This window comes from Phenylobacterium sp. (genome assembly GCF_030651185.1).
Lineage (GTDB): Bacteria > Pseudomonadota > Alphaproteobacteria > Caulobacterales > Caulobacteraceae > Phenylobacterium.
Genome location: NZ_JAUSCJ010000032.1, coordinates 1 through 111,372 on the forward strand (window position 1 = coordinate 1; position 111,372 = coordinate 111,372).

The 111,372-nt window shown below is 68.5% G+C and carries 99 protein-coding genes and 1 tRNA gene (1 of these 100 only partly in view); 56 read left to right on the forward strand and 44 right to left on the reverse strand.

Features of this window, described 5'->3' with window-relative positions:
* Positions 1-5: 5 nt before the first annotated feature.
* The 6 genes from Q7J39_RS15775 to Q7J39_RS15800 all read left to right on the forward strand — a co-directional run bounded on the left by Q7J39_RS15775 (position 6) and on the right by Q7J39_RS15800 (position 8,823).
* Positions 6-791, forward strand: coding sequence for an ImuA family protein (locus tag Q7J39_RS15775; protein WP_304827631.1), 786 nt, complete (start codon positions 6-8; stop codon positions 789-791).
* Positions 709-2,229, forward strand: coding sequence for a DUF6504 family protein (locus Q7J39_RS15780; protein ID WP_304827170.1), 1,521 nt, complete (start codon positions 709-711; stop codon positions 2,227-2,229). Before Q7J39_RS15775 ends, Q7J39_RS15780 begins: the two co-directional genes overlap by 83 nt.
* Positions 2,226-5,417, forward strand: a complete 3,192-nt coding sequence (locus tag Q7J39_RS15785; protein ID WP_304827173.1) for an error-prone DNA polymerase — start codon at positions 2,226-2,228, stop codon at positions 5,415-5,417. The genes Q7J39_RS15780 and Q7J39_RS15785 overlap by 4 nt, the downstream gene beginning before the upstream one ends.
* Before the next feature lie 99 nt (positions 5,418-5,516).
* Positions 5,517-7,013: a carboxylesterase/lipase family protein gene (locus Q7J39_RS15790; RefSeq protein ID WP_304827176.1), complete on the forward strand. Its 1,497-nt coding sequence runs from the start codon at positions 5,517-5,519 to the stop codon at positions 7,011-7,013.
* Entirely contained in the window at positions 7,010-8,290 is a 1,281-nt protein-coding gene (locus Q7J39_RS15795) for a sulfatase (protein ID WP_304827179.1), read from the forward strand. The genes Q7J39_RS15790 and Q7J39_RS15795 overlap by 4 nt, the downstream gene beginning before the upstream one ends.
* 5 nt (positions 8,291-8,295) lie before the next feature.
* The gene (locus tag Q7J39_RS15800; protein ID WP_304827183.1) at positions 8,296-8,823 is read left to right on the forward strand and encodes a hypothetical protein; all 528 of its coding nucleotides are present in this window, start codon (positions 8,296-8,298) and stop codon (positions 8,821-8,823) included.
* Here the strand turns inward: Q7J39_RS15800 and otsA are convergent.
* Both otsA and otsB read right to left on the reverse strand, forming a co-directional pair.
* Positions 8,820-10,217, reverse strand: a complete 1,398-nt coding sequence (gene otsA / locus Q7J39_RS15805) for an alpha,alpha-trehalose-phosphate synthase (UDP-forming) (protein ID WP_304827186.1) — start codon at positions 10,215-10,217, stop codon at positions 8,820-8,822. The genes Q7J39_RS15800 and otsA overlap by 4 nt on opposite strands.
* Complete coding sequence (otsB, locus tag Q7J39_RS15810; protein WP_304827189.1) at positions 10,214-10,966, reverse strand: trehalose-phosphatase; 753 nt, start codon at positions 10,964-10,966, stop codon at positions 10,214-10,216. Before otsB ends, otsA begins: the two co-directional genes overlap by 4 nt.
* 157 nt (positions 10,967-11,123) lie before the next feature.
* On the opposite strand from otsB, the gene zwf reads away from it, so the two are divergent.
* Positions 11,124-12,587, forward strand: a complete 1,464-nt coding sequence (zwf, locus tag Q7J39_RS15815) for a glucose-6-phosphate dehydrogenase (protein ID WP_304827191.1) — start codon at positions 11,124-11,126, stop codon at positions 12,585-12,587.
* A gap of 12 nt (positions 12,588-12,599) precedes the next feature.
* Here zwf and Q7J39_RS15820 read toward each other — a convergent pair whose 3' ends face one another.
* Positions 12,600-12,827 (reverse strand): DUF5961 family protein, encoded by a 228-nt coding sequence (locus tag Q7J39_RS15820; protein ID WP_304827193.1) that lies wholly within the window; start codon positions 12,825-12,827, stop codon positions 12,600-12,602.
* A 44-nt stretch (positions 12,828-12,871) separates the two neighbouring features.
* Complete coding sequence (locus Q7J39_RS15825; RefSeq protein ID WP_304827196.1) at positions 12,872-14,659, reverse strand: glycoside hydrolase family 15 protein; 1,788 nt, start codon at positions 14,657-14,659, stop codon at positions 12,872-12,874.
* 127 nt (positions 14,660-14,786) lie between these two features.
* On the opposite strand from Q7J39_RS15825, the gene pyk reads away from it, so the two are divergent.
* Complete coding sequence (gene pyk, locus Q7J39_RS15830) at positions 14,787-16,208, forward strand: pyruvate kinase (RefSeq protein ID WP_304827199.1); 1,422 nt, start codon at positions 14,787-14,789, stop codon at positions 16,206-16,208.
* 30 nt (positions 16,209-16,238) lie between these two features.
* Here the strand turns inward: pyk and Q7J39_RS15835 are convergent, their stop codons facing one another.
* Both Q7J39_RS15835 and Q7J39_RS15840 read right to left on the reverse strand, forming a co-directional pair.
* Positions 16,239-18,389: an amylo-alpha-1,6-glucosidase gene (locus Q7J39_RS15835; RefSeq protein ID WP_304827202.1), complete on the reverse strand. Its 2,151-nt coding sequence runs from the start codon at positions 18,387-18,389 to the stop codon at positions 16,239-16,241.
* 11 nt (positions 18,390-18,400) lie between these two features.
* A complete protein-coding gene (locus tag Q7J39_RS15840; RefSeq protein WP_304827205.1) occupies positions 18,401-19,465 on the reverse strand; it encodes a glycosyltransferase family 4 protein in 1,065 nt (354 codons plus the stop codon).
* Positions 19,466-19,611: 146 nt separating this feature from the next.
* Here Q7J39_RS15840 and pgl point away from each other — a divergent pair, with 146 nt between their 5' ends.
* Genes pgl through eda form a run of 4 tightly spaced genes read left to right on the forward strand, consistent with a single transcriptional unit; the run spans position 19,612 to position 23,708 of the window.
* On the forward strand, positions 19,612-20,286 hold the full coding sequence (gene pgl / locus Q7J39_RS15845) for a 6-phosphogluconolactonase (protein WP_304827208.1): 675 nt from the start codon (positions 19,612-19,614) through the stop codon (positions 20,284-20,286).
* Between the two features lie 19 nt (positions 20,287-20,305).
* Entirely contained in the window at positions 20,306-22,120 is a 1,815-nt protein-coding gene (gene edd / locus Q7J39_RS15850; RefSeq protein WP_304827211.1) for a phosphogluconate dehydratase, read from the forward strand.
* Entirely contained in the window at positions 22,117-23,091 is a 975-nt protein-coding gene (gene glk / locus Q7J39_RS15855; RefSeq protein ID WP_304827214.1) for a glucokinase, read from the forward strand. The genes edd and glk overlap by 4 nt, the downstream gene beginning before the upstream one ends.
* Positions 23,088-23,708, forward strand: a complete 621-nt coding sequence (gene eda / locus Q7J39_RS15860; RefSeq protein WP_304827218.1) for a bifunctional 4-hydroxy-2-oxoglutarate aldolase/2-dehydro-3-deoxy-phosphogluconate aldolase — start codon at positions 23,088-23,090, stop codon at positions 23,706-23,708. Before glk ends, eda begins: the two co-directional genes overlap by 4 nt.
* Positions 23,709-23,834: 126 nt before the next feature.
* Here eda and Q7J39_RS15865 read toward each other — a convergent pair whose 3' ends face one another.
* The 3 genes from Q7J39_RS15865 to Q7J39_RS15875 are packed head-to-tail and all read right to left on the reverse strand — an operon-like array spanning position 23,835 to position 26,459.
* Positions 23,835-24,515 (reverse strand): GNAT family N-acetyltransferase, encoded by a 681-nt coding sequence (locus Q7J39_RS15865; protein WP_304827221.1) that lies wholly within the window; start codon positions 24,513-24,515, stop codon positions 23,835-23,837.
* Between the two features lie 4 nt (positions 24,516-24,519).
* The gene (locus Q7J39_RS15870) at positions 24,520-25,296 is read right to left on the reverse strand and encodes an enoyl-CoA hydratase/isomerase family protein (protein ID WP_304827225.1); all 777 of its coding nucleotides are present in this window, start codon (positions 25,294-25,296) and stop codon (positions 24,520-24,522) included.
* Entirely contained in the window at positions 25,293-26,459 is a 1,167-nt protein-coding gene (locus Q7J39_RS15875) for an acyl-CoA dehydrogenase family protein (protein WP_304827228.1), read from the reverse strand. The genes Q7J39_RS15870 and Q7J39_RS15875 overlap by 4 nt, the downstream gene beginning before the upstream one ends.
* A gap of 173 nt (positions 26,460-26,632) precedes the next feature.
* Here Q7J39_RS15875 and Q7J39_RS15880 point away from each other — a divergent pair, with 173 nt between their 5' ends.
* Entirely contained in the window at positions 26,633-27,847 is a 1,215-nt protein-coding gene (locus Q7J39_RS15880; RefSeq protein WP_304827231.1) for a CaiB/BaiF CoA-transferase family protein, read from the forward strand.
* Entirely contained in the window at positions 27,847-28,395 is a 549-nt protein-coding gene (locus Q7J39_RS15885; RefSeq protein ID WP_304827234.1) for a hypothetical protein, read from the forward strand. The genes Q7J39_RS15880 and Q7J39_RS15885 overlap by 1 nt, the downstream gene beginning before the upstream one ends.
* Here Q7J39_RS15885 and Q7J39_RS15890 read toward each other — a convergent pair.
* From Q7J39_RS15890 to Q7J39_RS15900, 3 genes are all read right to left on the reverse strand, one after another.
* Entirely contained in the window at positions 28,392-28,805 is a 414-nt protein-coding gene (locus Q7J39_RS15890; protein WP_304827238.1) for a Zn-ribbon domain-containing OB-fold protein, read from the reverse strand. The two genes, Q7J39_RS15885 and Q7J39_RS15890, sit on opposite strands and share 4 nt — an antisense overlap.
* 1 nt (position 28,806) lies before the next feature.
* On the reverse strand, positions 28,807-29,991 hold the full coding sequence (locus Q7J39_RS15895) for a thiolase domain-containing protein (RefSeq protein WP_304827241.1): 1,185 nt from the start codon (positions 29,989-29,991) through the stop codon (positions 28,807-28,809).
* A 189-nt stretch (positions 29,992-30,180) separates the two neighbouring features.
* Entirely contained in the window at positions 30,181-31,662 is a 1,482-nt protein-coding gene (locus Q7J39_RS15900; RefSeq protein ID WP_304827244.1) for an AMP-binding protein, read from the reverse strand.
* 204 nt (positions 31,663-31,866) lie between these two features.
* On the opposite strand from Q7J39_RS15900, the gene Q7J39_RS15905 reads away from it, so the two are divergent.
* The 3 genes from Q7J39_RS15905 (at position 31,867) to Q7J39_RS15915 (ending at position 34,097) form a co-directional block, all read left to right on the forward strand.
* Complete coding sequence (locus tag Q7J39_RS15905; RefSeq protein ID WP_304827247.1) at positions 31,867-33,417, forward strand: class I adenylate-forming enzyme family protein; 1,551 nt, start codon at positions 31,867-31,869, stop codon at positions 33,415-33,417.
* Positions 33,414-33,911, forward strand: a complete 498-nt coding sequence (gene rraA / locus Q7J39_RS15910) for a ribonuclease E activity regulator RraA (RefSeq protein ID WP_304827250.1) — start codon at positions 33,414-33,416, stop codon at positions 33,909-33,911. The genes Q7J39_RS15905 and rraA overlap by 4 nt, the downstream gene beginning before the upstream one ends.
* Before the next feature lie 96 nt (positions 33,912-34,007).
* Positions 34,008-34,097: transfer RNA gene (locus tag Q7J39_RS15915), tRNA-Ser, on the forward strand.
* Between the two features lie 14 nt (positions 34,098-34,111).
* Here Q7J39_RS15915 and Q7J39_RS15920 read toward each other — a convergent pair.
* A complete protein-coding gene (locus tag Q7J39_RS15920; protein WP_304827253.1) occupies positions 34,112-34,561 on the reverse strand; it encodes a hypothetical protein in 450 nt (149 codons plus the stop codon).
* Complete coding sequence (locus tag Q7J39_RS15925) at positions 34,551-34,976, reverse strand: hypothetical protein (protein ID WP_304827257.1); 426 nt, start codon at positions 34,974-34,976, stop codon at positions 34,551-34,553. The genes Q7J39_RS15920 and Q7J39_RS15925 overlap by 11 nt, the downstream gene beginning before the upstream one ends.
* A gap of 176 nt (positions 34,977-35,152) precedes the next feature.
* On the opposite strand from Q7J39_RS15925, the gene Q7J39_RS15930 reads away from it, so the two are divergent.
* Positions 35,153-35,725, forward strand: coding sequence for a TetR/AcrR family transcriptional regulator (locus Q7J39_RS15930; protein WP_304827260.1), 573 nt, complete (start codon positions 35,153-35,155; stop codon positions 35,723-35,725).
* Between the two features lie 16 nt (positions 35,726-35,741).
* Complete coding sequence (locus Q7J39_RS15935; RefSeq protein WP_304827263.1) at positions 35,742-36,128, forward strand: VOC family protein; 387 nt, start codon at positions 35,742-35,744, stop codon at positions 36,126-36,128.
* 2 nt (positions 36,129-36,130) lie between these two features.
* On the opposite strand, the gene mnmH is transcribed toward Q7J39_RS15935, so the two are convergent.
* Positions 36,131-37,192, reverse strand: coding sequence for a tRNA 2-selenouridine(34) synthase MnmH (mnmH, locus tag Q7J39_RS15940; protein ID WP_304827266.1), 1,062 nt, complete (start codon positions 37,190-37,192; stop codon positions 36,131-36,133).
* A 101-nt stretch (positions 37,193-37,293) separates the two neighbouring features.
* On the opposite strand from mnmH, the gene selD reads away from it, so the two are divergent.
* From selD to Q7J39_RS15965, 5 genes are read left to right on the forward strand one after another with little or no spacing between them, the layout of a single operon-like run.
* Positions 37,294-38,349: a selenide, water dikinase SelD gene (gene selD, locus Q7J39_RS15945; RefSeq protein WP_304827269.1), complete on the forward strand. Its 1,056-nt coding sequence runs from the start codon at positions 37,294-37,296 to the stop codon at positions 38,347-38,349.
* Positions 38,350-38,360: 11 nt separating this feature from the next.
* Positions 38,361-39,494: a cysteine desulfurase family protein gene (locus Q7J39_RS15950; RefSeq protein ID WP_304827272.1), complete on the forward strand. Its 1,134-nt coding sequence runs from the start codon at positions 38,361-38,363 to the stop codon at positions 39,492-39,494.
* A 51-nt stretch (positions 39,495-39,545) separates the two neighbouring features.
* The gene (locus Q7J39_RS15955) at positions 39,546-40,820 is read left to right on the forward strand and encodes a serine hydrolase (RefSeq protein WP_304827275.1); all 1,275 of its coding nucleotides are present in this window, start codon (positions 39,546-39,548) and stop codon (positions 40,818-40,820) included.
* On the forward strand, positions 40,817-41,746 hold the full coding sequence (locus Q7J39_RS15960) for a DUF6454 family protein (RefSeq protein WP_304827278.1): 930 nt from the start codon (positions 40,817-40,819) through the stop codon (positions 41,744-41,746). Before Q7J39_RS15955 ends, Q7J39_RS15960 begins: the two co-directional genes overlap by 4 nt.
* A gap of 44 nt (positions 41,747-41,790) precedes the next feature.
* Positions 41,791-41,979 (forward strand): hypothetical protein, encoded by a 189-nt coding sequence (locus Q7J39_RS15965; RefSeq protein WP_304827282.1) that lies wholly within the window; start codon positions 41,791-41,793, stop codon positions 41,977-41,979.
* Between the two features lie 98 nt (positions 41,980-42,077).
* Here the strand turns inward: Q7J39_RS15965 and Q7J39_RS15970 are convergent, their stop codons facing one another.
* The 4 genes from Q7J39_RS15970 to Q7J39_RS15985 all read right to left on the reverse strand — a co-directional run bounded on the left by Q7J39_RS15970 (position 42,078) and on the right by Q7J39_RS15985 (position 43,975).
* Positions 42,078-42,251: a hypothetical protein gene (locus tag Q7J39_RS15970; RefSeq protein ID WP_370690086.1), complete on the reverse strand. Its 174-nt coding sequence runs from the start codon at positions 42,249-42,251 to the stop codon at positions 42,078-42,080.
* Positions 42,252-42,354: 103 nt separating this feature from the next.
* Positions 42,355-43,017, reverse strand: a complete 663-nt coding sequence (locus Q7J39_RS15975) for a ParA family protein (RefSeq protein WP_304827288.1) — start codon at positions 43,015-43,017, stop codon at positions 42,355-42,357.
* Between the two features lie 128 nt (positions 43,018-43,145).
* Positions 43,146-43,286 carry a hypothetical protein gene (locus Q7J39_RS15980; RefSeq protein ID WP_304827291.1) on the reverse strand — a complete coding sequence of 47 codons (141 nt, stop codon included), beginning with the start codon at positions 43,284-43,286 and terminating at the stop codon, positions 43,146-43,148.
* A gap of 326 nt (positions 43,287-43,612) precedes the next feature.
* Positions 43,613-43,975, reverse strand: a complete 363-nt coding sequence (locus tag Q7J39_RS15985) for a hypothetical protein (protein ID WP_304827294.1) — start codon at positions 43,973-43,975, stop codon at positions 43,613-43,615.
* A gap of 81 nt (positions 43,976-44,056) precedes the next feature.
* Here Q7J39_RS15985 and Q7J39_RS15990 point away from each other — a divergent pair, with 81 nt between their 5' ends.
* Entirely contained in the window at positions 44,057-44,560 is a 504-nt protein-coding gene (locus Q7J39_RS15990; RefSeq protein ID WP_304827297.1) for an RNase H family protein, read from the forward strand.
* Between the two features lie 76 nt (positions 44,561-44,636).
* Positions 44,637-47,426, forward strand: a complete 2,790-nt coding sequence (locus Q7J39_RS15995; RefSeq protein WP_304827300.1) for a PAS domain-containing sensor histidine kinase — start codon at positions 44,637-44,639, stop codon at positions 47,424-47,426.
* 15 nt (positions 47,427-47,441) lie between these two features.
* On the opposite strand, the gene Q7J39_RS16000 is transcribed toward Q7J39_RS15995, so the two are convergent.
* Together Q7J39_RS16000 and Q7J39_RS16005 are read right to left on the reverse strand one after the other, a co-directional pair.
* A complete protein-coding gene (locus tag Q7J39_RS16000; RefSeq protein ID WP_304827303.1) occupies positions 47,442-48,131 on the reverse strand; it encodes a hypothetical protein in 690 nt (229 codons plus the stop codon).
* Positions 48,132-48,191: 60 nt separating this feature from the next.
* Positions 48,192-48,827 (reverse strand): hypothetical protein, encoded by a 636-nt coding sequence (locus tag Q7J39_RS16005; RefSeq protein ID WP_304827306.1) that lies wholly within the window; start codon positions 48,825-48,827, stop codon positions 48,192-48,194.
* 56 nt (positions 48,828-48,883) lie between these two features.
* Here Q7J39_RS16005 and ybaK point away from each other — a divergent pair, with 56 nt between their 5' ends.
* From ybaK to Q7J39_RS16065, 12 genes are all read left to right on the forward strand, one after another.
* The gene (ybaK, locus tag Q7J39_RS16010; protein ID WP_304827309.1) at positions 48,884-49,354 is read left to right on the forward strand and encodes a Cys-tRNA(Pro) deacylase; all 471 of its coding nucleotides are present in this window, start codon (positions 48,884-48,886) and stop codon (positions 49,352-49,354) included.
* Between the two features lie 124 nt (positions 49,355-49,478).
* Entirely contained in the window at positions 49,479-51,179 is a 1,701-nt protein-coding gene (locus Q7J39_RS16015) for a LuxR C-terminal-related transcriptional regulator (RefSeq protein WP_304827312.1), read from the forward strand.
* A gap of 196 nt (positions 51,180-51,375) precedes the next feature.
* Positions 51,376-53,670, forward strand: a complete 2,295-nt coding sequence (locus Q7J39_RS16020; RefSeq protein WP_304827315.1) for a TonB-dependent receptor — start codon at positions 51,376-51,378, stop codon at positions 53,668-53,670.
* A gap of 234 nt (positions 53,671-53,904) precedes the next feature.
* Positions 53,905-55,302, forward strand: a complete 1,398-nt coding sequence (locus tag Q7J39_RS16025) for an autotransporter outer membrane beta-barrel domain-containing protein (RefSeq protein WP_304827318.1) — start codon at positions 53,905-53,907, stop codon at positions 55,300-55,302.
* 11 nt (positions 55,303-55,313) lie between these two features.
* The gene (locus Q7J39_RS16030; RefSeq protein ID WP_304827321.1) at positions 55,314-56,105 is read left to right on the forward strand and encodes an alpha/beta fold hydrolase; all 792 of its coding nucleotides are present in this window, start codon (positions 55,314-55,316) and stop codon (positions 56,103-56,105) included.
* Positions 56,106-56,131: 26 nt separating this feature from the next.
* Positions 56,132-56,818, forward strand: a complete 687-nt coding sequence (locus tag Q7J39_RS16035; RefSeq protein WP_304827324.1) for a GDSL-type esterase/lipase family protein — start codon at positions 56,132-56,134, stop codon at positions 56,816-56,818.
* Positions 56,819-56,899: 81 nt separating this feature from the next.
* Positions 56,900-58,171, forward strand: a complete 1,272-nt coding sequence (locus tag Q7J39_RS16040; protein WP_304827327.1) for an LLM class flavin-dependent oxidoreductase — start codon at positions 56,900-56,902, stop codon at positions 58,169-58,171.
* 11 nt (positions 58,172-58,182) lie between these two features.
* On the forward strand, positions 58,183-58,959 hold the full coding sequence (locus Q7J39_RS16045) for an alpha/beta fold hydrolase (RefSeq protein WP_304827330.1): 777 nt from the start codon (positions 58,183-58,185) through the stop codon (positions 58,957-58,959).
* A 65-nt stretch (positions 58,960-59,024) separates the two neighbouring features.
* Positions 59,025-60,497 carry a hypothetical protein gene (locus tag Q7J39_RS16050; RefSeq protein WP_304827333.1) on the forward strand — a complete coding sequence of 491 codons (1,473 nt, stop codon included), beginning with the start codon at positions 59,025-59,027 and terminating at the stop codon, positions 60,495-60,497.
* The gene (locus Q7J39_RS16055) at positions 60,494-61,264 is read left to right on the forward strand and encodes a hypothetical protein (protein WP_304827335.1); all 771 of its coding nucleotides are present in this window, start codon (positions 60,494-60,496) and stop codon (positions 61,262-61,264) included. The genes Q7J39_RS16050 and Q7J39_RS16055 overlap by 4 nt, the downstream gene beginning before the upstream one ends.
* A 221-nt stretch (positions 61,265-61,485) precedes the next feature.
* Positions 61,486-61,833: a cytochrome c5 family protein gene (locus tag Q7J39_RS16060; RefSeq protein WP_304827337.1), complete on the forward strand. Its 348-nt coding sequence runs from the start codon at positions 61,486-61,488 to the stop codon at positions 61,831-61,833.
* Positions 61,830-63,224, forward strand: a complete 1,395-nt coding sequence (locus Q7J39_RS16065) for a D-arabinono-1,4-lactone oxidase (RefSeq protein WP_304827340.1) — start codon at positions 61,830-61,832, stop codon at positions 63,222-63,224. The genes Q7J39_RS16060 and Q7J39_RS16065 overlap by 4 nt, the downstream gene beginning before the upstream one ends.
* A gap of 55 nt (positions 63,225-63,279) precedes the next feature.
* Here the strand turns inward: Q7J39_RS16065 and Q7J39_RS16070 are convergent, their stop codons facing one another.
* The 3 genes from Q7J39_RS16070 to Q7J39_RS16080 all read right to left on the reverse strand — a co-directional run bounded on the left by Q7J39_RS16070 (position 63,280) and on the right by Q7J39_RS16080 (position 68,224).
* The gene (locus Q7J39_RS16070) at positions 63,280-64,341 is read right to left on the reverse strand and encodes a GDSL-type esterase/lipase family protein (RefSeq protein ID WP_304827343.1); all 1,062 of its coding nucleotides are present in this window, start codon (positions 64,339-64,341) and stop codon (positions 63,280-63,282) included.
* Between the two features lie 358 nt (positions 64,342-64,699).
* The gene (locus Q7J39_RS16075) at positions 64,700-65,902 is read right to left on the reverse strand and encodes an acetyl-CoA C-acyltransferase (protein WP_304827346.1); all 1,203 of its coding nucleotides are present in this window, start codon (positions 65,900-65,902) and stop codon (positions 64,700-64,702) included.
* Between the two features lie 240 nt (positions 65,903-66,142).
* Complete coding sequence (locus Q7J39_RS16080; protein ID WP_304827349.1) at positions 66,143-68,224, reverse strand: 3-hydroxyacyl-CoA dehydrogenase NAD-binding domain-containing protein; 2,082 nt, start codon at positions 68,222-68,224, stop codon at positions 66,143-66,145.
* A gap of 174 nt (positions 68,225-68,398) precedes the next feature.
* Here Q7J39_RS16080 and Q7J39_RS16085 point away from each other — a divergent pair, with 174 nt between their 5' ends.
* The 5 genes from Q7J39_RS16085 to Q7J39_RS16105 all read left to right on the forward strand — a co-directional run bounded on the left by Q7J39_RS16085 (position 68,399) and on the right by Q7J39_RS16105 (position 74,265).
* Positions 68,399-69,175 (forward strand): SDR family oxidoreductase, encoded by a 777-nt coding sequence (locus Q7J39_RS16085; protein ID WP_304827353.1) that lies wholly within the window; start codon positions 68,399-68,401, stop codon positions 69,173-69,175.
* Positions 69,176-69,270: 95 nt separating this feature from the next.
* A complete protein-coding gene (locus Q7J39_RS16090; protein WP_304827355.1) occupies positions 69,271-72,333 on the forward strand; it encodes a YdbH domain-containing protein in 3,063 nt (1,020 codons plus the stop codon).
* A gap of 10 nt (positions 72,334-72,343) precedes the next feature.
* Positions 72,344-72,532: a YnbE family lipoprotein gene (locus tag Q7J39_RS16095; RefSeq protein ID WP_293495534.1), complete on the forward strand. Its 189-nt coding sequence runs from the start codon at positions 72,344-72,346 to the stop codon at positions 72,530-72,532.
* A gap of 12 nt (positions 72,533-72,544) precedes the next feature.
* A complete protein-coding gene (locus Q7J39_RS16100; RefSeq protein WP_304827360.1) occupies positions 72,545-72,898 on the forward strand; it encodes a YdbL family protein in 354 nt (117 codons plus the stop codon).
* A gap of 137 nt (positions 72,899-73,035) precedes the next feature.
* On the forward strand, positions 73,036-74,265 hold the full coding sequence (locus tag Q7J39_RS16105) for a TetR/AcrR family transcriptional regulator (RefSeq protein ID WP_304827363.1): 1,230 nt from the start codon (positions 73,036-73,038) through the stop codon (positions 74,263-74,265).
* A gap of 54 nt (positions 74,266-74,319) precedes the next feature.
* Here the strand turns inward: Q7J39_RS16105 and Q7J39_RS16110 are convergent, their stop codons facing one another.
* The 5 genes from Q7J39_RS16110 to Q7J39_RS16130 form a co-directional block, all read right to left on the reverse strand.
* Positions 74,320-75,807, reverse strand: coding sequence for an MFS transporter (locus tag Q7J39_RS16110; protein ID WP_304827366.1), 1,488 nt, complete (start codon positions 75,805-75,807; stop codon positions 74,320-74,322).
* Positions 75,808-75,872: 65 nt separating this feature from the next.
* Entirely contained in the window at positions 75,873-77,495 is a 1,623-nt protein-coding gene (locus Q7J39_RS16115) for an MFS transporter (RefSeq protein ID WP_304827369.1), read from the reverse strand.
* Positions 77,386-78,882 carry an MFS transporter gene (locus Q7J39_RS16120; protein ID WP_304827372.1) on the reverse strand — a complete coding sequence of 499 codons (1,497 nt, stop codon included), beginning with the start codon at positions 78,880-78,882 and terminating at the stop codon, positions 77,386-77,388. Before Q7J39_RS16120 ends, Q7J39_RS16115 begins: the two co-directional genes overlap by 110 nt.
* A 2-nt stretch (positions 78,883-78,884) precedes the next feature.
* On the reverse strand, positions 78,885-80,408 hold the full coding sequence (locus tag Q7J39_RS16125; RefSeq protein WP_304827375.1) for an MFS transporter: 1,524 nt from the start codon (positions 80,406-80,408) through the stop codon (positions 78,885-78,887).
* Positions 80,409-80,861: 453 nt separating this feature from the next.
* The gene (locus Q7J39_RS16130) at positions 80,862-83,474 is read right to left on the reverse strand and encodes a TonB-dependent receptor (protein WP_304827378.1); all 2,613 of its coding nucleotides are present in this window, start codon (positions 83,472-83,474) and stop codon (positions 80,862-80,864) included.
* A gap of 382 nt (positions 83,475-83,856) precedes the next feature.
* Here Q7J39_RS16130 and Q7J39_RS16135 point away from each other — a divergent pair, with 382 nt between their 5' ends.
* From Q7J39_RS16135 to Q7J39_RS16155, 5 genes are all read left to right on the forward strand, one after another.
* Entirely contained in the window at positions 83,857-84,735 is an 879-nt protein-coding gene (locus Q7J39_RS16135) for an SDR family NAD(P)-dependent oxidoreductase (protein WP_304827380.1), read from the forward strand.
* A gap of 423 nt (positions 84,736-85,158) precedes the next feature.
* The gene (locus tag Q7J39_RS16140) at positions 85,159-86,532 is read left to right on the forward strand and encodes an alginate export family protein (RefSeq protein ID WP_304827383.1); all 1,374 of its coding nucleotides are present in this window, start codon (positions 85,159-85,161) and stop codon (positions 86,530-86,532) included.
* A gap of 7 nt (positions 86,533-86,539) precedes the next feature.
* On the forward strand, positions 86,540-87,826 hold the full coding sequence (locus tag Q7J39_RS16145; protein ID WP_304827635.1) for a CmpA/NrtA family ABC transporter substrate-binding protein: 1,287 nt from the start codon (positions 86,540-86,542) through the stop codon (positions 87,824-87,826).
* A gap of 55 nt (positions 87,827-87,881) precedes the next feature.
* Positions 87,882-88,712, forward strand: a complete 831-nt coding sequence (ntrB, locus tag Q7J39_RS16150; protein WP_370690091.1) for a nitrate ABC transporter permease — start codon at positions 87,882-87,884, stop codon at positions 88,710-88,712.
* A gap of 11 nt (positions 88,713-88,723) precedes the next feature.
* Complete coding sequence (locus Q7J39_RS16155) at positions 88,724-89,509, forward strand: ABC transporter ATP-binding protein (protein WP_304827389.1); 786 nt, start codon at positions 88,724-88,726, stop codon at positions 89,507-89,509.
* On the opposite strand, the gene Q7J39_RS16160 is transcribed toward Q7J39_RS16155, so the two are convergent.
* Positions 89,506-90,483, reverse strand: coding sequence for an NAD(P)H-quinone oxidoreductase (locus tag Q7J39_RS16160; protein WP_304827392.1), 978 nt, complete (start codon positions 90,481-90,483; stop codon positions 89,506-89,508). The two genes, Q7J39_RS16155 and Q7J39_RS16160, sit on opposite strands and share 4 nt — an antisense overlap.
* An 82-nt stretch (positions 90,484-90,565) precedes the next feature.
* On the opposite strand from Q7J39_RS16160, the gene Q7J39_RS16165 reads away from it, so the two are divergent.
* Together Q7J39_RS16165 and Q7J39_RS16170 are read left to right on the forward strand one after the other, a co-directional pair.
* Positions 90,566-90,772, forward strand: a complete 207-nt coding sequence (locus Q7J39_RS16165) for a DUF1192 domain-containing protein (protein ID WP_215343051.1) — start codon at positions 90,566-90,568, stop codon at positions 90,770-90,772.
* Positions 90,773-90,908: 136 nt separating this feature from the next.
* Entirely contained in the window at positions 90,909-91,421 is a 513-nt protein-coding gene (locus Q7J39_RS16170) for a DUF1465 family protein (protein ID WP_304827395.1), read from the forward strand.
* Between the two features lie 103 nt (positions 91,422-91,524).
* Here Q7J39_RS16170 and rpmE read toward each other — a convergent pair whose 3' ends face one another.
* On the reverse strand, positions 91,525-91,749 hold the full coding sequence (gene rpmE / locus Q7J39_RS16175; protein ID WP_293495507.1) for a 50S ribosomal protein L31: 225 nt from the start codon (positions 91,747-91,749) through the stop codon (positions 91,525-91,527).
* A gap of 120 nt (positions 91,750-91,869) precedes the next feature.
* On the opposite strand from rpmE, the gene Q7J39_RS16180 reads away from it, so the two are divergent.
* On the forward strand, positions 91,870-93,720 hold the full coding sequence (locus Q7J39_RS16180; protein WP_304827398.1) for an ABC transporter transmembrane domain-containing protein: 1,851 nt from the start codon (positions 91,870-91,872) through the stop codon (positions 93,718-93,720).
* On the opposite strand, the gene Q7J39_RS16185 is transcribed toward Q7J39_RS16180, so the two are convergent.
* The 7 genes from Q7J39_RS16185 to Q7J39_RS16215 form a co-directional block, all read right to left on the reverse strand.
* Positions 93,717-94,733: a glycerophosphodiester phosphodiesterase gene (locus Q7J39_RS16185; protein ID WP_370690087.1), complete on the reverse strand. Its 1,017-nt coding sequence runs from the start codon at positions 94,731-94,733 to the stop codon at positions 93,717-93,719. The genes Q7J39_RS16180 and Q7J39_RS16185 overlap by 4 nt on opposite strands.
* Positions 94,734-94,767: 34 nt before the next feature.
* Positions 94,768-95,562 (reverse strand): inositol monophosphatase family protein, encoded by a 795-nt coding sequence (locus Q7J39_RS16190; RefSeq protein ID WP_304827401.1) that lies wholly within the window; start codon positions 95,560-95,562, stop codon positions 94,768-94,770.
* A complete protein-coding gene (gene efp / locus Q7J39_RS16195; RefSeq protein ID WP_304827403.1) occupies positions 95,562-96,131 on the reverse strand; it encodes an elongation factor P in 570 nt (189 codons plus the stop codon). The genes Q7J39_RS16190 and efp overlap by 1 nt, the downstream gene beginning before the upstream one ends.
* Positions 96,132-96,197: 66 nt before the next feature.
* The gene (thiE, locus tag Q7J39_RS16200) at positions 96,198-96,845 is read right to left on the reverse strand and encodes a thiamine phosphate synthase (protein ID WP_304827406.1); all 648 of its coding nucleotides are present in this window, start codon (positions 96,843-96,845) and stop codon (positions 96,198-96,200) included.
* 31 nt (positions 96,846-96,876) lie between these two features.
* On the reverse strand, positions 96,877-97,029 hold the full coding sequence (locus tag Q7J39_RS16205; RefSeq protein WP_304827409.1) for a DUF2474 domain-containing protein: 153 nt from the start codon (positions 97,027-97,029) through the stop codon (positions 96,877-96,879).
* Positions 97,013-98,035 (reverse strand): cytochrome d ubiquinol oxidase subunit II, encoded by a 1,023-nt coding sequence (cydB, locus tag Q7J39_RS16210; protein ID WP_304827412.1) that lies wholly within the window; start codon positions 98,033-98,035, stop codon positions 97,013-97,015. Before cydB ends, Q7J39_RS16205 begins: the two co-directional genes overlap by 17 nt.
* Entirely contained in the window at positions 98,032-99,417 is a 1,386-nt protein-coding gene (locus Q7J39_RS16215; protein WP_304827415.1) for a cytochrome ubiquinol oxidase subunit I, read from the reverse strand. Before Q7J39_RS16215 ends, cydB begins: the two co-directional genes overlap by 4 nt.
* Positions 99,418-99,623: 206 nt before the next feature.
* Here Q7J39_RS16215 and Q7J39_RS16220 point away from each other — a divergent pair, with 206 nt between their 5' ends.
* The 3 genes from Q7J39_RS16220 (at position 99,624) to Q7J39_RS16230 (ending at position 102,247) form a co-directional block, all read left to right on the forward strand.
* Positions 99,624-99,809 carry a bacterioferritin-associated ferredoxin gene (locus Q7J39_RS16220; RefSeq protein WP_215343062.1) on the forward strand — a complete coding sequence of 62 codons (186 nt, stop codon included), beginning with the start codon at positions 99,624-99,626 and terminating at the stop codon, positions 99,807-99,809.
* Between the two features lie 112 nt (positions 99,810-99,921).
* Positions 99,922-100,413: a bacterioferritin gene (gene bfr, locus Q7J39_RS16225; protein ID WP_304827419.1), complete on the forward strand. Its 492-nt coding sequence runs from the start codon at positions 99,922-99,924 to the stop codon at positions 100,411-100,413.
* Between the two features lie 193 nt (positions 100,414-100,606).
* Complete coding sequence (locus tag Q7J39_RS16230; RefSeq protein WP_304827422.1) at positions 100,607-102,247, forward strand: MFS transporter; 1,641 nt, start codon at positions 100,607-100,609, stop codon at positions 102,245-102,247.
* A 63-nt stretch (positions 102,248-102,310) separates the two neighbouring features.
* On the opposite strand, the gene fba is transcribed toward Q7J39_RS16230, so the two are convergent.
* From fba to tkt, 5 genes are all read right to left on the reverse strand, one after another.
* A complete protein-coding gene (fba, locus tag Q7J39_RS16235; protein WP_304827425.1) occupies positions 102,311-103,396 on the reverse strand; it encodes a class II fructose-bisphosphate aldolase in 1,086 nt (361 codons plus the stop codon).
* A 30-nt stretch (positions 103,397-103,426) separates the two neighbouring features.
* Entirely contained in the window at positions 103,427-104,617 is a 1,191-nt protein-coding gene (gene pgk / locus Q7J39_RS16240; protein WP_304827430.1) for a phosphoglycerate kinase, read from the reverse strand.
* Between the two features lie 10 nt (positions 104,618-104,627).
* Positions 104,628-105,635, reverse strand: coding sequence for a type I glyceraldehyde-3-phosphate dehydrogenase (gap, locus tag Q7J39_RS16245; protein ID WP_304827433.1), 1,008 nt, complete (start codon positions 105,633-105,635; stop codon positions 104,628-104,630).
* 194 nt (positions 105,636-105,829) lie between these two features.
* Positions 105,830-107,029, reverse strand: a complete 1,200-nt coding sequence (gene purT, locus Q7J39_RS16250) for a formate-dependent phosphoribosylglycinamide formyltransferase (protein WP_304827436.1) — start codon at positions 107,027-107,029, stop codon at positions 105,830-105,832.
* Between the two features lie 195 nt (positions 107,030-107,224).
* Positions 107,225-109,195, reverse strand: coding sequence for a transketolase (tkt, locus tag Q7J39_RS16255; RefSeq protein ID WP_304827440.1), 1,971 nt, complete (start codon positions 109,193-109,195; stop codon positions 107,225-107,227).
* A 134-nt stretch (positions 109,196-109,329) separates the two neighbouring features.
* Here tkt and Q7J39_RS16260 point away from each other — a divergent pair, with 134 nt between their 5' ends.
* Together Q7J39_RS16260 and Q7J39_RS16265 are read left to right on the forward strand one after the other, a co-directional pair.
* Positions 109,330-109,638 (forward strand): DUF4164 family protein, encoded by a 309-nt coding sequence (locus Q7J39_RS16260; protein ID WP_304827443.1) that lies wholly within the window; start codon positions 109,330-109,332, stop codon positions 109,636-109,638.
* A gap of 3 nt (positions 109,639-109,641) precedes the next feature.
* On the forward strand, positions 109,642-109,968 hold the full coding sequence (locus tag Q7J39_RS16265; protein ID WP_304827446.1) for a cell division protein ZapA: 327 nt from the start codon (positions 109,642-109,644) through the stop codon (positions 109,966-109,968).
* Between the two features lie 45 nt (positions 109,969-110,013).
* On the opposite strand, the gene mutL is transcribed toward Q7J39_RS16265, so the two are convergent.
* A protein-coding gene (gene mutL, locus Q7J39_RS16270) for a DNA mismatch repair endonuclease MutL (RefSeq protein ID WP_304827449.1) crosses the window boundary here: on the reverse strand, positions 110,014-111,372 show its 3' portion. It continues 486 nt past the right edge of the window; only the last 1,359 of its 1,845 coding nucleotides appear in the window; its start codon lies off the right edge, out of view; the stop codon is at positions 110,014-110,016.

Genomic DNA, 111,372 nt, shown 5'->3' on the forward strand with positions numbered 1-111,372 from the left:
AAGCCATGTCCGGTTTTCGCGATGAGCGGCTCGCCGCTCTCAAGGCGAAGATCGCCACCCTCGAGGCGGGCGGACGGGCGGACTCTGAATCCCTGCCCTTCGGCGATCCCCGCATCGATAGCTGCTTCCTGGGCGACGGCCTGCCGCTCGGCTGCTGGCACGAGTTCGGGGCGCAGGGGATGGAGGCCGAGACCGCCGCCTGTCCCGCCGCCTTCGCCGCCCTGGTGGCAGCGCCGCTCGCCAAGCGCGGCGAGGCGGTATGGATCCTACGCCGCGACGACCTCTTCGCGCCGGGCCTGGTGGGGCTGGGCTTTCCCGCCGAGCGGCTGATCCAGGTCTGCGCCCGCGACGAGGACGAGGCCCTGGCCGTAGCCGAGGACGCCCTGGCCACCCCCGGCGTCACCGCCGTCTTCGCCGAGGTGGAAGCCGTCAGTCTCACCGCCGGCCGACGCCTGCAGTTGGCCTGCGAGAAGCGTGGGGCCACCGGCTTCGTGATTCGCCGCCAGCCCTACGGCGGCAAGTCCAAGGCGGCCAGCGGCTCGGCCGCGGCCAGCCGCTGGCGGGTCACCCCCGCCGCCAGCGAGCCGGGACCGGGGGAGTTTGGCCTGGGTCCTCCGCGCTGGGCGGTGACCCTGGAACGCTGCCGCGGCGGCCGCACCGGCGCCTGGCTGTTCGAGGCGAGCGACGCCTACACCTATGAGGCTTCTGATGGCACGCATCCTCTGCGCCTGGTCGCCCCTCTGGGCGATCTCCAACTGGCGCCGGCGCAACCCCTCCGCCGAACCGCCTAGCCCCTTCGCGCTCATCGAGTCCGTCAAGGGCGCCCGACGCCTGTCCGCCGTGGACCGGGCGGGCCGCAAGCTGGGCCTCTATGTGGGCCAGAAGGCCACCGATGCGGCGGCCATCGCGCCGGAACTGATCACCGCCGAGGCCGAGCCGGAAGCCGACGCCCTGGCCCTGGAGGCCCTCGTCGACTGGTGCGTGCGGTTCTCGCCGGCCGTCGCCGCCGACGAACCCGACGGCCTGTTCCTCGACATCAGCGGTGTGGCCCACCTGTGGGGCGGGGAGGCGGCTTTGCTGGCGGATTTCCAGGTCCGGCTGACCGCCAATGGCCTGGCCTTCCGCATCGCCATCGCCGACACCCCGGGCGCGGCCTGGGCGCTGGCCCATTACGGCGAGGACGGCGCCATCGCCCCACCAGGCCGGCAGATCGCCCTGCTGGCGCCCCTGCCGCCGGCGGCCCTGCGGCTGGAGCCGGAGACCGCCGCCCAGATCGACCGCCTGGGGCTGAAGGTCCTGGCCCAGCTCTTCGACATCCCCCGCGCGCCCCTGGCCCGCCGGTTCGGGATGGAGACCCTAACCCGCATCGACCAGGCCCTGGGGCGATCCAAGGAGGCGCTCACCTATCGCCGACCCGCCAATCCCTGGTTCTCCCGACTGGCCTTCGCCGAGCCGATCAGCGCGCCGGAGGACATGGCCCGCGTCGCCTACGACGTCGGCCTCCAGCTCTGCGCGCGATTGGAAAAGGAGGGCCAGGGGGCGCGGCGCTTCGAACTCTGCTTCCACCGGGTCGATGGCCGGGTGGCTCCCCTCAATGTCGGCCTGGCCCTGGCGGCCCGTGACCCGGTCCGGATCGCCAAGCTGTTCGCCCCCAAGATCGAGACCATCGACCCCGGCTTCGGGGTGGAGGTGGTGACCCTGGAAGCCGCCGAGGTGGCGCCGCTCTCGGGCCGGCAGGCGCGGCTGGACAGCCTGCTGGAGGCGGGCGGCGCCGAGGGCCTCGCCCCGCTGATCGACCGCCTCACCAATCGCCTGGGCGAGGACCGGGTCTGGAAGGCCCAGCCCGTGGCGAGCCACGTCCCCGAACAGTCCGCCGCCCCCGGTCCGCCCCTGGCTCCACCGGTCGCCGGCTGGGATCCGGAGCGGCCCCGGCCCCTGCGCCTGTTCAGCCGACCCGAGCCCCTGGAGCTGGTGATGGCCCCGATCCCCGACGACCCGCCGGTGCAGTTCCGCTGGCGCGGCCAGATGCACCGGGTGCGCCGCGCCGAGGGTCCGGAGCGGATCGGCGAAGAATGGTGGCGCGGCGAGATCGACGAGGCGCGCACCTATCACATCCGCGACTACTACCGGGTGGAGGACGAGGCCGGCGGGCGCTTCTGGCTGTTCCGGGCCGGCATCTATGCGCCGGGCGTGGAGGCCAGGTGGTGGCTGCACGGGCTGTTCGCATGACCCGCTACGCCGAGCTCCAGGTCACCACCAACTTCTCCTTCCTGCGCGGCGCCTCGCATCCGCACGAGCTGGTGCAGACCGCCAAGGCCTTGGGCCTGACCGCTGTCGGCATCGTCGACCGCAACAGTCTGGCCGGCGTGGTCCGCGCCTGGTCGGCCGTGCAGGACATGGGCAGGGCGCCCGGCATCAAGGCCTTCACCGGCTGCCGCCTGGACTTCGCCGACGGGACGCCGTCCTTGCTCTGCTACCCCAGCGACCGCGAGGCCTATGGCCGCCTGACCCGCCTGCTCACCGCGGGTCAGCGCCGCTCGATCAAGGGCGAGTGCGAGCTGCACTGGGAGGACTACCTCCAGCACGCGGAGGGCCAGCTGACCCTCGTGGTCCCGCCGCCACACCCGGATGCGGCCTTCGAAGCCGACCTCAACCGGATCGCCGAGGCCCTGCGAGGTTCGGTCTGGCTGGCGGCCTCGCGGCCCTATGGCGCGCGGGACCTGCATCGCCTGTCGAAGCTGGCCGCCCTGGCGCAGGCCAGCAGCGCGCCCATGGTCGCCACCAATGACGTCCTCTACCACGGCCCCGAACGCCGGGCCCTGCAGGACGTCGTCACCTGCATTCGCGAGACCTGCGCCATCCACGAGGCCGGACTTCGTCTGGAGGCCAATGCCGAGCGCCACCTCAAAAGCCCCGAGGAGATGGCCCGCCTGTTCGCCCGGTTCCCGGGCGCGGTGGAGCGCAGCGTCGAGATCGCCGCGCGCATCCAGTTCGACCTCGGCCAGCTCAAGTACGAATACCCCGACGAGCCCGTGCCCCCCGGCAAGACCGCTATCCAGCACCTGCGCGATCTGGCCTGGGCGGGCGCCGAGTGGCGGTTCGCCGGTGGCATGGGAGAGAAGGAGCGGCGAACGATCCAGCACGAGCTCGATCTGATCGAGGAGTTGGACTACCCGAACTATTTCCTGACCGTCCATGACATCGTCGCCTGGGCCCGCAGCCAGGACATCCTCTGCCAGGGCCGTGGCTCGGCGGCCAATTCCTGCGTCTGCTTCTGCCTGGGGATCACCTCGGTGGATCCCACCAAGGCTGACCAGGACCTGCTGTTCTCCCGGTTCATCTCCAGGAACCGCAACGAGCCGCCCGACATCGACGTCGACTTCGAGCACGAGCGCCGCGAGGAGGTGATGCAGTACGTCTATCGCCGCTACACTCGAGAACGCGCGGCCATCGTCGCCACGGTCATCCACTACCGTCCCCGCATGGCCATCCGCCAGGTGGGCAAGGCCCTGGGCCTGACCGAAGACGTCACCGCCGCCCTGTCGGGCACCGTCTGGGGTAGCTGGGGCGAGATGGTCCCCGACGAGCACATCCGCCAGGCGGGCCTGGACCCCGACAATCCGGAAATCCGCCGGGCCACGGCGCTCGGCCAGGAACTGCTGACCTTCCCCCGCCACCTGTCGCAGCACGTCGGGGGCTATGTGCTCACCAAGCGCCGCCTGGACGAGACCGTGCCCATCGGCAACGCGGCCATGAAGGACCGCACCTTCATCGAGTGGGACAAGGACGACATCGACGCCCTGAAGCTGATGAAGGTCGATATCCTGGCGCTGGGCATGCTGACCGCCCTGCAGCGCAGCTTCAAGATGCTGCCACCCCGCGATGACGGGTCTCCCATCACCGACATCGCCGACATCCCCCAGGAGGTCCCCGAGGTCTACGACATGCTCTGCAAGGCCGACTCCGTCGGGGTCTTCCAGGTGGAGAGCCGGGCCCAGATGTCGATGCTGCCCCGGCTGAAGCCCCGCCGCTTCTATGACCTGGTGGTGGAGGTGGCGATCGTGCGGCCCGGTCCCATCCAGGGGGACATGGTCCACCCCTATCTGAAGCGCCGCTCAGGGATCGAGCCCATCACCTTCCCCTCGCCCTCGCCGCCCTACGATCCCGACGAGCTGCGCAGCATCCTCAGCAAGACCATGGGGGTGCCCCTCTTCCAGGAGCAGGCCATGCGCATCGCCATCGAGGGGGCGGAGTTCACGCCGGAACAGGCCGACGGCCTGCGTCGGGCCATGGCCACCTTCCGCAACTACGGCCACCTGGAGGACTATGAGGGCCTGTTCGTCGAGGGCATGACCCGCAAGGGCTATGAGCGGGCGTTCGCCGAGAACTGCTTCAAGCAGATCCGCGGCTTCGGCTCCTATGGCTTCCCGGAGAGCCATGCCATCAGCTTCGCCCTGCTGGTCTACGCCTCGGCCTGGGTGAAGTGGAAATGGCCCGACGCCTTCTGCGCGTCCCTGCTCAACAGCCAGCCCATGGGCTTCTACCAGCCGGCCCAGCTGGTGCGCGACGCCCGCGAGCATGGGGTGGAGGTGCGGCCCCCCGACGTCCTGGCCAGCGACTGGGACTGCACCCTGGAGCCGGTGGAGGGCCAGCGCCTGCGGGCCATGCGCCTGGGCCTGCGGCAGATCAAGGGGTTCAAGGAGGCCGACGGGGAAAGCCTGGTGAAGATGCGCGCGGCGGGCGTGCGCACGCTCGAGGCCTTCGCGCGCGGCCTGTCGCGCCGGGCCATGGAGCTGCTGGCCGAGGCCGACGCCTTCGCCGGGATGGGCCTCACCCGCCGCCAGGCCCTATGGGCGGTAAAGGGCTTGCTGGGGGAGACCAAGGTCGAGACCGACGCCCCGCTGCTGGCTGGCATGGGCCGTCCGGAGGCGCAGGTGGAACTGCCGCTGATGAGCCTGCCGATGAACGTCACCGAGGACTACCGCACCACGCGGCTGTCCCTGAAGGCCCACCCCTGCGAGTTCTTCCGCGGCGAGCTGGCCCAGGCCGGGGCCGTTCCCGCGGCGGCGCTGAAGCACATGCGCGACCGGCGCTGGACCTCGGTGGGGGGCATCGTCCTGGTCCGCCAGCGGCCGGGCACCGCCAAGGGGGTGGTGTTTATGACCCTGGAGGACGAGAGCGGCATCGCCAATATCGTGATCTGGAAGGACGCCTTCGACGCCAACCGCCGGCTGGTGATGACCGCGACCCTACTGCAGGTCCACGGCCAGCTGCAGATCGAGAGCGACGTGGTCCACCTGGTGGCCAAGAGCTTCACCGACCTCTCCCACCTCACCGCCCGTCTGCGCGACGAGGGCCCTGCGGCGGCGTCCGGCCGCAAGGCCGGGGGCCTGATCCACAGCCGCGACTTCCACTAGAGCGTGGCCTTGACCGCGCTCCCGGCCCGGCGAATGGTTCGCGCCGACAGATAGAGATGGCCGATTGCATTTCAGGCCGCAGGATTTCGGGGACGATCCATGAAGCTCGCCATGCTCTCCACGATCCTTGCGCTGCTGGCCGCGCCCGCCCTGGCTGACCCAGTCACGGCGGCGGTGGAAGGCGGCGTGGTCGCCGGGACCGAAACCCCGATCGCGGTGGTCTATCGCAACATCCCCTACGCCGCGCCCCCCGTAGGCCCCCTACGCTGGGCGCAGCCGGCCAAGGTCGTTACCTGGACCGGCGAGCGGGACGGCACCAAGGCCGGGGTCTCCTGCCCGCAGACCATGCGCGCCGACGGCGCTCCCAACCTCGGCAGCGCCAATGGCCCGATGAGCGAGGACTGCCTGCAGCTCAACGTCTTCGCGCCCAAGGGGGCCAAGAGAGCGCCGGTTATGGTCTGGCTGCACGGCGGCTCGCATCGCTATGGCGCCGGCTGGATCTATGATGGTTCGAACTTCGCCCGTGACGGGGTGGTGCTGGTGGCCATCAACTACCGACTGGGCCCGCTCGGCTATTTCGCCCACCCGGCCCTGACCAAGGCCGCCAAGCCCGACGAGGCGATCGGCAACTACGGTCTGATGGACCAGATCGCGGCGCTGGAATGGGTGAAGCGCAACATCAAGAGCTTCGGCGGCGACCCAGGTAACGTCACGGTCTTCGGCGAGAGCGCCGGCGGCGCCAGCACGCTGGCCCTGCTGGCCACACGCAAGTCCAAGGGTCTCTACCGCAAGGCGGTGGTGCAGTCAGGCGGCGGCTGGGGCGGTCCGACCATGATCTCCGACAAGGAGGCCGACGGCGTAAAGGCGGCTGCCGCGATCGGCCTCACCGATCCCACCGTTGACCAGCTTCGCGCCATCCCGGCTGCAGATCTCATCGCCAAGGCGGACGGCGATTTCGGCCCCTTCGTGGATGGCCGGCTGATGAAGCAGACGCCCGCCCAGGCCTTCGCGTCTGGCCGGGCCAACGACGTGCCGCTGATCATCGGCTCCAACTCCGGCGAAGACTCGCTGATGAGCGAGTTCGGCCAGAACGCGGCGTCCCTGGGCGCGTCCCTGCCGCCACTCGTCCGTGCCGTCTATGCCGAAGAGGCCGCCCAGAGCGACGACCTTCTGGGCCGCGCGGTCTTCACCGACCGGGCCTTCGGCGCGCCGGCCCGCTGGACAGCCGCAAAGGCGTCCGGGGGCAAACCCGCCTGGCTCTATTACTTTTCCTATGTCGGCTCGCGCTTCCGGCCGATGGTGACGCGGTCGTTCCACGCCGCGGAGATCCAGTACGTCTTCGAATACTGGGGCCGCCGCACGCCGCTCAGCATGATCAAGCCCGACGACAAGGCCATGGCCGACCTGATGCACGGCTGCTGGGTGGCCTTCGCCAAGACCGGCAAGCCCGCCTGCGCAGGTTGGCCGGTCTATGACCCGAAGTCCGACCAGCTGATGGAGTTCGGCGCCGCCAGTGGCGTCCGCACCCACTTCCGCAAATCCCGCCTGGACGCCCAGGAGGCCGCCGCCCTCCCGACCCTGGAGCTTTCCAAGTGAGTAAGCGTCAACCCAATTTCATCGTCATCGTCGCTGACGACCTCGGCTATGGCGACATCGGCTGCGACGGCGGGACCCTCATTCGCACGCCGAACCTGGACCAGATGGCCGCGCAGGGCGTGCGGTTCACCGACTTCTACGCCTCGGCCAATGTCTGCACGCCGTCGCGGGCCGGCTTGCTCACCGGGCGCTATGCGATCCGCTCCGGTCTGGCCCACGAAGTGATCCAGCCCGCCGACACCACCGGCCTGCCGCTTAGCGAGATCACCATCCCCAAGGCCCTGGGCGAAGCCTACGCCACCGCCCTGATCGGCAAGTGGCATCTGGGCCATGTGGCGCCCCACTGGCCGCCGACCGTCCATGGCTTCGACCGCTTCTATGGCCTGCCCTACAGCCACGACATGCGCCCGCTGTCGCTCTACGGCGGGGACGGGGCAGATGTTGCCGTCCTGGAGGCCAAGACCGACCTCGCCCGGCTGACCCAGAACTTCTTCGAACAGACCCTGGTCTTCGCCGAAGAGAACCGTGACCGGCCCTTCTTCGCCCTGGTCACCCTGACCGCGCCGCACATCCCGCTGAAGCCCAATCCCGACGACCTCACCGGCTCGCCGGGCGGGGCCTATGGCGAGGTGGTGGAGGAGATCGACCTCAATGTCGGCCGCCTGCTGGCCAGGCTGAAGGCGCTGGGCCTCGACGAGGACACGCTGGTGATCTTCACCTCCGACAACGGGCCCTGGTTCGAGGGCTCGTCCGGTCCGTTCCGCGACCGCAAGGGCGGCTCGGCCTGGGATGGCGGCTTCCGCGTGCCCTTCATCGCCCGCCAGCCGGGGACCCTGCCGGCCGGGGTCGTCACCGACGCGCTTTCCAGCAACCTCGACCTGTTGCCGACCCTGCTGGCCATGGCCGGCATCGCCCCGCCGGCCGACCGCGAACTGGACGGCGCCGATCTGAGCGCCGTGATGACCCAGGGCGCGGCCTCGCCGAACGAGCAGATCGTGCTGTTCGACAACACCCATGTGGCGGCCGTGCGTACGGCCCGCTGGAAATATGTGGTGCGCTCCTATTACCGGACCATGGACATCCCCCTGGACCGCTATCCCCTCCTCTTCGACATGACGCTCGACCCCGGGGAGAACTACAGCCTCGCGGCCCTGCACCCGGAGGCGCTTGCCGACATGACGGCTCGGGTCGAGGGGGCCCGGGCCAAGTATGGTCCCATCGGGGCGGCCTTCCCGCCCCACGTCGCGCCCGCCAGCGCCGCCGACCATCCCGACTGAGCCCCATGCTGAACCTCACCCTGATCCGCCGGTGTCTTCGGCAATACGGCCTGGTCTGGCTGGGGGCCTTCGCCCTGGTCCTGGCCGCGGCGCTGATCGCCTGGAAGCTGGCGAAGATCGACTACATCGCTGCCGCCGACCTACTGCTGACGGGGGTCTTCCCGGTGCTGGGGCTGATCCTGGCGGGTTTCGTGATCTACGCCCTGGCGCTGAAACAGACGCCGCTCACCAAGGCGGTGCTGATCGTCTTCGCCCTCGTCCTGGCCCTGCCGCTGCTGTGGGCGCCGGTGCTCGGCGTGATCGCCGGCGCTTGGATCGCCCACGTCTCCATCGAATATTCCAGCGTCTATGCCGCCTTCCGCATCACGGTGGGCAAGCTGCTCTACGTGGTCACCGAGCAGGTGTTCGGCAGCCCGCTGGTGGACGCCGCCTGGAAGGCCATGCAGGCCTTCGCGGGCCTTGTGGGGTTCATCTCCGCCGCCGTCCATTCGTGGCGGGTGGTGCAGCGGCTCTCGGACAGCCCGGTGGCTTAGCTGGCCAGGGCAGTGTGGGTTTCCCGCACGCCGGACAGGGCGCCGACATAGGCGTCGCGCCAGGCGCTGACATCCTCGCGGGTGACGGTCTCGAACATCTGTTCCCAGCGCGCGATCCGCTCAGGCAGCTCCATGGCCAGCGCCTGCTTCAGAGCCTCGGCGATCTCCTCGGGGCTGTTGGGATTGACCATCAGCGCCTGCTTCAGCTGGTCGGCGGCGCCGGCGAACCGCGACAGGATCAGCACCCCGGGATCGTCGGGGTCCTGGGCGGCCACAAACTCTTTGGCCACCAGGTTCATGCCGTCGCGCAGCGGCGTCACCAACCCGACCCGGGCGGCGCGATAGACGCCCGCCAACTCGTCGCGGCGGTAGTTCTTGTTCACATAGCGGACCGGGTTCCAGTCGATGTCGGCATACTCGCCGTTGATCCGGCCCGACAGGGCGTCCAACCGCGCGCGGATTTCCTGATAGGCCTCAACGCCCTCGCGGCTGACCGGGGCGATCTGCAGGAACAGCACCTCGCGGCGCACCTCTGGATTGGCCGCCAGGAAGTGCTCGAAGCCGGCGAACCGCTCCTCCAGCCCCTTTGAATAGTCCAGCCGGTCGACGCCGATGATCAGGCTGCGGAAGGCGGTGTGGGCCATCATGACGTTGTAGGTGCGCCAGGCCCGCTCGCTCTTGGCCATTTCGGCGAACTCGGCGGCGTCCACCCCGATGGGGAAGGCGCCCACCTTCACGGTGCGGCCGAAGGCGCGCAGGTCGGACCCCACCATCACCCCCTTGGCCTCGGTCAGCACGTACTCCTCGAAGGCCTGGCGGTAGTCCGGGGTCTGGAACCCCACCAGGTCGTAATCGAACAGCGACTGCACCAGCTTCTGGTGGCCGGGCAGGGTGACCATCAACTGGTGGGCGGGCCAGGGGATGTGCAGATAGAAGCCGATCCGGTTCTTCACGCCCAACTTGCGCAGTTCGCGGGCCAGCGGGATCAGGTGATAGTCGTGCACCCAGACCAGGTCGTCCGGCGCGATCAGTGGCGCCAGGGTCTCGGCGAACCGCTGGTTCACCCGCTCATAGCCCTCGCCATAGGACCGGTCGTAGGCGGTCAGGTCCTGGCGGTAGTGGAATAGCGGCCACAGCGTCTTGTTGGCGTAGCCGTTGTAGTACTCGTTGAGGTCGGACTCCTCGAGGTCGATGGTGGCGACGGTCACGCCATCGTGGCGTTCGACATTGAGTTCGCCGGTGAAGGTCTCGGTGGTCTTGCCGCTCCAGCCGAACCACAGGCCGGAATATTCGCGCAGCGCCGCCGACAGAGCCATGGCCAGACCGCCGACGGTCTCGTCGCCCTTCCCGGTGGGCGGATTGACCCGGTTGGAAACGACGATCAGCCGGCTCATCGCGCTGCCTCCAGCCAAGCCAGGGCGGCGTCCACGTCGTCCAGGCGCAGGCGGGCGGCGGTGTCACGCCTGGGGCCGACCAGCACGCCGTATCCCCCCAGCCGCTCGGCGGCCGCGAAACCGTCCTCGTCGGTGAAGTCGTCTCCCAGGAAGATCGGAACCGCGCCCGTGAAGGGGGCGTGGGCCAGAAACGCCTCGACACTGTCGCCCTTTGTGGGGCCCGGCGTCCGCAACTCCACCACCATGTCGCCAGGTTGCAGGGCCAGGCCTGTGCGGGCGGCGATACGTTCGGCCTCCTGGCGCGCGGCCCGCGCATGTTCTGGCGCGCCGCGATAGTGCAGGGTGGCTGAGAGGTTCTTGTCCTCCACCAGCATGCCGGGGTGTCCTGCGGCGAACAGGCGGAGCGCCGCCACGGCGTCTGGCTGGGCGGGGTGAGGCTGCGTCTCCGTCACCGCGCCATTGGCGTCGCGACGCACCAGGCCATGCACGGCGGCGACGGCGACCACGCGCCCCTCAAGAATCCGGTCGATGTCGCAAAGGGTGCGGCCACTGACCACGGCCAGCCGGCCCTGGAGCCCGGCCATCAGGGTTTCAAGAATTCCGGTGCGGCGTGGGTCGGGGACGACGTCCTGCGGCCGCGCGGCGATGGGGGCCAGGGTGCCGTCGAGATCCAGGAACAGGGCCGCTTTCGCCAGGGCCAGCGGGGCCGGCGGAGCGTCGGGTCGGAGGTCGAGTTCGGTTAAGCTCATAAAGATGTGTCGCCCGGACATGTGGCCCTAAACGCCCACGGTCCCGGTTCGATCCAATTCTCTTTGTTAGGTTGGAGAACGAATGAGCGGGCTTGACGTTGCGGGGGCGAACGCCGCTATGCGCGGTTTGCACCTCAGGCTCTCGAAAGGTCACGCGATGGCGCAATCTCCCACGGCTGACGTGATCATCCTGTTCGGCGGCACGGGCGACCTTGCCCAGAGGATGCTGTTCTCGTCCCTGTACTTCCTGGACGCTGACGGGTTCCTGGCCGACGACTTCCGCATCATCGCCACGGCGCGGGCGGAGATGACGCCGGCCGCCTTCGCTGACCAGGTGCACGAGTCCATCAAGGTGCGGGCCGGGGCCGTGGACGCCAAGGTCTGGAAGCGGTTCTCCGCCCGCATGGACTATGTGGGCGGGGACGCCACCAAGCCCGCCGGCGTGGCCGCCCTGAAGAAGGCCATGGGGGCCGCCAAGACCCCGATCTTCTTCCTGGCCTTGTCGCCCAGCCTCTTCGCCCCTGTCTGCGCGGCGCTCGGAGAGGCCGGCCTGGGGGGCCCCACCTCTCGAATCGTACTGGAAAAGCCCATCGGCCGGGATCTCGAGAGCTCCAAGGTCATCAACGACGCCGTGGGCGAGGTCTTCCCCGAACAGAGCATCTTCCGCATCGACCACTATCTGGGCAAGGAGACGGTGCAGAACCTGATCGCCCTGCGGTTCGCCAACACCCTGTTCGAGCCGCTGTGGAACAACCTCACCATCGATCACGTGCAGATCACGGTGGCGGAAACCGACGGAGTGGGCGACCGCTGGCCCTATTACGACGAGTACGGCGCCCTGCGCGACATGGTGCAGAATCACATGCTGCAGCTGCTGTGCCTGGTGGCCATGGAACCGCCCTCGGACATGGCCCCGGAGTCCCTGCGCAACGAGAAGGTCAAGGTGCTGCGCTCTCTGCGCCCCGTCACCCGCGCCGACGTCCAGGCGATCAGCGTGCGCGGCCAGTATACGCCGGGCGTGGTGGGCGGCGGTTCCGCGGCGGGCTACGAGAGCGAGCGCGGTCAGGCCAGCAACACCGAAACCTTCGTCGCCCTGCGCGCCGATATCGACAATTGGCGCTGGGCCGGGGTGCCCTTCTTCCTGCGCACCGGCAAGCGCCTGCCCGAACGGCGCACCCAGATCGCCATCCAGTTCAAGCCGGTGCCCCACTCCATCTTCGGAGATCACGCCAAGGCCGACCTTGTGGCCAACCGGCTGGTGATCGATCTGCAGCCGGACGAGGATATCGAACTGACCCTGATGAACCAGGCGCCTGGCCTGACCCAGGGCGGGATGCGGCTGCAGTCGCTACCGCTGTCGCTGTCTCTGCGGCGCGCCTATTCCGGTCCCAATGCGCGCCGCCGCATCGCCTATGAGCGGCTGCTGCTGGACGTCATGCACGGCAACGGCACGCTGTTCGTCCGCCGCGACGAGGTGGAGCAGGCCTGGACCTGGATCGACGGCATCGAAGCCGCCTGGGCCGACAGTGGCATGGTCCCCAAGCCCTATGCCGCCGGCAGCTGGGGCCCGGCTGGCGCCTTCGCCCTGATCGAGCGGTTCGAGCGAGCCTGGTACGACTAGGGCCTCGGACCCCTAGCCGCAGGCTTCGGCTTCGCCCGAACCGAGGTCGATGCGGAAGCAGTGGCGCTCACCGGTCTCGGTGTCGGTGACCACCACCTCGACGTCGCCGTCCTCGTCGGGCTGCGGATGCCAACGGTCGACGAACTCGAAGGCGGCGGTCTCGAAATCGGGGCCCATCACGTCATAGGCGCGCTGCTGGCCTTGGGTGACGGCGCGGGCGGAGAAGTGGCGGTCGTTCATGGGGCGCTCCTGTGAGGACCCAACGCGGGCCTCGCCAAAAGGATTCAGCGCACGCTGGTCCAGGGGCGGCTCAGCATGTTGGCGCAGTTGATCAGGCCCACCAGCGAATAGGTCTGCGGGTAGTTGCCCCAAAGTTCGGCGCCGTCGAGGGTGATATCCTCCGACAGCAGGCCCGCCGCCGTGCGCCGTCCCAGCATTTCCTCGAAGAGGTCACGGGCCTCCTGGCTGCGGCCGGACATGTGCAGCACTTCGATCAACCAGAAGGTGCAGATATTGAAGGCGGTCTTGGGCTCGCCGAAGTCGTCGGGGACGGCGTAGCGGAGCATGTAGGGGCCACGCCTCAGGCCGTCCTCCACCGCCTTGATGGTGGTGGCCATGCGCGGGTCCTCAGGGCTTACGAAGCGCACGTCGACGAGTTGCAGCAGGGAGGCGTCCAGTTCTTCACCCCCGAAGGTGGCGGCGAAGCGGCCGAGCTTCTCGTTGAAGGCCCCCTTCTCGATGGTCTCGCGCACCTGGGCGGCCCGGTCGTTCCAGTAATCGGCCCGCTCCATCAGGCCCAGCTGCTGGGCTGCGTTGCCCAGCCGGTCGCAGGCCGCCCAGCACATCACCGCCGAGTAGGTGTGGACGTTCTCCCGGCCCCGGAACTCCCAGAGCGAGGCGTCGGGCTTGTCGTGCAGTTCGAAGGCCCGTTCCCCCACCGGCTCCAGCGCGCGGAAGTCCTCCACGGTGCCGGGCCGGAACAGCCGCTGGTCGAAGAAGGCCTGGACGGTGGAAAGCACGATCTGGCCGTAGACGTCGTGCTGCAGGTGTTCGTGCGCCTGGTTGCCGACCCGTACCGGCCCCATGCCGCGATAGCCCGGCAGGTGCTCGGCGAACCGCTCCACCAAGGAGGGCTCAAGCCCCACGCCGTACAACGGTTGGACGTGGCCCCCCTTGGCCGAGTCGATGACGTTGCGCAGATAGACCAGGTAGTTTTCCAGCAGGTCCGCGGCGCCCAGCCGGTTCAGGGCCTGGACCACGTAATAGGCGTCCCGAAGCCAGCAATAGCGGTAGTCCCAGTTGCGCTGGCTGCCCTCATGCTCGGGGATCGAGGTGGTCAGGGCCGCGACGATGGCCCCGGTTTCCTCGTGGGCGCAGAGCTTCAGGGTGATGGCCGCGCGGATCACCGCCTCCTGCCACTCCAGGGGCACCGACAGCGTTCGCACCCAGCCGCGCCAGTACTGCGTCGTCTCCGACAGCATCCGCTCGGTGGTGGCTGCGACGTCGGCGTCAAACCCCTCGTCGGGGCCGAGGAACATCGAGAAGGGCTCCTCCAGCCGGAACAGCCGCTCGTCGCGGATGTGGGAGACCGGCGCCTCGGTGGTGAGCCGCAAGGTCATCTCGCCCCCGACATAGCGCAGGTGGTTGGAACCGGTGGTGATGGCGGCAGGCGCCTCGCCCCAGTTCACCATTGGCCGCATTCGGATGCGGATGCGGGGCGCGCCGCTCAACGGGCGCACCTTCCGTACGAAGGCCATGGGTCGGTAGACCCGTCCGAACTGCCGGTAGCGCGGCGCGAAGTCGGTGATCTCCACCACCCCGCCGGACTTGTCGGTGATCTCGGTCACCAGGATCGGGGTGTTGCGCACATAGTGCTGGCGGACGCTTGCCATGTCCTCGACATCGACCGACCAGAAGCCCTGGTCCTCCGCCTTGTCCCCCGACAACAGGGCGCAGAAGGCTGGGTCGCCGTCGACGCGGGGCGTGCAGGCCCAGACGAATCGCCCGGAACGGTCGATAAGGGCGCTGGCCGCGCAGTTGCCGATGGGAAACAGGTCGAGAGTCTGGGTCATATGGTCCGAATCCTCGAACTATGTGTTCGGTTCACGATGGTCCCGTATTCGTTGAGCCCTGACCGCAGGGTGGTCTTTTGATAAGCATCGATCTGTTCGACGCAACGCGATTTGGCAGGGTGACCAGATGATCCGCGCTCGACGCGCCCGCATTGTGGCGACCCTGGGTCCGGCCAGCCGGGAGGTGGCGCAGATCCGCGCCCTCGCCGAAGCCGGCGCCGACGTGTTCCGCGTCAATTTCAGCCACGGTGGCCACAAGGATCATGCCCGCACCATCGCCAATGTGCGCGCCGTCGAAGCTCTGGTGGGGCGGCCCCTGGCGGTGCTGGCCGACCTGCAGGGCCCCAAGCTGCGGCTGGGGGAATTCGCCGATGGCCGGGTGCGGCTGAAGGTGGGGCAGGACTTCCGTCTCGACCGCCAGCCCGTCGATGGCGACGCCAGTCGCGTCTGCGTCCCCCACGCGGAAATCTTCGCGGCCCTGAAGCCCGGCGCCGACATCCTGCTGGACGACGGCAAGGTGCGGCTGAAGGTGGGCAAGTGCGGCCCGGACTTCGCCGACACGGTGGTGGTGGCCGGCGAGGCGCTCTCCGACCACAAGGGCTTGAACCTTCCGGGCCTGGCCATCCCGATCCCGGCGCTTACCGCCAAGGACCTGGAGGACCTCAACTTCGCGCTGTCGGAAGGCGTCGACTGGGTGGCGCTCTCCTTCGTGCAGCGGGCTTCGGACATGGCCGAGCTGCGTCAGATCGTGCAGGGCCGCGCCGGGGTCCTGGCCAAGATCGAGAAGCCCGCCGCCCTGGAGGCGCTCGACGAGATCCTCGACCTCTGCGAGGCGGTCATGGTGGCTCGCGGCGACCTGGGGGTCGAGCTGAACCCCGAGGATGTGCCGGTGGTCCAGAAGGCCCTGGTGCGCGCCGCCCGCACCCGGGGCATTCCGGTGATCGTCGCCACCCAGATGCTGGAAAGCATGATCACCTCGCCCACACCCACCCGCGCCGAGGCGTCCGATGTGGCCGGCGCGGTCTATGAGGGGGCTGACGCGGTCATGCTGTCGGCGGAGACGGCGGCCGGACAGTATCCGGTTGAGGCGGTGACCATCATGGACCGCATCCTGACCCGGGTGGAGCGCGACCCGCGCTGGCCGGAATTGATGCGCGCGGAGTATCCCGTCGAAGACGCCGACGCCGACGCCCTGGTGGCCGCCGCCCGGCGCGCCGCCGAGGCCGCCTCCACCGCCTGTCTGGTGGCCTTCACCACCACCGGTCAGACGGCGCTGCGCCTGGCGCGGGAGCGTCCGCTGCAGCCGACCCTGGCGCTCACCACCCGCCTGACCACCGCCCGCCGTCTGGCCCTGGCCTGGGGGGTGGAGTCCCGCGTCGTCGACGAGATCTCCGATCCCGAAGACCTGGCCCGGGTCGCGGTTTCCGTGGCCACCGAGATGGGCCTGGCCCCGCCCGGCCACCGCGTTCTGATCCTGGCCGGCCTACCCATGGGCTCGCCCGGGGCCGCCAATATCCTGAGGCTGGCCCATACGCCCATGAAGCGGTGAGCAGATCGTTCAAAGTTAAACCATCGGTTTCTAACGGATCCTGACGGGGATCGAGCTGTGGCCGCGGGCCTGGACGACCACCTTGCCGCCTACCCGCTCGAACAGCAGGTCGACCTTTTCGTCGCCGACCCGCAGGCCGTCGACGGCCAGGACGTCGATGCCGATGGGCAGGCGCGGATCGACGATCTCGACGCCGCCGCCCGAGCCGTCCACGCAGATTCCCAGGCAGGCCTGCAGCATCATGAACACCGAGCCGGCCGCCCAGGCCTGGGGCAGGCAGGCGACGGGATAGTTCACCGGCGGCTCACCGGCGTTGCGGCCAAAGCCGCAGAACAGTTCGGGCAGCCGCATCTCGAAGCTGGCGGCGGTCTCGAACAGGCCCGAGGTCAGGTTCACCACCCCGTCCCGCTCGCCGTAGCGCGACAGGCCCATGGCGCAGACCGCGGTGTCGTGCGGCCAGACCGAGCCGTTGTGATAGCTCATCGGGTTGTAGCGGGCCTCGCCGACCGCCAGGGTCCGCACGCCCCAGCCGCTATCGAACCGCGCCGACAGCAGTTGCTCAGTGACCTTCCGCGCCCGTTCGGGCGAGGGGAGGCCGCAGAACAGCAGGTGGCCGGGATTGGAGGTCCGCGTGCGGCAGAGCGCGCCATCGCCGTCGATGGCGATGCCGTAGAACTGCTGGTCCTCCATCCAGAACCGGTTCTCCACCGTCTCGCGGATGTGTTCGGCCTTCTCGCCCCAGCGCTTCTGGCTGGCGGCGTCCTCCCGCTGGCCGGCGAAGTGGGCCATGGCCTTGTAGGCGGCGAAGGCATAGCCCTGCACCTCCACCAGGGCGATCGGCCCATCGGGGAACCGGCCGTCGGCGTGGAAGACGCTGTCCTGGCTGTCCTTCCAGCCCTGGTTGGCCAGGCCGCTCTCCTGGCCCCGGGCGTAGTCGATCAGGCCATCGCCATTGGTGTCGCCGAAATGCTCCATCCAGGCGGTTGCGGCCTTGAGCGCCGGCCACAGGTCCTCGATCAGGGTCATGTCGCCGGTGCGCTCGGCATAGGCGCCGGCCAGGGCCACGAACAGCGGAGTGGTGTCGACCCCGCCATAGTAGCGGCCGAAGGGCACCTCGCCCAAGGCCGGCATCTCGCCCTTGCGGGTTTCGTGCATGATCTTGCCGGGCGCTGAGTCGCGGAACGCCGAGACCTCCTCGGCCTGGTGGGCCGCCAGATAGGTCAGCACCCCCTTGGCCAGGGATGGCTCGAACCACAGGATCTGCCAGGCGGTGATGATGGCGTCGCGCCCGAAGGCCGTAGAGAACCAGGGAATGCCGGCATAGGGGTAGGGGCCGGTCTCCATGCGGGTGGTGAGCAGGGCGAGGTCGGCCTTGGACTTCTCCAGCCACTCGTTGAACAGCCGGCCTGAGGAGCGTAGCCGCGCGCCGTGTCGGCGCCTGGCGCGCATGTCCCAGCGGGCGCGCGCCGCGCCGTCTCGGAACCGCTCGCGGCTGGGGGCGTGGGCCTCAGTGGCCCCGATCTCGACGTAGAGCTCCAGGGCGCCCTCGGGCGCCAGGGAATACATGAACTCGGCCCGGCCCGCGCTGAGCCGGCCCGGCGGGTCGGAGAAGGCGATGACGCTGCTCCGCTCCACCTGATCGAGGCCGATATAGGTGAACCGCACCCGACGTCCGTCGATCACCGGCGGCAGCATGAGGCCCCGCCGCGCTCGCTTCATGCCGCGCACTTCGAACATGTCGTGGAAATCCGCGCCGAACTCGATCGCCAGAGGCAGCAGCACCACATCGCGGCTGTAGTTGGTGCAGGTGATCCGCTCGTAGAGGCGCTCTTCCCAGAGGAACCGCTTGCGCTCCAGGTGCAGGACGCCTGGCGGCCCTACGGGGCCGCCGGGATAGGGCAGTTCCTGGTTCGCGCCGTTGAAGGTGAAGAATACATTGTCCTGCGCGATAGCCGCCGAGAGCAGGGACGGCGGCCGGTCGCCCAGCAGAACGCGGAACTTCGACAGGATGCGGGTGTCGTTGTGGAACAGGCCGTCGCCGGCGCCCACGATGTCGCCATAGGAATCGGCCACCACGAAGGTGTCCTTGTCCTTCAGGGCATGCAGGCGGTGGGGCGTGCGCGGCTCGACCGACTCGCCCTGTTCGACCGGGGCCTCAGGCGCCGGCGCCAGATCGTCCATCTGTTCTTGCCTCAGGCGTTTGCGGCGAAGGCGAAGTCCTGCCTGAGCGGTGCGCCCAGCCGGACGTAGAGGTCAAGATAGCGCCGCGCCATGGCGGTGGCGGAGTACTTCAGTTCGAACTGCTGGCGCACCTTGCGGCGGTCCAGGGTGACGGCCCGGCGCGCGGCGTCGACCGCCTCGTCGTCGGTGCGCACGATGAAGCCGGTGACGCCGTCCTCGATCACCTCGGGCACCGAGCCGCAGGCATAGGCCACCACCGGCGCACCGCAGGCCATGGCCTCGATCATCACCAGGCCGAAGGGCTCGGGCCAGTCGATGGGGAACAGCAGGGCGTCGGCGCCGCCGAGAAACGCCGACTTCTGTTCGTCGCCGATCTCGCCGACGAACTCGATCATCGGGTCGCCGAGGATCAGGGGCTCGATCTTGTCCTGGAAATAGCGCTGATCGGCGGCGTCAACCTTGGCGGCGATCTTCAGCTTCTTGCCCAGACGCTTGGCGATGGCGATGGCCCGGTCGGGCCGCTTCTCCGGGGAGATGCGGCCCAGGAAGGCGAGGTAGCCCTCCGACTGGGCGTGGAACTCGTAGATGTCGGTGGTCATGCCGTGGTGCACGGTGCCCGCCCAGTTGGCGCTGGCCAGGGGTTTGCGCTGGTCGTCGCTGATGGAGACCAGGGGATATTGCGGCCAGCGGTCGTAGACCCCCTGCAGGTCTTTCAGGTCGAGGCGGCCGTGCAGGGTGGTGATGGTCTTGCCGGCCATGTCCTCGAAGAAGGGGAAGTGGATCATGTCGGTGTGGAAGTGGATCACGTCGAACTCATCGGCGCGGCGGCGCACTTCCGACAGCATCGACATGTGGGCGGCCAGGTCGCTCTTGAGCGGGGCAGGGTCGAGGCGGATGGCCTGATCGCGCACGGTGACGACCTTGGCCTTGGTGCGCGCATCGGCGCTGGCGAACAGGGTCACGTCGTGGCCCAACTCCACCAGGGCGTCGGTGAGGTGAGAGACCACGCGCTCGGTGCCGCCGTAAAGCCGCGGGGGAACAGCTTCATACAGAGGCGGAACCTGGGCGATCCTCATGGCGGCAATCCTTGACTGTGGGCGAGTCTCATCGCTCGGCGGTTGGGCGCGTTCGCAAAGGCATAGCTCCCCAGCTCGCGCGAAAGTTCCTCATCCGAACACAGTTTTTCCGATCCGACCGGGCCGCGCCGCGTTAAGGCCGGGACATGATCGAATCCTTCGCAGACGAGGGCGCCCTGGCCGCCGCCGCCGCCGCCGCAACGACCGACGCCCTGGCGCGCGGACTGGCCGCGCGCGGCCACGCCAGCCTGATCGGCACCGGCGGCCGGTCGCCCGCCCCCATCTATGACGCGCTGCAGGACGCCGACCTCGACTGGGGCCGGGTCACGGTCAGCCTGTCGGACGACCGGTTCCTGCCCGCGACCTCGCCGGACTCCAACGAACACCTGGTCCGCGAGCGCCTGCTGCGGGGCCGCGCGGCGGCGGCGACCTTCCTGCCGCTCTACGCCAATGCGCCCAGCACGGAGGCGGCGGCGGACATGGCTGAACCTCACATCCGGGCGCTGGCCCCCTTCGACATGCTGTTCCTTGGCATGGGGGAGGACGGCCATGTCGCCTCCCTGATCCCTGGCAGCCCGGTGATGGAGGCGGGGCTCGATGCGACCGGCGACCGGTTTGTGATCGGTGTTCCGGCCGGCGTCGGCTCGCCGCCCGTGGCCCGCATCAGCCTGACCCTGCCCGCGCTTTCGCAGGCCCGCGCCACCCTGGTGCTGATCCGTGGCGAGGTGAAACGCAAGATCGTCCAGCACGGCTCCGGACTGCCGGTGCACGCGCTGATCAAACAGGCTAAAGCGCCCCTGCGCGTCCTCTGGGCGCCGTGAGTTGAAGGAGCAATCCCCCATGCATCCGGTCACCGCCGCCGTCACCGCGCGCGTTGTCGAGCGTAGCCGCAAAGCCCGCGCCGACTATCTGGCGCGCATGGAAGCCGCGCGCCACGCCGGCCCCGGCCGCGCCAAGCTCAGCTGCGCCAACTGGGCCCACGCCTTCGCAGCCTCCCCCGACGGGGACAAGCAGCGGATGCGCAATCCCAATGCGCCGAACGTCGCCATCGTCTCGGCCTATAATGACATGCTCTCGGCCCACCAGCCGCTGGAGCGTTTCCCCGAGATCATCAAGGCGGCGGCCGAAACCGTCGGCGCCACGGCCCAGTTCGCCGGGGGGGTGCCGGCCATGTGCGATGGCGTGACCCAGGGCCGTCCGGGCATGGAGCTGTCACTGTTCAGCCGCGACGTCATCGCCATGTCCACCGCCGTGGCCCTGACCCACGACGCCTTCGACGCGGCCCTGATGCTGGGCATCTGCGACAAGATCGTGCCGGGCCTGACCATCGGGGCGCTGGCCTTCGGCCATCTGCCGGTGATCTTCGTCCCCGGCGGGCCCATGACCTCGGGGGCCTCCAACGCCGACAAGGCCCGGGTCCGCGGCCTCTACGCCGAGGGCAAGGCCACACGCGACGAACTGCTGGACATGGAGATGAAGTCCTACCACGGCCCCGGCACCTGCACCTTCTACGGCACCGCCAATTCCAACCAGATGATGATGGAGATGATGGGCCTGCACCTTCCGGGCGCGGCCTTCGTCACCCCCAACACGCCGCTGCGCGATGCGCTCACCGCCCAGGCGCCGCTGCGCGCCATCGAGATCGCCGACGGGACCAACGCCTATGCGCCGATGTCGGCGGTGGTGGACGAGAAGTCCATCGTCAACGCCATCGTCGGCCTGCTGGCCACCGGCGGCTCCACCAACCACACCCTGCACATCGTCGCCATGGCCCGCGCCGCCGGGGTCATCGTCGACTGGACCGACTTCGACGAGCTGTCGCGGATCACGCCCTTGATGGCGCGGGTCTATCCGAACGGCAGCGAGGACGTGAACGCCTTCCACGCCGCCGGCGGCATGGCCTACGTGGTCCGCGAGCTGCTGGATGCGGGCCTCGCCCACGAAGACGTGGTCACCATCGCCGGCCCAGGCCTGCGCCGCTACCAGCAGGAGCCTTTCCTGGAGGACGGCAAGCTGGTCTGGCGCGAAGGGCCCACGGTGTCCCTCAACCCCGACATCCTGCGCCCCGCCAACGATCCCTTCCTGCCCGAGGGCGGCATACGTCTGCTGTCGGGCGGGCTCGGGCGCGCGGTCATCAAGACCTCGGCGGTGAAGGACGCGCACCTGGTCATCGAGGCCCCGGCCATCGTCTTCGAGGACCAGGACGAGCTGCTGGAGGCCTACAAGAACGGCGAGTTGAACCGCGACTTCATCGCCGTGGTCCGCTTCCAGGGCCCTCAGGCCAACGGCATGCCCGAACTGCACAGCCTGACCCCGGTGTTGGGGGTCCTGCAGGACAAGGGCTTCAAGGTGGCCCTGGTCACCGACGGCCGCATGTCCGGCGCCTCGGGCAAAGTGCCGGCAGCGATCCACGTCTCGCCGGAAGCCGGGTTGGGCGGCCCCCTGGCCTATGTGCAGACCGGCGACAGGGTGCGCCTCGACGCCCATGCCGGCGTTCTGGAAATCCTGGTGGACGCCGCCGATCTCGCCGCCCGGCCCAGGGCGCCCAAGCCCGCCGCCGGCTTCGGCTATGGCCGTGAACTCTTCGGCGCCATGCGCCGCGCCGCCGGACCCGCCGAGGCCGGCGCCTGCACCCTGTTTGGGGACGCCGCATGAAGACAAGCTACACAGGCCTCGTCGGCGACGTCGGCGGCACCAATGCGCGTCTGGCCCTGGTGGACGAGGGCGGCCACATCCGCCATCCGAAAACCTATCCGGCCGCCGACTTCGGCGCGCTGGGCGAGGTGATCGGCCAGTATCTGGAGACCACCGTGGGCCGCCGCTGCCCGCCCCGCGCCGTGCTGGCCGTGGCCGGTCCGGTGGTGGACGGCGAGATCGAGTTCACCAACCTTGCCTGGCGGATTTCGGAGGGCGAACTTGTGGGCACCTTCGCCTTCGAAGCCGCCCGGCTGATCAATGACTTCGCCGCCCAGGCCATGGCCGCGCCGGTCCTGGGCATCGACGATCTCAAGCCGCTGGGGCCCATGATGAAGGGCGCCGAGGGCGCGCCGATCGTGGTGCTGGGCGCGGGCACCGGCTTTGGCGTGGCGGGGCTCGCCCGGTCCGAGCGGGGTGACGTGCCCATCGCCACCGAGGGCGGCCATGCCGCCTTCGCCCCCTATGACGAGGTCGAGGCCCAGGTGCTGGCCCGCCTGCGGAAGATCCATCTTCGGGTCTCCATCGAGCGGGTGCTGTCGGGGCGCGGGATGTTCGAACTCTACAAGGCGCTTGGCGACATTCGTGGCGTCGAGACCGGCCTGGTGGACGAAAAGGCGGTGTTCGCCGCGGGCCAGGCGGGCGATCCGCTGTGCTCCGAAACCCTCGACCGCTTCTGCGGCATCCTCGGCTCGGTGGCCGGCGACCTGGCCCTGACCTTCGGGGCCCGCGCCGGGGTCTATGTCTCCGGCGGCATCGCGCCGCGCATGGTGGACCGCCTGAACAGCGGCGAATTCCGCCGGCGCTTCGAAGACAAGGGCCGGCTTTCCGACTATACGCGCGACATCCCCACCTCGCTGATCGTCCATCCCTATGCGGCGCTGGTGGGCTCGGCCCGGGCGCTGAAACAGTTGGAAGGAAACAGGCTTTGACCCTCCAGGATATCCTCAAGCTCGCCCCGGTCGTGCCGGTCCTGATCATTGAGGAAGAAGCCCACGCCGTGCCGCTGGCCAAGGCCCTGGTGGCCGGCGGCCTCTACGCCCTGGAAGTCACCCTGCGCACCCCGGTCGCCCTGGAAGCCATCCGCCGCATCGCCGGTGAGGTCGAGGGCGCGGTGGTGGGCGCCGGCACCATCACCACCGCCGCGGCCCGCCAGTCGGTGGCCGACGCGGGCGCCCGGTTCGGGGTCAGCCCCGGCCTGATCGAGGGCGAGGGCTTCGACGGCCCTGTCCCCCTGCTGCCGGGCATCGCCACGGCCACCGAACTAATGTGGGGTCTGCGGGCCGGCTACAGCCACTTCAAGCTGTTCCCCGCCAACATCGTCGGCGGCGTCGGCGCGCTCAAGGCCTTCGCCAGCCCCTTCCCCCAGGCTGTGTTCTGCCCCACCGGCGGAGTCAGCCTGGAGAACGCGCCCGACTACCTGGCCCAGCCCAACGTCATCTGCGTCGGCGGCTCCTGGGTCGCACCGATGGACGCCGTGCGCTCGGGCGACTGGGGCCGGATCACGGAGCTCGCGCGGGCCGCGTCGCAGCTGGGCAAGGCCGCTTAACCCTCGGTGTCATCCCGGTTTCCGCGTAGCGGACGACCGCGACCCAGAAGCGCCGATTCATCCTGCAAACCCAGCGCGTCTGGGTCCCGGACAAGCGCTGCGCGCTTTCCGGGATGACACTCTTGGCTAGCCTGAGCGCCCCAGCACCGTCGCCGTCACCTCGCGGCGGATCACGAATCCCAGCGACTCGTAGAGGCTGATCGCGCCCAAGTTGCTGGCGTAGGAATGCAGGAACGGGGTCTCGCCGCGGGCCACGATCCGCGCCGCCACCACCTGCATCAGCCGCCGGGCATGGCCCCGCCCGCGATGATCGGGATGGGTGCAGACCCCGCTGACCTCGGTATAGCCCTCCGGCCGCATCCGCTGACCGGCCATCGCCACCAGCCGCCCGTCCTGCTTGATCCCCACGAAGGCGCCCAGGCGGTGGGTGGCCTCCAAGAACGGCCCCGGCTCCGTCAGCGTCGCAAGCGCCAACATCTGCGGCGCATCGGCTTCGGTAAGGTCGTCGAAGCCGAAGTCCGGGTGGCCCGGCTTGGGACGCTCGGCCACCATCTGGGCGCAGACGGCGGCTTTCAACACCGTGACGCCCGGCGGCGGGGTGAAGGGCTCCGCCTCCACCACCCAGAGGACGCCGTCCGCCGGGATCAGCTCGGCGAGGGCCGCGAGGCTGTCGGGCGACTCGTCGGCCGCCGCGCCGAACACATTGTAGCGCGGGTCGAACCGCAGGGCCCGCTCGTCGCCGAGGGCCAGGGCACGCTGGCGGGTGCTCAGCGTGCTCCAGACCGGCCGGTCCAGCGGGTGGGCCATCGCTTCAGTGGCCGGTGAAATTGCCGACCCGGCGCTCGGACACCGCCTTCACACCCTCGGCATAGTCGTCGGTGGCCCGCAGGATGGTCTGTTGATCGTGCTCGTGCATGGTCTGGGCGCGGACCGCGGCGGCGAGGTCGCCGCGCAGGGTCTTGCGGGTGGCGACCACGGCCAGGGGCGCGTTCTCGGCGATCTCCTGGGCTAGCCGGCCGGCGGCGGCGCGCAGGTCAGAGAGCGGTGCGATCTCATCCACCAGGCCCCAGGCGAGCGCGTCCTCGGCCTTCACCCGCCGGCCGGTCAGGAACATCAAGTTGGCGCGGTGCTGGCCGATCAGGCGGGGCAGGGTGTGGGTCAGGCCAAAGCCCGGATGGAAGCCCAGCTTGACGAAGTTGGCGGTGAACCGCGCCTCGGGCGCCGCCACGCGGAAGTCGCCGACCAGGGCCAGGCCCAGGCCAGCCCCCACCGCCGCGCCCTGCACGGCCACCACGATCGGGGTCTCGATGGCATAGAGCCGCACGGCCTGGTCATAGAGGCTGCCGATGCCGCCCATGCCTGATCCCGCTATCCCATCGCTGGCCACCAGGTCGGCGCCGGCGCAGAAGGCCTTGCCTGCCGAGCAAAGGACAACCGCGCGGGTCTTGCCGTCGCCGTCGAGGGTCTCGAGCGCATCGGCGAGGTCCTTCATCAGCTCCACGGAGACGTGGTTGAAGGGCGGTCGGTCGATTTCCACGGTCGCCACGTGGCCATCATGGGTGAGCTTCAGGTGGTCATAGCTGCTCATCGTCTGGTTCCCATCAGGTTGCGGGCGACCACCATGCGGTGGACTTCGGAGGGGCCGTCATAGATCCGCATGTTGCGTACCAGCGATGCCATCAGCTGCAAGGGCATTTCCTTGGTCATGCCCATTGCGCCAAAGCATTGCATGGCGTTGTCGATGACCTCCCAGGCCATCTCTGTGGCGAACACCTTGACCATGGAGATCTCACTTCGCACGTCGCGGCCCTGGTCGAGCTTGGCGGCGCAGTCATAGGTCATCAGCCGGGCGGCGTGAATCTTGATGGCCGCGTCGGCCGCCCACCACTGCACCGCCTGGCGGTCCGAGAGTGGCTGGCCGAAGGTCACCCGCTGCGGCGCGTACTCGCACATCATGTCCAGGGCCCGCTGCGCCAGGCCGATGCACCAGGCGGCCATCTCCATCCGCCGCGTTCCCAGCCGCACCTGCATGGGGGCGAACCCCTGGCCCTCGGTCCCCAGCAGCTTCCAGCCCGGCACCCGGCAATCCTCCAGGGCCACCTCATAGGTCATGGCCCCGCCGATCATCGGGATCTTGCGCAGCACCTTGAAGCCCGGATTGTCGCCATCGACGAGGAAGGCGCTCATCCCACCCCGCGCGCCCTTCTCCTTGTCGGTCACCGCCATGACGATGGTGAAGTCGGCCTCGGCGGCCCGGCTCGTCCAGATCTTTCTTCCGTCGATGATCCAGTCGTCGCCGTCACGGACGGCCTTGGTGATCATGCCGGCGGGATCGGCGCCGGCGCCCGGCTCGGAGATGCCGATGGCGCTGATGGTCTGGCCGCGCACATAGGGGGCGAGATAGGCCTCGCGCTGGCGCTCGGTCACCGTGGCCATCAGCATCCGCAGGTTCGGGCTGTCCGGCGGCAGCGTGTAGGGGGTGACCGTCGAGCCCAGGGCCTCGTTCACCGCCACCAGGGCCACCTGCGGCAGGTCCGAGCCACCGACGTCCTCGGGCGCGTCTAGGCCCCACAGACCCAGGCGCTTGGAGACCACGTCGATCTTCTCGCGTTCTTCGGTGGTCAGGCCGACCCCCTTGCCCTGCGCCTCGCGCTCCAGGACTGCGCTCTCCAGGGGCATCAGCTCGTCGCGGACGAACTTCTGCGCCAGGTCCTTGAGCATCCGGTGCTCTTCGGAAAGTTCGAAGTCCATGGTCCGCCCTCAATGCCTGTTGATCCGGCCTTGGCTCGAATTAGTCGGGTTGCCGCGCCGGACGGCAAGCGCCGCTTGAAAATTCCTTGGCCCGGCGCCCCCGCGTGACCCCTTGCGTCCGCCCCGGCTTCAATGATCTTCCAGGACCAAGAGACGACCGGGAGGGACGCGACGTGACCGAGACCATGAAGTTGGCGGACAAGGCCACCGGACCGCTGGCGGGCATCCGCATTCTCGACCTCACCAGCGTGGTGTTCGGCGCCTACGCGACTCAGATGCTGGGCGACCAGGGGGCGGAGGTCATCAAGCTGGAGGACCCCGGCTCCGGGCGCGGCGACGGCGGTGACATCATGCGCTGGGCCGGCCACGTGCCGGAGGGGGCGTCGCGCGATCTGGGACCCATCTTCCTGACCATCAACCGCAACAAACGCTCGGTCCTGATGGACATGCGCGACCCGGCCTCCCGGCCTTTGCTGGAAGCCCTGATCAAGAGCTGCGACGTCTTCGCCGTCTCGGTGCGCTATGAGGGGCTCAAGCGCCTGGGCCTGGCCTATGAGGATGTGAAGGCCCTGCGCCCCGACGTCGTCTATGTCCACGCCTCGGGCTACGGCTCGGATGGCCCCTATGCCGGGGAGCCGGCCTATGATGACCTGATCCAGTCGGCCTCGGGCCTGGCCGACCTGCTGCCCCGCACCGATGGGAATCCGACCCCGCGCATCCTGCCGACCCTGGTGGCCGACAAGGTCTCGGGCCTGTTCATGTGTCAGGCGATCACGGCCGGCCTGCTGCATAAGGAACGCACCGGCCAGGGCCAGTTCATCGAGGTGCCGATGCTGGAATGCGTCACCAGCTTCACCCTGGTGGAGCACCTCTATGACCACACCTTCGAGCCGCCCACCGGCCAATGGGCCTATCAGCGGGTGGCCAATCCGAACCGCAAGCCTTACCAGACCAAGGACGGCTACATCGGCCTGCTGCCCTATACGGACAAGCAGTGGGACCAGTTCTTCGCCGCCGCCGGCATGGCCGAGACCTTCGGCAAGGACGAACGCTTTTCCGACTATGCCACCCGCGCCAAGCACATCGGCGAGCTGTACGGCCTAGTGGGCGAGGTCACCCAGACCAAGACCACCCAGGAGTGGCTGGATCTGCTGAAACCCCTGTCGATCCCCATTGTGAAGACCGCGCGCCTGGACGACCTGCCCGACGATCCGCACCTCAAGGCCGTGGGCTTCTTCGAGCGCTATGACCACCCGCACGCCGGGCCCTACAACGCCATGAAGCCGCCCGTGAAGTTCACCGGCTCGCCGTCCAACATCCGCCGCCACGCCCCGCGCCTGGGCGAGGACACCGCCGAAGTCACCGCCGAGATGCTCAAGGACGCCTGATGCGGATCGCGGTGGTCGGTAGTTCCGGCTCGGGTAAGTCGACCCTGGCCAAGCGCCTGGGCGCCGTCCTGGGCCTGCCCGCCATCGAGCTGGACGCGATCAACTGGCGGCCCGGCTGGAAGGCGCTGAGCGCGGACGATCCGAAAGCCTTCAAGGAGGAGGTAGCCGCCGCGGTCGCCGCCGAGGCCTGGATCACCGACGGCAATTACAGCGCGGTTCTGCCGGTCATCCTGACGCGCGCCACCCATGTCGTCTGGCTGGACTACGAACGGCCGGTGATCATGTGGCGGGTCATCACCCGCTCGTTCCGGCGGGCCTGGACGCAGCAGGAACTGTGGCCTGGGACCAGCAATCGCGAGACCTTCGCCCAGTGGCGCGATCCCGACCATCCGGTGCTTTGGGCCTGGCGCACCTTCCACACCCGGCGGGCGCGCTACGAGGAGGCCTTCGCCAACCCGCGCCTGGCGCACTTACGTGTCGCGCGCCTGCGTCATCCCCGCGAAGCCGAGCCGCTGGTCCAGCGGCTCGGTCGCGAGGCGACAGGTTAGACCGGCGAGAACACCGGGACGGGCGGGCCACCCTCGGTGGCCTGGAACTTCACCTTCACCTTCTGACCGATGGCCAGCTTGGAGAGGTCGCAGTCCACGAAGTTGGTCAGCACCGCCGGGCCCTCGTTGAGGGTGACGTAGCCGATGGCGTAGGGGCCGGTCGGCGAGCGGTGCATGGTGGAGTAGGTGTAGATCACCCCTTCGCCCGGGCTCTCTTCCCAGACGGTGTCGTCGGAGAAACAGAAGGGGCAAAGCGCGCGCGGATACCAGTGCGGCTCGTTGCAGGCGTTGCAGCGCTTGATCAGGAACTTGCCCTGTTCGGCAGCGTCCCAGAAGGGCTTGCTCTCGATGGTCACGGCCGGGGCCGGGATCTTGCGGCCCTCGGCCGGCTTGTCTTGAACGTCGCTCATCTTAAGCCTCCCGTTCCATGATGACGGTGCCCGCGCCGTGGCGGGTGCCCAGCGATCCGCCCGTGCCGTGGGCCAGCGCCAGGTCGCAGTTGGGGACCTGGACCTTGGGGTGGGCCTCGCCGCGCAGCTGACGCACCGCCTCGATCACCTTGGTGATGCCGCCCCGGTTGGTGGGGTGGTTGTTGCAGAGGCCGCCGCCGTCGGTGTTGAAGGGCAGCTTGCCGACGCCGGAGATCAGGTTGCCGTCGGAGACGAACTTTCCGCCCTCGCCCTTCTTGCAGAAGCCGAGGTCCTCAAGCTGCATCAGCACCGTGATGGTGAAGCTGTCGTAGATCGAGGCGTACTTCATGTCCTGAGGGGTGACGCCCGCCTCCTCGAAGGCGATAGGCCCCGACCACAGGGCGCCGGAGTGGGTGAGGTCCAGGTCCTTGCCGCCGCGCGGACCCTTGGGGGCCTCGCCGGCGCCGATCACCTTCACCAGGGGCCGCTTCAGGCTGCGGGCGACTTCCGGGCTAGTGACGATCAGGGCGCCGCCGCCGTCGGTGACGACGCAGCAGTCCAGCAGGTGCAGCGGGTCGGAGATCATCCGGGAGTTCACCACCTGCTCGACGGTGACCACGTCCTTCAGGAAGGCGTGCTCGTTGTACTGGGCGTGGTGGCTGGCGGCGACCTTGATCCAGGCGAGCTGCTCGCTGGTGGTGCCGTACTCATACATGTGACGCATGGCGCACATGCCGTAGGTGTTGTGGGTCGAGCCGCCGTAGATGTTCTCGAAACCGGCCTCGGGCGGACCGTCGGTCAACTGGCCGGGACGCCCGCCGCCGCCGGGGAAGAACTTGTTCTGGCGCGGACGGCCGGCCAGCGTGATCAGCGCCACGGTGCACTTGCCCGCCGCGATTGCCTGGGCCGCGTGGCCGACATGCAGCAGGTAGGACGAGCCGCCGGTCTCGGTGGAGTCCATATGACGGACGTTCTTCAGGCCCATGTAATCGACCATGGACATGGCCCCGAAGCCGGGGGCGTCGCCGGCGCAGAAGTAGCCGTCGATGTCGTCCTTGGTGAGGCCCGCGTCGGCCAGGGCGCCCTTGGCGCACTCGGCGTGCAGCTGCGGCGTCGACTTGTCGGGAGCGTCCCGGGTGGGGTGCTCATAGGCCCCCATGATGTAGGCCTTGCCCTTAATACTCATCGATCCCCTTCCTCAAATTCGTCTCTTAATGAATGGCGGTTGGCTTAGCCCGGCCCACCCCGAGTGTCATCCCGCATGCAGCGCCTAAGGCGCGGAAGTGCGGGACCAATAGACACCGATCTCTCCGGCAAGACCGGTGCGTCTGGGTCCCGGACAAGCGCTGCGCGTTTTCCGGGATGACAGCTCGAGCTAGGCCGGCTGGCCTTCCTTCAGCTTGGCGATGCGGGCGTCGCGCAGGGCGGTGCGGCGCACCTTGCCGGCGTCGTCGCGCAGCGGCTCATCCACGAACTCGTAGGTGCGCGGCTGCTTGTAGGTCACCAGCTTGGTCTTCAGGTATTCGCGAAGCGCAGCCTCGTCGCCGACGCCTCGGGTCTGGACGATGGCGTGGATCTTGGCGCCCAGGTCGTCGTCGGGGATGCCGATGACGGCGACGGACTGGACGCTGTCATGCTCCTCCAGGGCCGCCTCGATCTCGGCGGGATAGACGTTGGAACCCCCCACCAGGATCATGTCGGTGCGGCGGTCGGCCAGGTAGAGATAGCCGTCCTCGTCGAACCAGCCGATGTCTCCCAGGCTCTCCCAGCCGCCCGGCAGCACCTTGGCCGTCGCCCCGCGATACTGGTAGCTGGGCGCCATGCCCTCGGGGCGGCGCATGTAGATCTCGCCGATCTCGCGAGGCGGCAGCTTCTCACCATTATCGTCGAAGGCGACCATCTCGCCCATGCGGACCTTACCCACCGAGCCCCGGTGCTCCAGCCATTCGGTCCCGGAGATCACGGTGGAGGCCTGGGCCTCGGTGCCGGCATAGAGCTCCTGGATCACCTCGCCGCCCAGCCAGTGAATGAAGGCCTCCTTCAGCCAGGGTGGGCAGGGCGCCGCCAGGTGCCAAAGGGTCTTCAGGGACGACAGGTCGTACTTGGTGCGGACCTCCTCGGGCAGGTGCCAGATGCGGTTCATCATGGTGGGGACCATGTAGATCCAGGTGGCTTTGCGCTTCTCGATCTCCGCCAGCGTGCCTTCGGGATCGAAGCGCGGCAGGACGATCAGGTGCGCGCCCAGGTTCAGCACGCTCATCATCATGCCAAAGCCGGCGTTGTGATAGAGCGGCGCGGGCAGGACGGCGATGGACGCAGACGTCAGTTGCCAGCCGCCGACCGCCGGCGTCTCCTTGGTCGTCACGCCAGGCTGGCCGGCCAGGATCAGCTTGGGCCGGCCGGTGGAGCCGCCGGAGGTGGGCGCCTTCGAGATCGGCGAGGTGGCGTCGGGCAGGTCGCTGCCGTCGTCGCTCTTGGCCAGCAGGTCGGCGACCTTCAGCAGCGGGCGGTCGATCTTGGCGTCGAACTCGGCGATCACCACCGGCGTTTGAGCCAGCTCCATGATGGCCTCCAACTCAGCCTGCGGCAGGCGGAAGGCCACCGGCTGCGGCGTCGCGCCGATCTTCCACATGGCCCAGCAGGCGACGGCGAAGTCCGTGGAGTTGGGCAGGCCCAGGGTCACCAGGTCGCCGTGCTTCACGCCATAGGCCAGCAGGCCGCGGGCGGCGCGGTTGGTCAGCCTGTGGAACTCGCCATAGGACAGCGTGGTGTCGCCGCAGGTCACCGCGGGCGCGTCGGGCTGGGATTGCGCGAAGGCCTTGAGCTTCGCGCCGAGGGAAATCATCTCGTCGGCCATAATTATGTGTCGTCCCAAATGAATTCGGCCCGATTGAATTTCGGGCGCCGCATGAAGAGGTATGGGCCCTGCCTATGCTGCGGGGTCGCGATCAGTTTCCCTCGCGGAAGATCGTTTCGGCAAGCGCCATATTCGGTTGGCGGAGCCCGAGCCGAGTGGCTATGACGACGCGATAAAATTTGAGCATTGGGTAGGGAGCCGTCGATGTCCGTCGAACAGATGCTGAGTCAGGATTTCGGGACGCTGGCCGAGGTGATCGGCGAGCAGGCCAAGGAGCGCCCGGACAAGCCCGCCCTGGTGGACGCCAAGTCCACCATGACCTACGGCCAGCTGGACGCTTTCATGGACCGCATGGCGGCTGCTCTGCAGCGCGAAGGCGTGGAGAACGCGGGCGTCGCCGCGGTCTGCGCCACCAGCTCGGTGGAATATGGCGCGACCTTCTTCGGCATCCTGCGGGCCGGCGCCGCCGTCGCGCCCCTGGCCCCGTCCTCCACCCCCGAAGGCTTGGTGGGGATGCTCAAGGACTGCGGGGCCAAGGTCTTCTTCCTCGACAAGGGCGTGTCCGACGCGCTCGCCGGCGTCGCCGACCAGATCACCGCCCAGCGGGTCGCCCTGGACGGCTCTGACGCCGGTATCCCCCTGACGCAATGGCTGGCGCCTGAGGGCGCCAAGCCCAAGCCGGTGACCGTCACCCCGCAGCAGGCCTTCAACATCATCTATTCGTCGGGCACCACCGGCACGCCCAAGGGCATCGTCCAGCCGCATCAGATGCGCTGGGGCCAGATCCGGCGCGGCGTCTACCGCGAGGACGCGGTGACCATGATCTCCACCCCGCTCTATTCGAACACCACCCTGGTCTCCTACCTGCCCACGATCTCCAATGGCGGCACGGCGGTGCTGATGCCCAAGTTCGACGCCGAGCAGTTCCTGAAGCTCAGCCAGCAGCACCGCGCCACCCACGCCATGCTGGTGCCGGTGCAGTACCGCCGGCTGATGGAGCGGCCGGACTTCGACAGCTATGATCTCTCCAGCTACGTGATGAAGTTCTCCACCAGCGCGCCCTTCGCCGCGGCCCTGAAGGCCGACGTGCTGAAGCGCTGGCCCGGCGGCCTGATCGAATATTACGGCATGACCGAGGGCGGCGGCTCCTGCGGCCTGGCGGCCCATGAGTTCCCCGACAAGCTGCACACCGTCGGCCGGCCCCTGCCGGGCCACGACATCCGGCTGATCGACGAGGACCTCAAGGAGGTGCCACAGGGCAAGATCGGCGAGGTGGTGGGCCGCTCGGGCGCTATGATGGTCGGCTACCACAACCAGCCGGGTAAGACCTCGGAGGCCGAGTGGTACAGCCCTGAAGGCCTTCGCTACATCCGCACCGGCGACGTCGGCGTGTTCGACGCCGACGGCTTCCTGACGCTCATGGACCGCAAGAAGGACATGATCATCTCCGGCGGCTTCAACATCTATCCCTCCGACCTGGAGGCCGAGATCATCCAGCACCCGGACGTGCTGGAGGCCGCCGTGGTGGGGGTCAATTCCGACAAGTGGGGCGAGACCCCGGTCGGCTTCATCGCTCTGAAGCCCGGCGCCAAGGTCACCGCCGAGGCGCTGAAGGCCTGGGTCAACGGCCGGCTGGGCAAGACCCAGCGCCTGGCCGACCTGCTGCTGGTGGACAGCCTGCCCCGCAGCCACATCGGCAAGGTGCTGAAACGCGAACTGCGCGACGAGTACAAAGGCGTGGCGCTGACCGCATGAACAATCCCGCCCAGAAGCCCGCCAAGAGCGTCGCCGACCTCTGCGACGACCATGAGGACGAGGTCGAGGTCTGCCTCGTCCAGTTCCGCGACTACGGCGGCCGCAAGGCCTTCTCCGGCCCCATCCGCACCGTCCGCTGCCGGGAGGACAATTCCCTGGTGAAGGCGACGCTCGCCGAACCCGGCGAGGGCTGCGTCCTGGTGGTGGATGGCGGCGGCTCGTTGGCCAAGGCCCTGGTGGGGGACGTGCTCGCGGCCGATGGGGTGAAGAACGGCTGGGCCGGCATCCTCGTCTACGGCGCCGTGCGTGACACCCCGATCCTGGCGACCCTGGATATCGGCATCAAGGCCCTGGGCTCGGTGCCGATCCGCAGCGTCAAGCGCGGCGACGGCGTGGTCGATACGCCGGTGGCCTTCGGCGGCGTGGTCTTCCTGCCCGGCGACGTGCTGCATGCCGACGAGGACGGCGTCGTGGTCCTCCCCGCAGAGGACTGAAAAGTCGCGCTTACGCGGGCTTGCGCCGCCGGGGCCGTATGAGTAGGTTCCGCCCTCGCTCGGCGGGCCCCCTCACGGGAGCCTCCAGACGGCTCCGGAGAGGTGGCTGAGTGGTCGAAAGCACCGCACTCGAAATGCGGCGTACCTTTACCGGTACCGTGGGTTCGAATCCCACCCTCTCCGCCACGCATTGCCGGCCTCTAGGCAGGCGTCGGGTCGCCTGATGAGAATGAGAAATCGACGAGCCTCATGCTTCGGCCGTCGCCATTGGCTCCCGTCAACCTGAGGCGCCGCCAGACCGTGCTCAGGCAAATCGTGGCGGTGAGCCACGCATCCTTGGGAATGTAGAGCGTGGCCTCCAGGCCAGCGCCGGGAAGCTCTCCCGCCCGATCATATATGTCGCCGATGTGGAGCGGCTCACTTCGACTGAAGTGCCAGCTCTCCAGTTGGTCTACCCAGATGCGCATCCGGCGGTCGGCCAAGCCTTCCGGCGCAAGCACACGTCCCTCGATCTCGATCATACGAGCGTAGATCAGGCCGCCTTGAAAACGGTGCGCCTTTGGGACCGATGGCGGGCAAGGCATGAGGCCGAGCCCGCCGTCAACGCCACGCAACTCGATCAGAAAATCTTGGCGGGCGTCAGTCAGCATTCGCCCAGGCTTCCAGGTTTGGGTGAATGCCAGCATCGAAGAAGTAGGCAGAAACCTTCGCGCCGTCCGTCTTGATCTGGATGTGCTTCCACCTCGACGCCAAAGACGTGGCCGTGGTTGCGATCGCCGCCGCGGGCAATATCAGCGTCGCCTCAAAATCGAAGTCGGAACCCTCTGGACGCGCCGTAAGTTCGCCCACGTGCTGCTGGCCCCCTCGCCCGAACCGGACGTTCGGGCCAAACGGCGACAGGGTCACCTTGATGTCCTTGCCGCGGTGCTCGCGGGGCGCGCGTACGCGGCCGTGGAGGTTGAAGTCGCGGCCATAGTCCAAGGCTAGGGATCGCGCCTTCGACCGAGTCACCGCCTGGTTCGTCGCAACGTGCAGGGTCCAATCCCAAGCCAGGATATCGATCATCAGTCGGCCGTCGAAGAAGCTCGGATCTGTGGCCGCGTTGGGAGGGCGTACATCTGACACAGCACAAAGATGTACATGTTTTGTTCTAGTCGATCAAGCCTGAGCTGGCGGGCCATTCCCGCTTGACAATGACCGTTGGTCAGTAATTAATGACCTATGGTCATTAGGTGGAGTTGATGGGCAAGCCGTTGCGTCGCCGTCTCAAGCCAGAGGCGCGGAAACTGGAAATCGTCGAGGCTGCCGAGCGCCTCCTGCAGGCGGGCGGCGCGCGGGTGCGGGTGGAGGACGTGGTCCGCGAGGCCGGCGTCGCGAAGGGCACCTTCTTCCTCTACTTCCCGACCCTGGACGATCTGCTGGCCACGATCCGTACACGGATCGTGTCGGAATTCGACACGGTCAATCCGCTGCCTACCGAGGTCGACGGGCCGGTGGACTGGCCAGAACTCGTCGAGTCTCAGGCCCTGGCCTTCATCGAGTTCACCCTGTCGCGCCGGGGGATCGGCGAGGCGGTGTTCCACTCCGATTTCGCCGAACGCCGGCCCTTGGCCGACCATGCCATTCATCGGCTGACGGCGGTGATCCGCGCGGGTCAGGAGGCCGAGGCCTTCGGGCCGGTCGATCCCGAGCCCACGGCCCGCCTGCTGTACGCCTCCATCCACGAGGCCGCCGACGCGGTCGCAGCGGGCGTGGAGCGGATGGCCATGCAGGCGGCGCTGCAGAGCCTGCTTCGACGCACCCTCTCCCCATAACCTCAGGAGGAAGACCATGACCGACACCACAGTGATTGTGCGCTATATCGTCAGTGACGTTCAGAAATCGACCGACTGGTACGTCAACCACTTCGGCTTCAGCCGTCTCCCCAACGCCTCGCCGGCCTTCGCGGCGGTGGAGCGTGGCCCCCTCCGACTGCTGCTGAGCGGCGCCGGCAGTTCCGCGGCGCGGCCGATGCCCGACGGGCGCCAGCCTGCGCCCGGTGGTTGGAACCGTATCCAGTTTCTGTTCGAGGATCTGGCGGCCGAGGTCGAACGCCTGCGCGGGCAGGGCGTGACGTTCCGCAATGAGATTCTCACCGGGCCTGGAGGCTCGCAAATCCTGGCGGAAGATCCTTCGGACAACCTCGTCGAGCTGTTCCAGCCTGCGGCGTGGGGCTGATCTCACAGACCCGAGACGAGGCCCGCCACCCGGTCGGCGATGGCGGACTGGTTGGCCTCGTCCAGGGCGTCCGCCGCGATCTGCGCGAGGGCCGGGCGTCCATCCTTGCGGCGCCCGCGCGCATAGGCGGGATCGTAGTGAAGCTCCATCAGGGCGGACGCCAGGGTTTCGAAATCGCCCGCGCCGATCAACCCACGCCAGGCCTCCAGCCGGGCCGGTGACGGCGGGATCGGCAGACGGGCGAAGGCCGCCTCCAGGCGCTCGGTGTCGGCGATGATGTCGGCATAGGCGCTGACCAGGTATCTGGCCCGCGCGGCGCGCGGCGCCACGATCTCGATCCGCGGGGCCGCCTGCATGGCGCGCCAGACCGCCGGCGGCGTCATGCGATCACCAATCTTGCTGGACTCCGCCTCCACGACGACGGGGCGTGACGGATCGAAGGCCTTCAGCGCGGTGAGCAGCCGGGATTCAAACATCTTCTGGCTGGGCTGCTGGCGGCCCGCCAACCCCCCGAACAGCGAGCCGCGATGGCCGGCCAGGTCCTCAAGGTCGAGCATCTGAAGACCGCGCTCGGCGAGCCGGGCGAGGATTTCGGTCTTGGCCGAGCCAGTGTCCCCGTCGAGCAGCACGAACCGCACGGGACAGGTCTGTTCATAGAGCTCGTCCTGCACTTGCCGCCGGTAGGTGCGATAGCCGCCGTGCAGCACGGCTGTGGGCCATCCCACCCTTTGCAGGATCGTCGCCATGGCGTTGGAGCGGTTGCCGCCTCGCCAGCAGTAGATCAGCGGGCGGGTGGTGGGAGACCAGTCCGCCATCGCCGTGCGCAGGTGGTGGGCGATGTTCTCGGCGACATAGGCCGCGCCGAGGCGGTTGGCGCGGAACCGCGATTCCTGGACATAGATCGTGCCCACCTCGGCGCGCTGTGCGTCGTCCAGAACCGGCAGGTTGCGGGCGCGCGGCATGTGATCCTCGGCGAACTCGCCGGGGCTGCGCACGTCGATGATCACGTCGAAGGCGGCGGTGGTGTCCGCGTCGGCCGTCTGAACCATCTGGATCGGCTGCATCTAGGCAAGTGCCTTCATCATCTGTCTGATCGTCATGGGGTTGGCTGCGGAGACGATGCTAAGTACCCGCTTGTTCCCTTGATGGCGCGTGCGGAGACCAGATGCCAGACCCCGTTCGATTGACCTCGCTCGCGCACGGCGGCGGCTGCGGCTGCAAGATCGCCCCCGCCGTGCTCCGCGAGATTCTCGCCCAGATGCCCGCCGCCCAGGCCTTTCCGAACCTGATGGTCGGGACCGAGACCTCGGACGACGCCGCCGTCTGGCGGCTGAACGACAGCCAGGCCCTGGTGGCCACCACCGACTTCTTCATGCCGGTGGTCGACGACCCCTTCGACTTCGGCCGCATCGCGGCGACCAATGCGCTCTCGGACGTCTACGCCATGGGCGCGACCCCGATCTTCGCGCTGGCGATCGTCGGCATGCCCATCGACAAGCTGTCGCCGGCCACCATCGGATCGATCCTGGCCGGTGGCGCCTCGGTCTGTGCGGCGGCCGGCGTGCCCGTGGCGGGCGGCCATTCCATCGACAGCGTCGAGCCGATCTACGGGCTGGTGGCCCTCGGCCTGGTGCATCCTGATCGGGTCCTCACCAACCGCACGGCGCGCGACGGCGATGTCCTGATCCTGACCAAGGCGCTGGGCGTGGGTGTGCTCAGCGCCGCCTTCAAGCAGGAGCGTCTGACGCCGCAGGGCTACGCCGCCCTCATCGCCACGACCACTCAGCTCAACACCGTGGGCGCCACCCTGGCCGACCAGCCCGGCGTCCACGCGGTGACCGACGTCACCGGCTTCGGGCTGCTCGGTCATGCCCTTGAACTGTGCCGGGGCGCCGATCTGACCGCCGAGATCTTCGCCGACGGGCCGGCCGTGCTGGAGGGCGTGGAAGCTCTGGCGATGGCCGACGTTCGCACGGGCGCGGCGGTGCGAAACTGGGCCAGCTACGGCGCTTCGGTCGCCCTGCCGGCGGGCCTGGCCGCCTGGCGCAAGGATCTCCTGTGCGATCCGCAGACCAGTGGCGGCCTGCTCATCGCGGTGGCGGCCGCCGAGGCCGACGGGCTGCTGGCCAAGCTGTCCGCCCAGGGTTTCCCGGCGTCGCGGGTGGTGGGCCGTCTCCTGCGGGGCCCCCCGGAGATCCGTGTCGTCAGCGGACCCGCATGAGGCCTCCCGGCATGGACCGCATCTATCTCGACTTCAACGCCAGCACCCCTGTCGATCCCCGGGTCTCGGCGGTCATGCGGCCGCTGCTGGACACCGCCTACGGCAACCCGTCCAGCGCCCATTGGGCCGGGCAGCCGGCGCGCGACGCCGTCGAACGGGCCCGCGCCCAGGTCTCCAATCTGCTGGGGGCCGAGCCCGACGAGATCGTCTTCACCAGCGGCGGGAGCGAGGCCAACAACCTGGCCCTCAAGGGCGTGTTCTTCGCCAACCGGGATCGGGGCGAGCACATCATCACCAGCGCCGCGGAGCACCCGGCCGTTCTTGAGGTCTGCGCCTTCCTGGAGCGGTTGGGCGGCCAGGTGACCTACCTTCCGGTGGATCGCCAGGGCCGGGTCGATCCAGATGATCTCGCCGGGGCGATCACGCCGCGCACCATCCTGGTCACCCTCATGCACGCCAACAATGAGACCGGGACCCTGCAGCCCATCGCGGCCTGCGCCAGGATCGCGCGGGACCGTGGGGTGCTCTTCCATACCGATGCCGCCCAGTCGGTCGGCAAGGTGGCGACGGACCAGCTCGGCGTCGACCTGCTGACCATCGCCGGCCACAAGCTCTACGCGCCCAAGGGGGTCGGGGCGCTCTATGTCCGGCGCGGTGTGGCGATGGAGCCCTTGATCCACGGCGCCGGCCATGAAGCCGGTCGCCGCGCCGGGACCGAGAGCGCGTTGCTGGCGGCGGCGCTCGGCGAAGCCTGCGCGCTAGCGGCCGACCTGGCGCCGATGCGCCGCGTCCAGGAGCTGCGGGACGCCTTGTGGTCGGGTTTGCAGACCCGGTTCGGGACCCGCGTGGCGCTGAACGGCCACCCGGAGCATCGGCTGCCCAACACGCTGAACGTCGGCTTCGTGGGCCGGGTCGGCGCTGAGATCCTCGCGCTCATTCCGGAGGTGGCCGCGTCCACCGGCTCGGCCTGCCACGCGGGCATGGTGGAGCTGTCCCCGACGCTCCGGGCCATGGGCGTGCCGCCCGAGGTCGGGATGGGGGCCATCCGCTTCAGTCTCGGCCGAAGCACGACGCCGGGCGAGATCGACGCCGTGCTCGACCGCCTGACGAACGCCCTGGGCCAGGCGTCCCAACTGGGCGCCTGACGCCGCGCGGCAAGTCGGGTAACTTCGGTCTGGGTTGGGGAGATTGAGCCGATGCGCCGTTGGATCCTGCTCGGGGCCGCCACGGTCCTGGTGCTGGCGGTCTGGACCGCGGTCTTCGTGGCCGGGACTCTGGAGGGTTGGTGGCGCCAGCCGCTGGCGGCGCGAGGCGACACGCGCGCCTTCGCCGCGGCCGCCGACCAGATGATCGCGCGGGAGTCCACCGGCAACCTGGCCCTGTCCCTGATCGAGGGGGGGCGGCCTGTGCATGAGCGCTTCGCCTCGGCCGGCGCGCAGGTGGATCGCGACACCCTGTTTCAGGTGGCCTCGCTCAGCAAGTGGATCACCGCCCTGGGAGTGATGACCCTGGTGGACGCCGGCCGCATTGATCTCGACGCGCCGGTGGACACCTATCTCAAGCGCTGGAAGCTGCCGGCCAGCGCGTTCGACAACCGTGAGGTCACGGTGCGGCGGGTGCTGAGCCATACGGCCGGCCTGACCGACGGCCTCGGCTATATGGGGTTCGAGCCCGGCAAGCCGGTCCAGCCCCTGGTCTCGTCTCTGAGCCGCGCCGTCGACGCCTCGCCCGGCGCTAAAGGTGAGGTGAAGGTGGGCCAGCAACCTGGCGCCGCATGGAAATATTCCGGCGGCGGCTACGCCCTGATGCAGTTGCTGATCGAGGACGTCACCGGCGAGCCCTTCGCGGCCTATATGCGCCACGCGGTCCTGGACCCGCTGGGCATGACCCGGTCCACCTATGTGCTGTCGCCGCCGTGGCCCGCCAATGTCGCGGAAATCTATGGGCCCGGCGGCAAGAAGGCGATCCACTATCGATTCACGGCGACGAGCGCGGCATCGCTCTATACCTCCGCCGCCGACCTCACCCGTCTCATCGCCGCCCAGCGGCAAGGCCCCGACGGCGCCCCGGCGGGCCGAGGCGTCCTCAAGCCCGGAACCTTGGCGGAGATGCGTCGCCCGCACGCCGCGCAGTACGGCGCCGACATCTGGGGCCTGGGCCTGGTGCTCTACGCGCCCAACGGCGTCGGCGACTTCATCGTCGGTCACGATGGCAACAACTTCCCGGCCATCAACACCGCGGCGCGGTTCGATCCGGCCAGCGGGGACGGTATCGTGGTGCTGGAGACCGGAGACGACCTGCTAGCGACCCGGCTCGCTGGCGAATGGGTGTTCTGGCGCACCGGCAAGGTGGACAACCTGATGGTGCTGATGGAGGTCAAACAGACCCTGTTGGTCCTGGCCGTCGGCTCGGGCGTGATCTTGCTGGGCGCCGGGATCATCGGCTGGCGGTTGCGCAGGCGCCGTCGGTGAGGCCCGGGTGTCTGCGGCGCCTCGCCCTGCTGCTCGCCGCCGCGGCCAGCTTGCTCGGCGGGCCAGTGCTTGCCGCGCCCAGCTTGGCTGACCGGCTGATCCAGATCGACCGGTCCACGGCCTGGACCCAGACGGCCTTGATCCCCGTGGCTTTTGCCACCTTCCACCCGCAGGGGATGGTCAAGATCGGCTCGGAATTCTTCGTCTCCTCCGTGGAGATCAAACAATACCCGGCGCGCCGCGCCGGGGGGCCGGGGGGCCGCAGTCCGGGCGCGGGGGTCGGGCATCTGTTCCGCATGTCGGCGGACGGCGCGCTGCTGGGGGATCTGGTGCTGGGGGAGGGGGACGCCTATCACCCCGGCGGTATCGACTTCGACGGGCAGAATATCTGGGTCAGCGTGGCGGAGTACCGGCCCGACAGCGCGACCATCGTCTACCGCGTCGACCCGGGCGCCCTGAAGGCTACAGAGGTGCTGCGGGTCGCCGACCATATCGGGGCGGTGGCCTATGATCCCAAGACCCGAACCTTGCACGGCGTCTCCTGGGGCGGGCGGCGGTTTTATGCCTGGAAGCTGAAGCCCGGCGGCAGGGCCTCGGCGCCCAAGGTGGTGCGCAACCCGTCCAGCTACATCGACTACCAGGGTTGCCGCTATCTGGGCGACCGCCGGATGCTGTGCGCGGGCCTGGCGGACTACCGCTCGCCCAAGGGCGGGAGCCTGTCCCTGGGCGGGCTGGAGATCCTCGACCTGCGCGACTATCGGCCAGTCTGGCAGGCGCCGGTCGCGCTCTGGTCGCCCTCCGGGCGGGCCATGACTCAGAACCCGGTCTTCGTGGAGACTGTCGCCACCGGTGTCAGGGCCTGGTTCATGCCCGACGATGACCGCTCGACCCTGTTCGCCTACGAGGCGGCGGCCCTGGCAAATTGATCCAGCGCATGGCGCGCCGGCGGGGGCGGGCGTAACGTCGAGCCATGAACCTCACCGGCCCCGACCGCGTCCTCCTCGACCGCTATCTCGAAAGCGTCCTGCTGCGCTTCAGCGACGGCAAGTACAGCCTGGCCGACGCCACACAGGAACTGGCCCAGGCCTTCACCCAGTCCGAGCGGGACGAACTCCTCGCCCACCTGCGCGGCGTGGTCGAGGCCGGGGACGACGCCTAGATCACGATGCGTTCAGACGGAATCGTCTGAGCGTTGAATCGTGATCTAATTTCAAGGTTATAGAGCCGGATTCAGGCTTCTAGAGAAGCCATCCGGCTCTAGCGCGCCATCCAGGGCTTGGATTTCGACGACGACTTGGCCGCCGCGGCGCGTTCGCGCTGGAATCGGCCGCCACGGGGGTCTTTCGGCTTGGCGTCGAGGGCCTCCTTCTTCAGGCGCAGGGCGCGCTGGATCGGGGTTTCGGCGGGCGGGTCTTGTTCGGCCATGGTCATCGTCCTCCGGAGATCGAACCCTAACCCGACACGATGCTCGCCGGGCGGAAATCGGCGGGAAGGTCTTCAAAAATACCCCGCGTGAGGGTGTGGTGGGCGCCGCTCAGTCGTTGGCGGCCCGGTCGCGGGCCGCGCCGGCGGTCTTGTCCTGGACATAGGCCAAGAGGCCGGCGATCTCCGCGTCGGCCTTGCCGTCTGGCTCATATTCGCCCACCCCCTGCCCTTGGGCGATGGACCGCTGGTAGGCCGCCCGCATCTGCAGGGCTAGCGGACAGACCTCCAGTCCGCCGCGCCGCAGGATGTCCATGGTCCCGCTGACCACGGCCGACTCAACGCCGTTGCGGCGGGGTGGGCATTGATTGAACAGCACCAGCCCCTGGCGCCCCAGCCGGCGCACCACGTCCACGGTCCGCAGGGTGGCGGCGACGTCGAGATAGGTGGGGCGGGAGACGGCGATACAGAGGTCGGCCACCTTCATGGCCTCGATCATGCCGCTGTCGGGGCCGCCCGGGGTGTCGATGATCAGCACGTCGCAACCGCCTTTGCCGCTGACATAGCCGAGGGCATCGAGCTTGGCCGCCGAGGTCTCCACCACCAGAGCCCCGTGGTCGGCGCGCTTTCGCAGGCTGTCGGAGGCCGAGCGAACCGGGTCGGCGTCGGCCAGGACCACGCGCGCGCCAAGTGACCGCCAGGCGATGGCCAGGTTTACCGCCACCGTGGTCTTTCCCGACCCACCCTTGTGGGACAGCACCGCGATCGTCCTCATGGTCCCGGCCCGCCCCCGCGCCTTACGGGATGCGGGATAACAGGATCTGGCGCTGGAGAATGTAAACCTTCTTTGTCGGGCCGCGCCTCAGTCCCCGGCGCCCGCGAGGCAGGCGCCGGGTGGCGGGATCAGCGGCGCTGGCCGTGCGGCAGCAGCATGGCGGTCTTGGTCTGCGGCTTGGTGGTCGGGGCGCGGCCGGTGGAACGAGGGTCATTCAGGCCCGCGGGCGCCCCCTGGGTCTGGGTGCGGGTGCTGGGATAGGATTTCATGGGGGCCGTCCTTTTGCGGACTATCCCACACCCTGGCCGCCAGCGTCGGACAATTCGGCGGCGCCGCCCCGGACGGGAAGGCGCCCGAGCCTCAGGCGGCCTGGGACAGGTCGCCGCCGATGATCTCGGCTAGCCGCGCCTTGGCGCCGTCGATGGCGGCGGGGCTGGGCCTGGCCTAGTCGCCTACCTTCATCGCCGGGCCCGCCCTTGAGCGCGGGACCATCGTGCCTGTTGGTGGAACGGTTCGGCGGCGAGCCCTACTGGGACGCCTGCTATGCGCATCGGAAGGCCGCGCGTTAGAGCCCAACCTTCGCGGTCGGCGGGCCTTAGTCGTCGTCCATGTCGCCGAGCATCTCGGCCTTGGTGGCTTCCCACATGGCGCGGCCCTCGTTCAGGGAGGCCTTGATGGTGGCCACGTCCACCGGTGAATAGGCCTCCTGGTGGACGCCCAACGCCACCAAATAGGCGGTGACGAAGTCGCGATAGTCGACCCAGGTCTTGGCCGCCAGCTCCATGGGCCAGGCCAGCAGGCTCTCGTCGGCCCCCTGCCAGCCTTCGGTCAGGCGGGTCGCGGCGACCTCGTATGGGAAGGGATCGCCCAGGGTCTCGAGGCCGAAATTGGTGACGATCCACTGGCGGCCCCGCCAGATGATCTCACTGGCGCGATCGCCGATTTCTTCTTTCAACATGCCAGGGAGATGAGCCCTTTGCGCCGGCGCCGCAAGGCTTAGGGCTTGCGGGGGGAGGCGGTCTGGACGATGAGGCGCCCCATGAAAGCTTTGCGCATCTGGACCGACGGAGTCTGCACCGACAGCCGGGGCTTCGGCGGTTGGGCCTATGTCCGGCTCTGGGACGGCGAAGCTCGAGGTGTGGCCGGCGGCGAGCGCCAAGCCACAACGCCGCGCATGGAGCTGACCGCCGTGCTCCGCGCCCTGACCGACCTTGCCGATATCGCAGCTCCGACGCCGATCACCCTGCACTCCGACAGCGCAGTCCTGATGGGCGGGGCCGGGCAGATCGGCGCCTGGCGAACCAGCGGCTGGATAGACGCCAAGGGCGACCCGGTGGCCGAACGCGATCTCTGGGAACAGATCGCCGCGGTCACCCTGGTCCGCCCCGTCACCTTCGTCCGCGTCAGCGCGACGCCCTCCGACCGGCATCCCGAGGGCTTTGTCGCCGCCTGGTCGGATTTCGCCCGCGAGAAGTGCAAGGCCGCCGGCGCCTTCACCTGGGCGATCCCCAAACCCAACATGGCGAAATTCCCCGCCGCCTGACGCAGCCATTGCCGAGCTTGCGCGTTCAGGGGCCTTGAGGGGGACTTCCAGTGGCGGTCAGTCGTGGGCGCGGCGCATGAGTTCGCGCGATCTTGCCGGAACGGAGTGGCCAAGGGACGGCGGGGAGACCGGCGCCCTGATCCGGGCGTTCGACTGGAACGCCACCAGCCTCGGCCCCATTTCCGGATGGCCGCAGAGCCTGAAGACCGCCACCGACATCCTGCTGCTGTCCCCCGTCCCCATCGTCATGCTGTGGGGCCCCGACGGGGTGATGATCTACAACGACGCCTATTCGGTCTTCGCCGGCGGGCGGCATCCGGCCCTGCTGGGGTCGCGGGTGCTGGAGGGCTGGCCCGAGGTGGCCGACTTCAACGCCAATGTCATGAAGGTCGGCCTGGCCGGCGGCACGCTCGCCTACCGCAAGACGAGCCTGGTGCTGCACCGCCACGGCGTCCCGGAGGAGGTGTTCCTCGATCTCGACTACAGTCCGGTTCTGGATGAGGGCGGCCAGCCGGCCGGGGTTCTGGCCATCGTCTTCGACATCACCGAGCGGGTGCGGGCCGACGAGCGGCTGCAGATCGCCCAGCGCGCGGGCCGGGTCGGGGCCTTCGAGTGGTACCCGGAAAGCGGTCGGCTGGATGTCTCCGAGGAGTATCGGCGCATCTGGGGTTTCGGCCCCGAGGTGGAGGTCACCCAGGATCTTCTGGTCAGCCTCGTGAACGCCAGCGATCACGGAGTTACCGGCCCCGCGCGCCTGGCGGGCGGTGGCAATCCCCTGGAATATGCCGAGTACCGCATCACCCGCCCTGACACCGGCGAGGTCCGCTGGCTGGGCCGGCGCGGAGAAGTGCTGCCGGCCGAGGCCGGCCGCCCGCCCCGCTATATCGGCGTCAGCTTCGACATCACCGACATGAAGCTCGCCGAGGCCGCCCTGCGCGAAAGCGAAGAACAGTTTCGCACCCTCACCGAGACCATGCCGGGGTTCGCCTGGAGCGCCCTCTCCAGCGGCGCCCTCGACTACGCGACCCAGCAGTGGCTGGCCTATTCGGGTCTCAGCCTGGACCAGACCGTGGCCGACGGCTGGCTGAACGCCATCCATCCCGATGATCTGCAGCGGGTTGCCGGCGTCTGGACCAACTGCGTCGCCACTGGCGATCCCTATAACATCGAGTTCCGCCTGCGCCGCCATGACGGGGCCTATCGCTGGTTCCTGGTGCGCGGCCTGCCGGTACGCGACGAGGCCGGCGCCATCAGCCGCTGGGTGGGCGCCGCCGCGGAGGTGGAGGAGATCGTCGAGGCCCGAGAGGTCCAGGCCAGCCACCAGCAGGCCCTGGAAGAAGAGGTCGAGACCCGCACCCGGGAGCGCGACCGCATCTGGAATGTCAGTCGCGACCTGCTGCTGGTCACCGACAATTCGGGCGTGGTGCTGAGCGCCAATCCGGCCTGGACCGCGATCCTGGGCTGGTCGGAGGCCGACCTCGCCGGGCGCACCACAGAGTGGCTGCAGCATTCCGATGACCGCGACCGCAGCCAGGCCGAGGTGGCTCAGATCGCCGACGGCCAGCCCACCCAGCGTTTCGAGAACCGTTTCCTGCACAGGGACGGCGACTATCGCTGGCTATCCTGGACCGCGGTCTCCGACGAAGGCCTGATCTACTGCGTGGCCCGCGACATCACCGCCGACAAGGAGGCCCAGGCCCGGTTGCGGGAGACCGAGGAGGCCCTGCGCCAGGCCCAGAAGATGGAGGCGGTCGGCCAGCTCACCGGCGGCATCGCCCACGACTTCAACAACCTGCTCACCGGCATAATCGGCTCGCTCGATCTGATTCAGCGGCGGATCGATGATGGTCGCCTGGCCGACCTTGGCCGGTTCATGGAGGCGGCCACCACCTCGGCCGCCAGGGCCGCGGCCCTGACCCACCGGCTGCTGGCCTTTGCGCGCCGCCAGTCCCTCGATCCCAAGGCCCTCGACGTCAACGGCCTGGTGGATTCCATGGGCGATCTGCTGCGGCGGACCCTGGGGGAGCAGGTGGAGCTGGCCATCGCCCTGGCCCCCGACGCCTGGCCTGCCTTCGGCGACGCCGGCCAGCTGGAGAACGCGGTCCTCAACCTGGCCATCAACGCCCGCGACGCCATGCCGGACGGCGGCAAGCTGACCATCGAGACCACCAACACCTACCTGGATCTCAGCTACACCTCCCGCCACGCGGACCTGAAGCCCGGCGACTACACGGTGCTGTCGGTCACCGACACCGGGGTCGGCATGACGCCGGAGGTGATCGCCAAGGCCTTCGACCCCTTCTTCACCACCAAGCCGATCGGCCAGGGCACGGGCCTGGGCCTCTCGATGATATACGGCTTCGCCCGGCAGTCGGGGGGCCATGCCCGCATCTACAGCGAGGTCGGTCAGGGCTCGACGGTGCGCCTCTATCTGCCGCGCTTCACCGGCGAGGCGCCGGGCGACGAGGCCGAGCAGACGCGCCTGGATCTGGCGCGCGGGGCAGGCGAGACCGTGCTGGTGGTGGAGGATGACGCCGCCGTGCGGCTGCTGGTGGTGGAGGTGCTGTCAGAACTTGGCTACGCCGCCATCGAGGCCCACGATGGGCCGGCTGCTCTGCCTATCCTGGAGTCCGACCAGAGGATCGACCTGATGGTCTCCGATGTCGGCCTGCCGGGTCTGAACGGCCGCCAGGTGGCCGAGATCGGGCGGCAGCACCGACCGGACCTGAAGGTGCTGTTCGTCACCGGCTACGCCGAGAACGCCGCCGTCCGCTCGGGATTTCTCGACGCCGAGATGGAGATGATCACCAAGCCCTTCGCCCTCGACCAGCTCGCCGCCAAGATCCGCGAGATGATCGAGCGCTGAGCGACATCGAGCGCCTCAGCGGGTCTGCTGACCGGGGTCGGTGAAGAAGAACAGCGCCAGGGCCATGGCCGCGGCGGCGTCGCGATCGGGGGAGCCCTGAACCGGCAGATAAACCGTCCCCTTGAAGGGCGTGCGGACCATGCCGCCCACCTCCTGGTCACCCTTCGAGATCACGTAGGACATGGCGCCGCCACCGCCCAGCGGCAGGGATCCCGGCATCTTCTTGGTCTTGGCCCGCAGGGTCACGCCGCCATAGCGGATCTCCGCGGCCCGTTGCGGCTGGTAGAGCTTGTCCATGAACTTGCCGTCGCTCAGCACCAGGGCGAAGGAGGCGTCCGGGGGGCCGCCCGCGAAGTTGCAGACATAGGCCAGGTCGTTGCGCTTGAAGTCGATCCAGCTGAACCCGAAGCGGTTCTGCCCGCCCTCGCAAGCCACGGTCATCGGCGCCTTGAGGCGCGGCGAGGACACCGTGAAGTTGGTCTTGGCATAGTCGCTGGAGAACATGCCCAGCGCCCGGGTCTGCTTGGCCATCGCCTTGACCTGACCGGAATATTCTCCGAGCTCATAGCCGTAGCCCAGCAGCAGGCCCTTCACCCGTTTGGGCTGCAGGCTCAGCTTTTCCGTATTGGCCATGTCCTGGGCCAGGGCCGGGGCCGCGCTTGTCAGCAGCGCCGCCGCCAGAACACTTGAGATCATTGTTTTCATGATCGCCAACTCCCCGTTGTGGAGCGCTACCCTAGGACAACAGGCTTGGCCTTGGAAGGCTTAGGGCGGGCTGACGAGGAGCGCGTCGGTATAGGACTCCACCACGAGGCTGAAGGGTACGCCGTCCGGTGTGGTCAGCACCGCTCTGTGGCGCAAGATTTCTTGCGGGAGGACTAGGAAGCCGGGTCTGGTCGGGGCGGCAGAGCTGCCCTGTCCAACCTTCGCCATCCAGCCAGGCAACAGCTCTGATGACAAGGTCCGTCGCCGGAAGTTGAGCGGTTTCACCACCACGCCAAACGGCGTTTGGGTCCCGGTCAGGGCGGCGTTCATTTCCGGGGTGAGGCGCCCGGACAGATACCAGTTGTCGGCCTCCGACAGCACCTTGTCGCCGCAGACTAGCTCGACCCGGCGATAGGCCACCATCGCCTTGCGCCGCACCTTCAGGTCGCGCCGCTCGGCCCTGCCGGCCGGCTTGTCGGCGCCACTGATCCGCCGCGCCATGATCCGGACGCCGCCGCCCGGTCCGTGGGCGTCACACCAATTCTGAAGGGTCGCCGTCGCGCTGTCGCGGCTGAGCAGCTCGCTGTTGAGCCCGTGAACCTGGGTCAAAACTCTCATGAAATCCCCGTACCTGTCGGGGATCTCCTTTGCGGTCGCAGGCGAAGCCGAAAGGGCGATCAGCAGGACGAGAAGCACGCGCATACCCTCGTCTCGCATTCTCAAGCCCGCGCCGTCCAGCTAGCTTGCGCGCCATGGCCAAGACCACTCCCGCGACCCTGGCGCTCAGCAAGGCTGGCGTCGCCTTCACCCTGCACACCTACGACTATGACCCGGACGCCGGCCGCGTGGGCCTGCAGGCCGCCGAAAGCCTGGGCGCCGATCCGGCCCGGGTGCTGAAGACCCTGATGGCCCAGGTGGATGGCCGGCCGGTCTGCGCGGTGCTGGCGTCGGACCAGGAAGTCTCGATGAAGAAGCTGGCGGCGGTGTTCTGCGGCAAGGCTGCGGCGATGATCAAGCCCGCCGACGCCGAGCGGCTCACCGGCTACCGGGTCGGCGGGGTCAGCCCCTTCGGCCAGAAGCGTCTGGTCCCCACCGTGGTCGACGAGGCCGCCCTCCTGCAGGACCTGGTCTTCATCAACGGCGGCCAGCGGGGATTGCAGGCGGAACTCGCCCCCGCCGACCTGATCGCGGCCCTGGGCGCCAAGGTCGCCGAGATAACGTGACTTTTCCTCCCCGGCTTCGCGGTCCCCCTCCCCCGTTCGCTTCGCGGCAGGGGAGGAAAGGGGCTCGACATCGCCCCGCGCCGTGTAAGCTGATCCCTCCCGGTCCCGTCCCCCAAAGGTCCGAATGTCCGCCGCCCAGTCCAAGGCCAATGTCTCCCTGGTGATCGAGACGATGTACGCGGTCGCCGCCGATCCCGAACGCTGGGAAGAAGTGATCGAGGCCCTGGACGTGCCGGCCCGGGACGGCGAGGCGCCGCAGGGTACGGAGGGCATGACCAGCCTGGCCCGCGCGGCGGCCGGCGCCGGCGACCGCGCCGATGTCGGCGTCATCGTGGTCTCCGGCTCAGGCGGGGCGGTGGCCTGCAATCCCGCCGGCGAGAGCCTGTTCAAATATCGTCTGGGGCGCATCGAGGCCCGCGGCCTCTCCTTCCTGAACCCCTCCAACCACGAGGCCCTGACCCAGGCGCGCAAACGTCTGCGGGAAACCCGTGGCCGGCAGGTGATCGTCAAGTTCCTCGACGAGGAGGATGAGGGCCCGCACTTCGCCTATGTGACGCCGGCCGCAGCCCTGCCGCCCGGCTTGGCCGCCACCCTGCCGCAGCCGTCGCCGCGCGGGGAGGGCGACATCGCCATCGTCTTTCCGGCCCTCGAGACCACCGACCGCCTGTGGGCCAGCGTGCGCGAGAGCTTTGGCCTGACACCGGCCGAGACCCGCCTGGCGGCGCGCCTGAAGGACGGACTCAGCCTCAAGGAGGCCGCCGACGACCTCGATGTCAGCCTGAACACCGTCCGCAACCAGCTACGCGCCGTCTTCGAAAAGATGGGCCTGAATCGGCAGAGCGAACTGGTCCGGGCCCTGACCCAGCTCGGCGCCCTAGCCCAGGCCTTCGAGGACCCGGCCGGCGGACACCGACGCGTCGGGGGCGTCATCGTCGCCACCGAGCGGGCGGCGGCCGAGACCGCGCCGCCGGTCCAGCTGTTCAAGCTCGTCGACGGCCGCCGCCTGGCTTGGCGCGACTATGGCGATCCCGCCGGCCGTCCGGTGCTGGTGATCACACAAGACCTCTCCTCCAGCCTGTTGCCGCGGGGGACCAACGCGCTGGCCCGCGACCTGGGCCTGCGGCTGATCGCGACCGAGCGGGCGGGGTCGGGGCGATCCGATCCGCACCCGGACTTCACCTTCGCCAATGTCGCCGCAGACTCCGTGGCCCTGATCCGGCATCTGGGGATCGACGGCCTGCAGATCACCACCAATACCGACGGGGCGGCCTACGCCATGGAGGCCGCTGTCCAACTGGGGGATTCGGTGACCCGCATCCTGCTGGCCTCCGGACGGCCGCCGGGCCTCCAGGCCGAGCGGGAGCGCGACAAGGGCCATACGCTGACCCTGTTCTGGCGGCGAATCTACCGCAACCCGTGGCTGTCGGACATGATCTTCGAGATGATGCGGCTAAGCCTCAGCCGGGCCCAGTTCGAGCGCTACGCCCGGGCCGCGGCCTCAGCCCCCGGCGACGCCGCCTATCTGAAGTCCCATCCCGAACTGCTGGACTTCATCATCGACTATACGCGCGAGTCCGTGGCGGTCAGCGCCCGCGGCGCGGCCGACGCCATCCGCTGCGCCGCCAGGTCCGGCGAGCCCGACCTCTCAGACCTCGCCTGCCCCATCACCCTCTGGCACGGCGACCAGGATCCGATGAACGGGGTCGAGGAGGTCCAAGCCTGGCTGGGGGACCACGTGGAGTCGACCCGTATCTTCCCCGGCATCGGTCGCTTCCTGGCCCACAAGCACTGGCCTGAGGCCATGGCCTGGCTGGCGCGGGTCTAGGCCTTGCTTGGCCCCGGGCCTCGCAGAACTGGTCCCGCCGCTCAAGACAGCTTCCGAATAATGGTTTGGCGCCAAACTGTTGTGTGTGAAACCTTACGATCTACCTAACCAATTGTATGTAAGGCGTTATATTTAGGTTGCCAAATTTCGCCGACCCATGTTTTGTAAGTGCAACAAACAATATGGGGAGGACATTATGTTGCATCAGACTGGGAAGACCCGCGCCCGCTGGATGGCCGCGGGGGCGGCGATTGGCGCCGTAGGTTCACTGGCGGGCTTCGCCCCTCCAGCCCTGGCTCAGGCCACCACCACCGCCGGCCAGGTGGAAGAGGTGGTGGTGACCGCCCGGCGCCGCGAGGAGCGACTGCAGGACGCCCCCGTCGCCGTCACAGCCTTCAGCGCCGAGGCTCTGGCCGACCGCGGGGTGGAGAGCGTGGCCGAGATTTCCAAGTTCGCCCCCAACATCCGCTTCGACGGGGCGGCCCAGCTCTCCGGTGGCAATTACAACGCCACGGTCTTCATCCGCGGGGTGGGCCAGAACGACTTCGCCATCTTCTCCGACCCTGGCGTGGGCATCTATGTCGACGGCGTCTACTTCGCCCGCTCCATCGGCGGCATGCTGGACGCCTTCGACGTGGGGCGCATCGAGGTGCTTCGGGGGCCGCAGGGCACGCTGTTTGGCAAGAACACCATCGGCGGGGCGGTGGTGATCACCTCCCAGGCGCCGGGCGCCGAACTGGCCGGCCGGCTGGAGGGCACGGTGGGCCGCTTCAAGCGTCGCGACCTGAAGGGCTACCTCGACCTGCCCATCACCGAAAACCTGCTCGCCCGCATTTCCGGCGGCAGCCTCAATCGCGACGGCTACGCTCATCGCCTGTCGGATGGCCAGCAGCTGGGCGACCGCAACGCCGACGCCGCCCGGGTGCAGCTGCGCTGGCTGGCCAGCCCCGACCTGACCGTCGATCTCTCCGCTGACTACACCCGGGCCCGGGAGCATTCCGCGCCCCAGACCCTGATTGCCGTGGGTAACCGTCCGGGCTTCACCGGCGCGCCTTTCATGACCAACTTCAACACCTTCGTGGCGCCCGGCCTGGGGATCACCGCCCCCAATGGCCAGAAGACTCTCAACCCCTCCTTCATCACCGGCGACCCCTACACGACCTGGGGCTCGGGCCCGAACGTCAACGACCTGGATCTCTGGGGGGTTTCCGGCACGGTGAACTGGGACCTGGGGGTGATCCAGGCCAAGTCGATCACCGCCTATCGCCATCTGAAGGCGCGGTTCGCCCGCGATGGGGACAACAGTCCCTTCACCTTCCGCGAGACCCAGAATTGGGACAAGCAGCGCCAGTTCTCCCAGGAGTTCCAGTTCAACGGCGAGGGCTTCGACGGTCGGCTGACCTGGGTGGCGGGGCTCTACTACTTCAATGAACACGGCTCGGACCGCGGCTACGCGCACCTGGCGCTGGGCCTTCGCCCGCCCGCCACGCCGCCGCCCATCTCGCCCTCGGCCAATATCTATACGGTGGTGGACGCCACCACCTACGCGGCCTTCGCCCAGGGGTCGTTCAACCTGACCGACCGCCTCAGCCTCACCCTGGGCGGCCGGGCCAACAAGGACGAGAAGACCTACTATCTCGACCATCGGCGCATCGCCGACGGCTTCATCGTGGCCAACACCACGGTTTCGGATTCCTGGTCGGCCTTCACGCCGAAGGTGGGGCTGGAGTTCAAGCCGACCCCCGATGTCCTGCTCTATGCCTCGGCCGGAAAGGGCTTCAAGAGCGGCGGCTTCAACGCCCGCCCCCTGGCCGACATCACCGAGGTCACCGTGTATCAGCCGGAGACCATCCGCACCTATGAGCTGGGCGCCAAGACCGCCTGGTTCGACCGTCGGCTGGTGCTGAACGGCGCGGCCTATTTCAGCCAGTACGACGACATCCAGGTCACGGTGAACCAGACCCCTCGCAACTTCGTGGCCAACGCCGCGGCTGGGGAAATCAAGGGCTTCGAGATCGAGGCCGTCGCGCGTCCCGCCCCCGGCTGGGACGTCAATCTGGCGGTGGGCCACACCAAGACCAAGTACACCGAGGTCGGCCAGGGCCTGGGCCCCACCCAGATCTTGCCCATCAAGCTGTCCACCAAGTTCGTCAAGTCGCCGGAATGGACGGTCAACGCCGGGCTGCAGCACCGCGTCGAGCTGGGCGAGCTCGGGTCCCTCACCCTGCGCGGCGACGTCAGCTACTTCGGCAAGTACTACAACGACATCGCCAATGACGAGGACCTCGCCCAGAAAGCCCATAGCCTGGTGGGCGCGCGGATCACCTGGGCCTCGACCGACGAGGCCTGGCGGATCGAGGCCTTCGGGACCAACCTCACCGATGAGCAGATCAAGGTCAGCGGCAATGCGTCGAGCGGCGCCTTCGGCCTGAAGGAAGCTAGCTATGGCCCGCCCATGGAGTGGGGGGTGTCCCTGGCGCATGAATTCTAGGGCGTGACCCTTTGAAAGGGGCGCCGGCCCAGGCGCCCCTTTCGCGCAAAACGTCAAGTAACGGGCGCGATGACCTGAGGTGGGTCGTGGTTCAGGCCCCACCTCCCATGATGCGCTGAGAGCACAATCTACGGTTTGCCTGCCCCGCATAGTCCGGATGGATCATGCGGGGGGCAGCCTCCCCGTGGTCGAGCAGGCGTGACGGTAAGTCACACCAGTTTGGGGATACTCCACATGCGCTTTCTCGCGGCCGCCTTTGCGGCCTTCCTGCTGAGCCTCGGCCTTGGGGCCGGCTCGGCCTACGCCCAGGGCGCCAACAGCACGGTCACCCTGCCCGACGGCACGACCATCGTGACCACCATCGCCGGCCTGAACAACATCACCATCAGCATCTCGGGCGGCCCCTATGCGGCCAATCCGGCGACCGTGAAATTCACCAGCATCGTGCCGAGCGCCACCAGCATCTCCTACACCGGCACCATCGCCACCGGCGGGACCACCGAGTCCTTCAACTGCGTGGTCAACACCGTGACCCAGGCGGTTACCGGCTCGGGCGCCTGCGCGGTGGCCTTCGGCCAGGCGTCGGCCACCACGCCGACGACGCCGACCACGCCTACCACGACAACGACCACCACCACGCCGGCCGGGACCACCACCACGGTCACCACCTCCACCGGCGCGGTGATCACTCTGAGCGTCCCCGAGCAGGCCCTCATCACCCAGGCCGAGGCTGACCAGCTCTTCCTGGCCCTGGTCGGCACGCGGGTGAACGCCACCAGCATGCAGAACTTCGTCGCCCAGCGTCTGCAGGGCCTGTCCCTGGCCGGCCTCACCTCGGGTCTTGGTCCCCAGACGCGCAACGGTCGCGTCTACAAGGGCCTGAACGCCGGCGCCTTCGAGCCGCAGACCGGCCTGTGGGTCAACGCCTCGGGCTCCTATGTCGACGACAGCCGCCCGGGTTCGGCCCAGGACGGTTGGGGCGGCTCGGCCGCCATCGGCGGCGACGTGATCTTCGACAGCACCGTGCTCGGCGCCTATGTCGGCTATGGCTCCATGCAGCTGGACGGCACGGCTGTGGACTATCAGACCAAGGGCTGGACAGTCGGCGGCTATGCCAGCTGGTCGGCGAGTCCCGCCTTCCAGATCACCGGGACGGTCGGCTACGCCAATGACGAGGTCGAGTACGGCCGCACCGCCGGGCTCCTGCGCTCCTTCGGGGAGACCGACCGCAACCAGCTGTTCGGTTCGGTCAGCATCGGCACCACCGTCGATCTCGGCGCCGACTGGGTCCTGACCCCTAGCCTGGGGGTCATCGCCTCGACCTCCGACACCGACGCCTATCTGGACAACGCCGGCCGCCCGATCGCCGGCAATTCCACCGACCTGACCATCGCCCAGGCCGGGACGGCGCTGATCTACACCGGGTCCAACTGGCTCCCCTATGTCAGCGCCAGCTTCAACAGCCAGACCGACGGTCCGGCCGGCATCGACAAGGAATACGGCTACATCGGCGCGGGCTTTGCGGCCCCGCTGTCGGACGACCTGGCCCTGGCCTTCAATATCCAGACCCTGGTCGGCAAGAAGAACGAGGGTGAGACCAGCTTCGGCTTCACACTTCGCCGGGCTTTCTGAGGAGAGAGCTGATGCGGTGGCGATTGGCGTCTGTTCCGGCCCTCGGCCTGGCGCTGGTCTCCCTGCTGACGGCCCCTGCCGGCGCCAGCCCCGCCGGTAGGGGTTGGACGTCCTTCGAGGTGGTTGCGGGCTCCCGCATCCTTGCGGCCGCCTCGAAGGATGATCCGTCCGCGGGTGAGTTGCTCACCGTGGTGATCGAGGGCGACGGAGACGCCCACGGCCGCAAGGGCCAGCCGTCCGCCGACCCCACCCCGCACGATCCACTCGGATTCCGCATCGCCCAGGCCTGGCCGCAGGGCCCGGTCGCTTGGCTGGGCCGTCCTTGCCAGTATGTCAGGGACACGGCCTGCACGCCGTCCGACTGGACGACGGGCCGCTATTCCGAGGCCGCGGTGGCCGCCTCCAGCCTCGCCGTCGATGAGCTCAAGCGCCGGTCGGGCGCGGCGCGCCTGCGGCTGGTGGGCTGGTCCGGCGGCGGGACCATGGCCGCCCTGCTGGCCGCGCGGCGCACCGACGTCGCCGTCCTGGTCACCCTGGCCTCGCCGCTCGATCTCGCCGCCTGGACGCAGTGGCATGGGGCCAGCCCGCTGGCAGGCTCCCTCGACCCCGCCGACGCGACCCTGCCGCCCGGCATTGTTCAGCTCCATGTCCTCGGCCGCTTCGACCAGGTCGTGCCGCCGGCCCTGGGCGAAGCTTCCGCGCGGCGTCTCGGCGGGACCGTATTGGTCTGGCGCGAGAAGCACACCTGCTGCTGGGCCAAACGCACCCACCGCCTCCTGGCGCTGGCCCAGCCCGCCCGCTAGGCTCCCCCGAAATTGGGGAGACGCTCATGTCCAGGTCAATCGCGACTTTGCTGTCGCTCGCGCTGCTGTCGCTCACCGCCGCCGCCGCGCCGCCGGAGACCCAGTTCTCCCCCGAGATCGCCCACTTCGCCGAACTGGACAGGGCGAGCACGCCCAAGCGCTGCGGCTTCCTGTTCACCGGCTCCTCCAGCGTGCGGTTCTGGAAGACCCTGGACCAGGACATGGCGCCGTATCGGGTGATCAACCGCGGCTTCGGCGGCTCGCAGATCGCCGACGTCACCCTCTATTTCGACCAGGTGGTGACGCCCTACCGGCCCCGCGCGATCTTCTTCTATGCCGGCGAGAATGACCTCTGGGCGGGCAAGAAAACCCCGGCGGAGGTCGCCGCCGACTTCCAGGCCTTCATGGACCTCAAGGACAAGCGCCTGGGCGCCACCAAGGTCTATTTCATCACCCTCAAACCCTCCAAGCAGCGCTTCACCCAGCTGGCCGAGCAGCGCCAGGTCAATGATGCGGTCCGCGCCATGGCCGCCCGGCGCGCCGACCTCGCGGTGGTCGACGTCGTCCCCGCCATGCTGGAGGGCGGTGAGCCGAAGGACATCTTCGTCGGCGACGGCCTGCACATGACGCCCGCCGGCTACGTCCTGTGGACCGAGGTTGTCCGCCCGGTGGTGGAGCACGAGGCCAAGACCGGGGCGGCCTGCAAGGGCTGAGCAAAAGTCTTGGCGCCGGGCGCCATGGGGTTATCGTCGTTCACATGACCGCCCGACAGAGGCGGCAGGGAGGAGACCCCGATGAAGTTCACCTGGTTCAACCTGATGCCATGGCCCTATCTGCCCGACGATTTCCGGGAGAAGAACCGGTCCGTCTGGGTCGACATCGACCAGAAGCTGTTCGATCCGGCCAAGAGCCATGAGGTCTACAACACCTATATGGACCTGCTGGAATACGCAGACACCCTTGGGTTCGACGGCGTCGGTGTGAACGAGCACCACCAGAACGGCTACGGCATCATGCCGTCCCCCAACATCATCGCCGCCGGCCTGGCGCGGCGCACCAAGGACGCGGCCATCGTCGTCCTGGGCAACTCAATCGCGCTGTACAATCCGCCGATCCGCGTGGCCGAGGAGTTCGCCATGCTCGACTGCATCTCGGGCGGGCGGTTGGTGGCGGGGTTCCCGGTGGGGACCTCGATGGACACCAACTACTGCTACGGCCAGATCCCGTCCCTGACGCGCGAGAAGTACCAGGAGGCCCATGACCTGATCATCAAGGCCTGGACCACGCGCGAGCCCTTCGCCTGGAACGGCCGCTACAACAAGCTGCGGCACGTCAACATCTGGCCGCGCCCGATCCAGGACGCGCCTCACCCGCCGGTCCATATCCCCGGCGGCGGGTCGGTGGAGACCTACGACTTCTGCATCGACAACACCTATTCGTATTCCTACCTCAGCTTCTCCGGCTACCTGCGGGCCCAGGCCCTGATGGACGGCTACTGGCGCCGGGTGGACGAGCGCGGGGTGGACAAGAGCCCCTATCGGGCGGGCTTTGCTCAGACCATCCTGGTGGCAGACACCGACGAGGAGGCCGAGCGGCTGTACTCGGAGCACGTCAGCTACTTCTACAATCGCTGCCTGCACGTCTATCCGGGCTTCGCCGACGCGCCGGGCTACCGGACCATCAAGACCATCCAGACCGGCGCCCTGTCGCAGTACGCCCCACCGCGCGGCGGCTACACGCAGCTGACCTGGAAGGAGCTGACCGAGCAGGGCCACGTGATCGCGGGCAGTCCCGAGACCGTCCGTCAGCGGATGGAGGACCTGATCAAGGGGCTGAACGTCGGCAACATCTTCTGCCTGATGCACGTGGGGAACATGCCCGCCGACAAGTGCATGTATTCGACCAAGCTGTTCGCCGAGAAGGTGATGCCCAAGCTGCGCAACATGTTCCCCGACTGGGACGACGACAACCGCTTCTGGACCAGCCCGCTGGCCAAGCGGGTCACCTCGGGCAGCCTGCGCAAGGAGGCGCCCACCAGCGCCGAGCTTGCCAAGACCTACGCGTAAGGGGGACGATCATGGAACTGAAAACCGTCGCCACCCAGCACGTCCCGGTCCGCTATCTCGAAGGCGGCTCCGGCCCCGACCTCGTCTTCCTGCACGGTGCGGGGGGCGTCACGGTCGACGACCCGTTCCTCAAGGCCCTGGCCGAAAAGCACCACGTCTACGCCCCGCTGATCCCCGGCTACGGCGACAGCGAGGAGTGCGGCGAGATCCGCGACATGCTGGATTTCACCCAGCACGGCTGGGACGTCGTGGAGGCGCTGGGCCTCAAGGACCCGATCCTTGTCGGCCACTCCATGGGCGGCATGATCGCCGCCGAGATGGCGGCCAGCCAACCCAACGACCTCAGCCGGCTGGCGCTGATCTGCCCGGCGGGGCTTTGGGACGACGACCATCCGGTGGCCGACATGTTCTCCCTGATGCCCTACGAGATGCCGCAGTACCTGTTCCATGACGCGGCGGCCGGGGCGGCGATCCTGACGGCAGGGCGCAATGTCGAGGACCCCAACTTCCTGCAGACCTACCTGGTGACCAACGCCCGCCAACTGGGCATGGCTGGCCGCATCCTGTTCCCCATCCCGGAGCGGGGCCTGGCCCAGCGCATGTACCGGATCAAGGCCAGGACCGTCGTGGTCTGGGGCGACTCAGACCGCATGGTCCCGCCTTTCTACGCCCACGGTTTCAAGAAGGGCATCGCCGGCGCCGAGTTGGTCTCCATCCCGGAGGCCGGCCACATGGTGACTGTGGAGAAGACCGCTCAGGTGGTCGACGCCATCGGTAGGTTAGGCTGATGATTTATGATTCACCCCTTTTCCCGACCGCCGGCTCATGGTCAGTTGGGGCCAGGGAGAGCGGCATGAAATGGCGAGGTCTGGTGGGTTGCTGGATGGCGCTGGCGCTCGCCTTGCCGCTCGCCGCCCAGACGCCGGAGCGCGTGGACGTCCCGGCCGACAGGTCCTGGTGGGAGGCCGGCGACGGCCGGCGCATGGCCGCCGCGGCGGCCTACGCCAATCCCTATGGCCGGCTGGAGGTGCGGAACGCGGGCGGCGGGCTTGAGACCAAGGGCCATCCGTTCTTCACGCCGCTGGGGACCAATGGCCGGGCCTGCGTCACCTGCCACCAGCCCGCCGATGGCATGAGCGTCTCGGTGGCTTCCCTGCGCCAGCGCTGGAAGGCCACAAAGGGCAAGGACCCCGTCTTCGCCGCCGTCGACGGCGCCAACTGTCCCAGCCTGGACGCCGCCAAGCGGTCCTCCCACAGCCTGCTGCTGGATCACGGCCTGTTCCGCATCTTCCTGCAGTGGCCGGTGAAGGACGCTGAGTTCTCCCTGGAGGTCGTGCGCGATCCCAGCGGCTGCAACGGCGACCCGGTCTTTGGTCTGACCAGCCCCAATCCGATGATCTCGGTCTTCCGCCGCCCGCGCCCGGCGGCCAATCTGAAGTACGTGACGACGCCCGACAGCATCGGCTTCAACGTCAAGACCGGCATGCCCCTGGCCCGCGATCCCGAGACCGGGGCGCCGGTCAGCATGCAACTGATGGCCGACGCCCGGCAGCCGACCTTGAAGACCCAGGCCATCGACGCCGCCGTCACCCACCTGCAGGCGCCCGCCGCGCCGACGCGGGACCAGTTGGAGCAGATCCTGGCCTTCGAGACCCAGGTCTATGCCGCCCAGGCCGTCCCCGCCGGGTCGCCCCCCGGCCTCGGCGCGGCGGCCCTGGCCAAGGCGCGGCCCGGCCTGCTGGGCAATGACCTGAAGACCCCGGTCTTCCAGTCCTTCGATCTCTGGCGCGCCAAGGCCGGGGAGACCCTGAAAGGGGAGGCGGCCTTCCGCGCCTCGGCAGCCCGGGGCGCGGATATCTTCCTGACCCGCCCCTTCTGGATCTCCGACACCAGCCACCTCAACACCGTGGGCCTCGGCAACCCGATCAAGCGCACCTGCTCCACCTGCCACAACGCCCAGATGACCGGCATGGACGTGGCGCCCGGCTGGATGGACATCGGGACCAACAACCAGCCCACCGCCGACCCGCTGAAGCACCTGCCGCTGTTCAAGGTCACCTGCCGGGCCGACGCTCCACCGCACCCGTTCCTGGGCCGGGCGATCTACACCCACGATCCGGGCCGGGCCCTGATCTCCGGCCTCTGCCGCGACGTGGGCTCCATCACCATGCAGCAGTTCCGGGGCCTGGCGGCCCGCGCCCCCTATTTCGCCAACGGCTCGGCCAAGGATCTGCCCGCCCTGGTCGACTATTATGACCGCCGCTACGCCATCAAATTCACGGCCCAGGAGAAGCGCGACCTGGTCAATTTCATGAGCGTGCTGTGAGACGCCTGGTCATCCTGGTCTGCCTGGCCCTGACCGCCGGCGCCCCGCCCCCGGCCCAACGAAGTTTCGTCGCCTGCCCGATGATCCGCGACACCGAGCCGGTCCCCTGCTGGCTCGCCGAGTCCGGCGGCGAGCTCTATTACCTGGGCGTTCAGGGCGACATCAGCGAGGCCTTCCACCCGCCCCAACTGCGCCACCGGGCGCTTGTCGAGGGCACGGTTCTCGACGGTTCGCGGGTCTGCGGCGGCGTCGTGCTGAAGCCTGTCGTGGTCTCGGCCCTGCCCGAGATCGACGAGACCTGCGCCAAGGTCCTGCCCGCCGAGGGCTTCAAGATCGCCGACTTCCCGAGAGGCCCCGGCCCCGCCAATCGCGGCCGCCAGCTGGCCACCGGCCCGGAGGTTCCGCGCCCCCTTCCGCCGGCGCCGCAGCCGCCCTACGGGGTGAGGACCTGGGACGTCCGCTTCGGCTTCGAGGGCCTCTACATCAACGTCCACCAGTTCCGCGGCGTGCTGGACGCGGTCGCCTACGCCAAGGCCTCCGGCGGCCAGGTCAGGGTCGAGGGCTGGCGCGCCGCGAGCCGGCTGTCCAATGGCGAGACCCTGGCCGAGCCTGTGGGTATCGCCCAGGCGCGGACCGACAAGGTGGTCCAGGCCCTGACGGAGCTTGGCGCCGCGCCGGTGGCGGCGGTCGCCCACCCCGACCTCGAAACGCCGGACGGTGTCACCGATCCCGAGCGGCGCCGGGTGCGGATCACGGTGAGGCCCTAACCCCCTCCGTCACGCGCATATCTGCGCGCGCCACCTCCCCCGAGACGGCCTGCGGCCTGGGGGAGGAATTGGGAGCGTCTAGTTCCTCCCCCAGCGCGGAGCGCGGTTCGGGGGAGGTGGCGCGCGCGTCAGCGCGTGACGGAGGGGGCTAGGAGGCTCGCCGCTTCCAACGCTACTGTCCTACCTCTACAAGAGGGCCGCCGCGCCCCGGGGGAGGACGCTTGAGACACCTGTTGATCCTGGCCGCGCTGCTGAGCCTGGCCGCCTGCGCCAAGCCCGCCGGGCCGCCCGCCGATTTCGCCAGCCTCAAGCCCGCCGACCCGCGGCTGGCGCAGCTCTATGAGGGGTCCTGCAAGACCTGCCACGTCAACCCGGCGGCCGGCGCGCCCCTGACCCATGACGCGCGGGCCTGGGCGCCACGCTGGCACCAGGGGGAGACCGTGCTGCTGGATCACGTGGTCCAGGGCTACCGCGCCATGCCGGCCGGGGGCCAGTGCGCCGCCTGCACGCCCGACGACTTCAAGGCCCTGATCGCCTTCATCGCCGGCCACGAGGGAGACCCGTCATGATCAGCCGCCGCAGGGCCCTGCTGGCCGGGGGCGCCGGTGTGGTCGCCGTGGCCGGGGGCGGGGTCTTCCTCGCCACCCGCGAGAAGCCCGAGCCCGCCGCGCCCGCCAGCGTCGATCCCCAAGGCAAGATGCTCTGGCGCAACTGGTCGGGGATCGAGAGCGCCTATCCCGCCGTCCGCAGCGCGCCAATGTCCGAGGCGGAGGTCGCCCAGGTCCTGAAGACCGCGACGGCGCCCATCCGACCGGTCGGCGCCGGCCACTCCTTCACCGCCCTCGTGCCGACCTCCGGCACGCTGATGACCCTCGACCAGGTGGCCGGCGTGGAACGCTGGGAGGGAACCCAGGCCGTCGTCTGGACCGGCACGCGCCTGGGCGCCCTGGGACCCGCGCTGGCCGCCAAGGGCCGGGCCATGCCCAACCTGCCCGACATCAACAAGCAGTCCCTGGGCGGCGCCATCGGCACCGGCACCCACGGCACGGGCACGGCCTTCAAGGCGATCCACGGCGACATCACCGCCCTGCGGCTAGCCACGGTCGGGGGGGACGTCCTCGATTGCGACGCGAGCCATAACGCCGATGTCTTCCACGCGGCGCGGGTTTCCCTGGGCGCGCTCGGCGTCATCACCCAGGTCCGGCTGCAGACCTCGGAGAACCGGCGCCTGCACCGCAAGGTCTGGATCGAACCGCTCGCGGACACCATCGCCCAGGCCGAGGCCCGCTGGGCCAGCCACAGGAACTACGAGTTCTACGCCGTCCCCTTCACCGACCTCGCCGCCAACATCACCCACGACGAGACCGAGGCGGCGGCCACCCCGCCCGCGTCCTCCAGCGACGACGTCTTCCTTGAGGCCCTCAAGCAGCTGCGCAACCTGCTCGGCTTCTCCACTCCGCTGCGCAAGGCGGCCGCCAAGGCCCTGCTGGGCGGGACCAAGCCGGAAGAGGCGGTGGGCGAGGGCTGGAAACTGCTCTCCACCGAGCGTCCCGTCCGCTTCAACGAGATGGAATTCCACCTGCCGCCGGAGAACCAGATGGCGGCGCTGAAAGAGGTGGTGGCGGCGATAGAGACGCACCGGCGTGACGTCTTCTTCCCCATCGAACTGCGCCGCATCGCCGCCGACGACGCCTGGCTCTCGCCGTTCAACGGGGCCCCGCGCGGCTCGGTGGCCGTCCATTGCTATTACAAGGACGACTACAGGTTCCTGTTCGAGCTGATCCAGCCGATCTTCCTGAAGCATGGCGGCCGCCCCCATTGGGGCAAGCTTCACAGCCTCAAGGCGCCGCAGCTAGCCAGGCTCTATCCGGACTGGGAGGCCTTCCAGGCCGTCCGCCGCCGGCTCGATCCGCAAGGCCGGATGCTGAACCCCTACCTGCGGGAGCTGTTCGGGGCGTAATTCGCCACGTCATCCCGGCCGCAGCCAGTCGGCCGTCCGGGATGACGGGGTAGGGCTAGGACTTCAGCAGCGCCCCGTCCCCGCTCAGCGCCAGCCGGTGGAACCGCTCGCCCATCAGCCGGTAGCCCTCGGTGTTGGGGTGCAGGTCGTCGGGCAGCAGGGCCGCGTCGGCGGGGCCGAACAGCTCCAGGCCGTCGAGATAGCGGATGGCGTCGTCGCCGGTCTTCACCCGCGCCGCCACCACCAGCTGCAGCAGCACCCGCATCCGCTGCAGGCTCGGCCCGTCGCCGGTGCTCTCGCGGGGCGGCGACCAGATCGGCGAGACGATCAGCATCGGCGTCGTCGGGTGCTTTTCGCGAATGATCGAGATCATGGAATGCGCCGCGTCGAGGAAGTTGCGCTCCTTCAACTGGCCGTCGGTGTGGACGTTGATCCCCAGTTTCAGGACGATGGCGTCGGCCCGCTGGTCGCGGATGATCCGCGCCGCCAGGCCGCTCAGCAGGCAGGACCCGGCCCAGCCCAGGTTCAGGTGATCCAGGTTGGCCAGCCGGCTGGCCACGGCGGGCCAGTTGGCGGTGGCGCCCTCGGCCTCCATGCCGTGGCTGATGGAGCTGCCGTGGAACAGCACACGCGGGCGGCCGTCGGGGATCGCGGTCAGGCTCGCGCCATCGTCCAGTTCCAGGCCGGTGATCGCCACGGTGGCCGCCTGGGGCAGCCAAAGCTCCAACCGCTTTTCGCCGGCCGGCAGGCCCTCGAAGGCGACCGTGAGGGCCGCGTCCCCGGTCAGGCCGCCCTGCGGGTTCATCTCGGCGCCGCCCTCGCCCCAGCCGCGCGCGAAGAAGGCGCCGTCGACATAGAGGTCGTAGGCGCCCCGCCGCTCCCCATCATTGGGCAGGGCCAGCAGGTGCTGGGTGGCGGTCAGCTTCACCGCTTGGCTGTCGGTGGAGAACCGCAGCCGGCACCCGGTGGCGCAGGAGGCCACCCACTGGGTGAAGGCGTCATAGAAGGGCAGCTCCGCCACCGGCAGCCGCATGGGCTGGATCGAGCCGTCCCGCCGCCGGATATCGATCTGGCCGTCCAGCAGGGTTTCGAGGGTGGGCAGCGGGATGGCTTGCATGGAGCGCTCCGGATTGTTGGCGCCACTCTAGGCCATTCGTCTTCGGTGGGGAGGGCGGGACGCTCCCAAAATTGAACCACGAACCTCACGAACGGCACGAACAGGCGGCGGCGCGTCCCTGGGTGTCATCCCGGTGTCCGCGCCAGCGGAAGACCGGGACCCAGAAGCACCGATTTATATGGCACGCCCCGCGCGTCTGGGTCCCGGACAAGCCCTGCGGGCTTTCCGGGATGACACTGATTGTTCGTGTCGTTCGTGGTCGATCTTCTAAGCCTCGCCTTCGCACAGCGAAGAGCGCGCGCAACGAAAAAGGGCCGCCCTCGCGGACGGCCCTTCCTCAATCGAACGGTGTCGAGACCTAGAAGATCTCGAACAGCCCTGCGGCGCCCATGCCGCCGCCGACGCACATGGTGACGACGCCGTACTTGTAACCGCGGCGCTTGCCCTCGTGCAGGATGTGGCCGGTCGCGCGCGCGCCGGTCATGCCGTAGGGGTGGCCGATGGAGATGGCGCCGCCGGAGATGTTGTACTTGGCCGGATCGATGCCGAGCTTGTCGCGGCAATAGACCACTTGGCTGCCGAACGCCTCGTTCAGCTCCCACATGTCGATGTCGTCGATGGTCAGGCCGTTACGTTCCAGCAGCTTGGGGATCGCGAAGACCGGGCCGATGCCCATTTCTTCCGGGCCGCAGCCGGCCACGGCCATGCCGCGATAGGCGCCCAGCGGCGTCAGGCCGAGACGCTCGGCTTCCTTCCGCTCCATCAGCACCACGGCGGCGGCGCCGTCGGAGAGCTGGCTGGCGTTGCCGGCGGTGACGAACTTGCCCTCCTTCACGATCTGGCCGCCCTTGAACACGGGCGCCAGCTTCTGCAGGTCGGCCAGGGTGGTCTGCGGGCGGTTGCCCTCGTCCTGGGTCAGGCGGACTTCCTTTTCGGAGAACTCGCCGGTCTCCTTGTTCTGCACCATCATGATCGAGGTCAGCGGCGCGATCTCGGCGTCGAACCGGCCGTCGGCCTGGGCCTGGGCGGTGCGCTGCTGGGACTGGTAGGCGTACTCGTCCTGCACTTCGCGCGACACACCGTAGCGCTCTGCCACGATCTCGGCGGTCTCGATCATCGAGACGTGGATTTCCGGAACGTGCTCGTTCAGCCAGGCGTCGCTGGTGCGGTAGCGGTTCATCTTGTCGTTCTGGACCAGGCTGATGCTTTCCAGCCCGCCGCCGACCGCGACATTGGCGCCGTCGTTGATGATGTACTTGGCGGCCGTGGCGATGCCCATCAGGCCCGAGGAGCACTGGCGGTCCAGGGTCATGCCCGAGACGGTGTTGGGCAGGCCCGCGCGGAGCGCAGCTTGCCGGGCGATGTTGTTGCCGGTGGAGCCCTGCTGCAGGGCCGCGCCCATCACCACGTCATCGACGGTGGCCGGATCGATGCCGGCGCGCTTGACGGCTTCGGCGATCGCGTGGCCGCCCAGCTCGGCGCCGGAGGTGTTGTTGAACGCGCCGCGATAGGCCTTGCCGATCGGCGTGCGGGCGGTGGAGACGATGACAGCTTCACGCATGAAGAGAGGTCCTTGGTTTGGGAGAAGGGTTTGAAAGGGCTGGCTCAAGGTCTCCTTCTCCCCTTGCGGGAGAAGGTGTCGGGCGAGCAGCCCGACGGATGAGGGGTCGGGCGGCGGTCTCAGGTCTGGTCGCCGCGACCGAGGCGGATGAGGCGGTGCGACCCCTCATCCGACCCTGCTCCGCAGGGCCACCTTCTCCCGCAAGGGGAGAAGGCACGCCGCTGGCCAGACCGCCCGCATTTACAGGTCGGAGAACTTCTTGCCGTCGGCCACCAGCTTTTCCAGCAGCGGCGAAGGCTTGAAGGCGTCGCCCATGGTGGCCTGGAATTCCTGCATCTTGGCCAGCACCTTGGCCGGGCCGACCTGGTCGCCGTACCACATCGGGCCGCCACGATAGACCGGCCAACCGTAGCCGTTCTGCCAGACCACATCGATGTCGGAAGACCGGATGGCCTTCTTCTCCTCGAGGATCTTCACGCCCTCGTTGATCATCGGGAAGATGCAGCGTTCCAGGATTTCCTCGTCGCTGATCTTGCGCGGGTTGGCGCCCGACTTGACGATGAAGTCGTTGATCACCTTCTCGGTGAAGGGGCTCGGCTTGGCGACGCGGTTCTCGTCGTAGTCGTAATAGCCGGCGCCGGTCTTCTGGCCGCGGCGGTCGGCTTCGCAGAGCACGTCGCGGATGCTCTCGCCGTTGGACTTCTCCTTCACCCAGCCGATATCCAGGCCGGCCAGGTCGCTCATGGCGAAGGGGCCCATGGGGAAGCCGAAGTCGTAGAGGACGCGGTCGATGTCCCAGGGCATGGCCCCTTCCATCACCAGCTTCTGAGCTTCGCGCTGGCGCTGGCCCAGGATGCGGTTTCCGACGAAGCCCGGGCAGACGCCGACGAGCACGGCGGTCTTGCCGATCTGCTTGGCCAGCTTCATCGAGGTGGCGATGACGCTGTCGCTGGTGTGGTCGGCGCGGACGATCTCCAGCAGCTTCATGACATTGGCCGGCGAGAAGAAGTGCAGGCCGATGACGCTTTCGGGACGCTTGGTCACCGAGGCGATCTCGTCGATGTTCAGGCCCGAGGTGTTGGTGGCCAGGATCGCGCCAGGTTTGCAGATGGCGTCCAGCTTGGCGAAGATGTCCTTCTTGATGTCCATCCGCTCGAAGACGGCCTCGATCACCAGGTCGACGTCGGCGAACGAGTCTTCCATCGACAGCGAGCCGGTGATCAGGGCGCAGCGCTCCTCGACCTGGGCCGCCGTGATGCCGCCGCGCGAGGCGGTGCGCTCATAGTTCTTGCGGATGATGCCGAGACCCTTGTCCAGGGGTTCCTGCTTCTGCTCGACGATCACCACGGCGATGCCGGCGTTGGCGAAGTTCATGGCGATGCCGCCGCCCATGGTGCCGGCGCCGATCACGCCGACCTTCTTGATGGGGATCAGCGGGGTGTCGTCGGCGATGCCGGGGATCTTCTGGGCCTGGCGCTCGGCGAAGAAGGTGTAGCGCTGGGCGGCCGACTGGCTGCCGCTCATCAGTTCGTTGAACAGCTTGCGCTCGACCTTCATGCCCTCGTCGAAGGGCAGGTTCACCGCCGCCTCGATGGTCTGGATATTGTATTCCGGGGCCAGGAAGCCGCGGAACTTGCGCGCATTGGCCTTGCGGAAGTCGGCGAAGATCTCGGGCTTGCCGCGGGCGGCCTCGACCTTGGCGTTCTGGTCGCGGATCTTGGTGAGGGGACGGCCCTCGGCGGCGACCTTGCGGGCGAAGGCGATGGCGCCGTCGCGGAGCTTGCCTTCCTCCACCAGTTCGTCGGCCAGGCCGCCGGAGAGGGCTTCCTTGGCTGGCACGTGGCGGCCGCTCGTCATCATTTCCAGGGCGCGTTCGGGACCCACCACGCGGGGCAGGCGCTGGGTGCCGCCGGCGCCCGGCAGCAGGCCGAGGTTCACTTCCGGCAGGCCGAACTTCGCGGACGGCACGGCGACGCGGTAGTGGGCGCACAGCGCGACCTCGAGACCGCCGCCCAGGACGGTGCCGTGGATCGCGGCCACCACCGGCTTGGTGGAGCTCTCCATCATGTCCTGCACGTCGGCCAGTTGCGGATCGGCCATGGCGGCGCCGAACTCGGTGATGTCGGCGCCGGCGATGAAGGTGCGGCCCTCGCAGATCAGCACGATCGCCTTGGCGGCCGGATCGGCGATGGCGGCCTTGAAGCCCTCGAACAGGCCCTGGCGCACGGCGGCCGACAGCGCGTTCACCGGCGGGGAGTTCAGGGTGAGGACGGCGACGTCGCCCTCCAGGGTGAGGTCGGTCACGGCGTTGATGGCGGTCATGGGCGCATCCTCGTTTCAGCGTTTCAGGACCGCCTCTAGGCTGGGCGGCTGGAGAGATTCAAACGGTTGTTACAGGCCCGTCGCGCGGGGCGCGAGTCAAATGTGCGTAGGGTTTTCGCGGCGGAAACCTGGGTCTAAGACCAAGTTTCAACGCTCAAAATAGGGAAGCGCGCGATGGCTCTGGATCTGTTTTCACTGAAGGGCCGCGTGGCCCTGGTCACCGGCGGCTCGCGCGGGATCGGCAAGATGATCGCCGCCGGCTTCATCGAGCAGGGCGCCAAGGTCTATATCTCCTCGCGCAAGCCCGGCGCCTGCGACGAGACCGCCGCGGAGCTGGGCGAGAACTGCATCTCCCTGCCGCAGGATGTCTCCACGGTGGACGGTTGCAAGGCGCTGGCCAAGCGATTCAGCGAGCATGAGCCGAAGCTCGACATTCTCGTGAACAACGCCGGCGCCGCCTGGGGCGCGCCCTTCGACGAATTCCCGGAGAGCGGCTGGGACAAGGTCATGGACCTGAACCTGAAGTCGCCCTTCTTCCTGACCCAGGCCCTGCACGGCGCGCTCAAGGCCGCCGCCAGCCACGAGCAGCCGGCCAAGGTGATCAACATCTGCTCGATCGACGGCATCCGCCTCAATCCGCAGGAAACCTATTCCTATCACGCGTCCAAGTCGGGCCTGATCTACCTGACCCGCCGGATGGCGGCGACGCTGATCGAGGACTCGATCAACGTCACCGGCATCGCGCCCGGCGCCTTCGCCTCGGAAATGAACCGCGTGGCCCGCGACCAGGGCGACGAGATCGCCAAGCGTATCCCCTCGCGCCGCATCGGCCGCGACGAGGACATGGCCGCGGCCGCCATCTATCTGGCCAGCCGCGCCGGTGACTATGTGGTGGGTGAGACCATCGCCGTGGACGGCGGCGTGGCGCTCGCCACCCTCGGCGGCCTGTAAGAAAAGAGAGCCGTTCCTCGCCCGCGCGGGGAACGGCCTCGCCCCTGCCGTTTTTGCGCTAAGACTGGACACCCCAGTCGCAGCAACGGCGCGCCTTGACCGATCCCGAGATCTTCCCCCTGGCCGCCGACAAGGCCACACGGCGCACCTGGCGCACGGTCCTGGCGATCGCGGCCGTGGGCGTGGTGCTGGTCGTGGTGGTCGCCTATGCCGGCCGCCGGGCGATCGTCCGCGAGGCGCTGACCGGCTGGCTGAAGTCCCAGGGCGTGGAGTCGGAGGTGGCCTTCTCCACCTTCGGTCCCGGCGGCTTCACCGGGACCCTGCGCATCGGCCCCGCCGCCAATCCCGACCTGACGGCCCAGGTGGCCGAGGTCCGCTATGGCCTGACAGGCTGGTGGGCGGGCAAGCCGTTTGGGGCGACGGTGACCTCGGTTCGCCTGGTCCGCCCGGTGGTCAAGGCCCGCTGGAAGGACGGGCGGCTGAGCCTCGGCGCCCTCGATCCCCTCATCGACACCCTGCGCAAACGCCCCCCGCGTCCCGACGCCCGCCAGCCGAGGATCGTGGTGGAGGACGCCCGGCTGCGCCTGGACACCGACTACGGCCCGCTGCTGGCCCGGGCTAGCGCCCAGCTGGACAACGGCCGCCTACTGCGGCTGGACGCGACCTTCGCCCCGGCCAGCCTGGCGGGCCACGATCGATCCGTGCGCCTGGGGCCCGGAGAGCTGCATCTGGTGACGGTGGGCGACCAGGTGGCTTCCACCCTGGAGACCACGGTCCGCGACCTGAAGCTCGGACAGATCACCGCCCAGGAGGCGACGATCCGGCTCGCCGCCCGCACCGCCTATCCGGACCTGAAGCAAAAGCGCGGCGACGGCGGCCTGACCCAGGCCTTGAAGATCAACGCGAGGTCGCTGGGGTACGGCGCGACGCGGCTGCGGGACGCCAGCCTGGAGGCCACGTTCAAGGGTCAGTCCGCCGGCTGGATCGACACTCTCGCGATGACCGGCGACGGGACCGCGATCCTGGGGGCGGCCGGCGCCGACCTGGCCGGGGCCCAGGTGCGCGGCCTGCGGATGACCGCCAATGTCGGCGGCCTCAACTGGACCCGCCGCGGGGGCGACCGGGTGGCGGCCAGCCTGACGACACGGATCAGCGCCGAGGGCTTCGACAAGGACAAGCTCACCCTGACCGGGCTCAGCGGCGCCCTGCGCGGTTCGGCGGTGCTGGCGGCCAAGGGCAGCGGCCTGGCCCTGGCCGGGACCGTGGCGACCCACGGCGACTGGTCGGGCCTCGGCGGCGCGACCGCCGGCGACGCCCCGGAGATCTCCGCTCTGAAGCGCGCCGTCCGTAGCTTCGACGCACAGACGCGTGGCCTGTCGGTCACGGCCGGCGAGGGCGACGTGAAGTTGGCCCTGACCTCGCCGCTTTCGGTCCGGCCCACGGCAGGCGGACTGGCCACCATCCAGGCGCTTGGCTCTGGCCACATCTATGCCGGCGGCGGCGGCGGCCTGCACCTGGCGGTCACCGGCGGCGGCCTTCCCCAGATCGACCTCGCCGTGGACCGCTATGGCCTGATCCCCGGCGGCCTCGCCGCCCACACTCGCCTCAAGGCCATGACCGGCATCGGCCCGGTTCGCGACGGCGTCGTCACGGCGGATGGAGATCTGCGTATGGCCGACGGCGCCATCGCCTTCACCGCCCGCCATTGCGCCTCGGTCTCCGGCCGCCTCGACCTGGGCGCCAATGATGTCGAGGCGATCGAGACCCAGCTTTGCCCCTCCGGCGCGCCGCTGTTCACCCTGGCCAAGGGCGACTGGCGCGTCCGGGCCGGGGCCAAGACCCTCTCGGCCAAGGTCCCGTTCCTGCAAGCCGCGATCAGCCAGGGCGTGGGCAGCCTCGACCTCGGCGCCGCCAAGGGCCGGCTCGCCGGGACCCTGGCGCTGAGCGCCGGGACGATCACCGACACCTCGCCCGACCTGCGCTTCAATCCCGTCCGCGCCACCGCCCAGGCCCGCGTCAGTGGCGAGGTGTGGCAGGCTGACATCGGTGTCACCGATCCCGCCGGACGCGCCCTCGGCCAGGGCGATCTCCGCCACGACGGCGCGACCGGCGTCGGCGCCCTGACCTTTGACACCGGCGCCCTGACCTTCGCCGAGACCGGGCTGCAGCCCGCCGCCCTGTCGCCTCGCGCCGCCCTGGTGGGCTCGCCCGCGACCGGCCAGGCCCGGTTCCAGGGTCAGGTGGCCTGGAGCAAGGCGGGGTCAGCGAGCGGCGGCACGCTGGACATTCCCGGCCTCGACTTCCGCAGCCCGGCCGGTCAGGTCACAGGCCTGGCGGGCCAGATCACCTTCACCAGTCTGGCGCCGCTGACGACGGCCCCCGGCCAGACCCTGACGGCCCGGCGCATCGAGGCTCTGGCCGGTGTCACGACGGCCCAGGTCACGTTCGGCGTCGCCGATGAGGCGGTGCATGTCGAGGGGCTGGAGATGGCCATGGGCGGCGGCCAGGTGCATCTGGCGCCCTTCAGCCTGCCCTTCGCGGGCGGCCAGTCCTGGAAGGGCGTCGTCAGTTTCGAAAATGTCCAGCTCTCGGACCTGGTGGAGGCCTCGCCCTTCGCCGACCGCGTGGACCTGACCGCCAGGGCCAGCGGGACCATCCCCTTCACGATGACGCCGGACGGCGTGCGGATCGCGGCGGGGACCTTGCGCGCCACCGGGCCGGGCCGCCTGTCGATCCGTCGCGAGGCCCTGACCGGCGTCGCCGCCGAGGGCGCGCTGGCGGTTGGGCCGCTGGGGGAGAAGACCCCGACCCCGGAGACCGACACCTTCACAGACTTCGCCTATCAGGCCATGGAGAACCTGGCTTTCCAGAGCCTCGACGCCACCATCAACAGCCTGCCCAGGGGTCGGCTCGGCATCCTGTTCCACATCAAGGGCGAGAACGCGCCCCCGACCCACCAGGAGATCTGGCTGACCCCGCAGGAGATCATCACCCGCAGCTTCCTGACCCGGAAGCTGCCCCTGCCGTCGGGCACCAAGGTCGATCTGACCCTGGACTCCTCCCTCAACCTCGATCAACTGCTGGGCGACTTCGCCGAGTATCAGAAGCTTCGCGGTTCAGACCCCGTTCAGCCGGTCCCTGCGAAACCCAACCCATGAGGTTCTCGATATGACATCCGCCCGACCCCTCGCCGCGCTCGCGGCGACCGCGGTGTTCGCGTCCGTGCTCGGGGCCTGCGCCACCGTGCATGTCGATGTGAAGCCGATCACCATCTACGCCAAGCTGGACGCCGACGTCCGCCTGCGCCTGGACGATGACGTCAAGGCGCTGATCAAGCAGAACCCGGACCTGTTCTAAGGGGCCATGACCATGACCTTCCAAAACTACCTTATCCCCGTCGCCGTCGTCGCCGGCACACTCGTCGCCGGCCCGGCGCTTGCCGCCACCGCCAAGGCCACCGTGGACACCGCCAAGGCCGCGGGTGTTGTGGGCGAGAAGAATGACGGCTTCCTGGGCTTCGTCCGTGGGACCGGCGACGCTGAAGTGCAGGCGGCCGTCGCCGAGATCAATGCCGGCCGCGCCCAGCTCTATCGCGGCGCCGCCGCCAAGAACGGCGTCACCTCGGAAGCCGCCGGCGCGGCCACCTATCAGACTGTGGTCCAGCTCAAACTGCGCCCGGGGGACTACTATCAGACCCCCGATGGTGTCTGGGTCCAGAAGTAGGGTTCCGCCAGCGTTCCAGTCCCACGTCGCCGGGGGTGACGTGCAGGGAAACTTGCCGCTTGGCGCGGCGCTCGACCGTCCGATAGAGAGGATGTTCGCGGATCGGCCAGGAGCGGCCGCGCGAGGTCGGAGGGGAGATGGCTGAACGAAACGTCGCCCGGTCGACGGACCGCTTCGAGAAGAAGCGCGACGCCATCCTCGACGCCTCCACGGTCATCCTCAATACCCAGGGTGTGAAGGGCCTCACGCTCGGCGTCGCCGCCGCCGCCGTGGGTCTCTCCACCACCAGTGTCACCTACTATTTCAAGCGCAAGGACGACCTGGCCGCCGCCTGCCTGATGCGCGGCATCGACTGGCTGACCTCCGCCGCCGAGACCGCCCTGCAGGAGAAGACCCCCACCGAGCGGCTGCGCAGGCTGTTGGAACTGTATCTCGAGCGGGTGCGCCAGGGCGCCATCGGGGCCGCACCGCCCCTGCCGGTGCTGTCGGACATCCGGGCGCTGAACAACCCGCGCCGCACCGAGGTGTTCGACGCCTTCATGAAACTGTTCCGCAAGGTGCGGAACCTGTTCGACACCCCCGACCTCGCCTGGCTGGGCCGCGGCCGCCGCACGGCGCGCACCCACATGCTGCTGGAACAGCTGTTCTGGGCCGGCGCCTGGCTGCCGAAGTATGATCCCGAGGACTATGGCCGCATCTGCGACCGGATGTTCGACATCCTCACTGGCGGCCTGGCCGCCGAGGGCGCCGAATGGGCGCCGGCGGCCGCGCCGCTGGCGGAGCTGGCGGCCTCCGACGGCGCCGAGCTGGGCCGGGAGACCTTCCTGCTGGCCGCCACCCGCCTGATCAACAGCCGTGGCTACAAGGGCGCCTCGGTGGACAAGATTTCCGCCGAGCTGAACGTCACCAAGGGCAGCTTCTATCATCACCACGAGGCCAAGGATGACCTGGTGGTGGCCTGTTTCGACCGCACCTTCGAGGTGATGCGCCGGGTCCAGCGCCTGGCCATGAGCCTGCCGGGCGACCAGTGGTCCAAGCTCTCCAGCGCGGCGGCCGCGCTCGCCGAATACCAGCTCTCGGAATATGGTCCCCTGCTGCGGACCTCGGCGCTCTCGGCCCTGCCCGAGGCCATGCGCGAGGAGCAGGTGGCCCACTCCAACCGCGTCTCCGACCGCTTCGCCTCGATGATCTCCGACGGCATCGCCGAGGGCTCGATCCGCCCCGTGGACCCCTTCATCGCCGCCCAGATGCTGAACGCCACCTTGAACGCCGGCGCCGAGCTGGCCTTCTGGGTTCCCGGCGTGACCCAGAAGGCGGCGCCCTCGGTCTTCGCCCGGCCGATGCTGATGGGGATCTTTGCGCGGTAAACACCCCTGACCGTCATTCTCGGGACCAGCCCGAGGATGACGGGACGATGGGGGTCAGGAAAGCTTGCCCGTCCCTGACGCCGGCTCGCCCTCGTTCACCAGGTCCGCCGCCGCCGCCAGCTGGCGCAGGGATTCGGCATGGCTTTCGCGGGTGATGCGGTAGCCGTTCATGAAGATCAGGCACAGACCGTAGAGCACCACCAGCACCGGCACGTAGATCATCCCCAGCCGGGCGATGATCGCCGGGTCGACTTCGCCGGGCTTGGCGCCCTGCGGGAAGGCCGCGGCCTTCAGCAGCATGGCCGAGGTGAAGATGCCGATGCCGGTGACCGCCTTGGCCACGAAGGCCGAGGCCGCGAAGAACAGGCCCTCCGACCGGCGGCCGGTCTGCAGTTCGCTGTCCTCCACCACGTCAGCGATCATCGAGGAGGTCAGGATGTTGGAGGTGATCGTGGCGCCGGTGGAGATCACGTTCTGCACGAAGATCAGCGTGAAGAGCAGGGGGCTGCCGTTCTCCGGGAACAGGCCCATCAGGCGCAGGACAATGGGGCTGACCCCGACAACGACGCCGATCAGCAGCAGGGTCATGGCCGAGCGCTTCTTGCCGAACTTCCGCGAGAAGATCGGGGCGGCGGCAAAGGCGAACAGGGCGGCCGTCAGGCTGGCGAAGGTGAAGAGCGCGATCTGGGCGGAGCTGAATTCCCAGAAGAAGGTCGTGAAATAGAGGCTGATGGACAGGGTCAGGCCCCCGGCCATCGCCCCGAACAGGTTGGCGGTCAGGATGCGCAGGAAGGAGCGGTGGGACAGCGTCCCAACCATCTCGCGCGCCAAGGTCGCCAGGTTGAGCTTGCGATGCGGCGCCTCGCGCAGGAACGGGATCTGGCCGTGGGTTCCCACGGCGGAAACCAGGATGGCCAACAGCATCAGCAGGGCGGCGGCCAGGCCGTAGTGAGCGTAGCCCTCGACATTCAGCTGGCCGACCTTGTGCGCGGCGTCGGGGGTCAGGAAGATCTTCAGCGCGGCGAAGTACATCGCCAGGCCGCCGATCCAGCCGAACAGGAAGCGGTAGCTGAGCAGCTTGGTGCGCTCGTCATAGCCGGTGGTGAGTTCGGCGGCCAAGGCCGAGGAGGGAATCTCGTAGCAGGTGATGAAGCTGCGGATCAGGATGGCCGTGCCGATCAGGTAGAAGAACAGCCCCTGGTGATCCAACGCCTGGGGCGGGTTCCACAGCAGCAGGTAGGAGACCGCCACCGGGATGGCCGCGGCGTACATGAACGGATGCCTACGGCCCCACTTGGAGCGGAAGTTGTCCGAGGCTTGACCGACGATGGGGTCGAGGAAGGCGTCGACGAACAGGGCGATCATGATCGCCAGGCCGACCGTCTCGGCGGGCAGGCCCATGACCTGATTGTAGAAGATCAGCAGGAAGTAGGAGAAGCCGTTGTCCTTCACCCCGAAGGCCACGGAGCCGAAGCCGTAGAACAGCTTGGTGGGCATGCTCAGCCGGCGTCCGGTCTGAGCGTCTGATACGACTTCGGCCACGGTATCCCCCCGGTTTCTTATTTATCCTGAGACCCTAAACCGCATTCCGCGCGTCGTCCTGGCTCTCAGGCGCCGTCCACAACCGGACGGGCCGCCTCGATGCGGCCCCGCTCCGCCGTCGCGGCGGCCTCCTCCAGGGTGGCGACGTTGCTGGCGTGCAGGTCCTCGTCGATCTTGTAGGGCAGCAGGACCAGGATCGAGAGCAGGCTCATGCCGGTGTTGATGGGCAGGAAGATCAGCGCCAGGCGCCGCATGATGTCCGGGTCCACGGTTCCGGCCGCCGCATGGGTGGGAAAGGCCACCAGCGTCAGCAGCACCCCCGACAGGAACACCCCGATGCCGCCGGTGAACTTGGGCAGCAGGCCGTTGGCGGCCAGCAGCAGCCCCTCGGACCTCACGCCGGTCTTCACCGCGGCGTCCTCCACCACGTCGGCGATCATCGAGGAGATGATGATGAAGCCGGCGATGGCGAGCGTCGTGGCGACGAAATAGTCCACCAGCAACAGGGTCAGGACCATGCCGCTGTCGGTGGGCGCCAGGTTCAGCAGCTTGAGGGACAGGGGGATGGCCGAGGTGAGGACCGAGCAGGTGAAGAGCACCAGCATCGCCCGCTTCTTGCCCCATCTCCGCGAGGTCGGGCCGGCGACGATGACGCCCGAGACCGAGGCCAGAACGCCGGCCATCGAGATGTAGGAGATCGAGGCGGCGCTGACGCCCCACAGCTCGATATAGAAGTACTGGCTGAGCGCGCCCGACAGGCCGGTGGAGACGCCCGAGCAGAGGCCGGAGATCATCACCACGATCAGCGACCGGTTGCCGATCGTGCCGACGATTTCCTTGGCCACCTGGCGGAGCGGAACCTTGCGGACCGGGGGCTGGTAGAGGTCCTTGATATGGCGGTGGGTGCCCATGGCCGAGACCAGGATGGAGAGTGCCATCACCCCGGCCGCCAGGATGCCGAAGTTCGCATAGCCGGCCTTGTTGAGAATCCCCCCCGCCGCGGGCGACAGGAAGACCTGGTAGAGCACCACGTTCATCCCCAGACCCCCGAGGACTCCGAAGAAGAACCGGTAGCTGAACAGGCTGGTGCGCTGATGGTAGTCGCTGGTGAGCTCGGGCGCCAAGGCCGAGGACGGGATCTCGTAAAGACTGACGCAGAGGCGCAGCAGAACCAGCATGCTGATCACGAAGATGCCGGTGGTGGTCACCGGCCAGTCGGACGGCGAGTTCCAGAAGGCGATGCAGGCCACCGCGATCAGCGGCGCCGAGGCGTACATCAGCGGATGGCGTCGGCCCCACCGGGTGCGCAGCTTGTCAGACCACTGGCCGATGGCGGGATCGATCACCGCGTCCAGCATCAGGGTCAGCATGATCGCCGTCCCCACCCACAGGGCGGGCAGGCCGATGACCCGGTTCAGATAGGGCTGCAGCAAGGTGGCCGAGAGCCCGAGGACCGAGACCCCGACGGCGATGGAACCCACCCCGTAGGACAGCTTGGCGCCCACGCCCAGCTTCGGCGTTTCTCGAAGGGTCGGTATGGCGTCGGACACGTTGCGGCTCGTGGGTTGAGGGCGCCGGTCAGGCCGGACGGGTGATGGTGGTGATGGATTCGGGGGCCTGGTCGAGAGCCTCGGCCAGAAGCTCGGCCTTTGCGGCGCCCTCGGCGATGGTCTCCAGGTTCCGCTCATGGGCGTCGCGGTCAATCCTGTAGAGATAGAGCGAGCCGATGGCGGCCACGCTCAGCGCCGCCGTGGCGGGCAGGTAGAGTAGGGCCAGGTTGCGCAGCACGTCGGGGTCGACCGCGCCGGGCTTGGCATGGTCCGGGAAGCCGATCACCGCCAGCATGATGCCGGGCAGGATGGCGGCGATCCCGCCCACCACCTTCTGCAACAGGGTGTCGGCGCTCATCAGCAGGCCCTCGGAGCGGCGGCCGGTCTTGATCTGGCTCTCCTCGACGATGTCGGCGATCATCGAGGCGACGATGATGTAGCCGGCGATCCCCAGCATCCCGGAGACGATGCGATCCAGCAGCAGGATGCCCACCAGCAGCGGCTCGCCGTTCGGCGGCATCAGGCCCAGCAGCCGCAGGCCGACGGGCAGCACGGAGACCAGCAGGCCGGCGAAGAACAGGTTGATACAGGCCTGTTTCTTGCCGAACCGCTTGGACAGCAGCGGCGCGATGACGGCGGCCACCGGCGAGGCCACGAGGCCCCCCAGCACCAGGATCAGCAGGTTGGAGGAGGGCAGCTCCCAGAAATAGGTGCTGAAATAGATGCCCAGGCCGTTGGAGAGGCCGCCGGCCATGCCGGCGAAGGTCCCCGACAGCACGATCACCAGGAAGTTGCGGTTGGCGAGCGTGGCGGACACTTCCCGCACCATGTCGGCCAGGGTGGCCTTGCGGGCCGGCGGCTGGTGCAGGGTGGGGATGCGGTCGTGGGTGCCGGCGGTGGAGCCCAGGATCGAGACCACCATGATGGCGGCCACGGTCAGGGCATAGGGCCAGTAGCCTTCGATATTCAGCTGGCCCATGGGCTGGTCGGGGGTGCCTTTGAGGAAGACCGCGAAGGCCAGGATCGAGGCTCCGGCCCCGCCCAGGGTTCCGAACAGATAGCGATAGGAGAGCAGGCTGGTGCGCTCGTGATAGGCGGGCGCCAGTTCGGGCGCGAGCGCGGAGGAGGGCACCTCATAGAGGCTGATCAGCATCCGCGAGGCCACCACCAGCACCAGCAGATAGCCAAACAACGCCTGGTCCGACCAGCCGACCGGCGGGCGCCACAGCAGCACCCAGCAGACCGCGAAGGGAATGGCTGAGGCGTACATCAAGGGATGGCGCCGGCCCCAGCGGCTGCGCAGGTTGTCCGACCACTGGCCCACCAGGGGGTCCCAGACGGCGTCGATGACGATGGAGATGGAGAGCGCCAGGCTGACGGCGGCGGCGGGCAGGCCGACGAGCTGGTTGTAGAAAAGCAGGAGAAGCCCCAGCAGCTGGGTCTTGGCGCCATAGGCCACCGAGCCCAGGCCATAGATCAGCTTGGTGGACTGCGGGACCTTACCGGCCGCCAGGGCCTGGCTCATGCTCAGCTCCGCGGGGCGATGGGCGCCGCGCCGCCGGCGACGCCGGGCAGGCCGCCGATCTGGTCATCGGCCCCGGAGAGTTCGGCGAGAGCCGCGGCATCCTTCAGCTTGATCAGGTTGGACTCGTGGGTCGCCTTGTCGATCTTGAAGGCGAAGAGGCAGAGGATGGCCGTGCCATACAGCGCCGTGGCGATCGGCAGGTAGATCAGGGCCAGCTCTCGCAGGATGTCCGGGTCGACCTGGCCGCGCTTGGCGTTGGCGGGGAAGTTGACGAAGGCCAGCAGACTGCCGGAGACGAAGATCCCCATGCCCGAGACGATCTTCTTGAACAGGTTGTCGGCGGAGAACAGCAGGCCCTCCGACCGGCGGCCGGTCTTGACCTCGGCGTCCTCCACCACGTCGGCGATCATCGAGGACAGCAGCACGCCCGTGGCCACGGCCATGGCGCCGTTGAAGAAGGTCTCCACGAAGATGATGTAGAACATGGCGTCGGAGCCGGGGGGCGGGGCGATCCCCATCAGGGTGATGGTGAGCGGCGTGATCCCGGTGGCGAGCGCCCCGGTGAACAGCGCGATCGCCGCGCGCTTCTTGCCGAACATCACGCCGGCCCGCGGCGCGAGCATCACGCCGGCCACGCTGGCGGCGACGCCGAGCGCGGTGAGGATCGAGAGCTGGCCCTGGGTGAGCTGGAAGAAGTAGAGGGCGAAATAGAGCTCCAGCCCGTTCTTCAACCCCATGGCCACGGCGATGAACATGCCGGCCACCGCGGCCACCACGAAGGAGCGGTTGTTGAGGGTGGCGGCGACTTCCCGGGCCATCAGCCTGAAGCTGATCTTCCGGGCCGTCGGCTGGCGCAGATAGGGGATCTGTTTGAAGGTGCCGGTGGTGGAGACGATGATCACCACGAAGATCACCACCGCGGCGAACAACGAATAGCCGAAATAGCCCGCCCGCTCGGTGATGCCGCCCGACCCGTCGGCGTTCTCCCTCATGAACACCTGGTAGACCATCAGGGTCATGCCCAGGCCGCCGATCACGGTGAACAGGCCGCGGATGGCGATCAGGCTGGTGCGTTCGTTGTAATCACGGGCCAGTTCCGGGGCCAAGGCCGAGGACGGCAGCTCGAAGAAGGTGTCGAACAGCCGGATGACCAGCAGGCAGGCCAGCATGTAGCCGAACAGTTCGGTGTGGCTCCAGCCGCTGGGCGGGTTCCAGATCAGGAAGAAGGCCAGGCTGACCGGCAGGGCCGCGGCGTACATGAACGGGTGGCGCCGGCCCCAGGGCGAGCGGAAGTTGTCGGAGATCTGGCCCACCAGCGGGTCGCAGAAGGCGTCGAAGATCAGGGCGATGAAGATGGCGGTGGACACCATCTGCGGCGGCAGGCCCACCACCTGATTGTAGAAGATCAGCAGGAAGGTCGACAGGCCGCGCGCCTTCACGGCGTTGGCCACGGCGCCCAGGCCGTACAGAACCTTGGTGGTCAATCCCACAGGGGGGCGTTCGCCCACGGCTGAGGTCGAGGTCATCAATGGCTCCAGGAATGAAATGGCACGGGCCGCCCGCGCGCGCGGGCGGAAAAATCCAGGCTGAAAAATGGGGGGGCCGTGACGGGAGGGGCCTGGACTCCGAACGTCATCGGGGGGCCGCCATCCACATCATCCTCCCGCCGCGGAGGTCGCCCACGGCCGCTGTTATTTTGATCCGTCCGCAGCCTTCCCTTGAATTGAGAGAGCCGCGCCGGAGCTGTTTGGAGGCAACCGTGCGGGAGGCGTACCGGTCCGTCAACGGCTTTGATCTTACATTCCTGACACAAAGCCAGCCCTTGCCCGCCAACGGTTTGCCGCCGAATGTCGATGTTCGGCCAACGCGTTCCCGGCCTGTTCACGCCGGGCGGTTTCGACCGTCCGGGAGGGAAGCGGAAGGGCGCGCCAGCAGACCGGCGCGCCCCCTGTTTCCCGCTCGGCAAGGTGGTCCAGGTCCTACCAGCGGTACTGGAGCTCGATGCCGTAGGTGCGCGGCGGCACCAGGACATAGGTGCGGTTCAGGGCGTACTGGCCACTGGCGTTGAACCCGGTCTGACGGGTGGCGCTCAGGGTGTCGAAGTCCTGCTCGTCGGTGAGGTTCTTGCCGTACAGGATCACCGAATAGTGGTCCTCGCTGTCCCGCCAGGTCAGGCGCGCGTCGATCTGGCTGCGGGCCGGCGCCTGGTAGTAGGGGCGGTCGAAGATCGAGGAATAGACCTTGTCGCGCCAGACGTAGCTGAACGAGCCGGTGAGGGAGCCGGGCTCGAACGCCCAGGTGTAGTTGGCGTTGAAGGCGACCTTGTTGCGCGGGGCCACCGGCAGGTGGTTGCCCGATAGGTCCTGGCCGCGCGAGGTCGGCGCCCCGGTGATCGGATTGATCGCCGGCAGGCTGCTGACCGGCTTGGCGCCGGGCTGGGCGGCGGCCGGATCGGCCCCGTCCTGGATGCAGCACGACTCCCGGATCGTGGCGTCGAGGTAGGAATAGTTGAACAGGATCTGCAGGTTCTCGATCGGCTGCCAGATGGTCTCCAGCTCGAAGCCCATGCTGCGGGACTTGGGGATGTTGTAGAAGATCGAGGTCGAGGGGCCGACAGCCGGCTGGGTGGCCACCGGCACCTGGGCGTCCTGGTAGTCGTAGTAGAAGGCCGAGACGTTGGTCTGCAGCGTGCCGCTCCAGTCCTTTTTCAGCCCCAGCTCGTAGGCGTCGACATGCTCGGCGTCGGTCTCCGGGAAGGCCGTGATGGTGCCGGAGTTGAAGCCCCCGGCCTTATAGCCGCGGCTGTACTTGGCGTAGACCAGGGTCGAGGCGTCCGGGGTCCAGTCGAGGTTGAGCGTGCCGGTGACGGCGTCCCAGGTGTCGTAGAGGCCGCGACGGCGGATGCCGGTGGAGGGGTCGGTGACCGCCGGGCCGACGACGCCCTTCTGCGGGTCGGTGTTCCCCACCGGGCGCGTGCCGGAGAAGGTCGAGGTGGTGATGTCCAGCACCGGAGTGAAGGAGCCGAGGACGCGCGGGTCCACCGCCGCCGAGCAGCCGAAGCAGAACAGCCGGCCGGACTCCACGCCCTTCTTCTTGTCGGCGGTGTAGCGCAGGCCCGCCGTCAGTTTCAGGGTGTCGGTGACCTGCCAATCGGCCTGACCGAAGATCGCCCGCGACCAGGATTCCATGGCCTGGTCGGTGTAATAGATCAGGCGCTTGGGGTTGGCGGGCGCCCCCGACGGCGTGGCCAGTTCGGCCTGGTCGGGCAGGGTCAGCTCGACTGGCTGCTTGTACTTCTCGTTGTAGACATAGGCGCCCAGGATCCACTGAACCGGGCTGTCATTGGTGGAGGTCAGGTTCAGCTCGTGGCTGAACCACTCCTTGTTCTCCTGGTACAGGCTGACCACGTTGGGCTTGGCCACCAGGGGCCGGCAGATGCCCAAGGCCACGAAGGTCGGGTTGCACTGGGTGGACGAGGTGATGCCCGGGTTCAGCGGGATCGTGTAGGAGAGCAGGGCGGCGCCGTCGAAGTCGCTCTGCAGGGCGTATTTGTAGTGCTGGAACCCGCCGATGTACTTCAGGTCCATCTCGTCGAAGTGGTAGTTGAAGTTGACCTGGATCTGGCTGGAATAGTTCCGCACGCCGTTGAAGGTGTCGGCGTTGGTGGAGAAGGCCGTCAGGTCGCCGCCGGTGGCGACGAAGGTCGAGTTTCGTGCCGGGCCGAGCGCCACGATGTTCTGGCCGAAGGCGAAGCCATAGCCCGCGCCGGGTGACAGGCCGCCGGGGGTGATCAGGGCGGTGTCCTGCGGAGTCAGGCCGCCGCCGGTGCGGCCGCCGGGGGCTGAACGGTTGTCATACTTGCCGCGCGCGGCCTTGACCCAGAAGTCGGCGTTCTCGCCCAGGTCGCCCTCGACCTGCAGCTCGAAGTACCTCTCGTCGCGGATGTCGCCCTCGTCGGGGCCGCCGGCGATATTGTGGAACCACCCCTCGTCCTGCTTGATCATCGAGGCGCCCAGCCGGTAACGCAGGCCCTCGGTGATGGGGCCGGAGACCGTGCCCTCAATGACCCTGCGGTTGTAGCTGCCGTAGCTGGCGCGGACCTCACCGGAGAACGCGTTGGTCGGGCGTTTGGAGATGGTGTTGATCGCGCCGCCGATGGAGTTGCGGCCGTACAGCGTGCCCTGCGGCCCGCGCAGCACCTCGACCCGCTCGACGAACAGCGGCGAGCGCCCGACCTCGACGGTGGACGAGGTGTAGACCCCGTCCACATAGGTGGCGACGCCGGGCTCGGACGCCAGGTTGTTGGTCAGGCGGCCGATGCCGCGAAGGCTGATGCGGTCGGTGCCGGCGGAATAGGCCAGGCCCGGCGTGAAGTTGGTGATGTCCTGCACCGAGCTGATGCCGATCAGATCGCGCCGCTCCGAGGTGAAGGCCGAAACCGCGACCGGAACGTCCTGCAGGCTCTGCTCACGCTTCTCGGCGGTGACGACCAGTTCCTCGATCATGTTGCCGCCGCTCTGCGCATGGGCCGCGCCTGCGACCACGGCGCTTGCCAACGCACTGGCGGTCAGCAAATGGAATCTACGGTTCATCCTAGGTATCCTCCCCCTATGGCTCTTCGGCCCTGCGCTATGACTGCGCTATTTTCGAACCTGAGGTATGCATTCCGTTCCGTCAATCTTTGACATTCGCGTCAGTATCGCCGGGCCAGGCGGAGTCCAGGTCGGGTCGGGCGCCATTCTTTCGAACTTTAGGTCCGATATTCCGAAGCTCGAAGAACCGGTTACGCCTTAAAAATACTGGGGTTGAGTATTGTTCATTTCGTGATCGCGGAGGCCGGGCGCGGGGTTTCAATCGCCCTCGTCGGGATGCGCAAACCTAGTCGAATTTTTTCGAAGAATGGGTTTGCGCCCGCGTCGGGGCGGGATCATCCTGGCGCCAGGATCGCCGGACACGGCCAGTGGGGAAAAGCTTATGGACCGCCTGAAGACCAAGATCGCCGTCATCACCGGCGGCTGCTCGGGCATCGGCCTGGGCACGGTGGAGCTCTTCGTGCGTGAGGGCGCCAAGGTCATGGTGGGCGACATCGACGACGCGGCAGGCGCGGCGCTCGCGGCCCGCTTTGACGGCCAGGTGGCCTACCGCCACTGCGACGTCATGCAGGAAAGCCAGATCGAGGCGCTGATGGCCGCCTGCGCCGAAACCTTCGGCGGGCTGGACATCCTGTTCAACAACGCCGGGGCCGGAGGCTCCCCCGCCCGGCTGGAGGATATGACCGGCGAGGCCTGGGACCTGAGCCAGAACCTGCTGCTCCGCTCCGTGGCGCTGGGCATGCGCTACGCCCTGCCGCACATGAAGGCGCGCGGGGGCGGGGCCATCGTCAACACCGCCTCCATCGCCGGAACCCAGGCCGGGGCCGGACCCATCGCCTATTCGGTGGCCAAGGCCGGCGTCATCCACCTGACCAAGGTCGCCGCCGCCGAGGTGGCCCGCGACGGGGTGCGGGTGAACGCCATCTGCCCGGGCCTGATCCTCACCAACATCTTCACCCCCAGCTCGGTGGTGCCGGCCGGCATGGCCACCATGATCAAGCAGGGCATGGCCCAGACCGCGCCCGACGCCCAGCCGATCGCCAAGCCGGGTTTGCCGGAGGACATCGCCAACGCCGCCCTGTTCTTCGCCAGCGACGAGAGCGCCTTTGTCACCGGGGTCAGCATGCTGGTGGACGGTGGCATGCACGTCGGGCCCCGCAACGCCTGGGATCCGGCCCTGCGCGCCGAGCGGATGGCCCAGATGGAGGCCCGTCGCGCGGCCTTCGAAACCGCCGAGGCCGAGGACGCCCAGTCGGGCTGAACCTTCGCGAGTGCAGCGAAATCTCCCGAATGCGCCCTCCCGCGCGTGGGTTTCCGCCGCCTGACCGGGTCGATCCCGCCGCCTGCATGGCCGTGGAAGGCGCTGGAACCCCGTCAGGACGGGCTCCCTCCACCCTGGGCGACCGTCAAAACGCGTGAATTCCGGGCAGAGTGGCCCCGCTTCCTGCTTTGCTGCTGTGCAATATGACGCCGATGGCCGCCTATCGTCTCGGGTAGCACGGGTTTCCGATTGCCGTGCCGCGCGGCGGGCCTCTCCCTAGGGGCGACACGCGGGACAACGAGGTTCTGCGCGGGCCCGACAGGGCCGCCGACGGTGATCGTCGGATGGAAGGGACAACGACGTCCGGAGAGGCCGCGCCGCGGCTTCGCCGGGCGTTTTTTTTTGGCCGCGGGGGATGCAGGCATGAAGAGAACCAAGACACGGCTCGCCCTGGGAACGGGCGTGGCAGCACTGCTCTGGGCCGGGTTGGCCCAGGCTCAGGCGGTCGATTTGGCGGCGGCGCCCGAGCCTGAGCCCGAGATGGAGGCCGCCGCCGAACCGCCGCTCCCGCCGCCCGCCCCGCCGACTCTCAGCGACCAGATCGCCGCGGGTCGCCTGCTGCTGGAGGTGCGCGCCCGCTATGAAGGGGTCGACCAGACCAAGACCGCGAGCTTACGCGACCAGGGCCAGGCCTTCACCGTCCGGACTCGCCTCGGCTGGGAGACCGCCGACTTCAAGGGCTTCAAGGGCCTGATCGAGTTCGAGGATGTGCGCCAGATCGGCCCCGAGCACTTCGCCGTCAATGTGCCGGGCGTCGCGACGCCGCCGCTGAACGGCGCCGACAAGGCCCGCTATCCGATCGTCAACGATCCCGACGTCACCGAACTGAACCGTGCTCAGCTCACCTGGACGCCGAGCGCCGCCCTGCAGGTCACCGCCGGCCGCCAGCGCATCCTGCTGGATGACCAGCGCTTCGTCGGCAATGTCGGCTGGCGCCAGGACGAGCAGACCTTCGACAGCGTCCGCGCCGACTTCGCGCTCGGCCGGGTGAAGGGGACCTACGCCTACGTCACCCACATCAACCGCATCCTCGGCGAGATGAGGGACTGGGACAGCGACAGCCACCTGCTGAACGTCACCTGGTCCCCGGCCGAGGCCCTGCGTCTGCAGGGCTTCGTCTACGCGCTCGATTTCGGCAACTCGGCGATCAACTCGTCGATCACCAAGGGGGCGAAGGCCTCGGGCAAGACCTGGCTGGGCCTCTACCAGGTGGCCTACAACGCCACCTATGCGGTGCAGAGCGAGTATCGCGGCAATACCCCCGCCTTCGACCTGGCCTATGTCGGCGCCGACCTCGCCGGGACCTTCGACATCTACACCGTCAAGCTCGCCTACGAGTCCCTCGAGGGGAACGGGACGCGGGGCTTCACCACGCCGCTGGCCACCGTTCACGCCTTCCAGGGCTGGTCGGACGCCTTCGTCTCAGCCGGCGGCAACAAGAGCTTCGCCGACGGGATCGAGGACAAGAACATCAGCTTCAACGTCAAGCCGCGCTTCAAGCGGACCTATCTTTTCAACACCGACCTGATCGTCCGCTACCACGACTTCGACGACCAGCGGACCGGCGCTGACCTGGGATCGGAATGGAACGCGCAGCTCACCGCGGCCATCACCCCCAAGCTGTCGATCGCGCTGAAATATGCCGACTTCCGGCGCGAGGCCACCGTGCCCGCCGGAACGCTCGCGCCCCCGGCCTCGCGCTCCAAGGCCTGGCTCACCCTCGAATACAAGCTGTAGGCGGACCCTGATCATGACCGACAAGACCGACACTGGCCTGACCCGCCGCAACGCCATCATGGCCGCGGCCGCCACCCTGGCCGCCGCCAAGGCCGCCTTCCCCTCCGGAGCGTTCGCCGCCGGGGCGGGGCCCGAGGTGGCCAAGGCGCGGATGGGCTTCATTGCGCTCACCGACGCCTCGCCCCTGATCATCGCCAAGGAGCGCGGCCTGTTCGCCAAGCACGGCCTGCCCGACGTGGAGGTGGTGAAACAGGCCTCCTGGGCGGCCACCCGCGACAACCTGGTGCTGGGCTCGGGCGGCGGCGGCATCGACGGGGCGCACATCCTGTCGCCCATGCCCCTGCAGTTCACCCTGGGGGTCCAGACCGGGGGCCGACCGCTGCCGATGTACATCCTGGCCCGGCTCAATACGAACGGTCAGGCTATCTCGGTGGGCAACGACCTCAAGGCCGTCAAGGTCGGGGTGGACGCCAGCGGCGCCAAGGCCAAGTTCGCCCAGCTCAAGGCCGCCAAGAACCCCGCCAAGATCGCCATGACCTTCCGGGGCGGGACCCACGACCTGTGGATCCGCTACTGGCTGGCGGCGGCCGGCATCAATCCCGAGACCGACGTCTCCACCATCGTTATCCCGCCGCCCCAGATGGTGGCCAACCTGAAGGCCGGGACCCAGGATGCCTTCTGCGTCGGCGAGCCTTGGAACGGCCAGACCGTGAACCAGAGGATCGGCTATACGGCCGCCACCACCAGCGAGATCTGGATGAACCACCCGGAGAAGGCCCTGGGCATGCGCGCCGACTGGGTGGACCGCTACCCGCGCGCCGCCAAGGCCCTGACGGCCGCGGTGCTGGAGGCCCAGCTCTGGTGCGACAAGATGAGCAACCGGCCGGCCATGTGCTCCATCGTCTCGGGTCGCCAGTATATCAACGTGCCGATCGGCGACATCCTGCCCCGCCTGCAGGGGACCATCGACTACGGAGATGGCCGCAAGGTCGCCAAGTCGCCTCACACCATGAAGTTCTGGGCCGACAACGCCAGCTTCCCCTTCAAGTCCCACGACCTGTGGTTCGCCACCGAGAACGTGCGGTGGGGCATCCTGCCCAAGGCCACCAACACCAAGGCGTTGGTGAACAAGGTCAACCGCGCGGATATCTGGCGCGCGGCGGCGGCCTCCATCGGCCAGACGGCGCCGGCGTCCGACAGCCGCGGCGTCGAGCGGTTCTTCGACGGCAAGGTCTTCGATCCCGCCAATCCGGCCGCCTACCTGGCCAGTCAGCCGATCAAGAAGCTGGTCTAGGGGCGCTGTGATGAGCTTTCCCAAGCCTGAGTTCAGCGCCAGTGAGCCGATCGCGATGGATCTGCGCGATCCGCCGCCCCGGCCCTTTGCGGGCCTCATCCGCCACGCCTCGGCCACCGCCGCGGCCGTCCTGCCGCCGGCGTTCACCCTGCTGGTCCTGATGACGGTCTGGCAGCTGCTGTGCGGCGATTCCTATGAGGGCCTGCCCTCGCCTACGCGCATCTGGGCGGAATCCCGCGAGCTGATCGTCGACCCCTTCTTCGACCGGGGCGGGGTGGACAAGGGCCTGTTCTGGCACATCGCCACAAGTCTGAAGCGGGTGGCCCTGGGGTTCGCCATCTCGGCGGTCTGCGGGGTGCTGCTGGGGGTGCTGATCGGCGCCAACCGCTGGGCGCACCGGGGCCTGGATCCGATCTTCCAGGTGCTGCGGACCGTGCCGCCCCTGGCCTGGCTGCCGATCTCGCTGGCCGCCTTCCATGAGGCCAACCCCTCGGCCCTGTTCGTGATCTTCGTGACCTCGATCTGGCCGATCATCATCAACACCGCCGTCGGTGTGCGGAATATTCCCGACGACTACGTCAACGTGGCCCGCGTGCTGCGGCTGTCGCCGGTGGAGTACTTCTTCAAGATCCTGCTGCCGGCCACCACGCCCTACATCTTCACCGGCCTGCGCATCGGGGTGGGCATGAGCTGGCTGGCCATCGTCGCCTCGGAGATGCTGCTGGGGGGCGTCGGCGTCGGGTTCTTCATCTGGGACCAGTACAACGCCTCGCGGATCTCCGACATCGTCGTGGCCCTGGCCTGGGTCGGTCTCACCGGCTTCTTCCTCGACCGCATCGTGGCCTTCGCCGGCCGCATCGTCTCGCGCGGCAACGCGCTGAGCTAGGGAGTTTCATCATGGCCAAGGCCTATCTTTCCATCGAGGCCGTCGGCGTCACCTTCCAGAAGGGCGCGAGCCGTTCGGAGGTGCTGCACGACATCAACCTGCAGGTCGACCAGGGGGAGTTTGTCTCCATCATCGGCCACTCCGGCTGCGGGAAATCCACCCTGCTCAATGTGGTGGCCGGCCTGATCCCGGTGACCACCGGGGCGGTGATCCTTGACCGCGAGGCCGTGGAGGCGCCGGGGCCCGAGCGGGCGGTGGTGTTCCAGAACCACTCCCTGCTGCCCTGGCTGTCGGTGCAGGAAAACGTCCGCCTGGCGGTGGACAAGGTGTTCGCCGGTAAGAAGTCCGCCGCCGAGCGCCGCGACTGGACCCTGCACAACCTTGATCTGGTGAAGATGACCCAGGCCCGCGACAAGCGGCCCTCGGAAATCTCGGGTGGCATGAAGCAGCGGGTCGGTATTGCCCGGGCGCTCGCCATGCAGCCCAAGGTGCTGCTGCTGGACGAGCCCTTCGGCGCCCTGGACGCCCTGACCCGCGCCCACCTGCAGGACAGCGTCATGGAGATCCAGACGGCCCTGAAGAACACCGTCCTGATGATCACCCACGATGTCGACGAGGCGGTGCTGCTTTCGGACCGCATCGTCATGATGACCAACGGGCCGCGCGCCGGGGTCGGCCAGATCCTTGCCGTGGACCTGGCCCGTCCCCGCGACCGGCTCGCCGTGGCGGGGAACCCGACCTACATCGCAGGCCGGGCCTCGGTGATCGAGTTCCTGTATGCGCGCCGCGCCGCCTAGGCGGTCAGCATCACCTTGCCCACGTGCGCGCCGCCTTCGAGGTGGGCGTGGGCCTTGCCGGCCTCGGCGAGCGGGAAGGTGGCGTCGATCCTGGGGCGCAGCTTGCCGGCCTCGATCCAGGGCCAGACGGTGGCCTCCACCGCCGCCGCCAGCCGGGCCTTCTCGTCCGAGCTGCGCGGCCGCAAGGTCGAGCCGGTGACCAGGGCCCGCTTCATCATCAGCTTGCCGATGGGCAGGGCGACCTCACCGCCGCCGAGGCTGGCGATGAAGACGATCCGGCCGCCGGTCTTCAGCGCATCCAGGCCCTTGGCGAAATAGTCGCCGCCGACCATGTCGAGGATCACATCGACGCCGCCCTCGCGCTTGGCGACCTCGGCGAAGTCTTCAGCCGTGGTGTCCACCGCCACGTCGGCGCCCAGCGCCTTGGCCTCCGCCGCCTTGTCGGCGCCGCGCGCCGTGGCGATCACCTTGGCGCCTGCGGCCTTGGCCATCTGGATCGCCGTGGTGCCGATGCCAGACGTGGCGCCATGCACCATGAAGGTCTCGCCCGCCTTCAGGCTCCCGTGCTCGAAGACGTTGGCGAAGACCGTGAAGACGGTCTCCGGCAGGGCCGCGGCCTCCAGCAACGACAGGCCCTTGGGGATGGGCAGGGCGTGGCGGGCGTCCACCACGGCATATTCGGCATAGCCGCCGCCGCCCAGCAGGGCGGTGACCTGGTCGCCGGCCTTCCAGCGCCCGGCGCCGGTGACCACCTCGCCGGAAACCTCCAGGCCCATGGTGTCGGGCGAGCCGGGGGGCGGGGGATAGAACCCCATGCGCTGGATCAGGTCGGGGCGGTTGACCCCCGCATGGGCCACCTTGATCAGGATCTGGCCGGGACCGGCCTGCGGACGGGGAAGCGGCACGGCCTTCATGTCGGCGGCGGAGCCCTTGCCGCCCTCGACGGCGATGGCGGTCATGTCCGGCTGGCTCATCTCTGGCTCCCTGGTCTTGCGTACGAGTGTCGTTGGGGGTTCAGATAGGCGCAGAAACGGAACCGGCAAAGGGAGGTCTTCCATGGAGGAACCCGCAGAGGTTCGGATCGGTCGCGGCCAACGGCTGACGGAAGCGGTCCGCGAGGACCTGGAACTCTACGGCGTCGCTGAGCTCGAGGAGCGGATCGAGATGCTGCAGGCCGAAATCGCCCGCTGCCAGGCGCAGATCGAGAAGAAGAAGGCGGGCCGCCAAGCCGCTGATGCTCTCTTTGGATCGCCTCCCGATTAGGGGCCGGTTAGGGGCTGGTTAGGCATAAGGGGGCGTATCTGTCGCACAGAGACGGTGTTTGGCACGGCGGTTGCAGCGGCTAGGACAGACGGCGCATCTGTGCGCGGACGAATTTTCAGTCGGGGACTTTGTGGTCATGAGCGATGGAAACCTGCCGGCGGGCGCCTGGCGCGCCGACGTGATCCAGGATTTCGCGCGGTCCGAGCTGTTCGACCGCACGTTCCAGGAGGGCATGGACCTGGTCGAGGAGACGGCCGGCTATCTGGACGGCTCCGGGCGTCAGGAGTCCAAGCAGCTCTCCCGCAACGCGGCGCTCGCCTATGCCGGCGAAAGCATGCGGCTCACCACGCGGCTGATGCAGGTGGCCTCCTGGCTGCTGGTGCAGCGGGCCGTGCGGGAGGGCGACATGCCCCCCGAGGGCGCCTGCGACGAACGCTATCGGCTGGGCGCCGAGGATGTGTGCCGTCCCGGCCATGACACCGCCGAGGACCTGCCCAGCGGCCTGCTGCTGCTGCTGGACCGCTCCGAGCGCCTCTATGAGCGCGTCCGCCACCTGGACCGGCGCATGTACATCGAAGACACCGACGTCGAGACCCCCAACCCGGTGCAGTCCCAGTTCGACCGCCTGCGGACCGCCTTCGGGGGGTAGACCCCGGCGGTCTCGCCCGACATCCAGACAGCAAAAAACGCCGCGTGATCCACGCGGCGTTTTTCTTGGTGAAGTGCGTGCGGCCACGGGGGCCGCGGACGCCCTACTTGCGGGTGAAGGCGCCGAACTTGGCGTTGAAGCGCGAGACGCGGCCGCCACGGTCCAGCAGCTGCTGGTTGCCGCCGGTCCAGGCCGGGTGCGTCTTCGGATCGATATCCAGGTTCAGGGTCGCGCCTTCCTTCCCGTAGGTGGAGCGCGTGCGGTAGGTGGTGCCGTCGACCATCACCACATTGATGAAGTGGTAGTCGGGGTGGGTGTCTTGTTTCATCGCGCGGGCATCCGACGTAAAGGAGCGGCCATAGAGTAATCGCTCCGCCGGGACCGGCGGATCGAACCGAGCCGCGCCTATACAGGAAAAGGCGGGGCGAGAGCAAGGGCGCGGGTTTTCATGAGCGATTTTGGGTCTGGGCCGGCTGTCGACGGCCGACCGACCGTGGGTGCGTCTCTCGCCCAGGATATCTCCGAGGCCGCCGAGCGCCGCCCCAAGAGTCGCAACATCAAGCCCCTGGCCGCGCTCAACCCCTTCCTGCGCGCCCATCTGGGCGACGTCGGCCTGGCCGGCGTCTTCCTGGTCACCGCCGCGGCCTCCACCCTGGCGCTGTCGGGCGCCGTGCGGCTGCTGGTGGACCACCTGACCAAGGCCCGGACCACCGGCGCCTCGGTGGATCAGTGGTTCTGGCTGATGGGGGTGGTGGCTGTCGCCCTGGCCGTCTCCTCGGCCCTGCGCTACTTCTTCGTCACCAAGCTGGGGGAGCGGATCGTCGCCGACCTGCGCAAGGCGACCTACGCGCACATCCTGACCCTGGATCCGGCCTTCTTCCTGCACATGCGCACCGGCGAGGTGCTGTCGCGACTGACCACCGACATCCAGATCGTCGAGAGCCTGATCGGCACCTCCATCTCGGTGGCCCTGCGAAATCTGCTGATGCTGATCGGGGCGCTGATCCTGATGGTGATCGTCAGCCCGCATCTCACCGGCATGGTGGTGATGCTGATCCCGGCGATCCTGGCGCCGCTGTTCCTGTTCGGCCGCAAGGTGCGCAAGCTGACCGCCTCGACCCAGGACCAGTTCGCCCAGGCGGTCGGCCATGCCGGCGAGACCCTGGACGCCCTGGAGACCGTCCAGGCCTTCGGGCGCGAGGCGGCCGGCGCCAAGCTGTTCGGCGGGGCCGTGGAGGCCTCCTACCGCACCTCCCTGCGCCGGATGACCGCGCGGGCCGGAATGATCGCCGCGGTGATCACCCTGGTGTTCGGCGGGGTGGTGGGCATCTTCTGGATCGGGGTCCATTCCGGCCTGAGGGGCGACATGACCTGGGGCGCGCTCTTCCAGTTCGCCTTCCTGTCGGTGATGGCCGCCGGATCGGTGGGCGCGCTGGGCGAGACCTGGGGCGACGTCCAGAAGGCGGCCGGCGCCATGGAGCGGATCACCGACCTGCTGGCCGCCAAGCCCGGCATCGCCGCGCCTGCCGTGCCGAAACATCTGCCCGCCCCGCCGCGCGGCGAGATCGAGTTCTCCAACATCACCTTCGCCTATCCCGGCCGCGCCGACCTGCCGGCTCTGCAGGGTTTCGACCTGCGGGTGGCGCCGGGCGAGCGGGTGGCCCTGGTGGGTCCCTCCGGGGCCGGCAAGAGCACGGTCTTCCGTCTGCTGCTGCGCTTCTATGATCCCCAGTTCGGTACGGTGAAGGTGGACGGCGTCGATGTCCGCGAGGCCGATCCCGCCGAGGTGCGGGGCCGCATGGCCCTGGTGGCCCAGGACTCGCCGCTGTTCTCCGGCTCGGCCCTGGACAATATCCGTTTCGGCAATGCCCAGGCCGATCTCGACGCCGTGCGCCGGGCCGCCCAGGCCGCGCAGGCCGATGGCTTCCTCGACGCCCTGCCGGAGGGGTTCGACACCCCGCTGGGGGAGCGCGCCCGCAGTCTGTCGGGCGGCCAGCGGCAGCGCCTAGCCATCGCGCGGGCCCTGATCCGCGAAACCCCCATCCTGCTGCTGGACGAGGCCACCAGCGCGCTGGACGCCGAGAACGAGCGCCTGGTCCAGAAGGCCCTGGAAGAGGCCATGGTGGGCCACACCACCCTGGTCATCGCCCACCGTCTGGCCACGGTGCTGAAGGCCGACCGCATCATTGTCATGGACAAGGGCCGGGTGGTCGAACAGGGCAGCCACCACGAGCTGATCGCCAAGAGCGGCCTCTATGCGCGCCTGGCGTCCCTGCAGTTCGGGGATGCCGCGGCCTAACCCCGCGCCTTCACCGCCAGCCCCGGAAAATCGCTGAACAGGCCGTCGACGCCGGCGGCGTAGAGGGCGGCGAACACCGCGCTGACGTTCCCGTGCGCGGCCATGTCGGTTCCAAGGCGCAGCGACTCCGGCAGGAAGCGGTTCTCGGCGCGCACCGTCCAGGGATGCACCGCCAGGCCCAGGGCATGGGCGTCGGCCACCAGGGTGGTGGCGGGGGCCAGCGCGCCGTCCGCCGTCGGGATCACCAGGGACCAGTCGGGACCCACGCCGTCGGCATAGGTGGCGATGTCCTTCAGGCCCGAGGTCGTCACCAGGTCCCTGGCGTCGTCCCCCACCAGCCGCACGCGCCGCGCCGAGGACAGCTTGGCGAAGGCCTTCAGGGGCGCGGTCTCGAAGCACTGGACGAAGACGGGCGCGGTGCGGGAATTCAGGCCGTTGGCCTTCAGGGCGTCGGCCAGCCGTTGCTCGATAGGCAGGCCCACCCTGGCCAGGAAGGTCGGGTGCTTCATCTCCGGATAGACGCCGATCACCCGGCCCACCCGCTGAGACTCGGCCTTGGCCAGGTCGAGGACCTCCTGGAAGGTTGGGATGGCCTCGCGGCCGTCGAAGGCGGCGCTGGCGGGCCGCAGGGCGGGCAGTCGTTCCCGGGCGCGCAGGGTCTTCAGTTCGGAGAGCGTGAAGTCCTCGGCGAACCAGCCTTCCAGCGTCTCGCCGTCGATGACCTTGCGGGTCCTGCGGGCGGCGAACTCAGGCCGGGCGGCCACGTCGGTGGTGCCGCCGATTTCGTTCTCGTGGCGGACCACCAGCACGCCATCCTTGGTCAGCACCAGGTCGGGTTCAATGAAGTCGGCCCCCTGATCCACCGCCAGGCGGTAGGCCGCGGGCGTATGCTCGGGCCGCTCGCCGCTGGCGCCGCGGTGGGCGATGACGATGGGGCGGGTGGGCGTCCCTGCCCATGCCGGGGTGGCGGAAAGGGCGGCGGCGGCGGCGAAGGTCCGGCGGGTCAGGGTCATGGCTCCGATCTAGCCGGCGCCTGTGACGGTTACGTCAAGCCGCCGCGCGGAGCCGCTGCTGGATCAGCGGATGCAGTTCCAGGTTGGCGGCGCAGATGCTGCCGGCTGTCAGCATGTCGTCACCGCCATCGGCCGTGGTCACCTTGCCGCCGGCTTCGCTCACCAGCAGCAGGCCCGCGGCCAGGTCCCAGGGCTTCAGGTCCCGCTCCCAGTAGCCGTCGAAGCGGCCCGCGGCCACGAAGGCCAGGTCGAGGGAGGCCGCGCCGAACCGGCGGACGCCGGCCACCCGCTGGCTGATCTGGTGCAGTTCCTTCAGGAAGGTGGCGTGCTGGCCGTGGCCCAGGAAGGGGATGCCGGTGGCGAGCACGCTCTCGTTCAGGTGCTGGCGGGCGGCGACGCGCAGGCGCTTGTCGTTGACGAAGCAGCCCTTGCCCTTTTCGGCCCAGAACAGCTCGTTGGTGATCGGGTTGTAGGTCACCGCCGCCACCACCACGCCGTCGCGCTGCAGGGCGATATTGATGGCGAAATGGGGAATGGCGTGCAGGAAGTTGGTGGTTCCGTCCAGCGGGTCGACGATCCAGGTGTGGGTCTTGTCGGTGCCCTCGATCAGGCCGCGTTCCTCACCGAGGAAGCTGTAGCCGGGCCGGGCCTTCTGCAGCATCTCGAAGATGGTCTGCTCGGCCTTCAGGTCGGCGGCGGACACGAAGTCGGCGGCCCCCTTCTTGGAGACCTGCAACTCCAGCAATTCGCCGAAGTCGCGGTTGAGGCCACGGGCCGCCTTGCGGGCGGCGTCGGACATGACCTTCAGGAGGGCGGTTTGAGTGGACATCAGTCGGCCCTGCGCAGGTATTCGCCGGTCTCGGTGGAGACCAGGACGCGTTCGCCAGCCTCCATATAGGGCGGGATCAGGATGCGCATGCCGTTGTCCGCCTTGGCCGGCTTGTAGGAGGACGACGCCGTCTGGTTCTTCACCACGGCGTCGGCCTCGACGATGATGAGCACCACCTGCTCGGGCAGGGTGATGCTGATGGGGCGTTCCTCGAACAGTTGCAGTTTGACCACCATGCCGTCCTGCAGGAACCGGACCTGGTCGTCGCCGACGAAGTCCTTGGCCAGTTCGATCTGCTCGTAGTTTTCCTGGTCCATGAAGACCAGCATGTCGCCCTGTTCGTAGAGGAAGGAATATTCCTTCTGGTCCAGGTGGATCTGCTCGACCGTGTCGGAGGTGCGGAAGCGTTCGTTCAGCTTGCGGCCGTCCTCGATGTTCTTCAGCTCGCACTGGGCGAAGGCGCCGCCCTTGCCGGGCTTCACGTGCACGACCTTCACGGCCACCCACAGTCCCCCGTCATGCTGCAGGATATTTCCCGGCTTGATCGAGACGGCGTTGATTTTGGACATGGGGTTCTTTGCGAAATTTGAGGCGCGGAACCTAGTGGGAGCGGGGCTTCAAGGCAAGGAAAGCGCTCAAGAGCGCTCTGCGAGGCCGAGCGCGATCTGAGCGTTGATGGCCTTCACGGCGGCGGCGGGACCCTCGGGGTGGCGCCACACGCCCGCCGACACGGCCAGGAAGTCGGCACCGGCGGCGGCCAGGCCGCGGGCGTTATCGGCCGTGACGCCCCCGATGGCGACGCACGGGGTCTCCATCACCTCCTGCCAGATCGACAGGATCTCCGGCTCCGCGCGGGTCGGCGCGTCCTTGGTGGTGGTGGGGAAGAAGGCTCCGAAGGCGACGTAGTCCGCGCCGGCTTCTGCGGCCTCCATGGCCAGGTGCCGGCTGTCGTGGCAGGTGACCCCGATCATCGCGTCCGGACCCATGACCTTGCGGGCCTGGGCCATCGGCATGTCGTCCTGGCCTACGTGGACGCCATCGCACTTCAGCTTCGCCGCCAGCACCGGATCGTCGTTGAGGATCACCGCCGCGCCGCGCGCCTGGATAATGGGGGAGAGCGCGTCCACGGCAGCCGCGATGATCTCTTCCGGTTGATCCTTCAGCCGGATCTGCACGGCGGCGACGTCGCCGGCATCCATGGCTTGCGCGAGCGTGCGGCCAAAGGCGGCCAGGTCGTCGATGCGGGGCGGGGTGATCAGGTAGAGGCGGCAGGACGGGGTCATGAGCCGCTTTTAGCCTATCCTTCGCCGGAGCCTAATAGCTCGGCAGCACCGCCCTCATGGCATAGGCGACGATCGCCACGACCGTGGTGCTGGCCACCGCGATCCCCACGAACCAGGCCAGGCGCTTCCAGAGCGGCGCAAGGCGCGCGCCGGGCTCGGGCGGGGGCTCAATGATAGCCGGCATCGGCGGTCACCTTGCCGCGGAAGATCCAGTAGACCCAGATCGAATAGGCCAGGATCGCCGGCAGGACGAAGGCGGTCACCCAGAGCATGAAGGCCAGGGCGTTCTCGGCGTTGGCCGCCTGCCGAAAGCTCATCCCGTATGGGACGATGTTGGGGAAGAAGCCGGCGGCGAGGCCTGCGTAGCCCGACAGGAAGACCAGCAGGGCGCCGGCGAAGGGCCAGCCGTGCGAGCGTCGCATCAGGCCCACGGCGATGATCGCCAGGCCCACAAGGCCCAGCAGCGGGATCGGCGCGAGCGGCAGGAAGGCGCCGGGTTCGAAATCCCCGCCGGTGAAGCCCCAGCGCACGGCGATCTTCGGATGGATGAGCAGGGTGGCCAGGCTGACCGCCGCCAGCAGCACGGCGACGAGGGGGCCCGCGATCCAGGCCCAGAGGCGCGCCTTGCCATGCAGCTCGGTCTCAGTGCGCCACACCAGCCAGGTGGCGCCCAGCAGGGCGTAGCCGGCGACCAGACCCGCCGCCACGAGAACCGTGTAGGGCGTCAGCCAGTCCAGAGGTCCTCCCGCGAAGGCGCCATTCTTCAGGGTCACGCCCTGGATGAAGCCGCCCAGGACGAAGCCCTGGGCCACCGCCGCGGTGATCGAGCCGCCGGCGAAGGCCGCGGTCCAGAAGGCGCGGCCCCGCACCCGGCCGCGAGCCCGGAACTCGAAGGCCACCCCGCGCATCACCAGGCCCAGCAGCATCAGCATGATCGGAGCGTAGAGGGCGGGAAGGATCACCGCATAGGCCTTGGGGAAGGCCGCGAACAGGCCGCCGCCCCCCAGCACCAGCCAGGTCTCGTTGCCGTCCCAGACCGGCGCGATGCTGTCGATCATCACGTCGCGGTCGGCTTCCTTCGCGAAGGGGAAGAGAATGCCGACGCCGAGATCAAAGCCGTCCAGCATCACATAGAGCAGCACCGCCGTGGCGATGATGCCGGCCCAGATCAGGGGAAGGTCGAGGCTCATCCCGGGTCCTCCGGCATGGCGGCCAGGGCCGAGCCCGGCGCGCGGTCGTCGTCCACCGGCTCATGTGATCCGGCCACGGGTCCCTCGGCGATCAGGCGCAGGATGTAGAGCACGCCGACGCTGAAGATGATGGCATAGACGATAAGGAAGCCCAGCAGGGAGAGCGACACCTGGCCCGCCAGCAGGGGCGAGGCGGCGTCGGCGGTGCGCAGGACGCCGTAGATCACCCAGGGCTGTCGGCCGACCTCGGCCACCATCCAGCCGGCGATCACCGCCACGAAGCCGGCCGGCCCCATGGCGACGGCGGCCATCAGAAAGAGCCGGGATCGCTCCGGCGCCGATCTCCAGCAAAGCCAGGCGCCCCAGGCGCCCAGGCCGATCATGGCCAGGCCCAGGCCCACCATCAGACGGAAGGCCCAGAACACCACAGCGACGGGCGGGCGGTCTTGGGGTTCGAAGGCCTTCAGGCCGGTGATCTCCGCCTGGGTGCTGCCGCCCGTAAGCAGGCTGCCCAGCTTGGGGATGGAGATTTCCCAGCGGTTGCCGGCGATGGCCCGGTCGGGCCAGGCGGCGATGTGGAAAGGTTGTTCCGTGCGGGTGTCCCAGAAGGCCTCGATGGCCGCCAGCTTGGCCGGCTGCAGCCGCTCCACGCTCTTGCCGGAGATGTCGCCCACCAGCAGCTGCAGGGGCGCGACGATGGCGAACATGCCGATGGCCATCCGCAGGCTCATCCTCGACTCAGACTCGTCGGCGTCCTTCAGCAGCCGCCAGGCCGAGGCCGCGCCGATCACCAGGGCGGTGGTGAGGTAGGCCGCGAGCGTCATGTGGGCGAAGCGGGCCGAGAAGCTGGGGGAGAACACCACCTTGAACCAGTCGACCGCGATCAGGTCGCCGTTTGGCAGGGTGGCGAACCCGGTCGGGTGCTGCATCCAGCTGTTGGCCGAGATGATCCAGAAGGCGGAAATCAAGGTGCCGATGGCCACCAGCACCGTGGCGGTGAAGTGCAGGCCGGGACCGACCTTCTTCCAGCCGAACAGCATGATGCCGAGGAAGCTCGCCTCGAGGAAGAAGGCGGTCAGCACCTCGAAGGCGAACAACGGTCCGATCACCGGAGCCGCGACAGCGGAGAAGACGCTCCAGTTGGCGCCGAGCTCGTAGCTCAGCACCACGCCGGTCACGACGCCCATGCCGAAGGAGATGGCGAAGATCTTCAGCCAGAACAGATAGAGGGTCTTGAACACCTCGTTGCGGGTGACCAGCCACATCCCCTCCAGGACCGCCAGGTAGCTGGCCAGCCCGATGGTGAAGCTTGGGAAGATGATGTGGAATGCGATCGTGAAGGCGAACTGCAGCCGCGACAGCAATAGAGCGTCGACGTCCATGGGTGTTCGGACCTTCTCAACCTCCGATCACGCCAGGTCGATCGGGGGGGCACTCTCATCCCACATAACGTGTGAGGCCAAGCGCAACCTGAGCGACAAAGGGTCGCGGGGACTCTTCTGCGACTCTCTGGCCTATCATTTGCAAATGAGTTGCAACGGCGTTCTCATTTGCTACATAGGGCGCTCAGGTCGGAGGCAAGATTCCCTTGTACGTCTGCAACTGCAACGGCATCCGCGAGCGCGACGTCCGCGCCGCGATCGACGGCGGCGCCCAGCGTCCCGCCGAAATCTTCCGCGCCTGCGGGTCCAAGCCCCAGTGCGCGCGGTGCGTCTGTGACATGAAGAAGATGGTTGAGGAGCAGGGCGAAGCCCTGCGCTACGCGGCCGAATAGACCGCCTTCAGCCCTGCGACTGCGAGGCTGAATCACTAGCAAACATAGGCTTTGACAGCTTCCCCCCGGGGCGTGAGGTTGCCCGCCTGAACGGCCAAGGACGGAGGCTCACATGCAGGGCGACAAGGCGATCATCCAACTGCTCAACGCGGTCCTGACCAATGAGCTGACGGCGGTGAACCAGTACTTCCTGCACGCGCGGATGTACCAGAACTGGGGTCTCGCGAAGCTGGGCGCGATCACCTACGAAGAATCGATCGGCGAGATGAAGCACGCCGACAAGCTCATCAAGCGCATCCTGTTCCTGGACGGCCTGCCCAACCTGCAGGACCTGCACAAGCTTCGGATCGGCGAGACCGTGCCGGAATGCATGACGTCGGACCTCGCCGTCGAGGTGGGCGGCCGCGCCGACCAGATCCGCGGCATCAAGCTGTGCGAGGAGTCCGCCGACTACGTCACCCGCCAGATCCTGCGCGAAATCCTCACCGACACCGAGGAGCACATCGACTTCCTGGAGACCCAGCTCAGCCTGGTGCGCCAGCTGGGCGAGCAGAACTACCTGCAGAGCGCCATGGGCGACCTCTCCGGAGGCGAAGGCCACTAGACCCTTTCCGGATCAGGTTGAAACAACCTGATCGGATGAAAAGGGTCTATCTGCTTGAATCTAGAGCATGTCCGGGCGGCGAACCGGTTCCCACTTGCGCCTGACATGCTCTAAGTCGGCCGATCCGGCGCGCGGTGGTCGACACCCGATGATTTGAAGCTAGGCTCGCCTCGAAGCTTCGGGGGAGGGCGGCATGGCTCAGGAAAAGCGCGCGGGCGGCAACGGCATGGTGATCGCCGGGGCCTCGGTGGGCACGGTGTTCGAGTGGTACGACTTCTACCTCTACGGCTCCCTGGCCGGCTTCATCACCCAGCACTTCTTCTCGGGCGTCAACGAGACCACCGGCTACATCTTCGCCCTGCTGGCCTTCGCCGCGGGCTTCGCGGTTCGGCCCTTCGGCGCTCTGGTGTTTGGCCGCCTGGGGGATCTGTGGGGCCGCAAGAACACCTTCCTCGTCACCATGCTGCTGATGGGGCTGTCGACCTTCGCCGTCGGCCTGCTGCCTGGCTACGACCAGATCGGCCTGGCCGCCCCGGTGGCCCTGATCGTCATGCGCCTGATCCAGGGCCTGGCCCTGGGCGGTGAGTACGGCGGAGCCGCCACCTATGTCGCCGAGCATGCTCCCCCGGGGAAGCGCGGCCTCTACACCAGCTGGATCCAGACCACCGCGACGCTGGGCCTGTTCCTCAGCCTGATCGTCATCCTGATGGTCCGCACCCTCTTGGGGGAGGAGGTCTTCAAGGCCTGGGCCTGGCGTATCCCCTTCCTGGTCTCGGCCCTGCTGCTGGCGGTCTCACTGTGGATCCGCCTGAAACTCAACGAGAGCCCGGTCTTCCAGAAGATGATCGACGAGGGGACCACCTCGAAGAAGCCGCTCACCGAGGCCTTCGGCGAGCGGAAGAACCTGAAGCTGGTCTTCCTGGCGCTGGCGGGGCTGACCGCCGGCCAGGCCGTGGTCTGGTACACCGGCCAGTTCTACGCCCTGTTCTTCCTGGAGAAGATGCTGAAGGTCGATGGGGCGCTGGCCAACACCCTGGTGGCCTTCGCCCTGATCCTGGGGGTGCCGTTCTTCGTGGTGTTCGGCTGGCTGTCGGACAAGATCGGCCGCAAGCCGATCATCATGCTGGGCTGCGTCCTGGCGGTGCTGACCTATTTCCCGATCTTCAAGGCGCTCACCGCCGCCGCCAACCCGGCGCTGGCCGCCGCCACCGCGACCAGTCCGGTGACCGTAATCGCCGACCCCGCCGACTGCGCCTTCCAGTTCGACCCGGTCGGCAGGACCGCCTTCACCTCGTCCTGCGACGTGGCCAAGGGCGCCCTGGCGACCGCCGGCGTCTCCTATACCAACCAGGCCGCGCCGGCCGGCACGCTCGCCGTCGTGAAGATCGGGGCGGTCGAGGTGGCGGGCATGGACGGGACAGCGCTGCCCAAGGCCGAATTCGCCGCGGCCAAGACCGCCTGGACCAAGGCGCTGGGCGCCGAGCTCGCCCGGGCCGGCTACCCCGCCAAAGCCGACTCAGCCCAGGTCCACAAGCCCGCCGTGGTGGGGCTGCTGTTCCTGCTGATGTTCTACGTGACCATGGTCTACGGGCCCATCGCCGCGGCCCTGGTGGAGATGTTCCCGGCGCGGATCCGCTACACCTCCATGTCCCTGCCCTATCACATCGGCAACGGCTGGTTCGGCGGCTTCCTGCCCACCACCGCCTTCGCCATGGTCGCCGCCACGGGCAACATCTACTACGGCCTCTGGTATCCCATTGTCATCGCCGCGGTCACGGTCGTGGTGGGCGTGTTCTTCGTGACGGAGATGCGGGGCGCCAATATCGACGAGTGAAAACAAAAAGGCCGCCGCCCTTGCGAGCGGCGGCCTTTGTCGTCGTGACGACTGAAGTCCGAACTATTCCGCCGCCTGGCGGGTGACGCCGATCTTCGGCGCCAGGTCGCCCGAGGCGTAGCGCTTGGCCATGTCCGAGAGCGGGATCGCCTTGATGCTGGAGGCGTGGCCGGCCGTGCCGAACTCCTCGAAGCGCTGGATGCAGACCTTGCGCATGGCTTCCTTGGCGGGCTTCAGGTAGCTGCGCGGGTCGAACTCACCGGGCTTCTCGACGAACACCTTGCGGATCGCCGCGGTGATGGCCATCCGGTTGTCGGTGTCGATGTTGATCTTGCGCACGCCATGCTTGATGCCGCGCTGGATCTCTTCGACCGGCACGCCCCAGGTCTGGGGCATCTCGCCGCCGTACTGGTTGATGAGGTCCTGCAGGTCCTGCGGCACCGACGAGGAGCCGTGCATCACCAGGTGGGTGTTGGGCAGGCGGCGGTGGATTTCCTCGATCACCCCCATGGCCAGGACGTCGCCGTCCGGCTTGCGGGTGAACTTGTAGGCGCCGTGGCTGGTGCCCATGGCGATGGCCAGCGCATCGACCTCGGTGGCCTTCACGAAGGCGACGGCCTGGTCGGGATCGGTCAGCAGCTGGTCGTGGCCAAGCTTGCCCTCGAAGCCGTGGCCGTCTTCCTTCTCGCCCATGCCGGTCTCAAGGCTGCCCAGCACGCCAAGCTCGCCCTCCACCGAGGCGCCGACCCAGTGGGCCATGTCCACCACATTGCGGGTGACCTTGACGTTGTAGTCGTAGTCGGCCGGCGACTTGCCGTCGGCCATCAGCGAGCCGTCCATCATCACCGAGGTGAAGCCGTACTGGATCGCCGTGGCGCAGGTGGCCTCGTTGTTCCCATGGTCCTGGTGCATGCAGATCGGGATGTGCGGGTACATCTCGGCCATGGCGTCGATCAGGTGCTTGAGCACGATGTCGTTGGCATAGGACCGGGCGCCGCGCGAGGCCTGCATGATCACCGGCGAGTCGGTGGCCTCAGCGGCCTCCATGATCGCCAGCGCCTGTTCCATGTTGTTGATGTTGAACGCCGGCACGCCGTAGCCTTGCTCGGCGGCGTGATCCAGAAGTTGTCTCAGTGTGACCCGGGCCATGTGTCCCCGTGCTCCATCAAAATCGTTAGTTTAGTTGGCTAGAGCCGCCACGCCGGGCAGTTCCTTGCCTTCCATCCATTCAAGAAACGCGCCGCCCGCGGTGGAGACAAAAGTAAAGTCATCCGCGCAGCCAGCTGCATTCAGAGCCGCCACAGTATCACCGCCGCCGGCCACGGCCACCAGATTGCCGGCCTTGGCCAGCTTGGCGGCATATCGGGCCGCCGCCATGGTGCCCTTGTCGAAGGGCGGCATCTCGAACACCCCCAGGGGCCCGTTCCAGATCAGGGTCTTGGAGTTCTCCATGGCCCGGCACAGCCGCTCAACGGTTTCAGGGCCGGCGTCCAGGATGCGCTCGTGTTCGTCCACCTCGCCCAGGCCCCGCACGCGGGCCGCGGCCCCCGGAGACATGGTCTCGGCCACCACGATATCCAGCGGCAGGAAGAGTTTGCAGTTGTTCTGTCCGGCCAGGCGGATGATGTCGCGCGCGGTCTCGGCCAGGTCCTTCTCGCAGTAGGAGGCGCCGACGTCGTGGCCCTGGGCGTAGAGGAAGGTGTTGGCCATGCCGCCGCCGATGGCCAGCTTGTCCAGACGGGTCACCAGGTTGCTCAGCAGGTCGAGCTTGCTGGAGACCTTGGAGCCGCCGACGATGCCCATCACCGGCCGTTCCGGATTGCCCAGGGCCTTGTCCAGGGCGGTCAGCTCCAGACGCATCTGCTCGCCCGCATAGGCCGGCAGCAGGTGGGCTAGGCCCTCGGTGGAGGCGTGCGCCCGGTGGGCGGCGGAGAAGGCGTCGTTCACATAGAGGTCGCCGTTGGCGGCCAGGGCCTTGGCGAACTCGAGGTCGTTCTTCTCCTCGCCCGGATGGAACCGGACGTTTTCGAGAAGCAGGACGTCGCCGTCCTTCAGGGCCGCGATGGCCGAGGCCGCCGCCGGGCCCACGCAGTCGGGGCCGAAGGCGACGGGCGCCCCCAGCACCTTGGACAGGGCCGGGGCGATGGGCTCCAGGCTCATGGCCGGAACCACCTTGCCCTTGGGCCGGTCAAAGTGGGCCAGCAGGATCACCTTGGCCCCGCCGGCGCGCAGCTTGGCGATGGTCGGCAACGCCGCGCGCAGGCGGGTGTCGTCCGACACCGCGCCGTCGTGCATCGGCACGTTGAAGTCGACACGGACCAGGGCGCGTCGGCCCTTCAGGTCGGCGTCGTCGAGGGTCCGGAATGCCACGGTCTGACCCCTAGATCAGTTTCGCCATGGCGAGCGCGGTGTCGCTCATGCGGGTCGAGAAGCCCCACTCGTTGTCGTACCAGGAGAGCACGCGGCAGAGGCTGCCATCGACGATCTGGGTCTGGGGCAGGGCCACCGTCGACGAGGCCGGGGCGTGGTTGAAGTCGATGGAGACCAGCGGATCCTTGGTCACCGCCAGCACGCCCTTCAGGGCGCCATTGGCGGCGGCTTCGAAAGCGGCGTTGATGGCCTCGACCGTGGTGGTCCGGGTGGGCACGAAGGACAGATCGACCACCGAGACGTTCGGGGTCGGCACGCGGATGGACGAACCGTCCAGCTTGCCCTTCAGGGCCGGGATCACCAGGCCCAGCGCCTTGGCGGCGCCGGTGGAGGTGGGGATCATCGACATGGCCGCGGCGCGCGCGCGGTACAGGTCGGAGTGCATCGTATCCAGGGTCGGCTGGTCGCCGGTGTAGGAGTGGATCGTGGTCATGTAGCCACGCTCGATGCCGCAGAGCTCCTGCAGCACATGGGCGACCGGCGCCAGGCAGTTGGTGGTGCACGACGCGTTGGAGACCACCAGGTCGGCGGCGGTCAGGGTGTCGTGGTTCACGCCATAGACGATGGTCTTGTCGGCGTCGGTGCAGGGCGCCGAGACCAGCACGCGCTTGGCGCCGGCGGTCAGGTGGGCCTGGGCCTTTTCCTTGGTCGTGAAGATGCCGGTGCACTCGAACGCGATGTCGACGTTCAGCGCGGCGTGCGGCAGGTCCTTGGGATCACGGATCGCCGTGACCTTGATCTTGCCGCGGCCCAGATCGATCCAGTCCTCACCGGTGGTCACCACGCCAGGGAACCGGCCATGCACGCTGTCGTAGCGCAGCAGGTGGGCGTTGGTCTCCACGGGACCCAGGTCATTGATCGCCACGACCTCGATGTCCGTGCGGCCATGTTCGACGATCGAGCGCAGGATGTTCCTGCCGATGCGGCCGAACCCATTGATGGCGACGCGGACGGTCATGGAGATCTCCTCTAGAGCTGTGCTTCTACTTGGATTTGCGGGCGGTTTTTCGGTCTGGAGGGCGCTAAGTCAACCCCTGGACCGATCAAGTCTTCACGCAAAGTGTGTCGACCGGCCGATTCCGCAACGTCACTGTGGGATCGTCGGCGCAAAGCCGAGCTATACGCCCGAATAATATGACTTAAGGCCGGGGTTCAGCCCAGGACCACCGACACCCGGTCAGCGGCCAGCTTGGCGTTGGCGCGCGCCAGGTCGGTGTCGGCGGCCCGCGCCAGGGCCACCCCCATGCGCCGGCGCTCGAAGGCCTCAGGTTTGCCGAACAGACGCAGGTCCGCGCCGGGGATTTCCAGCGCATGGGCGACGCCCTCGAAGGCCACGCCCTTGGCCTCGACCCCGCCATAGATCACCGCGCTGGCGCCCGGCTCGCGCAAGGTGACATCGACGGGCAGGCCCAGAATGGCCCGGGCGTGCAGGGCGAACTCGCTCAGGACCTGGGTCGCGAGCGTCACCAGGCCCGTGTCGTGTGGCCGGGGGCTGACCTCTGAGAACCACACCTCGTCGCCCTTAACGAACAGCTCGACCCCGAACAGGCCCAGCCCGCCCAGCGAGCCGGTGACGGTGGCGGCGATGTCGCGGGCGCGCTCAAGGGCGGCGGGACTCATGGCCTGGGGCTGCCAGCTTTCCACATAGTCGCCCTTCACCTGCCGGTGGCCGATGGGGGCGCAAAAGGCGGTCTCGACGGTCCCCTCGGGGGCCCGATAGCGCACGGTCAGCTGGGTGATCTCGAAGTCGAAATCCACCCGGCCCTCGACGATCACCCGGGGCTGTTCCACCCGGCCGCCTTCCAGGGCGTATTTCCACGCGGCGGGAATCTGGTCGGCGCGCTCGACATAGGACTGGCCCTTGCCCGACGAACTCATCACCGGCTTCACGAAGCAGGGGAAGCCAGTCACCCCCTCGGCGCCGGCCGCCAGCTCGGCCTCCGTCGAGGCGAAGGCGTAGGCGCTGGTGGGCAGGCCAAGCTCCTCGGCGGCCAGCCGGCGGATGCCCTCGCGGTTCATGGTCAGCTGGGCGGCCCGCGCGGTGGGAATGACGGTGGCCAGGCCCTCAGCCTCGATCCGCACCAGCTCGTCGGTGGCGATGGCCTCGATCTCCGGCACGATCAGGTGCGGACGCTCCAACTCGACGAGCGCGCGCAGGGCGGCCGCATCGGTCATGGCGATAACGTGGCTGCGGTGCGCGACCTGCATGGCCGGGGCGTCGGCGTAGCGATCCACCCCGATCACCTCGCAGCCCAGCCGCTGCAGCTCGATCGCCACCTCCTTGCCCAGCTCCCCGCAGCCGAGCAGCATCACCTTGACGGCGGAGGGCGAGAGCGGCGTGCCAAGGCGCATGGGAGGGGCTCCTGTTGAACGGAAGAAACTAAACCACGAACCTCACGAACGACACGAACAAGCGCCGCTCCCCACCTGTGTCATCCCGGAAAGCCCGCAGGGCTTGTCCGGGACCCAGACGCGCGGGGCGTGCCGGATAGATCGGTGAGTATGGGTCCCGGTCTTCCGCTGGCGCGGAAACCGGGATGACACGGCTTAAAGCTTGCTCTTCGCCGCCGCCGCGACGGCCTCGGCGGTGATGCCGAATTCCTTGTAGAGGCGGTCGGCCGGGGCGCTGGCGCCGAAGCCCTGCATGCCCACGAACACCCCGTCCTCGCCGATGAAGCGCTCCCAGCCGAAGCTGGCGGCGGCCTCGACGGCGACGCGGACGGTGTCCTTCGCCAGCACGCTCTCGCGATAGGCGGCGGGCTGAGCGGCGAACAGCTCCCAGCAGGGGGTGGAGACAACCCGGGTTGCAATCCCCTCAGCTTGAAGGAGCTCACGGGCGGCCATGGCGACGCCGACCTCGGTGCCCGACGAGAAGATGGTCACCTTGGCCGCGCCGTCGGCGGCCGCCAGCTCATAGGCGCCCTTGGCCGACAGGTTCTCGGATGATGCGACGGTGCGCGCCGCCGGCGTCTTCTGCCGCGACAGGGCCATCAGCGACGGGCCGTCCTTGCGGGCGACGGCGAGTTTCCAGCACTCGGCGGTCTCCACCAGGTCGGCGGGACGGAACACGTTGAGGCCCGGCATGGCGCGCAGGGCGGCCAGGTGCTCGATCGGCTGGTGGGTGGGACCGTCCTCACCGACCCCGATCGAGTCGTGGGTCATGACGTGGATCACGCGGGCGCCCATGATCGCGCCCAGGCGGATCGCCGGACGGCTGTAATCGGAGAACACCATGAAGGTGCCGGCATAGGGGATGACCCCGCCGTGCAGGGCCATGCCGTTCATGGCCGCCGCCATGCCGAACTCGCGAATGCCGAAATTGATGTAGCGGCCCTCGTAGTCGGGGGCGTCGAAGGCGAGCGTGCCCTTCACCAGGGTGTTGTTGGAGCCGGTGAGGTCGGCCGAGCCACCCACCATCTCCGGGATGTTGGGGAAGAGGGCGGTGAGCGCCGCGCCCGAGTGCTGGCGGGTGGCCGCGCCGGGCTTGGTCTCGATGGCCTCGGCGATCAGGGCGTCGATCTTCTCGAAGGCGTCGGCCGGCAGGTCGCCCTTCACTGCGCGGGTGAAGTCGTCGCGATAGTTGGAGGCCGCCAGCGCCTGCTCCCACTTGCGGCGCTGCTTGCCGCCACGGCGGCCGGCGGCGCGCCAGGGCTTGTAGACGTCTTCCGGCACCACGAAGGGTTCGTGCGCCCAGCCTAGCTTCTCGCGGGTGGCGGCCACCTCGGCCTTGCCCAGCGCATTGCCGTGGGTGGCGTGACTGCCCTCCAGCGTCCCCGCGCCCCTGCCGATCTTGGTGGCGCAGGCGATCAGGGTCGGCCTGTCCTGCTTGATCGCCCAGGCCATGGCCCGGCGGATCTGGCCCATGTCGTGGCCGTCGATGGCCTTCACCGCCCAGCCGGCGGCCTTGAAGCGGGCCACCTGGTCGGTGGAGTCAGACAGGGAAACATCGCCGTCGATGGTGATGGAGTTGTTGTCCCACAGCACGGTCAGCTTCGACAGCTTCAGCCGGCCGGCGATGCCGATGGCCTCATGGCTGACGCCCTCCATCAGGTCGCCGTCGCCGCATTCGACCCAGGTGCGGTGATCCACCAGGTCCGCGCCGAAGCGGGCCGCCATGCGGCGCTCGGCGATGGCCATGCCCACGGCGGTGGCCAGGCCCTGGCCCAGCGGCCCGGTGGTGGTCTCGACGCCCTCGGTGTGGCCGACTTCCGGGTGGCCCGGCGTCTTGGAGCCCCATTGGCGCAGGGTGCGCAGCTCATCCATGCTGACCGCCTTGAAGCCCGACAGGTGCAGCAGGCTGTAGAGCAGCATCGAACCGTGCCCACCCGACAGCACGAAACGGTCGCGGTCGGCCCAGTCGGGCTTGGTGGCGTCGTACTTCAGGAACTTGGTCCAGAGCACCGTCGCCACGTCGGCCATGCCCATCGGCATGCCGGGGTGACCGTTGGAGGCCTGTTCGACGGCGTCCATGGAAAGGACGCGGATCGCGTCGGCCATGGTCTGGAGCGGTGCGGGCATGGAGCTTCCGGTGAGTCTGAACGGGAATTGCGGGCGGGGTCGCACGCACGCAACATCGGGTCAAGGAACGTGACGGGTTCCGGCGTGAGCCTACCCCGGTCTATAGATTAACAGTCACACCTTCGGAGCGTCGAATGAACCGGGAGTCTGCGGGCGATAGCGCCCTCGACCAGGCCGCCAAGCGGCTGGATCGCGCGGTCGCCCAGCTGGAACAGCGCATGGCTGCGCGCGCGCCGCAGGCCGGCGAGGAGCCCGGCGGCCTGTTCGACCAGGACCGGGCCAAGCTTGCCGATGAACTGGACAAGGCCCGCGCCCGCGAGCGCGCCCTGGAGGACGCCGGGGCCGAGGCCTCTGCGGCGCTCGGTCGCGCCATCGCCGAGATCCAGGCGGCCCTGGCCGACCACGACGAACCCGTCCCCGCCGACCAGAGCGAAGAGGTCTAGGCCATGGCCCAGATGATCATCGAGGTGAACGGTCGCCCCTATACGGTCGGCTGCGAGGACGGCCAGGAACAGCACCTGATCGAGCTTGCCCGCATCTTCGACCGCCAGGTCCGCCAGGTGTCCCAGGACATGGGCCAGCTGGGGGACACCCGCCTGTTCCTGATGGGCGCCCTGCTGCTGGCTGACGAACTGGCCGACGCCAAGGCCCGCCTCGCCACCGTCCAGGCCGATCTGGCTCGCATGCAGTCCGACCAGGCCCGCATCGAAGTCCGCGCCACCCTCGCCCTCGACAACGCCGCCAAGCGCATCGAGAAACTGGCGGCGGAGTAACCGCCCGCGCATCCCGGCCTCCACAGGGATAAGCGGTGGTGTGACCTACCGCCGCCCGAACAGCCGCTCGATGTCGGCCAGCTTCAGTTCCACATAGGTGGGCCGCCCGTGGTTGCACTGGCCCGAATGGGGCGTGGCCTCCATCTGGCGGAGCAGGGCGTTCATCTCCGGGGCCGAGAGCCGGCGGCCGGCCCGCACCGAGCCATGGCAGGCCATGGTGGAGCAGACCTCCTCCAGCCGTTCCTTGAGCGCCAGGGCCTGGCCGTTCTCGGAGAGGTCGTCGGCGATGTCGCGCACCAGCCCGGCCACATCGGTCTCCCCCAGCAGGGCCGGGGTCTCGCGGACCAGCACCGCGCCGGGACCGAAGGCCTCCACGGCGAGGCCCAGCGCCATCAGCTCATCAGCCTTGGCCACCACGCGCTCAGCCTCTGCGGGATCGAGCTCCACCACCTCGGGCAGCAGCAGGGCCTGGCGGGAAACCCCGCCGCCGGCCATCTCTACCTTCATCCGCTCATAGACCAGCCGTTCGTGGGCGGCGTGCTGGTCGACAATGACCACCCCGTCGCGGGTCTGGGCGACGATATAGGTCTCGTGCACCTGGGCCCGGGCCGCCCCCAGCGGGAAGTCCACCGGATCGAACACCACGGAGGCCGCTGGCGCCTCGTGCAGGCCGGGGCCGGGGGAATAGCTGCTGGGCTCATACTGGACCTCCGACCGGGCCGAGACCTCCGTCAGGCCCGGGATCGCCTGGGCCGCAGCCTGGGCCCAGCCGCCCATCTGCCAGGCCGAGAAGCCCTGGGCCGAGGGTTGCGGGACGTAGCCGGGGCGGAAGCCGCTCAGCGCCTCGCTGGCCACCGAGGTCGAGGCGCGGTGTCCGGCGCCGGCCAGGACGTGGCGGAGGCCCGAGACGATCAGGCCGCGCACCATGGCCGGATCGCGGAACCGCACCTCGGCCTTGGCGGGGTGGACATTGACGTCCACCTGGCTGGGGTCGAGCTCCAGATACAGCGCCACCAGCGGATGACGGTCGCGGGCCAGGAAGTCGGCATAGGCGCCGCGCAGGGCGCCCTGCAGCAGCCGGTCGCGGACGGGCCGGCCGTTGACGAACAGGTATTGGTGGGCGGAGTTGCCGCGATTGTAGGTGGGCAGGCCGGCGAACCCCGACAGCCGGATATTGTCCCGCTCCTGGTCGATGGCGAGCGCATTGTCCTGGAACTCACGGCCCATGATCGAGGCCAGGCGGGCGAGGCGGCCGTCAGGCCCGCGGCTCTCGGCGGGCAGGCGCAGGGTGCGGCGGCCGTCCAGATCGAGGGCGAAGCTGACCGCCTCATGGGCCATGGCCTGGCGCTTGATCTCCTCGGCGATGGCCATGGCTTCCGCGCGTTCGGACTTCATGAACTTCAG

What these genes read in the sequence shown, in the direction of transcription:
- Q7J39_RS16130 (WP_304827378.1), bottom strand. Translation starts at nt 83,474, where the DNA reads ATGAACCGTAGATTCCATTTGCTGACCGCCAGTGCGTTGGCAAGCGCC.
- Q7J39_RS16265 (WP_304827446.1), top strand. Translation starts at nt 109,642, where the DNA reads ATGGCCCAGATGATCATCGAGGTGAACGGTCGCCCCTATACGGTCGGC.
- otsB (WP_304827189.1), bottom strand. Translation starts at nt 10,966, where the DNA reads ATGAGCTTAACCGAACTCGACCTCCGACCCGACGCTCCGCCGGCCCCG.
- rpmE (WP_293495507.1), bottom strand. Translation starts at nt 91,749, where the DNA reads ATGAAACAAGACACCCACCCCGACTACCACTTCATCAATGTGGTGATG.
- Q7J39_RS16085 (WP_304827353.1), top strand. Translation starts at nt 68,399, where the DNA reads ATGGCTCTGGATCTGTTTTCACTGAAGGGCCGCGTGGCCCTGGTCACC.
- Q7J39_RS15790 (WP_304827176.1), top strand. Translation starts at nt 5,517, where the DNA reads ATGAAGCTCGCCATGCTCTCCACGATCCTTGCGCTGCTGGCCGCGCCC.
- edd (WP_304827211.1), top strand. Translation starts at nt 20,306, where the DNA reads ATGCATCCGGTCACCGCCGCCGTCACCGCGCGCGTTGTCGAGCGTAGC.
- Q7J39_RS16115 (WP_304827369.1), bottom strand. Translation starts at nt 77,495, where the DNA reads ATGAGCGGAACCTGGAGACCATCGCCGAGGGCGCCGCAAAGGCCGAGC.
- Q7J39_RS16065 (WP_304827340.1), top strand. Translation starts at nt 61,830, where the DNA reads ATGATCAGCCGCCGCAGGGCCCTGCTGGCCGGGGGCGCCGGTGTGGTC.
- fba (WP_304827425.1), bottom strand. Translation starts at nt 103,396, where the DNA reads ATGGCCCGGGTCACACTGAGACAACTTCTGGATCACGCCGCCGAGCAA.
- pgl (WP_304827208.1), top strand. Translation starts at nt 19,612, where the DNA reads ATGATCGAATCCTTCGCAGACGAGGGCGCCCTGGCCGCCGCCGCCGCC.
- Q7J39_RS15800 (WP_304827183.1), top strand. Translation starts at nt 8,296, where the DNA reads ATGCTGAACCTCACCCTGATCCGCCGGTGTCTTCGGCAATACGGCCTG.
- rraA (WP_304827250.1), top strand. Translation starts at nt 33,414, where the DNA reads ATGAACAATCCCGCCCAGAAGCCCGCCAAGAGCGTCGCCGACCTCTGC.
- Q7J39_RS16040 (WP_304827327.1), top strand. Translation starts at nt 56,900, where the DNA reads ATGAAGTTCACCTGGTTCAACCTGATGCCATGGCCCTATCTGCCCGAC.
- Q7J39_RS16105 (WP_304827363.1), top strand. Translation starts at nt 73,036, where the DNA reads ATGGCTGAACGAAACGTCGCCCGGTCGACGGACCGCTTCGAGAAGAAG.
- Q7J39_RS15865 (WP_304827221.1), bottom strand. Translation starts at nt 24,515, where the DNA reads ATGGCCCACCCGCTGGACCGGCCGGTCTGGAGCACGCTGAGCACCCGC.
- otsA (WP_304827186.1), bottom strand. Translation starts at nt 10,217, where the DNA reads ATGAGCCGGCTGATCGTCGTTTCCAACCGGGTCAATCCGCCCACCGGG.
- Q7J39_RS15970 (WP_370690086.1), bottom strand. Translation starts at nt 42,251, where the DNA reads ATGACCATGGCCGAACAAGACCCGCCCGCCGAAACCCCGATCCAGCGC.
- Q7J39_RS16185 (WP_370690087.1), bottom strand. Translation starts at nt 94,733, where the DNA reads ATGACCCTGACCCGCCGGACCTTCGCCGCCGCCGCCGCCCTTTCCGCC.
- efp (WP_304827403.1), bottom strand. Translation starts at nt 96,131, where the DNA reads ATGTCCAAAATCAACGCCGTCTCGATCAAGCCGGGAAATATCCTGCAG.
- Q7J39_RS15835 (WP_304827202.1), bottom strand. Translation starts at nt 18,389, where the DNA reads ATGGACGATCTGGCGCCGGCGCCTGAGGCCCCGGTCGAACAGGGCGAG.
- Q7J39_RS15775 (WP_304827631.1), top strand. Translation starts at nt 6, where the DNA reads ATGTCCGGTTTTCGCGATGAGCGGCTCGCCGCTCTCAAGGCGAAGATC.
- Q7J39_RS16190 (WP_304827401.1), bottom strand. Translation starts at nt 95,562, where the DNA reads ATGTCCACTCAAACCGCCCTCCTGAAGGTCATGTCCGACGCCGCCCGC.
- Q7J39_RS15875 (WP_304827228.1), bottom strand. Translation starts at nt 26,459, where the DNA reads ATGGACTTCGAACTTTCCGAAGAGCACCGGATGCTCAAGGACCTGGCG.
- Q7J39_RS16015 (WP_304827312.1), top strand. Translation starts at nt 49,479, where the DNA reads ATGTCCGCCGCCCAGTCCAAGGCCAATGTCTCCCTGGTGATCGAGACG.
- Q7J39_RS16030 (WP_304827321.1), top strand. Translation starts at nt 55,314, where the DNA reads ATGCGGTGGCGATTGGCGTCTGTTCCGGCCCTCGGCCTGGCGCTGGTC.
- Q7J39_RS16160 (WP_304827392.1), bottom strand. Translation starts at nt 90,483, where the DNA reads ATGAGCCAGCCGGACATGACCGCCATCGCCGTCGAGGGCGGCAAGGGC.
- gap (WP_304827433.1), bottom strand. Translation starts at nt 105,635, where the DNA reads ATGACCGTCCGCGTCGCCATCAATGGGTTCGGCCGCATCGGCAGGAAC.
- Q7J39_RS16035 (WP_304827324.1), top strand. Translation starts at nt 56,132, where the DNA reads ATGTCCAGGTCAATCGCGACTTTGCTGTCGCTCGCGCTGCTGTCGCTC.
- Q7J39_RS16070 (WP_304827343.1), bottom strand. Translation starts at nt 64,341, where the DNA reads ATGCAAGCCATCCCGCTGCCCACCCTCGAAACCCTGCTGGACGGCCAG.
- Q7J39_RS15905 (WP_304827247.1), top strand. Translation starts at nt 31,867, where the DNA reads ATGTCCGTCGAACAGATGCTGAGTCAGGATTTCGGGACGCTGGCCGAG.
- purT (WP_304827436.1), bottom strand. Translation starts at nt 107,029, where the DNA reads ATGCGCCTTGGCACGCCGCTCTCGCCCTCCGCCGTCAAGGTGATGCTG.
- Q7J39_RS16020 (WP_304827315.1), top strand. Translation starts at nt 51,376, where the DNA reads ATGTTGCATCAGACTGGGAAGACCCGCGCCCGCTGGATGGCCGCGGGG.
- bfr (WP_304827419.1), top strand. Translation starts at nt 99,922, where the DNA reads ATGCAGGGCGACAAGGCGATCATCCAACTGCTCAACGCGGTCCTGACC.
- Q7J39_RS16155 (WP_304827389.1), top strand. Translation starts at nt 88,724, where the DNA reads ATGGCCAAGGCCTATCTTTCCATCGAGGCCGTCGGCGTCACCTTCCAG.
- Q7J39_RS15840 (WP_304827205.1), bottom strand. Translation starts at nt 19,465, where the DNA reads ATGAGGATCGCCCAGGTTCCGCCTCTGTATGAAGCTGTTCCCCCGCGG.
- Q7J39_RS16260 (WP_304827443.1), top strand. Translation starts at nt 109,330, where the DNA reads ATGAACCGGGAGTCTGCGGGCGATAGCGCCCTCGACCAGGCCGCCAAG.
- Q7J39_RS15975 (WP_304827288.1), bottom strand. Translation starts at nt 43,017, where the DNA reads ATGAGGACGATCGCGGTGCTGTCCCACAAGGGTGGGTCGGGAAAGACC.
- Q7J39_RS16170 (WP_304827395.1), top strand. Translation starts at nt 90,909, where the DNA reads ATGAGCGATGGAAACCTGCCGGCGGGCGCCTGGCGCGCCGACGTGATC.
- Q7J39_RS16080 (WP_304827349.1), bottom strand. Translation starts at nt 68,224, where the DNA reads ATGACCGCCATCAACGCCGTGACCGACCTCACCCTGGAGGGCGACGTC.
- Q7J39_RS16215 (WP_304827415.1), bottom strand. Translation starts at nt 99,417, where the DNA reads ATGGACGTCGACGCTCTATTGCTGTCGCGGCTGCAGTTCGCCTTCACG.
- Q7J39_RS15995 (WP_304827300.1), top strand. Translation starts at nt 44,637, where the DNA reads ATGAGTTCGCGCGATCTTGCCGGAACGGAGTGGCCAAGGGACGGCGGG.
- mnmH (WP_304827266.1), bottom strand. Translation starts at nt 37,192, where the DNA reads ATGCAGCCGATCCAGATGGTTCAGACGGCCGACGCGGACACCACCGCC.
- tkt (WP_304827440.1), bottom strand. Translation starts at nt 109,195, where the DNA reads ATGCCCGCACCGCTCCAGACCATGGCCGACGCGATCCGCGTCCTTTCC.
- Q7J39_RS16120 (WP_304827372.1), bottom strand. Translation starts at nt 78,882, where the DNA reads ATGAGCCAGGCCCTGGCGGCCGGTAAGGTCCCGCAGTCCACCAAGCTG.
- Q7J39_RS16205 (WP_304827409.1), bottom strand. Translation starts at nt 97,029, where the DNA reads ATGCCGGCTATCATTGAGCCCCCGCCCGAGCCCGGCGCGCGCCTTGCG.
- Q7J39_RS15920 (WP_304827253.1), bottom strand. Translation starts at nt 34,561, where the DNA reads ATGCTGACTGACGCCCGCCAAGATTTTCTGATCGAGTTGCGTGGCGTT.
- Q7J39_RS15895 (WP_304827241.1), bottom strand. Translation starts at nt 29,991, where the DNA reads ATGAGTATTAAGGGCAAGGCCTACATCATGGGGGCCTATGAGCACCCC.
- Q7J39_RS15925 (WP_304827257.1), bottom strand. Translation starts at nt 34,976, where the DNA reads ATGATCGATATCCTGGCTTGGGATTGGACCCTGCACGTTGCGACGAAC.
- Q7J39_RS15890 (WP_304827238.1), bottom strand. Translation starts at nt 28,805, where the DNA reads ATGAGCGACGTTCAAGACAAGCCGGCCGAGGGCCGCAAGATCCCGGCC.
- Q7J39_RS16025 (WP_304827318.1), top strand. Translation starts at nt 53,905, where the DNA reads ATGCGCTTTCTCGCGGCCGCCTTTGCGGCCTTCCTGCTGAGCCTCGGC.
- Q7J39_RS15965 (WP_304827282.1), top strand. Translation starts at nt 41,791, where the DNA reads ATGAACCTCACCGGCCCCGACCGCGTCCTCCTCGACCGCTATCTCGAA.
- ntrB (WP_370690091.1), top strand. Translation starts at nt 87,882, where the DNA reads ATGGATCTGCGCGATCCGCCGCCCCGGCCCTTTGCGGGCCTCATCCGC.
- Q7J39_RS16180 (WP_304827398.1), top strand. Translation starts at nt 91,870, where the DNA reads ATGAGCGATTTTGGGTCTGGGCCGGCTGTCGACGGCCGACCGACCGTG.
- Q7J39_RS15900 (WP_304827244.1), bottom strand. Translation starts at nt 31,662, where the DNA reads ATGGCCGACGAGATGATTTCCCTCGGCGCGAAGCTCAAGGCCTTCGCG.
- Q7J39_RS15980 (WP_304827291.1), bottom strand. Translation starts at nt 43,286, where the DNA reads ATGAAATCCTATCCCAGCACCCGCACCCAGACCCAGGGGGCGCCCGCG.
- Q7J39_RS15985 (WP_304827294.1), bottom strand. Translation starts at nt 43,975, where the DNA reads ATGTTGAAAGAAGAAATCGGCGATCGCGCCAGTGAGATCATCTGGCGG.
- Q7J39_RS15780 (WP_304827170.1), top strand. Translation starts at nt 709, where the DNA reads ATGGCACGCATCCTCTGCGCCTGGTCGCCCCTCTGGGCGATCTCCAAC.
- Q7J39_RS15785 (WP_304827173.1), top strand. Translation starts at nt 2,226, where the DNA reads ATGACCCGCTACGCCGAGCTCCAGGTCACCACCAACTTCTCCTTCCTG.
- thiE (WP_304827406.1), bottom strand. Translation starts at nt 96,845, where the DNA reads ATGACCCCGTCCTGCCGCCTCTACCTGATCACCCCGCCCCGCATCGAC.
- Q7J39_RS15955 (WP_304827275.1), top strand. Translation starts at nt 39,546, where the DNA reads ATGCGCCGTTGGATCCTGCTCGGGGCCGCCACGGTCCTGGTGCTGGCG.
- Q7J39_RS15935 (WP_304827263.1), top strand. Translation starts at nt 35,742, where the DNA reads ATGACCGACACCACAGTGATTGTGCGCTATATCGTCAGTGACGTTCAG.
- Q7J39_RS15885 (WP_304827234.1), top strand. Translation starts at nt 27,847, where the DNA reads ATGCGGATCGCGGTGGTCGGTAGTTCCGGCTCGGGTAAGTCGACCCTG.
- pyk (WP_304827199.1), top strand. Translation starts at nt 14,787, where the DNA reads ATGATCCGCGCTCGACGCGCCCGCATTGTGGCGACCCTGGGTCCGGCC.
- Q7J39_RS16135 (WP_304827380.1), top strand. Translation starts at nt 83,857, where the DNA reads ATGGACCGCCTGAAGACCAAGATCGCCGTCATCACCGGCGGCTGCTCG.
- Q7J39_RS15930 (WP_304827260.1), top strand. Translation starts at nt 35,153, where the DNA reads ATGGGCAAGCCGTTGCGTCGCCGTCTCAAGCCAGAGGCGCGGAAACTG.
- zwf (WP_304827191.1), top strand. Translation starts at nt 11,124, where the DNA reads ATGGCGCAATCTCCCACGGCTGACGTGATCATCCTGTTCGGCGGCACG.
- Q7J39_RS16045 (WP_304827330.1), top strand. Translation starts at nt 58,183, where the DNA reads ATGGAACTGAAAACCGTCGCCACCCAGCACGTCCCGGTCCGCTATCTC.
- ybaK (WP_304827309.1), top strand. Translation starts at nt 48,884, where the DNA reads ATGGCCAAGACCACTCCCGCGACCCTGGCGCTCAGCAAGGCTGGCGTC.
- Q7J39_RS16230 (WP_304827422.1), top strand. Translation starts at nt 100,607, where the DNA reads ATGGCTCAGGAAAAGCGCGCGGGCGGCAACGGCATGGTGATCGCCGGG.
- Q7J39_RS16100 (WP_304827360.1), top strand. Translation starts at nt 72,545, where the DNA reads ATGACCTTCCAAAACTACCTTATCCCCGTCGCCGTCGTCGCCGGCACA.
- cydB (WP_304827412.1), bottom strand. Translation starts at nt 98,035, where the DNA reads ATGAGCCTCGACCTTCCCCTGATCTGGGCCGGCATCATCGCCACGGCG.
- Q7J39_RS16075 (WP_304827346.1), bottom strand. Translation starts at nt 65,902, where the DNA reads ATGCGTGAAGCTGTCATCGTCTCCACCGCCCGCACGCCGATCGGCAAG.
- Q7J39_RS15825 (WP_304827196.1), bottom strand. Translation starts at nt 14,659, where the DNA reads ATGACCCAGACTCTCGACCTGTTTCCCATCGGCAACTGCGCGGCCAGC.
- Q7J39_RS16095 (WP_293495534.1), top strand. Translation starts at nt 72,344, where the DNA reads ATGACATCCGCCCGACCCCTCGCCGCGCTCGCGGCGACCGCGGTGTTC.
- glk (WP_304827214.1), top strand. Translation starts at nt 22,117, where the DNA reads ATGAAGACAAGCTACACAGGCCTCGTCGGCGACGTCGGCGGCACCAAT.
- Q7J39_RS15870 (WP_304827225.1), bottom strand. Translation starts at nt 25,296, where the DNA reads ATGAGCAGCTATGACCACCTGAAGCTCACCCATGATGGCCACGTGGCG.
- Q7J39_RS16000 (WP_304827303.1), bottom strand. Translation starts at nt 48,131, where the DNA reads ATGAAAACAATGATCTCAAGTGTTCTGGCGGCGGCGCTGCTGACAAGC.
- Q7J39_RS15950 (WP_304827272.1), top strand. Translation starts at nt 38,361, where the DNA reads ATGGACCGCATCTATCTCGACTTCAACGCCAGCACCCCTGTCGATCCC.
- Q7J39_RS16165 (WP_215343051.1), top strand. Translation starts at nt 90,566, where the DNA reads ATGGAGGAACCCGCAGAGGTTCGGATCGGTCGCGGCCAACGGCTGACG.
- Q7J39_RS15990 (WP_304827297.1), top strand. Translation starts at nt 44,057, where the DNA reads ATGAAAGCTTTGCGCATCTGGACCGACGGAGTCTGCACCGACAGCCGG.
- selD (WP_304827269.1), top strand. Translation starts at nt 37,294, where the DNA reads ATGCCAGACCCCGTTCGATTGACCTCGCTCGCGCACGGCGGCGGCTGC.
- Q7J39_RS16050 (WP_304827333.1), top strand. Translation starts at nt 59,025, where the DNA reads ATGAAATGGCGAGGTCTGGTGGGTTGCTGGATGGCGCTGGCGCTCGCC.
- Q7J39_RS15820 (WP_304827193.1), bottom strand. Translation starts at nt 12,827, where the DNA reads ATGAACGACCGCCACTTCTCCGCCCGCGCCGTCACCCAAGGCCAGCAG.
- Q7J39_RS16140 (WP_304827383.1), top strand. Translation starts at nt 85,159, where the DNA reads ATGAAGAGAACCAAGACACGGCTCGCCCTGGGAACGGGCGTGGCAGCA.
- Q7J39_RS16125 (WP_304827375.1), bottom strand. Translation starts at nt 80,408, where the DNA reads ATGACCTCGACCTCAGCCGTGGGCGAACGCCCCCCTGTGGGATTGACC.